The sequence below is a fragment of the Streptomyces alboflavus genome, from assembly GCF_000716675.1.
Taxonomy (GTDB): Bacteria; Actinomycetota; Actinomycetes; order Streptomycetales; family Streptomycetaceae; genus Streptomyces; species Streptomyces alboflavus.
On the sequence record NZ_JNXT01000007.1, the window covers coordinates 1 to 115343 of the forward strand.

Genomic DNA, 115343 nt, shown 5'->3' on the forward strand with positions numbered 1-115343 from the left:
GGGGACGAGGGGAAGGGGGGGTGCGGGGGCATCGGGAGCGGCATGGGCGGGGGGCGGCTGAGGTGGACCGGTCCGCACGGTGAGGGGGCGGGGCCGTCCGCACGGTGAGCGGGGCGGGGCCGTCCGCAGAGCCCGCCCCGCCCCATCCGGAGCAGACCCGTCGCCCCTCACTGCTCCCCGTCCTCCGCCCGCTCCGCCAGCACCAGCCTGACGAACCGCGCCAGATGGGCCCCCGCGACCAGCGCCGCGCTCGTCGCCACCGCCGCCCGGGCCGGTGTCGAGTCCGTCGTGAGGAGCAGCCCCGCCCCGGCCGCGAGCACGGCGGCGCCCGTCGCGAAGGCCACCGTCGGCCACACGCTCGGCGACGCGCCCGACGTCGTCCCCCTGACCGCACGCCTCGGCGGTGCGCCCGACCTCGTACCCCGCACCACACGCCTCAGCGACGCGCCCGACCCCGTACCCCGCACCACACGCCTCACCGGCGCGCCCGACGCCCCACCCCGCACCACACGCCTCAGCAGCGCGCCCAACCCCCTCCCCCGCACCACACACCCCGCCCACACCTCCCGCACCGCCCGTGCCGTCACCACGGCATGACCCGCCGCCGCCCCGGCCAGCACCGCCCCCGCCACCGCCCGCCCCGTCCCCCCGACGGACGGCAGCGACGCCGACGCCGCGACGAGGCCCGCCACCCCGGCCGCCGCATGGCCGTGGGCCGCGCGGCGGCGGGCGGGGTCGAAGAAGGCCGCGTGGACGAGCCAGGCCAGTTCGCCGACGAGGCCGACGGCGGCCGTGCCGATGAGGGTCCAGCGGGGGCCGGGCACCCGCCCCGGGGGTACACCGACGACGAGGGTGCCGCTCAGGAGGAGGACGATTCCGGCGTGGTAGAAGCCGCGGGTGCGGTCGGCCCAGCGCAGGCTGAGGGTGGCGTGGCCGCGCTGGACGTTGCGCAGCCAGCGGGTCGGCCGCCCGTCGCGCATCTCGCCGGGCCACCACTGGGCCAACTCCTCGGGCAGGGTGTCGTAGCGGCGGGCCCAGACGGCGGCCTGGACGGCGCCGATCTGCGCGAGGCCGGAGGCGATGAACAGGGACACCGCCGCGTCCGGCCAGCGGGCGAAGCGGGGCTGGGCCGCGGCGAGCGTCGGCAGGAGCAGCGCGGCCATGGTGAAGCTCGCTCCCGCGAGCAGCGGGGCCGCGAAGCCGCCGAGGCCCTGGATGCTGGCGGCGTACCCGAGGGGGAGCGGCGGCTGCCAGGTGTCGCGCGGGAGCCGCCGCGGCGCCCGTACCGCCCGCCGCACCACCCGGCGCGGCGCACCGGCTCCACGCGGGGCCCGCGCACCACCACGGCGCCGTGGACCACCTCCGCCCGCGCCCGAGGGGCCACCTCCGCGCCCGCCCGGCGGACCACCCCCGCCCCGCCGACCACGCGCCCCCCTCCCCTCAGCTCCGGGAACGCGGGCACCCCCGCTCGTGCCGCTCGTCGGCCCCGCCGCACTCGGCGCACACCCGCCCGCGTCCGCGGGTGCCGCCGAACTGGAGGCGGCGGGTGCCGGTGGCGCCCGTACGGGCCGGGGGGACGATCTGGTGGGGGCCGGGGCGCAGGCCGAAGGCGCCGCGCAGGAGCCGCATGACCTGTTCGATGGAGTCGGCGGTCGGCTGGGGCTCGGCGGGCAGCGTGAAGTACAGCTCGACGCCGTCGGGCGGGTGCAGGCTCAAGGACTGGAGCGTTCCGCCCAGCCGTTCGAAAAGGGCGCGCAGCGTCGGTTCCGCCGCGGGAACGAGAAACCTGGGCAGTTCGTCGGCGGCGACGGACAGTCGTACGTGAATGACCATCTGCATGGGATGCATCACCCCCCGTAATACGGACAAGCATACGTACCGGGGGTATTGATCACGAGTGCTTCGCCATTTCGCGGGGCCGTCGGCGGAGAAGGGCAGGGCGCCACCGGAGAACTCGGAGAACACCGAACAGACACGGAAAAACCCCGGCGCCGTCATGGCGCCGGGGCGTTCTTCCGATAGGACGGGGGAGGCGGCATCGGGGGGACAAGCCACCTCCCCCGATGAGGACCGAACTCGCCGGTCAACGCCGCCACCGGGGGAAGAGGACGGCGCGGACCCCGCAGTGGAGACCGGTCCCGGGCCCTTGGATTCCTGCCAGATCCGCCGGGCTCGCCACCATCCTGCGCCGCCCGCAACCGGAAACGGGCAGGCGAAGGGCCTCTGCCGCCGGGTCATTGGTCCTTAAAAACCTGGTGAGTTCGCGCCACGTTAGACTCGCCCGGCACAAGCGGAACACGGCGCGGAACACGGCACGCGGGGGTGCGGGGATGAACGGGCAAGGGGAGGCCACAGCGTGAAGGACCCGAAAAAGATCATTCTTTTCGTCCTCGTGGTGTTCGTCCTGTACGTGATCATCACCGACCCGGCCAAGGCCGCGGACTACGTCCAGGTAGGGTTCGAGGGCATTTCGAACGCCGCCAAGGCCATCGGCGACTTCATGACCTGGGTCGCCAACGGCGGCAAGGACGACTGAGGGAGCGCGCCCGTGATCCGCCATCTGGTCCTCTTCAAGCTCAACGACGGCGTCGAGCGCGACGACCCCCGCGTCGTCGCGGGCGTCAAGGCCTTCGAGGAGCTCGGCGGGATCATTCCCGAGCTGCGCTTCTGGGAGTGCGCCTGGAACATCTCCGAGCGCCCCATCGCGTACGACTACGCCATCAACTCGGCCGTCGACGACACCGATGCGCTCACCCGCTACCTGGAGCACCCCGCGCACCAGGCGGGCGTCGGACTGTGGCGCGAGTTCGCCACGTGGGTGATCGCCGACTACGAGTTCTGAGGCCGCCGCCGCGTTTTCCACGGCCCCGCACCGGGAACGGTGCGGGGCCGTTTCGCGTCTTCTGCCCCAACTTGCCCCTCAACACGGAGTTATCAGGTGCTTGCACACAGTGCACATGTCTTGTGATGCTATGACCGCTTTTGACGGATGAGTTGACCGAGGTCGACCGAGCTTGACCGAGCTCGGCCGGACTCGCCGGAGAAGGGGTGGCGTTGACCGTGCCGGCCAGTTCTGCGCCCGAAGCACCGCCCGCACAGGCGCCCGAGACCCCGCCCGCCCGGGCCACCGACCCACCGCACGCACGGGCTCCCGAAGCCCCGCCCGCGCAGGCCGCCGAGGAGCCGCCCGCCGGGCCGCCGCCCGCGAAGGCGCCGAGCAGCAGGGGCGCCGACACCCGCGCCCTCACCCAGGTGCTCTTCGCCCAGCTCAAGGACCTTGAGCCGGGCACCGTCGAGCACGGCAGGGTGCGCGGCGCGCTCATCGAGGCCAACCTGCCCCTGGTGCGCTACGCCGCCGCCCGCTTCCGCAGCCGCAACGAGCCGATGGAGGACGTCGTCCAGGTCGGCACCATCGGCCTCATCAACGCCATCGACCGCTTCGACCCCGACCGGGGCGTGCAGTTCCCGACCTTCGCCATGCCCACGGTCGTCGGCGAGATCAAGCGGTACTTCCGCGACAACGTGCGCACCGTCCACGTACCGCGGCGGCTGCACGAGCTGTGGGTGCAGGTCACCGGGGCGACGGAGGACCTGACCACGTCCTTCGGGCGCTCCCCCACCACCGCCGAGATCGCCGAGCGCCTGCGGATCACCGAGGAGGAGGTGCTCTCCTGCATCGAGGCCGGGCGTTCGTACCACGCGACGTCCCTGGAGGCCGCGCAGGAGGGCGACGGGCTGCCCGGGCTCCTGGACCGGCTCGGGTACGAGGACCCGGCCCTGGACGGCGTCGAGCACCGCGACCTGGTCCGGCACCTGCTGGTCCAACTGCCCGAGCGGGAACAGCGGATCCTGCTGCTTCGCTACTACAGCAATCTGACGCAGTCCCAGATCAGCGCCGAATTGGGCGTTTCCCAGATGCATGTGTCGAGACTGCTGGCCAGAAGCTTCGCGCGGCTTCGGTCCGCAAATCGGATCGAGGCGTAACCGTATCGGGTGGAACAGCCTTTCGGCCGTTACCGACGGAGTCGGGGCCGAAAAAGTCTCAGACCCCCTCTTTCCTGCACGGACGTCACCCTCACTTGTCGACAAGTCACTACAGCGTGTTGCCGACATGTGACATTCTGCTGGAACCGCGTTTGCCGGGGCCCTGCCGCCGGTATTCAGGTGGAGGCTGCGTTCCTTCGACGGGGCGCCGGCCGCGACCGTCCGCGACCTCAAGGGGGTGGCATGTCCGCAGACCAGGGCAGCTCGAAGGTGCTCACGCTCACGCTCGAAGACAGTGCGAGCGAATCAGCGCCCGACGCGCTCAAGGGTTCCGAGGCCGTATCCCCGGCCCCGGGAGCCATCGACACCCGCACCCTGTCCCGCTCCCTCTTCCTGCGGCTCGCCGCACTCGACCAGGACAGCCCCGAGCGTGCCTACGTCAGAGACACCCTGATCGAGCTCAACCTCCCCCTGGTGCGGTACGCCGCGGCGCGCTTCCGCAGCCGCAACGAACCGATGGAGGACATCGTCCAGGTCGGCACCATCGGCCTGATCAAGGCGATCGACCGGTTCGACTGCGAACGTGGCGTGGAGTTCCCGACGTTCGCGATGCCGACCGTCGTCGGCGAGATCAAGCGCTTCTTCCGGGACACCAGCTGGTCCGTGCGCGTCCCGCGCCGGCTCCAGGAGCTGCGCCTGGCCCTCACGAAGGCCAGCGACGAGCTCGCCCAGCGCCTCGACCGCTCGCCCACGGTGCCCGAACTGGCCGCCGTGCTCGGCGTGTCCGAGGAGGACGTGGTCGACGGCCTCGCCGTCGGCAACGCGTACACCGCCTCCTCCCTCGACTCCCCCGCCCCCGAGGACGACGGCGGCGAGGGCTCCCTCGCGGACCGCCTCGGCTACGAGGACACGGCCCTGGAGGGCGTCGAGTACCGCGAGTCCCTGAAGCCGCTCCTCGCCAAGCTGCCGCCGCGCGAGCGCCGCATCATCATGCTGCGCTTCTTCGCGAACATGACGCAGTCCCAGATCGGCGAGGAGGTCGGCATCTCGCAGATGCACGTCTCGCGCCTGCTGACGCGAACGCTGTCACAGCTGCGGGAAGGGCTCATCGCGGACTGATCCGACCGCGCCCCGCCGGTGTGCCGTCGCCGTTCGGCCCATTCCTGTTGACAGGGTTCCTCATTGACGGAGCGTCAGCCACACTGGCGCGATGCTTCGTGGTGCGTGGAGTGGCGGACGTGGCCGCCGGGGCGCGATAGCGGGCGCCTCGGCGGTCGTACTGGGTCTGGGCGGCCTTGTCGTGGCGTGCGGCGGTGACGGGCGGGACGGCTTCGTGGCCACCGGTGCGGCCGGGGGCGGGCCGGAGAAGGGGTCCGGGAAGGCCGTGGGGCCCGGCGGGGACGTGGAGTTCGTGCCGCTGGACGGGAAGCCGTCAGGGAGCCCGTCCGAGGGGCCGCCGAGGAAGGGCTCCGGGGTGGACGGAACCGGGCGGGCCGGGGGTGACGACGGCCGTTCGCCGGGTGAGGGTTCGCCCGGCGCCGGGGCCAGGGGCGGGACGGCCCCGGACGGGAAGTCGCCGGGCGGCAGCGCCGGTTCAGGCTCCCCGGGCGCCCAGGGCGACTCGTCGACCGGTCACGGCGAGGGCGGCGGCGCAGACGACGACGGCACCCGCCCCGGCCCCCCGAGCGATACCACCCCCGGCCCCGGCACTCCCCCCAAGCCCGGACCGAACCCGGACCCGGACCCCAAGCCGAACCCGGACCCGAAGCCGAAACCCCCCACCCCCGCCATCCTCAAGGTCGGCGAGCCCCGGCGCGCCGCCGGGGACAAGCGGTGGTGCGAGGACGTGACCGTCAGCTTCCGCAACACCGGGGGTTCCGCGGCGCGTTCGGGCAGCGTGACGTTCGGTACGCACATCATCGGCGCCCTCGGCGTGGACTGGGGGACGATCGAGTCCACGCGGAAGCTCCCGGCGCCCATCGAGGCCGGGAGAACCGTGAAGAAGACTTGGCCTGTTTGTGTCGACTGGTGGCGCGTTCCGCTCGGCATGCGGGTCGAGACGCGCGTGGTCGACGTGGAGTGGAAGTAGCCCCCGAGGGGACCGGGGACGCGCCCCTTGGCGCGCGCACCCGCGTACGGGCGCGCGCCGGAGCGTTACTTCAGCGCCAGCCAGGCCACCGCGGCCACGATCACGATCGCCGCGACCACGCCCACGATGAGGCCGATGCGCGGGCCCGCCGGGGCCGCCGCCTGCCGCTGCGCACGGCTGCCCTGCGGCGGCTCGTCGACGAAGGCGCGGAACATCTGAGTGGAGCCCGCCGGGTCGTGCTGACCGTGCTGGCCCTCGGGGCCCGGGGCGCCCTGCGGTGCATGGGGGTTGTGTGCCATGGGGCAGGACCCTAGCGAATCCCCGCCGCCCGGCCCAACCCTCGCTGACCGGCGGCTTTACCTCCGTGGTCCGAGACCTTTGCCAGCCCTTTAGCCCGTTGGTCCGGTTTTAGTTTGCCTGCGGCAACCAACTGCTTCTATGGTTGCCCTAAGCAACGAAAAGTGAGGGTGGACGCCATGGCCGCACAGCGTGAGTACGCGGAGCTGGCCCGCCAGCTCAGCGCCATCGGCGCCGTGAAGCGCGGCCTCGGCCGCGGTCTGCCCGCCGACTGCCCGAGCGGCTCCGCCGCCGTGCTCACCCTGCTCCAGCGCCACGGCGAGATGCGGATGAGCCGCCTCGCGGAACTCCTTGCCGTCGACATGTCGGTGACCAGCCGTCATGTCGCGCACGTCGCGGAGCGCGGCTGGATCGACCGGGCCCCGGACCCCGCGGACAAGCGCTCGCGCATCCTGCGGCTGACGCCCGCGGGCGAGGCCAAGTTCGAGGAGCTGTCCGAGCTGTCCATCGCGACCCTCGCCCACTACCTGCACGACTGGTCCGACGCCGACGTCGGCCGGCTCAGCTCGCTGCTCGGGCGCCTGCGTGCGGGATTCGGGGACTGCCGCGCGGCTTCGGCCCGGCTCCCCGGAGCACCGCACGCGCCCGATGAACCCACCGAGACCACCCGTACACCCGCGTAAGAATCAGGAAAAGGAACCCATGGCAACATCCACACCGTCCGGTGTGCGGGGCAGCCATGCCAAGCACGGAGCGCACGGGCACCCGGGCAGCGGCGCCCCGATGACGCACCGGCAGATCATGGAGGCGCTGTCCGGCCTCCTGCTCGGCATGTTCGTCGCGATCCTGTCGTCGACGATCGTCTCCAACGCCCTGCCCGAGATCATCGGCGACCTCGGCGGCGGCCAGTCCGCGTACACCTGGGTCGTCACCGCCGCACTGCTCTCGATGACGGCGAGCACCCCGCTGTGGGGCAAGCTGTCCGACCTCTTCAGCAAGAAGGCGCTCGTCCAGATAGCCCTGGTCATCTATGTCCTCGGCTCGGTCGTCGCCGGTCTCTCGCAGAACGCCGGGATGCTGATCGCCTGCCGCGTGGTGCAGGGCATCGGCGTCGGCGGCCTCTCGGCGCTCGCCCAGATCGTCATGGCCGCGATGATCTCCCCGCGCGAGCGCGGCCGTTACTCCGGCTACCTCGGCGCGACCTTCGCCGTCGCCACCGTCGGCGGCCCGCTGCTCGGCGGCGTCATCACCGACACCTCCTGGCTCGGCTGGCGCTGGTGCTTCTACGTCGGCGTGCCCTTCGCGATCATCGCCCTGATCGTGCTCCAGAAGACCCTGAAGCTGCCCGTCGTGAAGCGCGAGGTGAAGGTCGACTGGGCCGGCGCCTTCTTCATCACCGCCGCCGTCTCGCTGCTCCTGGTCTGGGTGACCTTCGCGGGCTCCGGCTCCGGCAAGAAGTACGACTGGCTGTCGTGGCAGTCGTACGCGATGGTCGGCGGCTCGATCGTCCTCGGCCTGCTGTTCCTGCTCGTGGAGTCCAGGGCCAGCGAGCCGATCATCCCGCTGCGGCTGTTCCGCAACCGCACCATCGCCCTCGCCTCGGTCGCCTCGCTGTTCGTCGGCGTCGCGATGTTCGCGGGCACCGTCTTCTTCAGCCAGTACTTCCAGCTGGCGCGCGGCAAGTCGCCCACGATGTCCGGCGTCATGACGATCCCGATGATCGCGGGCCTGTTCGTGTCGTCCACCGTCTCCGGGCAGCTCATCACCAAGACGGGCAAGTGGAAGGCCTGGCTGGTCAGCGGCGGTGTACTGCTGACCGCGGGCCTCGGTCTCCTCGGCACCATGCGGTACGACACCGCGTACTGGCACATCGCCTGCTACATGGCGCTGATGGGCCTCGGCATCGGCATGATGATGCAGAACCTGGTGCTGTGCACGCAGAACCAGGTCGCGCCCGAGGACATCGGCGCCGCCAGCTCCGTCGTCACCTTCTTCCGGTCCCTCGGCGGCGCCATGGGCGTCTCGGCGCTCGGCGCCGTGATGTCGACGCGCATCACCGACTACGTGAAGGACGGCCTCGCCGACCTCGGCCCGCAGGGCGCGGCCCTCGGCCACGGCGGCACCGGCGGGGGCGGCATCCCGGACCTGGACGCGCTGCCCGCGCCGTTCCGGACCGTGATGGAGAGCGCCTACGGCCACGGCATCGCGGACGTGTTCCTGATCGCCGCGCCCATCGCGTTCCTCGCGTTCGTGGTCACCCTCTTCATCAAGGAGGTGCCGCTGCGCACGGCCGGAGCGCTCGCGCAGGCCGCCGAGTCCGGCGACACCTCCGCGCCCGCCTCGCCCGCAGCGCCCGTACCCGCCGAGGCCGCACCGGCCGCCGACGCCGAGCCCGTGCTCGCCTCCGTCGCCGCGCACACCGAGGCAGGACCCGAGGGCACGCAGCGGCTCGCCGCCACGGCGTCCGTCGCGGGCTCCGGCGCGGCGCCCGCGCAGGACACCGGCGGGGGCGTGCCGGTACGCGGCTTCGTGCGCGGCGCCGAGAGCGCGCCCGTGCCCCGGGCCGCGGTCACGCTGATCTCCCTCGGCGGGCGGCAGTTGGGGCGCGCGGTCGCCCAGGACGACGGCTCGTACGCCGTGGACGCCCCCGGCGCCGGTTCGTACGTCCTGATCGCCTCCGCCGACGGGTTCCAGCCGCAGGCATCGACCGTCGTGGTCGGCGCCGAGCCGCTCGCGTACGACCTGCTCCTGAGCGGCACCAGCGGGCTCGGCGGGGTCGTGCGGACCGCCGACGCCAAGGAGCCCGTGGCCGGTGCCATGGTCGTCGTGACCGATGTGCGCGGGGACGTGCTCGCCACCGGGACCTCCGGCGAGCAGGGCGACTTCGCCTTCGCCGAGCTGGTCCCCGGGCCCGTGACCGTCGCCGTGAACGCGGCGGGGCACCGCCCTGTGGCCCTGCCCGTCGAGGTGTCCGCCGTCGGCGTCACCCGCGTCGAGGTCGAACTGCGGTCCGGCGCGCGGGTGCTCGGCACCGTGCGGGCCGCGGGCGGGCCGCTGAACGGCGCCCGCGTCACGCTCGTCGACGCGGCCGGGAACGTCGTGGCCACCGCCACCACCGGGACGGACGGCGAGTACGCCTTCACCGACCTGGACGGCGGCGAGTACACGGTCATCGCGACCGGCTACCCGCCCGTGGCCACCGGCCTGACGGTCGGCGGCGACGGCGGCGTCGTCGAAGGGCACGACATCGAACTCGCCCACCCGGGCGAGTGATTGACTCCGCCCAGGGCCGCGCTTTGAGCGGACGCGGCCCCGGGCGGTGCGTAGGGCCCCCGGGACGGTGGCGACGCGACGGTTGGGGACGGCCGGTCGCCACCGCCGGGGGCCGATTGCTTTTCGGACCTCTGCAAGGAGCTTGAAACGTGGGACTTAGTGCGCGGATCCGGACCAGGGACGGGTGGGCCGTGCCGCACGCCGTCGTGACGGTGACCGACATGACGGGGACGCAGGTGCTGCGCGCCGACGCCGACGGGGACGGCGTGGTGCGGGACGCCACGGAGCTGGCCGCCGGGCCGTACACCGTCATCGTCACCGCCGTCGGGTACGCGCCCGCCGCCGCCACCGCCCTGGTCACCGCGAGCGGGCGTGCCGACGTCGGCCAGGTCGTCCTCGGCCGCGCCGGTGGCGCCGAGCTGCCGCTGCCCGGACCGTGGACCGTCGACCCCGTGCACTCGTCCGTGGCCGCCGTCGCGCAGCACCTGGGGATCTCCAGCGTGCGCGGGCGGTTCACGGAGTTCTCGGGGCGGGTGGAGATCGCCGAGGACCTGGAGAAGTCGCGGGTCGAGGCGGTCATAGGTGCCGCGTCCATCGACACCGGCAACGCGATGCGCGACGGCCACCTGAAGTCCGGCGACTTCCTGGACGTCGAGGCGTACCCGGAGATCACCTACCGGTCGACCGGGCTCGAACCCACCGGATCCGACCGGTGGACCGTGCGCGGCGAACTCGGCATGCACGGCGTCGTACGCCCCGTCGACCTCGACCTGGCCTACCTCGGCACCGGCGCCGACCCGTGGGGCGGCACCCGCGCGGCCTTCCGCGCCACCGCCGAACTGCGCCGCGAGGACTTCGCCATGAACTACAACCAGGTGCTCCAGGCGGGCATCTCGGCGATCGGCACGACGCTGAAGGTGGAGCTGGACATCCAGGCGGTGCAGGGCGAGAGGCTGCCGCAGGTCTAGGCGGGTCCGGGCAGGGCCGGGCAGGTCGGCCCCGGTGGGCGCGGTGGGCGCGGTGGGCGCGGTGGCCCCGGTGGGCGCGGTGCAGGGCGTACCGTCGTGGCCATGACGCCCCCGAACATCGCCACCAACACCCCCGTGTCCCGCGCGGAGTTGCTGGACTTCGTCCGGCCCCGGCACAAGGCGCTCCTGCTCACCGCCCGCGCCGACGGCACCCCGCAGGCCTCCCCGCTGACCTGCGGGGTCGACGACTCGGGCCGGATCGTGGTCGCCACGTACCCCGAGCGCGCCAAGACCCGCAACGCCAAGCGGAACCCACGGGTCAGCGTGGTCGTCCTGTCGGACGAGTGGAACGGCCCGTGGGTCCAGGTCGACGGCACCGCGGAGGTGATCGACGCCCCTGAGTCGGTGGAGCCGCTCGTCGAGTACTACCGGAACATCGCGGGCGAGCACCCCGACTGGGACGAGTACCGCGAGGCGATGCGGAAGCAGGGCAAGTCGCTGATCCGCGTCACCCCGGAGCGGTGGGGTCCGGTGGCTACCGGGGGCTTTCCTCCTCGGTGACCCCTGTGCCGGCGCCCCCGGCCGTGGCGGCTCCCCCGGCGGCGCCACGCTCCCCGTCCCCGGCGAGGACGGCCGGGTCCAGCATCGACTCGATGCCCGCGATCATCAGGTCCAGGGCGATCGTGAAGTCCCTGGCCCACATCTCGGAGACGGTGCCCTCGCTGCGGGACGCCATGAGTTCCGCGGCGGACCGCACCGCCTCGTTGGTGGCGAGCTCCTCGTTCACCGTGCCGACCGCGTCCCGGAAGTACTCGTCCTGCGTCATCCCCGCCGCCGCGACCCGGGCGAGGAAGTGCCCCTCGATGGTCCCGAAGCCGTACACGAACTGGAACACCGCGGCGATCGCGCCGTTCTGGCGGTAGGGCGTGAGCCCGGTGTTCTGCACGGCCCGCTGGATGGCGAGGGAGAACGCCAGCCAGTTCGGCCCGATGTTCAGGAACTCGCCGATCAGCGGCGACACCCAGGGGTGGCGGACCAGCAGGTCCCGGTACCCGGCGGCCAGTTCGCGCAGCTGCTCGCGCCACTCCGCGGGCACGGCCTCGGTGTCGGGGAGGCGGACCTCCTCGGCGACCCGGTCGAGGGCCAGCTCAAGCAGGTCGTCCTTGGTGTCCACGTACCAGTACACGGACATCGCGGTGACGTTCAGCTCCGCGGCGAGGCGGCGCATCGAGAACTTGGCCAGGCCCTCCGCGTCCAGGAGCCGGACAGTGGCGGCGGTGATGCGGTCCCGGTCGAGCCCGGCCGGCTGAGCCCCCCGGCGGCCGGTGCCGCGCGGCGCCTTGCCCTCCAGCCAGACACTCGTGCGCGCGGCTCTCTTCGGGCGGTCGGCTGCCTTCGCCATGGCGCACCTTCCTGCTATTCGTACGTGTTCCGTTCGGGGCCGGGGCGGGTGGGCGGAGCCGCTCCGTCACGTCTCGCGCCGGACGCTCTCGTCCACCCGTCCCGATGCTATGCGGACGCCTGCTCCGGGGAGTCCGTCGGCTCCGCCGCCTTCCGCCCGGAGTCTGCCCGTTCCGCGCGCCACAGCAACGCCGCGGCCAGCGCGCCGCCGAGGAACAGCGCCACCGCGCCGACGAGCTGACTCGTCTCCAGGCCGGAGGAGAAGGCGTCCGAGATCCGCTCCCGCTCCCCCGCCGAGTCCGCGGCCGCCATCGCCGCGGGGAACGACGTCGCGGACACCGCGACGAGCGCCGAGAACCGGGAGTTGAGGACCGCGCCGAGCACCGCGACCCCGAGGCCGTTGCCGAACTCGGCGAGCGTGCCGTTGATGCCCGCGCCCACCCCGGCCTTCTCCGGCGGGATGGCGCTCATGACGGCGTTGGCCATCGCGGGCATCGCGAAGGAGATTCCCGCGCCCATCAGGACGAGTCCGACCAGCATGCCCGTGTAGTCGTGGCCCCCGAACGACGCGACGACGGCCAGGCCGCCCGCCAGCGTGGTCATGCCGGTCAGGATCGTCAGCGGCGTGCCCAGCTTGGCGTGCACCTTCGCGCCGATGCCGACCAGGTTCAGGAGCACCACGGTCACGGCGAGCGGCGCCGTGCGCAGCCCCGCCTCCAGCGGCTCGTACCCGAGGACGAACTGGAGGTGCTGGGTGAGCAGATAGAGCGAACCGGCGAGGCCGAAGGCCACCAGGATCGCGCCCGTCACCGCGCCGATGAAGCGCTTGTTCTGGAAGAAGTGCATGTCCAGCATGGGGTACGGGGCCCGCAGCTCCCACAGCGCGAAGGCCCCGAGGACCACCACACCGACCCCGGCCGCGACCAGGACCTGACCCGACGTCCAGCCGTGCTCGGGGCCCGAGATGATCGCGTACACGACCGACGCCATGCCGATGGTGGAGAGCAGCGCGCCGAGCAGGTCGGGCCGGTCGCCCTGCGGGTTCTTCGACTCGGGCACCATGCGCACCACCGCGACCACGCCGATCAGCGCCACCGGGATGTTGATCAGGAAGATCGAGCCCCACCAGAAGTGGTTCAGCATGAAGCCGCCGAGCAGCGGACCCGTCGCGAACCCGAGGGAGTTGACGATCGCCCAGAGGCCGATCGCCCTCACCCGCTCGGCGTCGTCGAAGAGCTGCACCACGACCGCGAGGGTCGTCGTCATCAGCAGGGCGCCGCCTACGCCCATCCCGGCGCGGGCCGCGATCAGCTGCGCGGACGTCTGCGCCAGGCCCGCGGCGAGCGAGCCGATGCCGAACAGGACCAGGCCCGCGGTCAGCAGCTTCTTGCGGCCGTAGCGGTCGGCCGCGCTGCCCGCCGTGAGCAGCAGGCCCGACTGCACGAGCGAGTACGCGTTGATCATCCACTGGATGTCGGCCGATGACGCGTCCAGCTCGCTGGTGAGCGAGGGGATCGCGACGCTCAGGACCGTGTTGTCGAGCAGCACGGTGAGCTGGGCCAGGCAGATGACGCCCAGGATCAGCCAGCGCCGCGGGTGGCGGTCGCCGTGCCCGACGACTGCTTCGGGGTTGGCTGCGGTGGTCGCCGTCATGCGGGCTCCTTCCCTTATACGGTGTACATCGATGATGGATATACACCGTAGAGGAATCCCTATACGCTGTACAACACGCGTCGTCGGGGCGCTCAGCCCTTGGGCTCGGTCAGGTCGTAGAACGTGGCGTCGCCCGCGGTGACCTCGGTGAAGTTCTTCGTCACCCAGGAGGAGATCTGGGCGGCGGTGCCCTGGTCACTGTCCGTGCCGCCGCCTCGGGCTCCGCCCATGCCTCCGCCCATGCCGCCTCCGGCGATGAAGTAGTGGATCCGGCCGTCGGCCACGTAGCTCTTGAACTGGGCGAGGGTGGGGGACGGGTCGCTGCCGTTGAAGCCGCCGATGGCCATCACGGGTTCGCCGGTGGCGAGTTGGTGGCTCGCCGCGTTCTGCGAGCCGATCGCCGCGGCGGCCCAGGTGTAGGCACTGGCGTTCGCTTCCAGGAGGCGCTTCTCCTCGGTGCCGACCTGGGCGCCGTTGAGAAGGCCGCCCATGCCGCCGCGCTGACCGCGCGGTGGGGTGTTCTGCTGGGGCTGGCCTTGCGGGCCGGGGTGCTGCCCCTGGGGGTTCTGCTGGCCCTGTGCCTGTCCCTGCTGGCCCTGGGCCTGCCCCTGCTGCCCTTGCTGCCCCGGAGGCCGCCCCCCGCCGTCCCCGCCGGGACCACCAGGCCTCCCCGGCCCACCCGGACCGCCCGTCCGCCCCGCCCCCGCGGGCCCCGCCGTCACGATCGACCCGGTGTGCGGGCTGTCCACCGTGGACAGCGTGTACGCCACCGGACCGGCGAGCGACGCCGCGAGGCCGACGCCGACGGCCGTGAGGGCGAGCCGCCGTCCGAGCCGGGCCGCGAGCAGCAGTCCCGCCGCGCCCGCGAGCCCGGCGACAAGCACGGCCCAGCGCAGCCACGGCACATGGTCGGGCGTACGGCCGAGGAGTTCGTACGCCCACCAGGCCGTCACCGCGACCGCGCCGCCGAGCACCACGCCCGCCCACGCCCTGGCGCGCTCCTCCCACAGCACGGTCGCGCCCATGCCGACGAGCGCCGCGAGGTAGGGGGCGAGGGCCACCGTGTAGTACTGGTGGAAGATCCCGGCCATGAAGCTGAAGACGGCCGCGGTCATCAGGAGCGAGCCGCCCCACGCCACGAACGCCGCCCGCGCGGTGTCCGTCCTGCGCGCCCGCCACGTCACGATCAGGCCGCCGACCAGCAGGATCAGCGCGGCCGGAAGCAGCCAGGAGATCTGGCCGCCCACCTCGGAGCCGAACATCCTGCCGAGGCCGGTCTCGCCCCAGCGGCCCCCGCCGCCGGGCCCGCCGCCCCCGCCGACGCTGCCGGTCTCCTCGCCGTTGATGCGGCCGAGGCCGTTGTAGCCGAAGGTCAGCTCCAGGAAGGAGTTGTGCTGGGAGCCGCCGACGTAGGGGCGGGACGACTCGGGCCACAGCTCGACGACCGCGACCCACCAGCCGCCCGCGACGACCGTCGCGAGCCCGGACAGGGCGAGTTGGCCAAGGCGCCTGGGCAGCCGCACCGGCGCGCACACCGCGTACAGGACCGCGAGCGGCGGCAGGATCAGGAACGCCTGCAGGGTCTTGGCGAGGAACGCTAGGCCGACGGCGACGCCTGCCCAGACCAGCCACTTGGTGTGCCCGTCCTCCAGGGCGCGCAGGACGCAGTAGACGGTGACGGTCATCAGGAGCGCGAGCAGCGCGTCGGGGTTGTTGAAGCGGAACATCAGCGCGGCGACCGGGGTGAGCGCGAGAACCGCGCCCGCGATCAGCCCGGCGGCGGCACTGAAACGGCGGCGCACGGCGGCGTACAGGACCGCGACCGTGGCCACGCCCATCAGCGCCTGCGGCAGCAGGATCGCCCAGGAGCTGAGGCCGAAGAGCCGCACGGACAGGGCCATCGGCCAGAGCGCGGCCGGGGGCTTGTCGACCGTGATCGCGTTGCCCGCGTCCAGGGAGCCGAAGAACATCGCCTTCCAGCTCTCGCCACCGGCCTGCGCGGCGGCGGAGTAGAAGGAGTTGGCGTAGCCGGACGCACTGAGGTTCCAGAGGTAGAGCGCGGCGGTGGTGAGCAGGAGGGCCAGGAAGGCGGGGCGTGCCCAGCGGGGGGTGGTGAGGCCGTCCGGCGTCGGGATCCTGCGTGAGGCGGGGGATTCGAGCCCGTCCGGCGATTGAGGACGAGCGCGCAGCGCGATTTCGGGGGAGGTCATCGGGGGCTCCTCGGGGTCTTGGGTGCGGCGAGGGACTCGAGCCCGTCCGGCGATTGAGGACGGGCGCGCGGCGCGACCGGGGCGCGCCGGTCCGGGAACACCCACGTGCGAAGGAGCAGGAAGCGCAGGACCGTCGCCGCGAGGTTGGCGACGACGAGGACGGCCAGCTCCGTGCCGTGCGCGGCGTCGTCGGCGGCCGCGTCGAGCGCCGCGAGGGAGCCGCTGGTCAGGGCCAGGCCGACGGCGAAGACCACCAGGCCCTGCGCCTGATGGCGGACGGCGCGCGCGGGGCCGCGCACGCCGAAGGTGAGCCGTCGGTTGGCCGCCGTGTTGGCGACGGCGGACACGAGGAGGGCGAGCGCGTTGGCGGCCTGCGCCCCCGTGAACGTACGGAAGGCGGAGTAGAGGAGGAGATAGAAGAGGGTGGAGAGGACGCCGACCGCGCAGAAGCCGACGAGCTGGCGGGCAAGGCCGCCCGGCACCCCCGGGAGTCGGCGGTCGCGCGGGTCGTCGCCGAAGGGGCGCGCGAGCCGGTCGAGAGGGAGCGCGCCGACGGCGAGCGCGCGGCCGACGCGCCACACGCCCTTCAGGTCCTCGGCCGCCGTCTTGACGATGTGGACGGACGAGTCGGGGTCGTCCACCCAGTCGACGGGCACCTCGTGGATGCGCAGGCCCGCGCGCTCGGCGAGCACCAGCATCTCGGTGTCGAAGAACCACCCCGTGTCCTCGACCAGCGGCAGCAACTCCCCTGCCACGTCCGCCCGGAGCGCCTTGAACCCGCACTGCGCGTCGGAGAACCGGGCGTGCAGCGAGCCGCGCAGGATGAGGTTGTACGCGCGGGAGACGAACTCCCGCTTGCCGCCGCGCACCACGCGTGAACTGCGCGTGAGCCGGGAGCCGATCGCCAGGTCCGAGTGGCCGGAGATCAGCGGCGCGACCAGGGGGAGCAGCGCGTTGAGGTCCGTGGACAGGTCCACGTCCATGTACGCGAGCACGGGTGCGTCGGACGCGGACCAGACGGCCCGCAGCGCCCGCCCGCGCCCCTTCTCCTCCAGGCGTACGTACCGCACGTCGGGAAGCCGGGCCGCGAGCCCGGCCCCCACCCGCGGGGTGCGGTCCGTGGACGCGTTGTCGGCGATCGTGACGCGGAAGCGGTACGGGAAGGTCCGCGTGAGGTGGTCGTGCAGCCTGCGCACGGACGGCGGGAGGTCCTTCTCCTCGTTGTGGACCGGGATGACGATGTCGAGGACGGGCGCCGTCGGTACGTCGTGTCGGGCGCTGTGCGCGGGCAGATGCGCCCGTCTCGGCAGCGTGCCCGACGGCGCCTTGGCAGAGTCGGTTGGCATGCGTCCGACGCTCGCCAAGTGCTCTGTCAGGGCGGTGTGCTGAGGCTGTGGCCCGTCTGTGAGTACGCGCGTCGCCGGGAGTACGCGGGCAGGCGGACGGTGAACACCGTGCTGCCGGGCTCGCTGGTGACCGTCACGGTGCCGTCGTGCGCGGCCACGACCGCCTGCACGATGGCGAGGCCGAGACCCGTTGAACCATGGGTGCCGTGGGCGCGCGAGCGGGAGCTGTCACCGCGCGCGAACCGTTCGAAGACGTGCGGGAGCAGGTCGGGCGGGATGCCGGGCCCGTCGTCCGCGACGTCGAGGCGGACCCAGGGGCCGTCGCGGTGCACGCGGGCGGTGACGGTGGTGCCCGGCGGGGTGTGGGTGCGCGCGTTGGCGAGGAGGTTCACCAGGACCTGGTGGACGCGGGCGGGGTCGGCGAGGACGAGCGCGGGCTCGTCGGGCAGGTCGAGGCGCCAGGTGTGGTCCTGCCCCGCGGCGCGGGCGTCGCTGAGGACGTCGACGACGAGGGGGGAGAGGTCGGTGGGCTCGTAGGTGAGGGGGCCCGGTGCCGGGCCTCGGAGCGCCGGGGCCTGCGTACCGCCGCCGGGGCCGCCGCCTCGGTCCACGTCCAGGCGGGCGAGCAGCAGCAGGTCCTCGACCAGGCCGGTCATCCGGGTGGCCTCGGACTCGATGCGGCCGAGGGCGTGCCGGGTGTCAGGGCCCGTCTCCTCGTGGCCCCTGCGGGTCAGTTCGGCGTAGCCGCGGATGGAGGCGAGCGGGGTGCGCAGCTCGTGGCTGGCGTCGGCGACGAACTGGCGCACCCGGGTCTCGCTGCGCTGGCGCGCGTGCAGCGCCGAGTGGACGTGGTCGAGCATGCGGTTGAGCGCGGCGCCGACCTGGCCGACCTCGGTGCGGGCGTCGGCCTCGGCGTCGGGGACGCGTTCGTGCAGGGCCACTTCGCCGCTGTGCAGGGGGAGTTCGGAGACACGGGTCGCGGTGGCGGCGACGCGGCGCAGCGGGCGCAGGGCCACGCCGACCATCGCGGCACCCGCGAGCGAGGCCGCGACCAGACCGGCGGCGGTGACGCTGACCTCGGTGACGACGAGCGCGCTGAGGGTGTTGGTGACCTTGGTGGTGGGCAGGCCGACGAGGTAGTCGCCGAAGCGGCCGCTGGTGTACTCGACGCGGTACTCGCCGAGTTCCGGTACGTCCACGGTGTGCGGCCTGCCGTCGCGGGCCACGCCGGCGAGGGCGTCGAGCTGGGCGGCGTCGAGGGACTTGCCGATGGATTCGGGGGCGCCGCTCGACACGTCGGGCTCGGTGCTGACGGCGCCCTCGGTGAGGGTGCCGTCCTCGCCGACGACGGCGCCCACGGTGCCGACCTCCTGCGGGCCCTTGGTGACGAACCGCAGGGGCCCGCCCCCGCCGGGCCCCTCGTCGCGGTGCTCCGGCGGTTCCCCGGCGTCCTTGGGCGGCCCGGCCGCCCGCATCGAGACCTGCTGGAGGGCGCCGTCCACCTGCTCGTACAGATGCGACCGCAGCGCGATCGTCGTGACCGTGCCGATCACGGCGCACACGACGGCGATCAGCGCTGCGGCGGAGACGACGAGGCGGGTGCGGAGGGTGCGGGGCTTGCGAGGCCGCGGGGTGCGGGACCTGTGGGGGTGCTGGGTCGCGGGCTTGCGGGGGCGCGGGGTGCGCGGGCCGTGGGGGAGCTTCACGCCGCCAGGACGGCGGGCTTGATCAGATACCCGGCGCCGCGCCGCGTGTGGATCATCGGCTCCCGCCCGGCGTCGATCTTCCTCCGCAGATACGAGATGTACAGCTCGACGACGTTGGCCTGGCCCCCGAAGTCGTAGCTCCACACCCGGTCGAGGATCTGCGCCTTGCTGAGCACGCGTCGCGGGTTGCGCATCAGGTAGCGCAGCAGCTCGAACTCGGTGGCGGTGAGGTGGATGGAGTCGCCGCCGCGGGTCACCTCGTGGCTGTCCTCGTCGAGGGTGAGGTCGCCGACGGCGAGCACGGACTCGCTGCGCCGCCCGGACGCGCAGGAGCGCCGGATGAGCCCGCGCAGGCGGGCGACGACCTCTTCGAGGCTGAACGGCTTGGTCACGTAGTCGTCGCCGCCCGCGGTGAGCCCGGCGATGCGGTCCTCGACGGCGTCCTTGGCGGTCAGGAACAGCACGGGCACGTCCGGCAGTTCGCGGCGCAGCCGTCCGAGCACGGCCAGGCCGTCCATGTCCGGCAGCATCATGTCGAGCACGACGGCGTCCGGCCGGAAGCTCCGTGCGGCCCGCACCGCACCCGCGCCGTCGTCGGCGCTGCGGATCTCCCAGCCCTCGTACCGCAGCGCCATCGAGAGCAGCTCGGTGAGCGACACCTCGTCATCCACGACGAGTACGCGGACGGGGCTCCCGTCCGGCCTGAGCAGTTCGGTACGCCCCTGGGGCGAGGTCATCGTCATGGCCTCAGCGTGCGCGGCGGCGGTGAGAGACGGCTTTCGCCCACCTGTGAATTCCCTGAGAAACCCCGTGGGGCGGGTCGTCTCACCCGAGCCCGAACAGCCTCGCCCCGTTCCCGTGGCAGACCGCCCGCAGCCAGTCGTCGCCGAGCCCGAGCCGTTCCAGCGCGTCGAGCTGGTGGACGTACCCGTACGGGATGTTGGGGAAGTCCGTCCCGAGCAGGATCTTCCCGCCGAGCCCGAGCTCCGCGAGCCGCCCGTGCTCCCCGCGCGGGAACGGCGTCGTCGCCTCGCTGAAGTCCGTGAACGCCATCGTCGTGTCGAGCCGCACCTCCTCGTACCGCTCGGCCAGGTCCATGAAGTCCGCGTACTCCGGCATCCCCATGTGCGCCACCACCAGCGGCAGCCGCGGATGCCGCGCGAGCAGCCGGCCCACCGGCTCGGGCCCGGTGTGCTTGCCGGGCGCCGGGCCCGAGCCGCAGTGCATCACCACCGGGATCCCGGCCTCCGCGAGCAGCCCCCACGCCGGGTCGAGCAGCGCGTCGTTCGGGTCGTACGCCCCCACCTGCACATGCGACTTGAACACCCGCGCGCCGCCCTCGACGGCCGCGCGCACATACCGCCCGGCCTCCGGCTCGGGGAACAGCGTCGCCGTGTGCAGGCAGTCCGGCGTCCGCGCGGCGAACTGTGCCGCCCACCCGTTGAGCCACTCCGCCATGCCCGCCTTGTGCGGATACAGCATCGACGTGAACGCCCGCACCCCGAACCCGCGCAGCACCGCGAGCCGCCGCTCCTCGTCGTGCCGGTACGTGATCGGCCACTTCACGCCCGTGAGCGGCCCGACCGAGTCGAAGTAGGCCCACACCTTCCTGAGGACCCGCTCCGGCATGAAGTGCGTGTGTACGTCGACGAGTCCGGGAAGGCCGAGCCGCTCCCAGAACGCGGTGACCCGCTCGGCCTCGGCCGCCGCTGCCTCGCCCACTTCGGCCGCCTTCTCCTCCCCGTCCTCACCCACTGCCGTAGCTCCGCTCGACCTTGGCCACGTGCACCACGTAGTCCTCGTACCACTCCTTGCGGCCCCGGGCCCGTGCCTCGCGGTGCTCCGGGTTGCCGCGCCAGGCCGCGATGGCCTCCTCGTCGCGGAAGTAGCCGACGGTGATGCCGAGCCCACCCGGCGTCCGCGCCGAATCCATCCCGAGGAACCCGGGCACGGCGTTCACCAACTCCTCCATCCGGTCGGACGTCGCGCCGTAGTCGTTGTCCCCCGGGGTGCGCAGGGACGTGAACACGACGGCGTAGTAGGGGGGCTCGAAGGGAGGGGTGGGTCTGACGGGTCCGGCGTTCCCGGCTTCAGCAGCAAGCTCTTGATCACTCATGGCACCCACAGTCCGCCGTGCGCCGAGCCCCTGTCCACCCTTCGGCCCCGTCATTACCGAACGGGCGGCAGGTCTTTGCCTTCCGGTCCACAAAGCCCCCCCCGAGCCCGGGTCACGGGCTCTTCACGGCCCCTTCAGAACAATCCGCCCTGCACCACAGGCATCCCCCGCACCGGAACCGTCACCCCGGACCACTCACCATCCCCCTCACCTCCTGTCTCCCCCAGCCCATCCAGCCCACCCAGCCGCCACCCGCTCATCAGCCGACTGTCGATCACCACCCCCTGACCACTCGCCCCTTGACCGCTCCCCTCCTGACCACGACCCCGCTGACCACTCGCCCCCTGTCCACGCCCCCGCCGACCACTCACCCCCACCGCCACATACAGGTCCGGCCCAGCGGCAGCGACCAGCTCCCCCGCCACCACCCCGCCGTCCGTCAGCTCGTCCACGACCCGCCCCGCCGAGCCGAACCCCCCGATCGCCTCGAGCCCGAACACCTCACCGTGGTCCACGACCTCGCACGGCAACCGCTCCAACGACTCGGGCCAGTCCCCGAGCGCCGCCGCCCTCCGGTGCACCTCCGCCAGCTCCCCGGCCCGCTCCGCCACCCCGGGCAGCCGCGCCCGCAGGGCCCGCTTGCGCTCGTACGGAATCCGGTCCGGGACGCCGAGCGCGGTCCGCAGCAGCTCCTCCGCTCTTCGCGCGGCCATCAACGGCCCTTGACCGAGCCAGGTGTAGGCCACGGCCCCCTGTTCGAGCAGCCGCGCGCCGCCCCGCGCGACCCCCGTGATCCCCACCTTGACCAGGCCGGGCCCGAACCACGCCACGTACACGTGGTACGGCCGGGGGTCGTCGGCGAACGTGTCCGCCGCGACCGAGTGCGCCCGGTCGACGCGCGCGCACTCCTCGCACTGGGCCCGCGTGACCCGCCCCGCCACCGCCGCGCCCACCGGACAGGCCGTCCACCGCCCGCCCCGCCACACCCCGAGGCAGCGCCGCCCGCCCCGCACCCGGAAGGCCACCACGCCCCCGAACACCAGCGGACTCTCCCGCTCGCCCCGCCCCGGCGCGTACCACCCGAGCACGGGCCCGTCACCGACCCGCCACCGCACCCCCGTGCACCACCACGTCATGGAAAAAGCATGCAGCACCCCACTGACAACGCCCCTCAACGCCCCTCACCCCCTCTTCTTGACCCGAAAGTACAAAACCCTGTTAGGGTCGTCGGCATGGGACGGCCGAAGCAGTTCGATCCGGAGACCGCCGTGGAACAGGCGATGCAAGTCTTCTGGCGCAAGGGGTACGGGGACACGACCCCGCAGGACCTCGTCGACGCCCTCGGCATCGGAAAGGGCAGCCTCTACCACGCCTTCGGCAGCAAGCACGGCCTGTTCGAACTGTCCCTGCGGCACTACAGGGACACCCAGGCCAAGGCGCTCACCGACCTGCTCGCCGAGGGCGAGGGCACCGTCAAGGAGCGACTGCGCAAGGGACTTGAGCTCCTGGTCGAGATGGACCTCGCCGACCCGGACCGGCGCGGCTGCCTGGCGGTGAACACGGCCACCGGGCTGCCCCGCGCCGACGAGACGGCCTCCGGACTCGTCCGCGGCATGTTCGCCCGTACCGAAGACGCCTTCCGGGCGCTGGTCGAAGAGGGCAAGCGGTCCGGCGAGATCGCCCCGGACCGGGACGCCGCGGCCGTCGGCAGCCTCCTCCTGAACACGGTCGTCGGCCTACGCGTGACCGCGCGGGTCGCGGACGGCCCCGACGGCATGCGCCGCACGATCCAGGCGGTCCTCGACCTCCTCTGACCAGGCCTCGTCACCGTCACGCCCGAGCTGAAGGACTCCGGCGCCCTGCCGTACGCGGCCGACCTCGGCACTCCTCAGGGCCCCGCGGCCCTGATCGAGTACGCGCGGGCGCAGCTCGGCGGCGTCGACTTCCTGGTCAACAACGTCGGCGCCGGCGACGACGTGAACATCGGCGGCTTCCTCACCACGGACGACGCCCACTGGCAGGCGAACCTGGACCTCAATCTGTTCAGCGCGGTCCGCGCCAGCCGGGCCGCGCTGCCGGGCCTGGTCGAGCGGCGGGGCGCGATCGTGAACGTCTCCTCGATCAACTCCCGGGTCCCGAGCGCGGGTCCGATCGCCTACAGCACCGCCAAGGCGGCCCTGACGGCCTTCGGCAAGGCGCTCTCCGAGGAGTTCGGCCCGCAGGGGGTCCGGGTGAACACGGTGTCGCCGGGTGTCGTGCGGACCGCGCTCTGGGAGGACCCGAACGGCTTCGGCGGCAAGGTGGCGGCCGCGGCGGGCGTCGACCACGAGCGGTTCGTCGAGCAGATACCGCAGACCTTCGGGATCGCGTCGGGCCGCATCACGGAGCCGGGCGAGGTCGCCGCCCTGATCGTGTTCCTGCTCTCGGACGCCGCGGGCAACATCACGGGGGCGGACCACGTCATCGATGGCGGAACGGTCAAGTCCGCCTGATTCAGGGTCACGTACGGCATTTTCGGGCGGGTCCCCTACGTTGCCCAAGAGCACCGTCCGCGCCATGACCCGTAAGACCGAAAGACCCGAGAGACCGAGAGACCCGAAAGAAGGGGCCGAAGCATGGCTGTCGTCGCCGAGTTGTCGTACTACCCCGTGAAGGGCTGCGCCGGAACACCGGCGAGCGAGGCCGTCCTGACACCGGCGGGCCTGGCGCACGACCGCAGCTTCATGGTCGTCAGCGAGGAAGGGGTGTACCGAACACAGCGGCGGGACCCGAAGCTGGCCCTGATCCGCCCCGCCGTCGACGCCGACGGCACCCGCCTGACGCTCCGGGCGCCGGGCCACGACGACGTCCGTGTGGACGTCGACACGACAGGACCGCGCCGGGACGTGGACCTGTTCGGGGCCGCGTACACGGGCATCGACCAGGGGGACGCGGTGGCGGCATGGCTGTCGGACCTCCTGGGCGCAGCGAGCCGCCTCGTCCGCGTACCGCCGGAGCACCACCGCGTGACCGACGGCCGGATCCCGGGCACCTCGGGCTACGCCGACAGCAGCGCCCTGCACCTCATCTCCCGCGCCACCGTGGATCTGTTGAACGAGAAGCTCGGCGAGCGGGGCGCCGAGCGCCTGCCCATGGACCGCTTCCGCCCCAACATCGTCGTCGCGGGCTGGGACGAGCCGCACACCGAGGACCGCGCCCACCACCTGACGATCGGCACCGCCGAACTGGGCTACACGAAACCGGCGATACGCTGCGCGGTCACCCTCGTCGACCAGGACGCGGGCCGCCGCGCGGGCCCGGAGCCGCTGCGCACGCTCGCCTCGTACCGCCGCGCGCCCCAGGGCGGGGTGGCCCTCGGCACGAAGTACGCGGTCCTGAACCCCGGCAAGATCTCCGTCGGCGACGAGGTGGCGGTGGGGACGTGGGCCGCCCCCGAAGTCCCCTGAGGAGCAAGGGCCGAAGTCCCCTGAGGAGCAAGGGGTGGACGGGTGGGAAGTATTGGGTGGACGCCGAGCAAGATCATGAACCAACCTGCGATGGCCACCCGCACGACCGCACCGAGGAGCAGCCCACCCATGCCACCCCTGCCTCCGACCCCCCTCAACCCCCTCACCCCCGACCCGAACGTGCTGCACCCGATGCCGGACCAGCCGCGCGTGGTGCTCCTCCGCCCCCTGATCACCTCGCCGTTGATCGAGGCGGGCGAGTTCTCGTACTACGACGACCCGGACGACGCCACGGCCTTCGAGACCCGGAACGTCCTCTACCACTACGGCCCGGAGAAGCTGGTCATCGGGAAGTTCTGCGCGCTCGGTGAGGGCGTGCGGTTCATCATGAACGGCGCCAACCACCGTATGGACGGCGCGTCCACCTTCCCGTTCCCGATCATGGGCGGCCCCTGGTCCGAGCACTTCGACCTGATCAGCGGCCTGCCAGGACGCGGCGACACGGTCATCGGCCACGACGTCTGGTTCGGCTACCGCACGATGGTGATGCCGGGCGTCCGCATCGGCCACGGCGCGATCATCGCCTCCGGCTCGGTGGTGGTCGACGACGTACCCGACTACGGCATCGTCGGCGGCAACCCGGCCAAGCTCATCCGCCACCGCTACGACCCCAAGGACGTGGCCCGCCTCCTCGAACTCGCCTGGTGGGACTGGCCCCTGGAGCACATCACCACCCACGTCCGCACCATCATGTCCGGCTCGGTCGACGCGCTGGAGGCGGCGGCTCCCTGAACCGGCCGTCGTGCCGGGGCGGCCCCGCGCCGCAGGGCTGGGGCCGCCCCCGTCCCCGCCGCCAGGGCTGACCCCGCCACCGCTGCCGGACTAGGATCCGGACCATGGCCCCTCTGACCATGGACGACGTCGACCGGTTCGAGGCCTCCAGGCCCCGCCTGGAGGCCATCGCCTACCGCCTCCTCGGCTCCTCGACCGAGGCCGAGGACGCCGTGCAGGACACCTTCCTGCGCTGGCAGGGCGCCGACGTCGACCGCGTCGAGGTCCCCGAGGCCTGGCTGACGAAGGTCCTCACCAACCTGTGCCTCAACCAGCTCACCTCGGCCCGCGCGCGCCGCGAGACCTACGTGGGCGAGTGGCTCCCCGAGCCCCTGCTCGCCGGTGACCCGATGCTGGGCCCCGCCGACACCGCCGAACAGCGCGAGTCGGTCTCGTACGCGGTCCTCACGGTCCTGGAGCGCCTCTCCCCCAACGAGCGTGCGGTGTACGTACTGCGGGAGGCCTTCGCGTACCCGCACCGCGAGATCGCCGAGATCCTGGACATCACCGACGCCGCCAGCCAGCAGCTCTTCCACCGCGCCAAGCAGCGGGTCGCGGACGGCAGGGCCCGCACCGACATCGACGAGGCCGCGGCCCGGCGGGTCGTCGAGGAGTTCCTGGCGGCCGCGACCAGCGGCAACACCGACCAGCTCGTGCGGATGCTCACCGACGACGCCATCGCCATCGGTGACGGCGGCGGCAAGATCCCGGCCCGCGCGAAGCCGTTCGAAGGCGCGGTGGCGGTCGCGAAGTTCATGTGGGGCCTGTTCAAGCCCGGCAAGGCCAAGCGGGACTTCGTCGGCGGCACGGCCGAGGTGTACGCGACGACGGCCAACGGCGGCCCCGCCGCCGTGGCGGTCGTCGACGGCCGGGTCGTCGGCGTCCTGTGCCTGGAGGTCACCCCCGAGGGCATCACCGCGTTCCGCAACCAGGTCAACCCCGACAAGCTGGTCCGCGCGACCGAGCGCTGGGCGACCGAGGACCACGGAAACCCCCTGTTCAACGCCTTCTGACCCGTCCCGGCACCCTCGGCCCACACCACCTGGCCGCCCCCACCCCCTCATGTGACCTGCTTCACACCACACCCCTGTCAGAAATCGCCGAGCCATCCGGTTCAAGGTGCGAACCCCGCGGAAGAGCCGACGACGCGGAAGAGCCGAGACAGGGAGCATGACCATGCAGCAGCACCGCATCATCGTCCTCGGAGCCGGATACACCGGAGCCTCCGCCGCCGGACGTCTCGCCAGGCGGCTGCACCGCGAGGACGTCACCATCACCCTCGTCAACGCCGAGCCCGACTTCGTCGAGCGCGTCCGCATGCACCAGGTGGCGGCCGGCCAGGACCTCAGGCCCCGGCCCTTCAGCGAGATGTTCGCGGGCACGGGCGTGGCGCTGAAGCTGGCACGGGTGACCGCGGTCGACGTCGACCGCAAGACGGTCACCGTGACGGGAGCGAGGCCGACCGGGGAAGCCGGAGCACCGGAGGGAGCGCCGGAGCCGGGGGAGACCCTGGAACCGGCGGAGGCCCTGGAACGGGCGGAGGCCCTGGAACCGACGGAGGCCCTGGAACCGACGGAGACCCTGGAGTACGACACCCTCGTCTACGCCCTCGGCAGCGGTTGGAACAGCCAGGGAGTCCCCGGCACCGCCGAGTTCGCGGACCAGCTCGCGAGCCGCCCCGGCGCGCTCCGGCTGCGCGAGCGCCTGGCCCGCCTGGAGGCGGGGCAGTCCGTGGTCGTGGTCGGTGGCGGCCTGACGGGCCTTGAGGCCGCGACCGAGATCGCCGAGGCCCGCCCGGACCTCGACGTCGCCCTCACCGCCCGCGGCGCACTCGGCGAGTGGCTCTCCCCGAAGGGCCGCGCCCACGTCCGCAAGGTCTTCGCCGGGCTCGGCATCACCGCGCACGAACACGCCGCGGTCACGGGTGTCGCGGCCGACCGTGTGACGACCGCGGACGGCACGTCCGTCCCGGCGGCCGTCACCGTGTGGACCACCGGCTTCGCGGTCCACCCGATCGCGCGGGCCACGACCCTGAAGGTCACCGACACCGGCCAGATCATGGTCGACAGGACGATGCGCTCGCTCTCGCACCCCGATGTGTACGCGGTCGGCGACGCGGCCATGGCGATGGGCCCCGGCGACAAGCCGCTGCGCATGTCGTGCGCCACGGGCACCCCCATGGCCTGGCAGGCCGCCGACGCGATCGCCGCCCGCCTGACCGGCGGCAAGATCCCCAAGACCCCGCTCCGCTACTTCAACCAGTGCGTCTCGCTGGGCCGCAAGGAGGGCCTGATCCAGTACGTCACGGCCGACGACCGCGCGGTCAGGACGGCCCTGACGGGCCGCTTCGCCGCCACGTACAAGGAACTGGTCTGCAAGAGCGCGGCCTGGGCCGTGGCCAACCCCACCCTCGGCCTCCCGAACCGCCGCCGCCGCGTCACGGCGGAGCGCCCCCAGCCCGCCACGACCGCCGAGGCGGCGGCCTGAACGACCGAACGCCAGAGGCCGTCCAGAGGCCCTGCGGAACAATCCGTGGGGCCTTCGGCCAACGGTGCGCTCGGCAGGATCCGGCCGTGATCGCGTGAATCCCCGGGCCCTGACTTGTGCGGGCTAGGTTGCGCCGGGCAGTCCCAGGGCGACCAGGAGGGCTGAGGAGAGTTCTTCCGCGAACAGGGCCGACCCGGTGAGCGTCTGCCGGATGGCTCTCTCGTCGGGCGTCAGCCCCGCGGCGGCCGACCAGGCGAGCGCGCCGGCCACGACGGGTTCGACGGGGAAGTGCTCCAGAGGTATCTCGTAGCTCTCCGCCGTCTCCCGGTTGAGCAGGCCCTCCCAGCTGTCGCCGTCCGGCGTGCGGGCCTCGATGAAACCCACATCGCTGTCGAAGAAGGACACCATGACGGCCGGTGTCCCCGTCCGCTCGACGAGATGCGCGAGGCTGCGCCGTCCGGCGTCGGCGAAGTCCGTGACCTGCCAGCCCTCCGCCAACGCCTCCGTATCGTCGACGCCCGTGAACCCGGCTTCCCGCATGAGCTGGTGCAGTTCCCCCGTGGACCGGGTCGTCTCCCCCGCGGACCGGGTCGTCAGTGACCCGCCTGAATTCCCCATGGCCCGAAAGCTAGCCGATGCCTCTGACAAGCCCGCCGTTTCCTTCGGCAGGATGGGCGCCATGACCGAGATCCGCACACCCCGCCTCCTTCTGCGTCGCTGGCATGACGACGACCTCGCGCCGATGGCCGACATCAACGCGGACCCGAGGGTCATGCGCTGGATCGGCGACGGCTCGGTGCGCGACCTGGACCACACCGCGGAGGCGATCGAGCGGTGGGAGGAGGAGTGGGACGAGGAGGGCTTCGGGCTCTTCGCCGTCGAACTGCTGGCCTCGGGTGAACTGGCAGGCTTCACGGGTCTGTCCGTGCCGGAGTTCCTGCCGGAGGTACTGCCCGCCGTGGCGATCAGCTGGCGGCTCGGCTCACAGTTCTGGGGCCAGGGATACGCCTCCGAAGCCGCCCACGCCACGCTGGAGTTCGCGCTCCAGGACCGCGGCCTCGACCGCGTCATCAGCATCAACCGGGTGGGTGACACCGCCTCCGAGAACATCATCCGCAAGCTCGGCATGGTGCCCGAGCGGGAGACGACGCACCCGGAGTACGCCCATCCCCTACGGGTTCACACCATCGACCTCACCGAGTTCCAGGCATGAAGCCAGTCGCACCATCGATCCAAGGATCACACTGGCAACGGCCGGATTCCCCCGGCCTCCCCAAGCTCCCAGCAACGCAAGAGGCCCCGGATCTCTCCGGGGCCTCTTGTCTGTGTGCACTCGGCAGGATTCGAACCTGCAACCTTCTGATCCGTAGTCAGATGCTCTATCCGTTAAGCTACGAGTGCTTGATTCTTCTGTTGTGTTGCTCTTCCTTCCGGGCTTTTCGCCCCGGTCGGCGTTGCGGGAACAACATTACATGACCTGCGCCGTGAGGCGAAATCCGTTTCCCGCACCCACTCTGACCTGCGGAAATGACTCCTGCGACCAGGGGGCGCGGCGAGGCTGGGTGATCTTGAGGTGGGCTTCCGGTGACCCTCACGGGTGAGTCGCCGCGGGCGCGTCGCGCGGAAACGACCGAAGCCCCGGTCGGATGACCGGGGCTTCGGATCGTGGTGCGGAGGCGGAGGGATTTGAACCCTCGATGGGCTTTAAGACCCAAACCGCATTAGCAGTGCGGCGCCATAGACCGGACTAGGCGACGCCTCCCAACCTGCAATCCCGCGCGAGCGCGGGGGTGCGTGCAGATGATGACACAGCCTGGGGGCGCGTCACCAATCGCGGCCTCCACGGTACTAGTCGGGCGGCCCGCAGAGCAAAGCGTAAAACGGGGCCGCAACGCGGTGGGGGCGGTGGCGTTAGAGGCGGTAGGTACCAGCCGGAACCGCGTCCCTCAGGGAGATCCCATGAAGCTGTCCACACCGCGCCGCCTCCTGTTCACCGCCGCCACGTCCGTCGCCGCGTCCTTCGCCGCCCTCACCGCGCTCCCCGCCGTGGCGCACGCGGACCACCTCGGCGGCAGCCACCTCGGCACGGGCGGCCCGAGTGCCGTCAGCCCCCTCGGCACGGGGAACCTCGGCGCCGTCGGCCGCGCCGTCGACAACGCCACCGGCCCCATCGGCGGCCACACCGTCGACCGTCCCGCCGCCGACCGGCTGAGCATCACGGTCAACGCAGACGGCGCGGACGGCGCGGACGGCGCGGGCGACAGGGCGTACACCCTGGAGTGCGCCCCCACGGGCGGCACGCACCCTTCGCCCAGTGACGCGTGCGAACGTCTTGATCAGCTCGCGAAGGAGGGCGTGAACCCGTTCCAGGAGGTCCCGCGCGACGCCGCGTGCACCCAGCAGTACGGCGGCCCGGAGACCGCCCGCGTCCAGGGCACCTGGCAGGGGCGCCCCGTCGACACGACCTTCTCGCGCACCGACGGCTGCCAGATCTCGCGGTGGAACACCCTCGTGCCCGTCCTGCCCGCGAACGGCGGTTGATGCGGACCCGCGGCGGGCGGCGCGACAGGCGAGGCGTCGCAACCTTGACCGAAGGGTGGTTCGCGACCCTTCCGTGACCAGGGACTACTGAAGGCTCACAGCTTCTGCGTGCGACCTCCCTCTCATCCGGCGTCGCGCCCGCAACCACTCCCCGTAGACTCCCTCCCGTGACACGCCGCGAGCCGAGAGGCAAGATGGCTCGGGCGGTCAGCAAGATGCGGTAATCAGGGAGGAAGCGTCGTCGTGAGCAGCAGGCCATCCCGAGGCGCTGCTCGCCTCGCAGCCATACTCGACGCGCTCCCGGACGCGCTGGTGCTGGTCAACGCCAACGGGACCGTCGTGAACGCGAACGCGATCGCGCTCGAGGCCTTCGAGGCGCCAGGCACCGCGCTCGTGGGGCGCGGACTGCTCGATCTGCTGCCGGAGTTCGACTCCCGGCTGATCCCCGGCTCGATGCGCCGACCGGACACCACGGACGAACGCGGACGTACCAAGCCGAAGCGGATGATCGCCCGCCGCACCGACGGCAACGAGTTCCCCGTCGAGGTCACCAGCTCGAACCTGGAAGACAGCCGGCACGCGTACGACGACCGGTTCGGCAGCCAGGGCGGGTACGGCGGCTACGGCAGCGACGAGATGCTGATGATCGTCGTCCGCGATCTGTCGGGCGCGCTCAACACCGAGGCCGAACTCGCCCGTTCGCAGCGGCAGACCGAGATGATCCTGCGGGCCGCGGCGGAAGGCGTCGTCGGCACCGACACCGACGGGCGCGTCGTGCTCGTGAACCCCGCCGCCGCCCAGATACTCGGCTTCCGCGCCAGCGACCTCGGCGGCCAGGAGCTGCACCCCCTCGTCCTGCACTCGCGCGCCGACGGCGAACCCTTCCCGTACGACGAGTCCCCGCTCGCGGACACCCTGCGCTCCGGCCGCAAGCACCGCGTGCGCGGGCAGGTCCTGTGGTCCAAGAGCGGCGAGAAGGTCTCCGTCGACCTGACGACGGCCCCCGTGCGCGACGGCGACCAGCTCGTCGGCGCGGTCATGACGTTCACCGACCGGCGGCCCTACGACGCCCTCTCCGAGAAGTACGAGGCGGCGCTCGCCCGGCACGCCGAGGAGCTGTCGGAGGCCGCCGAGCTGCGCGAGGAGGAACTCGCCGCCGAGCAGGAGCGGTACGCGGCGCTCGCCGAGCGCGAGAAGGACCGCCACGAGGAGCTGGCCGAGCGCGAGCAGTCGCGGTACGAGGCCCTCGCCGCGCGGCACAGCCAGCTCGTCGCCGTCCTCGACCAGTCGCTGCGCGGCCCCCTCGACGAACTGCGCCGCGAACTGTCCGCGCTCGCCGCCGACGACGCGGGCCAGCTCTGGCCCGAGGCCAACCAGGTGCTCCACCATCTGTCGGCCGGATACGCCCGGATGACGACGCTCGTCGACAACGTCCTCGGCTACCAGCGCCTCCAGGCCGGCACCGACCAGCTGTCCCGCACGGCCGTCCCGCTCGACGCCGTCGTCGCCGCCGGTGTCGACGGTGCCGTCGAGCTGATCGGCCCAGGACGCGCCCAGTTCGCCGTGCACGCGCCGCCGATCGAGGTCGAGGTGGACGCACGCCGCCTCGCCACCGCGCTGGCCCATCTGATCGCCGACGTCGCCGGAATCGACGCCACCGGCAACACCCGCGCGGGGGCCGCCGTTCCGGGCGCCCCCGGAGGGCAGGCCGGTTACGTGGACTCGACGGTCGTCGTGGCAGCGGCCCAGCGCGGCGAGGTCGTCCGCATCGAGGTCCGCGGGCCGTACTCCGGCGGGGACCCGGTGCACGAGCCCGTCGTACGCGGCATCGTCGAGGCCCACGGAGGTGTGCTCCAGACGCACGAGGTGCCGGGCATGAACGGCAACGCGTACGTCCTCGAGGTCCCCATGGGCGACAGCGCGAGCGCCATCGCGGCGGGCGCTGTCGGTTTTCCGGTGTCTACGGAGACTGCTGGTTCGGGTGCGCAGGTGCCCGCACAGGGGGCGGGTCCTTCCGGGGGCGCGGGCGGTACGTCCGGCGGGACCGGAGGCGGACGTCGGCGGGCCCGGCGGTCCTCGGTGGACTCGTTCCTGGACAGTGAGGTCCCTGGGGATGACGGTGGCTCGGCCGCTGCCTCCGGGGACGCCGGTTCGGGTGCGGCGGGCGATGACACGGGGTCCGTGGAGGCCGCTGGGTCCGGGACCGGGTCTGGTTCCGGTTCCGGTTCCGGTGGGACCGGGCGGCGCAGGCGGCGCGCTGTGGCCGAGGGGCCTGCGAGTGGCGGCTCGGACGTGGTTGCGGGTGCGGGTGCGGGTGCCGGGGGCTGTGGTGGATCCGGTGACACGTCGGGCGGTACGTCCGGGGGTGCGGGCGGCACCGGACGGCGTCGAGGACGGCCGAGTCCGGCCGAGGGTGCCGTGATGACGGCGGCCGAGCACGCGGCCGGGTCGGCGGCCTTGGGCCAGGCCGTGCCGCCGCAGGGAGTGCCGTCGCAGGCCGGTCCGATGTCGACGGAGGTCGCCGTGGCGTCCGGTCGGCGGGCCCGGCGCGGCGGTGAGCAGCAGGCGCTGGCCGCGCTGCCTTCGGGGACGGGCCAGGCGGCCGGTCCGGAGGCGGGTGCGTCCGGCGCGGCCGGGAACGAGGGCGCGGATCCGCGTACCGGTGGCCGACGGGCCCGGCGCGCGCTGGCCGCGGCCCGGGAGCGTGCCGCCGCGGAGGAGGCCTCCAGCGGGCGGGTGTTCGCGCTGCCCCCGGCCGAGGCGGACCGCGAGGAGGGCAACGGCGCGCCCGGCCGGGCCGAGCAGGTGGGCGGGGCGGCGCAGGAGGGTGCGCTTCAGGGGGGTGGCCCGCACGGTGGTGTGCCCCAGGGAGGCGTGCCTCAGGGCGGCGTGCCGCAGGGAGGCGTGCCGCAGGGAGGCGTGCCGCAGGGCGGGCCCGGGCAGTTGGGCGCCGCGCGCGGTGGGTCCGTGCAGGTCGGCGCCTCGGTGAACGTACCGGCGGGCGTGCAGGCAGGACTTCAGGCGGGGGGCCGTGGTGGCGTACCCGCGCAGGGCGGTGCGCCGGAGGCGCAGGCGCAGGTCCAGGAGAGTGTGACCGCGGGGGCGCAGGGGGCTCGGTCCGTGGGCGCGCAGGGTGCGCGGGCGGCGGGTGCTCGGCGTGGTGCGCCCGCCGGGGCTCAGGGTGGTCAGCCTTCGGGGGCTCCGGGCGGTGCGCCCACGGGGGCTCCGGGTGGTCAGCCTGTGGGCGCTCCGGGAGGTGCGCCTGGTGCGGCGCCCGGCGGGCTGCCTGTGGCAGGGCCCGGCGTCGGCCCCGCCGCGCCCCTGGGCCACGTCGGCCCCACCAGCCCCGCCGGGCAGGACGACACCGGACAGCACGCCGCCGCGCTGCACGACCCGGCCGACGACCACACCCCGCTCCAGCCCCACCCCGCGCAGGCCGCCGCCGCGATGCTGCCCGGTCAGGCCGGTCCGGCCGCGCAGGGAGCCCCGGGGACCCCGGCCGCCCAGCCGCAGGCCCCGACCGGACGGCGGCGCGCGCGGCAGGCTCCGGCGGCCGACGGGACGCTCTCCCAGGGGATGCCGGTCCAGGGCACCCCGGCGGGCGGCACCCCTGCCACCGGCACTCCGGCCGAGGGGACCCCGGCCACGGGTGTGCCGTCGCAAGCTGGTCCGCAGGCCGCTCCGCACACCGGTACGCAGGCCGCTCCGCACGCAGGTCCGCACGCCGACGGAACGCCCGCGCAAGGCATTCCGACGCCCGCACAGGGCGCGGCCCTGCCGCCGGAACGTGATCCACGCGTGCGTGCCGCCCAGCCGCTGCCCGCCGAGGCCGCTCCCGTCGACCCGAACTCGACGCAGGGGCGCGCCATCAGCGTACGAACGCTTGGACAGGGTGTGCCGTTCGGCCGCCAGGCCCCCGCGCAGCCGGGGCAGCCCGGCCAGGGCAGCCAGGCGGGTCAGCCTCAGCAGGCCGGGCAGCCGCCGCAGCCCCAGCAGCCCCCGCAGGCCCACCCCTTGCCGCAGGCGCAGCCCGCGCAGCAGGACCCGTCCCAGGGCGCTCAGGGCGCTCAGGGCGCTCAAGGTGCCCAGACGCCCGCGCAGCCCTCCTCCGGAGGTTCGGGACGCCGCAGGCGGCTGTCCACGCGGCCCGACCCCGCCGCCGACGAGCGCCAGGACGCGGCCCGCCCGCACCCCCAGGCGCAGCCCCAGCCCCAGCCACAGCCGCAGCAGGCCAAGGCACCGGCGCAGCCCCGGCTTTCGCCGACCACGGAGGGCACCGGGCGCGCCTACGCCATCGGCGCGCCGGACGCCGACGCCGACGAGGGCCCCCAGCTCCTGGACGGCCCCGGTGGCGCCGTCGAGGTGTCGAACCAGCCGCAGCCGCAGCCCATGGACGACGAGCTGCCGCCCGAGCCGCTCGACAACCCCCGCCGCCTCCTGGTGTGGCCCGCGCCCGACGTCACCACCCAGCAGGCCCTCAGCGACCGCGGCTACCGCCCGGTCATCGTGCACTCGCGCGAGGAGGTCGACGCGCAGATCGCGGCGTTCCCCGCGGCCCTGTTCGTGGACCCGCTGACCGGGCCGATCACGCGCACGGCGCTGCAGTCGCTGCGCCAGGCGGCGGTCGCCGCGGAGGTTCCCGTCCTGGTCACGGCCGGGCTCGGCCAGGCCTCGCGGGAGGCGGCGTACGGCGCCGACCCCGCCGTACTCCTGAAGGCCCTCGCGCCGCGCGACAGCGAGCAGCACCCGTCGCGCGTCCTGCTGATCGAGGAGCACGAGGAGATCGCGCTGGCCCTGACCGCGACCCTGGAGCGGCGCGGGATGAAGGTCGCGCGGGCCGAGAGCGACGCGGACGCGGTCACGCTCGCCGCGCAGATGCGGCCGAACCTGGTGGTCATGGACCTGCTCCAGGTACGCCGCCGACGTGCCGGAATCGTCGACTGGCTGCGCGCGAACGGGCAGCTCAACCGCACCCCCCTCGTCGTCTACACGGCGGCCGTCGACGAGACCGACCTGCCGAAGCTCGCCGCCGGCGAGACCGTGCTGTTCCTCGCGGAGCGCTCCACGAGCAACGAAGTGCAGAGCCGGATCGTGGACCTGCTGGCGAAGATCGGTACGAACTGACCCCGGCTCCGGGGTCGGACGGGCCCTAGTCGCCGGGTGCCGTGAGGCGGCGGGCGGCGGCGCGGACCGAGGCGCGCAGGCGCGCGCGGTCCGCGTCCTCGCCGCCCACCAGAACCCGCCGCATCTGCGGCACCGCGGAGGCCCATCCGGCCAGCGCGACCAGCATGAACAGCATGTCGGGCGCCGGGATCGCACTCGTCACGACACCGCGCGCCTGGGCCTCCTCGAAGGCGGCGACCTTGCGGTCGTAGTGCGCCTGGCGTTCGTACTCGTGCGGCAACTCCTCCGTGCTGCCGTACTCGATGCCCTCCCAGAAGAGCAGGCGAAGCACCTCGGGATGGGTGGAGTGGTAGTCGATCAACCGGTCCATCCAGCCGTCGATGTCGTCGGCGTCGATGGGGACGCTGACGGCCAGGTCGACCATCTTCTTCTCGAGGACCTGCGCGAACAGCTCCGCCTTGTTGCCGTAATAGGCGTAGATGAGCTGCTTGTTGGCCTTCGCCTCGCTCGCGATGCGGTCGATGCGGGCGCCCGCGATGCCGAACCGGGCGAACTCCGTGACTGCCGCGTCGAAGATCCGGGCCTTGGTGGCCTCGGGGTCTCTCACTCCCATGGGACCAGCGTAAGCGCATCCCGCTTCTAACCAACCGTTTGGTTGCTTGACAGTTGCCGAAGCGGGGGCGCAGACTTTTACAACCAACCAGTTGGTTGCCAGCTGCGGTACGAGAGTGCCATCGGCGGTACGAAGAGGAGCACTGCCACCCATGACCTCACGCATGCCATCCCCGACCAGGACACAAGCCCTGCCCGAGGCACCACCGGGCTCCACCGCGCTGAGGCAGTCCGCGCCCGCCGACCAGGCGCACCCCGGCGGGCTCCCGCCGCGTCTCTTCCTCGTCCTCATAGCCGTCTGCACGGCGGTCACGGCGGCGAACATCTACGTCGCCGCCCCGCTGCTCCCCCTCATGGCCCGGGACTTCGGCTCCACACCGTCGGGCGTCGCGTGGATCGCCTCGGTGGCCCAGTTCGGGTACGCGGCCGGGCTGCTGTTCTTCGCCCCGCTCGGCGACCGCGTGAACCGCCGGCGGCTGGTCGCGGCGCTGTCCCTGGCCACCGCCGCCGCGCTGGCCCTGGGTGCGACGGCCTCCGGCGCGACCGCGCTCGCCGCCGCCGTCCTTGTCGCCTCCGCGGCGACGGTCGTCCCGCAGCTGCTCGTGCCGCTCGTCGCCGCGCGGGCACCGGCGCACCGGCGGGCCAGCCATGTCGCAGCGCTCATAGCCGGACTCTTCACCGGCGTGGTCGCCGCCCGGGTGCTCGGCGCGCTCGCCGGGCAGGCCTTCGGCTGGCGTGCCGTCTTCCTCGGGGCGGCCGTGCTCACGGCGGTGCTCGGCCTGGCCTCCGCGGCCGCGCTGCCCAGGGAGGACCAGCGCCGCGGCGGCCCGCTGTTCGCGGGCCTCGCCCAACTCCCCAGTGTCGTCCGCATGTCACCGGAACTGCGCCAGGCCTGCATACGCCAGGGCGGGATGTACGGCGCGTGGAGCGCGCTGTGGACCTCCCTCGCGCTGCTGCTCACCGGCCACGGGGACGGGGGCTACGGCATGACGACGGGCGCGGCCGGCCTGTTCGGGCTCTTCGGCCTGGCGGCGAGCCTCGTGGCGCCGGTCGCGGGTGGCCTCGTGGACCGGTTCGGCGTGGCCAAGGTGGTGGCGTCGGCGTACGTGCTCGCGGCGGTGTCGGTGCCGCTGTTCTGGCTGGGCGGCCAGCGGCTGTGGGCCCTGTGCGCGGCGGCGGTCGCCGTCCACGCGGCGCTCGTCGCGAGCCACATCGCCAACCAGACGCTGGCCCTGACCACCACCTCCACCCCGGCGGTCGCCAACACCGCCTATGTGGTGGCGGGTTTCGCGGGCGGCGCCATGGCCTCGGCCCTCGCGGGCACGGCGTTCACACACTGGGGCTGGCACGGGGTGTGCGCGGTGGCGGCGGGCTGCCTGGCCGTGGGGTGGGGGGTGACGTCGCTGCGGACACGGCGATGAGCGGCAGCGGGACACGACGGTGAGCGGACGGGGGGCACGGCGGTGAGCAGCAGGGGCGCGGCGGTGAGGCGCTGCCCCGCGAGCCACGCCCGCGGGGCACCCGTACCGTGCCGTGCGCTGCCGTACGGCAGCCGGGCGTCAGAGCTGGGTCACATCCAGCTCGCCCGCCGCGTACTGCCTGCGCAGCACCTTCTTGTCGAACTTGCCGACGCTGGTCTTGGGGACGGCCGGGACGATCGCCCAGCGCTCCGGGAGCTGCCACTTGGCGACGCGGGTGGCGAGGAAGTCGCGCAGGGCCGCGTAGTCGGCGGTGGCGTCCTCCTTGAGGACGACGGTGGCGAGCGGGCGTTCGCCCCACTTGGTGTCGGGGACGGCGACGACCGCGGCCTCGGCGACGTCCGGGTGGGACATCAGGGCGTTCTCCAGCTCGACGGAGGAGATCCACTCGCCGCCGGACTTGATGACGTCCTTCGCGCGGTCGGTGAGGGTCAGGAATCCGTCGGCGCTGATGACACCGACGTCGCCGGTCTTCAGCCAGCCGTCGGAGCTGAACTTGTCCTCGGGCCTGAGGGCTTCGCCGCCCACCCCGCCGTAGTAGGAACCGGCGATCCAGGGTCCGCGCACCTCCAGCTCGCCCGCGGACTCGCCGTCCCAGGGCAGCCGGCTGCCGTCGGGGCCGACCAGACGACCCTCGACACCGGCGGGGAAGCGGCCCTGGGTGAGGCGGTAGGCGAACTCCGCGTCGGTGCCGATGGCGTGCGCGGGCGGCCGGGCGACCGTGCCGAGCGGCGAGGTCTCGGTCATGCCCCAGGCGTGGCAGACCCGCATGCCGAGCCGGTCGAAGGCCTCCATCAGGGAGGGCGGACAGGCCGAGCCGCCGATGGTGACCTGCTTCAGGGAGGCGACGTCGCGGGGCTTGGCGGTGAGTTCGGCGAGCAGGCCCTGCCAGATGGTGGGCACGGCGGCGGCGTGCGTGGGCCGCTCGGACTCGATCATCTCCGCGAGCGGCGCGGGCTGCAGGAAGCGGTCCGGCATCAGCATGCCGACGCCGGTCATGAAGGTGGCGTGCGGCAGGCCCCAGGCGTTGACGTGGAACTGCGGCACGACGACGAGGCTGAGGTCGGCGTCGGTGAGGCCCATGGACTGGGTCATGTTGACCTGCATGGAGTGCAGGTAGATGGAGCGGTGGGAGTAGACGACGCCCTTGGGGTCGCCGGTGGTGCCGGAGGTGTAGCACATGGCGGCGGCACGGCGTTCGTCGAGCTCGGGCCAGTCGTAACTGGTGGGCTTGCCCGCGATGAGTTCCTCGTAGTCGTGGACGCGGACGCGGGCGCCGTCGAGGAGGGAGAGGTCGCCGGGGCCGGAGACGACGAGGTGCTCGACGGTCGGAAGCCGGTCGAGGAGGGGGGCGATCAGGCCGAGCAGCGAGCCGTTGACGATGATCACGCGGTCGGCGGCGTGGCCGACGATCCACGTCAGCTGGTCGGCGGGCAGCCGCAGGTTGAGGGTGTGCAGGACGGCGCCCATGCAGGGGACGGCGAAGTACGCCTCGACGTGCTCGGCGTTGTTCCACATGAACGTCCCTGTGGCGTCGCCCTCGCGGATTCCGAGGTCGTCGTGCAGGGCGTGGGCGAGCTGGGCGGCTCTGGCACCGATGTCCCGGAAGGTCCGGCGCTGCGGAGCACCGTCACCGGTCCACGTGACGACCTGCGCATCCCCGTGCACGGTCGTCCCGTGGTCGAGGATGCGGGTCACAGTCAGCGGTACGTCCTGCATGGTGCTCAGCACGGCGTCCTCCTGGTGGGCGGCACAGGCGACCGGGTGATCCCGGCGCTTTACCTGCTAGTAGCCCCAGATTCTTGCCGCATACCGTGCGGTATGTCACTACCGCGGGAGCACCTGAAGGGAAATTGACCGCGAAGGCGCGAAGGCGCGAAGACCCGAAGGAGCGGGTGACGTGCATGGCCCCCGTCGGCCCCGGGCCGGTGGCGCGGAGCGGTGCCCGGCGGAGCACGCACTCGGCGGGCCGACACCCGGCGGAGCCTGACGCTCACGGGGGAGCCGGACGCTCGGGGGAGCCGAACGCTCGGGGGGAACCGGACGCCCGGGGGAACCGGCGGCCCGGCGGAAGCCCGCGTTCAGCGGACCGGCGTCAGCTCCGGGTCCTCACGGAGCTTGCCGAGCGCACGCGACACCGCGCTCTTCACCGTGCCGATGGAGACCCCGAGCACCTCGGCCGTCTGCGCCTCGCTCAGGTCCTCGTAGTACCGCAGGACGACCATCGCCCGCTGCCGCGCGGGCAGCTTCATGATCGCGCGCCACATCGCGTCGTGCAGCGCCTGCTGCTCGGCCGGGTCGCCGGCCGGCACGGTCTCGGGTTCGGGCAGCTCGTCGCAGGCGAACTCGTCGACCTTGCGCTTGCGCCACTGCGACGTGCGGGTGTTCAGGAGCGCCCGGCGCACATAGCCGTCGAGCGCCCGGTGGTCCTCGATCCGGTCCCAGGCCACATACGTCTTGGTCAGCGCCGTCTGCAGCAGGTCCTCGGCATCGCTCGGGTTCGCCGTCAGCGACCGGGCGGTGCGCAGCAGCACCAGCTGGCGGGCCCGGACGTAGGAGGCGAACGACGGGTAGGCGGAAGGACTCGTGGTCCGCGTCGCGGCCTTCGATGCGCTGGTGCACACGGACACCATGGATGCGGTCATGGCTCCACGCTAGAAGCGACCCCTACATCAGCGGATCGGCCGCAGGTCCCGAAGGCTTGTCCGCCTCAGGTTGTACGAGGGGAGCCAGCCCCACCTCCTGAAGGTGGAGGAGGTGGGCCTGACCCCTGCGGGTTCAACCCTGAGGTGTACAAAAGCGCCTGGCGGCGGGGGTCGGGGTCCGGGGGCGTACGCGCCCGGCGGACGGCGGGCGCGCGGGAACCGGCGACGGCGGCCGCGGCCGGACGGGTGCGCGTGCGGCCCGATGGTCCGGGTGGGCCCGTGGTCCCTGAGGAAACCCCTGGGCCGCGCCGCCCGCCGACCGGCCCGTCGGCCCTAGCCCAGCGTGGCCACCGGTGCGTCCACGAGGTTGCGGTCGATGGTGATCGTGCGCCCCCCGTGCCGCTCGGTGACGTTGCCCGCGTACTGGTGGATCCGGCCGCCCGGCAGCCAGGCGTCCCGCCCGAGTGCGGGCTCGCCGTACAGATCGGGCTCGCCGTTCCAGCGCGCGAACCACATCACCTCCGGCAGGTCGTCGACGCCCTGCCGCCGGGCCTCGTCCATGTGCCGTACGCCGGAGTTCGCGCTGCTGTAGAAGCCCGGTACGTAGCCCTGGCTGCGCACTTCGCGGTTCCAGGCGCGGACGAACGCGAGGGTGTCGCGGGCGCAGGCGCGGTCGCTCTGGCGGTACGACTCCATGTCCAGGTACAGCGGGCTCTCCGGCGCGATGCCGAGGTCCTGGGCCTTGCCGACCGCGTCCCCTCCTTCCCTGGCGCCCTGCCGCGCGGGGTTCTGCCCGATGCGGACGTGCTGCTTGTTCTGTGCCACGACGCACGGCGACTGCGACCCCACGTACAGCGGCAGCACCCCCCAGCCCATCTCGTCGACCGACCGCAGCCAGTCCCTGCTCAGGTGCTGCTGGTTCGGGCAGGCCCGGCCGCGGCCGCCGAAGTACACCCCGACCGCCCCGTAGTCCGACTCCCGCCAGCGCCGCATGGTGTCGGCGGACGGCGCCTGGCAGGTGTCGAAGGCGCGGCCGTAGAAGGCGGCGCCCGCCCGGCCCGCGGTGGTGGCGCGGGCGAGGCCGGGGTCCGGGCCGGGCGGCGGCCCGCCGGGCGGTGTGATCGTGGTCGTCGTTGTCGCGGCCGAGCCCGACTCCGTGTCCATGGCCAGTGTCGCCAGGGCCAGGCCCAGCACGATTCCCAGAAGCTTCTTTCGATGGCGCATGCAGCGAGTGAACGGGCCGGGGCCGCCGCCGAGCGCGGGACACGCGCCGCGTTCAGCCGTCCGCCGCCAGAATCAGCCCCGATGTGGGGACACCGGTGCCCGCCGTGACGAGGGCGCGCGCCGCGCCGGGTATCTGGTTCACCGCCGTGCCGCGCACCTGCCGGACGGCCTCGGCCACGCCGTTCATCCCGTGCAGATACGCCTCGCCGAGCTGACCGCCGTGGGTGTTCAGCGGCAGCAGTTCCTTCGCCACGAACTCCGCCGCCGCCCCCGGCTCGCAGAACCCGAACTCCTCCAGCTGCATCAGCACGAACGGCGTGAAGTGGTCGTACAGGATCCCCACGTCCATGTCTCCGGGCGCCATCCCCGACGTCCGCCACAACTGCCGCGCCACCACGCCCATTTCGGGCAGGCCTATGAGGTCGTCGCGGTAGAAGCTCGTCATCTGCTCCTGGGCACGGCCCGCGCCCTGGGCCGCGGCGGCGATCACGGCGGGCGGGCGCGGCAGGTCCCGGGCCCGCTCCACGCTCGTCACGACGACCGCCTGGCCGCCGTCCGTCTCCTGGCAGCAGTCCAGGAGCCGCAGCGGCTCGACGATCCACCGCGAGGCCGCGTGGTCCGCGAGCGTGATGGGTCTGCCGTGGAAGTACGCCGCGGGGTTCGTCGCCGCGTACTTCCGGTCGACGACCGCCACCTGGCCGAAGGCCTCCGGCGTCAGGCCGTACGTGTGCAGATAGCGCTGGGCCGCCATCGCCACCCACGACGCGGGCGTGAGCAGCCCGAACGGCAGCGACCAGCCGAGCGCCGCGCCCTCCGCCGACGGCTCCCGATGCCGCACCCCGGAGCCGAAGCGGCGGCCCGACCGCTCGTTGAACGCCCGGTAGCACACGACCACTTCGGCCACCCCGCTCGCCACCGCGAGGGCCGCCTGCTGCACGGTCGCGCAGGCCGCGCCGCCGCCGTAGTGCACGCGGGAGAAGAAGGAGAGGTCGCCCATCCCCACCGCCTGCGCCACCGTGATCTCCGGGCTGGTGTCCATCGTGAACGTCACGAGGCCGTCCACGTCGTCCGGGCGCAGCCCCGCGTCGTCGAGCGCGGACCGCACCGCCTCGACGGCCAGCTTCAGCTCGCTGCGCCCGGAGTCCTTGGAGAACTCCGTCGCCCCGATGCCGACGACCGCCGCCCTCCCGCCGAGGCTGTCCTTCTTCCGTACGCTCATGCGTCACCCCCGGCCCCTGCGCCCGCGGTACGCACCGGCCCGGCGGGCACCGTCAGCGTGACGGTGCCGGTCACGTGCTTGCCGATGCTGTTGGCACCGACGACGTTGACGGTGACCGTCGCCGTCCCGCCCTCCGCCGCACCCTCAGCGCCCACCGCACCCTGCTCGACCTGCTCGACCGTCCCTGTCAACGTCATCGTGTCTCCGGGGTAGTTGGGCGCCCCCAGCCTGATCGCCACCTTCCTGAGGGTGGCTCCGGGGCCGAAGCAGTCCGTCAGATACCGCCCCACCAGGCCGTTGGTCGTGAGGATGTTCATGAAGATGTCGGGGGAGCCCTTCGCCTTGGCCAGCTCCACGTCGTGGTGCACGTCCTGGTAGTCCCGCGAGGCGATGGCCCCGGCGACGATCAGGGTGCGGGTGACCGGGATCTCCAGGGGCGGCAGCGTGTCCCCCGCGCGCGGTGCGGATGCGGTGCTCATACGGACTCCTCCGTCTCCTCTGTCGTCTCCCCGGCCGTCTCCTCCGTCGTCTCCTCCGTCGCGATCAAGTCGCCCAGCTCGGCCAGGACTTCGCCGCCGCAGCCCAGGTAGGCGTCCAGCTGACGGCCCCACAGGAAGTGCCGGTGCACCGGGAACTCCACGTCGGCGCCCACGCCGCCGTGCAGGTGCTGGCCCGCGTGCACGACGCGGCGGCCCGCCTCCGACGCCCACCACGCGGCGGTCAGCGCGTGCGTGCCGTACGTCAGGGCCTCGTCCCTGCGCCACGCCGCCTCGTACGCCGTGACCCGGATCGCCTCCGTGTCCATGTACGCCTCCGCCGCACGGAGTTGCACCGCCTGCTTCGCCGCGAGCGGGCGGCCGAACTGCTCCCGCTCGTTGGTGTACGCCACGGCCCGGGCCAGCGACCCCGCGCACACCCCGGCCTGCAGCCCGGCGAAGGCGGTCCGGGCGGTGGCCAGCACGTCGTCGTACGCGACGCCCGCCGCCCCGATGTCCCCCACCCGTTCGCCGCGCACCCCCTCAAGCACCAGCCGCCCCGCCCGCCACGGCGCCGTCAGCTCGACCGGCTCGCACCGCACGTCCGCCGTCCGCACCAGCCACAGACTCTGGTCCGCCGCGGCCACGAGCACGACCGTCGCGTCCCGCAGCCACGGCACCCACGCCACCGTCCCGCTCAGCCTGCCGCCCTCGACCCACACCCGCCCGCCACCGCCGCCGCCCCCGCCACCGCGCGCGGGCAACGCCCCCGTCGCCACCTCCGTCCCGTCCCGCAGCCCCGGCAGCAGCCTCGCCCGCTGATCCGCCGAACCGTGCGCCGCCACCGCGAGCAGTCCGTACACACAGCTCACCGCGAACGGCACCTGCGCCGTCGTCCGGCCCTGCTCCTCAAGGAGCAGCACCAGGCCGAGCAGTCCGACCTCCTCCACCGCGCCCGGCAGGCCCGCCGCGCACAGCGCCTTCCACAGCTCGGCGTCCGTCCCGGTGCCCGCCGCCACGAGCCGGTCCGGTGTGGACAGGTCCCCGAAGATCCGCGCGGCCAGGTCCCGGGCGGCCGTCTGCTCCGGTGTGGGCGTGAAGTCCATGTCAGCGCCCGCCCCTTCCGGAGCCCCCGCACGCACGGCCGACCACCCCGGCCGGGGCCGCGTCCGGACCGCCGTCGGGACCGCCGCCCGGACCGCCGCCCGGACCGCCGTCCGGCGCGAGCGGCCGGAACAGCGGCAGCTCAAGGTCCTCGTCGACCCGCTGGAACTCCAGCCGCACCGGCATCCCGATCCGCACCCGGTCGTGCTCCACCCCCACCACCTGGCTGATGATCCGCACCCCCTCCGCCAGCTCGACGAGCACGACCGCGTACGGCCCCGCCGTGTCGGTGGCCCGGTCAGGCGCGGCGAAGGCCGGGAACGGCGGGTGGTGCATCACCACGTACGAGAAGACCGTGCCCTCGCCGCTCGCCTCGACCGTGTCCCAGTCGGGCGAGCCGCAGGCGTTGCAGCCCGGCAGCCAGGGGAAGCGGAGGCGGGCGCAGGAGCCGCAGCGCTGGATCAGGAGCCGGTGCCGGGCCACGCCCTCCCAGAACCCGGCGTTGTCCCTGTTGATCACGGGTCGCGGCCTCCTGCTCCGCTCCGGGGCGCCCGGCCCCGCGACCCCAGCCGCAGGCGCAGGCGCAGGCGCAGGCGCAGGCGAAGCCGATCCCAGCGCGCCCGCCCCCTTCACCCGCCGCCGCGCGGGCACGTACTTCAGGATCCGGAAGCGATGCGTCCCCGCCGGCTCGCCGTCCGCGCGGACGTCCATCCGCGTCGTCACGAAGTACCCCGTGCCGAGCTTGGTCGTCTTGCGCTCCGAGACCGACTCGATCACCGCGTCGAAGGTGATCTCCTCCCCGGGGCGCAGCGGACGCGCGTACTCCTGCTCGCAGTCGGTCGCCACCACCGAGGCGTACCCGGCGTCGTCGAGCAGGGCGAACAGCTCGTCGTACGCCTCCGAGCGGCCGCTGTGGCCGGAGAGGCCGCCCATCGTCCACACCTGGAGCATGGTCGGCGGGGCCACGGCCTCCGGGCCGGTGTACGCGGCGTGGGTGTCCCCCATCGCCTCGCACCAGTGCCTGATCATCGGCTCGTTCACCGGGTCCTTGCCGCGCCCGCCGACGGCTGCGGCCTGCCCTTCGTACGCCCTCAACTTCTCGTACAGCTCGTCCGGCTCGCGCGTGTCCGGTCCGCCGAGTCCGCCCGCGTCGTCCCCGCCCCTCATCGTCGCCCCCTCCGCATCCCGAGCCGCATCGTCGCCACGATCTCCCGCTGCACCTCGCTCACCCCGCCCCCGAAGGTGTTGATCTGCGCCGCCCTGTTCATCCGCTCCAGCTCCCCGTCCCCGGCCGTCCCCTGTGCCAGGGAGCCGGGCGAACCGGCCCGCACGAGCCCCGCGTCCCCCGCGATCTCCTGACATATTCGGTACACCTCGACCGCCGATTCGGTTCCCACGAACTTCACGCCGCTCGCGTCCCCCGGGGCCGGACCCCCCGCCTCCACATCACCCACCAAACGCCAGTTGAGCAGGCGCGTCGCGGCAAGTCGCGCATGCGCCTCCGCCAGTTTCAAACGGACCCACGGAGCGTCAATCCGGCGCTCGCCGCTCACCGGATCGGGTGACACCGCCGCCGTGCGTGCCGCCACGTAGAAGTCCTCGGCCTGCATGCCGATCGCCGCGAGCGCGATCCGTTCGTGGTTGAGCTGGTTGGTGATGAGGTCCCAGCCGCCGTGCTCCGCGCCGACGAGGTTCCCCGCGGGCACGCGCACGCCGTCGTAGTACGTGGCCGTCGTCGTCTGGCCGCCGACGGTCTCGATCGGGGTCCAGGAGAAGCCCGGCGCGTCGGTCGGCACGAGGAGGATCGAGATGCCCCGGTGCCTGGGCGCGTCGGGGTCGGTGCGGCAGGCGAGCCAGATCCAGTCGGCGTTCTGGGCGTTGGAGGTGAAGCTCTTCTGGCCGTCGATCAGCCAGTCGCCCCGCCGGTCCGCCGTGCGGACGGCCCGGGTCCGCAGTGCGGCCAGGTCCGTGCCCGCGGACGGCTCGCTGTAACCGATCGCGAAGACGGTTTCCCCGCTCAGGATCCCGGGAAGTAAGGCGGCCTTCTGTTCCTCGGTCCCGTACTTCATCAGGGTCGGCCCGACGGTGTTCAGGGTGACCATCGACACGGGCGCGCCCGCGCGGTACGCCTCGTCGAAGAACACGAACTGCTCGTCGGCGCCGCGCCCCTGGCCCCCGTACTCGACGGGCCAGCCGAGGCCCAGGTATCCGTCCGCGCCGATGCGGCGCAGGAGCCGCCGCTGCCCTGCCTTGTCGTCGCTCGCGGGCGGCCCTTCCGGCATCAGCTCGCGGAAGTACGCGCGCAGTTCGGCGCGCAGGCACCGCTGGCGTTCGGTGGGGGCGAGGTGCACGGCGGCGGCCTCTCCTTCTCGTACGGCTTCTCGTACGGCTTCTCGTACGGCCGCGTACGGGCCGTCTGCCGGGAACGATTTCTGACTGTCCGTCAGAAACAGAACCGGCGTCAAGGCCCCCGCGCACACCCGCACACCGAGGAGACCCGGCGGGAACGCGTCCCAGCACCCCCGGACGCAGCTGCGCGGCGGTGCCCGAGGCACCGCCGCGCAACTGTCACATCACCCCTTGGAGCAGACCCCGAGGATCACTCCCCGACGAGGCCCGAGATCACCACAGTTCGCTGAAGTTGACGGCGACGTTCGCGTTGCTCTGGTCGATCTCCGTGAACGCGGAACCGTTCACCTGAGCCGTGTTGCTCTGGTTCGAGGCGCCGTTGCCGACCGCCTGCTGCTGCGTCGTGGACGAGTTGCCGTTGTTGTCGTCGCCGACGCCGCTGCCGCTGACCGTGGCCACACCGGCGTTGGATCCGTCGTCCGCGAACGAGCCGTTGTCGGCCATCGCAACGCCGGAGAAGAGGGCGGCGGCGAGGGGCAGGGCCGCGACAGCAGCGAGGGCGCGGGCGGTACGGATGCTTGCCATGTCATTCCTCCAGAACGGGAGATACGCACCGGCGGGAAGCCGGATGCGCCTCAAGTAGCGCTTGCTCCAAGGCGGTTGGCCGACCGCCTCGGTTCTGCATCTGCACGACGTCGCGAGACCAGAGTTGCCCATGGCATCCCCGGCGAACCACCCCGGAAGGCTCGATTCCCCCGCAAGCGTGAGGACAAGTCGATAAACACGCTTTGCGCCCCCGAAGTCGCAGCTCAGCGCCGTCCCGGTGGCCGAGGCCAGGCGCCGCACGGGCTGAAGCGTTCCCGCATCCGGCCGAAGTCGGGGGCGCCGTCCGCGTCCGGCGCGCCACCCCGGGCCACCCCCCTTCCTTTCATCGAACGTTTGTACGAAACTGAGGGCATGGCCCCCATCGACCGCCATGCCGCAGACCGCGCCGCCGACCACACACCCCGCCACCCGGCGGAGCCCCACAGGGCCGAGCCCCACACGCCGGAGCACCGGGCCGACCGCCGCACCGCCACCCTCGCGCTGGCCCACGCCCTGACCGCCGCCGAGCGCGGCCTCGCCGTCATCCCGCTGTCGCGGACGAAGCTCCCGGCGCTGCGCTCCCCGCACCACGACGAGGCACGGCACCACGCCGTCCCGGGCGCGCACGCCGCCCTGGACGACCACACCGCCCCCGGCGACCACACCGCCCCGGGACACCCCGCCTCCCCAGGGCACCGCGGCATGCCGAGGCACCGCGACGCCCCGCACCCGCCATCGCCCTGCCGCGGCGAGTGCGGCCGCATGGGACACGGCGTGTACGACGCGTCGACCGACCCGCACCGCATCCGCGAACTGTTCGCCGCCGCGCCCTGGGCCTCCGGCTACGGCATCGCCTGCGGACTGCCGCCGTACCACCTGATCGGCATCGACCTGGACACCAAGTCGGGCGTCGACGCCCCCGCCGAACTGCGGGAGTTGGCGTTGCGGCACCTGTTCACGATCCCGGAGACCGTCGTCGTGGCGACGCCGAGCGGGGGCCGCCACATCTGGCTGGCCGGCCCGCCCGACACCGTCGTACCGAACTCCGCGGGCCGCCTGGCCCCCGGCATCGACATCCGCGGCGCGGGCGGCTACCTGGTCGGCCCGGGCTCCCGCACCGAGCACGGCGTCTACAGCGCGGTCCCCGGCACGGCCCACCTCCCGCCGGCCACCTGTCCGCCCGCGCTCCTGCGGCTGCTCACCCCGTCACCCCGCCGCCGCCCCCGGCCCGCGCACGCGGGCGCCCCCGCGGACCCCCAACAGGGCCAGGGCCTGGTCCAGTTCGTCCTCGCCGCACACGAGGGCCAGCGCAACACCCGCCTGTTCTGGGCGGCATGCCGCGCGTACGAGAACGGCTTCGGCGAGGCCCTCACCGCACCCCTCACCGACGCGGCGCTCCGCGTCGGCCTCACCGCACGCGAGGCGGCCTCGACAATCGCCTCGGCGGCCCGCCTGACGGGCCACGCGTGACACGCACCGTCACGCCACGACCGCCGGGGCCGCGCTCAACGCGCGCCCGTCACCCACCCTCCCGGACCTTCGACACCGTCCTACCGGGCGGCGACGGCCGGTCGATGAAGACGACCGCGTACCTTCCCTGCGCACCACGGTGAACACGCCCCGTACCCCGGGCACCCCGCTCGGAATCACCGGAACGCCACGACCGCATCAAGGCGATGTTCGGGCTCATCCGCCCTCATCGGAAGAACGCCGCGGTCCGGGATCTGTACGACCACGCCCGGACGGTCGCACATCCCGCCTTGGTCAGTTGAGTCGTGTGAGTCGTGCTGGACCACAAAGCGGAAGGGGTGGGGTGACCGGAAGTTCCGGTCACCCCACCCCTTGAGGCCTCGCGGCCAGATCCTGCGGTGGGTGTGGGATTTGAACCCACGGTGGCTCGCGCCACGACGGTTTTCAAGACCGTTCCCTTAGGCCGCTCGGGCAACCCACCCCGCGCCCCTGGGCCGCTGATCGGCCGGTGGCGCGGGGTCAAGAGTAGCGGGTCAGCTGTCGCCCTTGCGTGCGCCCAGGACCACGTCGGTGGTGCGCTCCTTGCCATCGCGCTCGTAGGTGATCTTGACGGTGTCGCCGGGGCGGTGGGTCCAGATCTGGCCGATGAGGGTGGGGCCGCTGTCGATGACCGTGTCGTCGAGCTTCTTGATGACGTCGCCGGACTTCAGGCCCGCCTTGGCCGCCGGGCCGCCCGGCTCCACCGCGGCGCCGGAGCCGCCCGCCGCCCGGTCGGAGATGGTCGCGCCGTCCGAGGTGTTCGCCAGGGAGACCGACGCGCCGATCACGGGATACGTCGCCTCGCCCGTCTTGATCAGCTGCTGCGCCACGTTCTTCGCCTGGTTCACCGGGATCGCGAAGCCCAGGCCGATCGAGCCGGACTGGCCGCCGCCGCCCATGCCGCCGCTGTCGGCGGGCTTGATCGCGGAGTTGATGCCGATGACCGCGCCGCGGGCGTCCAGGAGCGGGCCGCCGGAGTTGCCCGGGTTGATGGACGCGTCGGTCTGCAGCGCGCTCATGTACGAACTCTTGCTGCTGCCGCCGTCGCTGGAGGTCACCGGGCGGTTCTTCGCGCTGACGATGCCCGTCGTGACCGTGTTCGACAGGCCGAAGGGGGCGCCGATGGCGATCGTGGAGTCGCCGACGGCCACCTTGTCGGAGTCGGCGAGCGGCAGCGGGGCGAGGTCCGAGGGCTTGTTCTTGAGCTTGATGACCGCGACGTCGTACCCCTGGGCGCGGCCGACGACCTCGGCGTCGAACTTCTTGCCGTTCGAGAACGTCGCCGACAGCTTGCCGCCCTCGGCCGCGGACGCCACCACGTGGTTGTTGGTGAGGATGTGGCCCTGCTTGTCGTACACGAAGCCCGTGCCCGTGCCGCCCTCGCCGCTGCCGCTCTGGGCCTCGATGGTGACGACGCTCGGCAGCGCCTTGTTCGCGATGCCCGCGACCGAGCCGGGCTCCCGCTTGAGGTCGGCGGGGCTGTCCGACGCGGAGACCGTCGTCGAGTCCGTGCTGTCGTCGTCGTTGCGGTCCGCCGCCCAGAAGCCGAGGCCGCCGCCGACACCGCCCGCGATCAGCGCCGCCGCGAGCACCGCGGCGACCAGACCGCCACGCCGGGCGCCCGGCTTCGGCGCGGCCGGCTGCTCCGCGGTCCAGGACGCGCCCCAGCCCGTGCCTCCGGCTCCGGCGCCGTCCTGTGCGTACGACGGCACGGCCGGGGGCGGGGGTGGCGGCCACGCGCCGGACGGCGACGCGGCGGCGGGGGCCGGAGCGGCCTGGCCGTACCCCGCGCCGGGCTGCCCCGCCTGGGTGTACCCGCCGCCCGACTGGCCCGCGCCCGCATGCCCTGCCGTGTGCGCGTACGGATCGGGGACGTGCGGTGCCGGGGCGGGAGCCGGGGCCGACGGGGGCGGGGTGCTCGCGGCGGGAGCCTCGGCCGGGGCGGCGGGTCCGGACGCGGCGGGGGCCTCGGCGGGGGCGGGCTCGGGCGCGGCGGGCCGGTCCGCCGGTGGCGTCGGCGCCGGGGTGTCGGGGGTGGAAGCAGCGGGAGTGTCCACCGGCACGGGAGGTGCGGACGGGGCCGGGGGTACCTCAGTGCCCTCGTTCTCGGTGCTCACAGCTTCTTCTCCTCGGTCCACGCTGTCGTACTCGGTCACGGCCTGAGAGCAGCAGACGATCATTTCGGTTCACTTTTGTCTGTAGTCAGCTTTTCCCATGGGCTGTCAGGGCACCATAAGCCGATGCTGTGCGTTCACGGCGGGCGAAACCAACCCATACGGAAGGCGCAACCGGTCAGCGGTGGCACGATGACGCGGTGACCCACGCACGACAGCCCCACATCCAGGTCGTCGCCCACCGCGGAGCCTCCGAGGACGCCCCGGAGCACACGCTGGCCGCGTACAAGAAGGCGGTCGAGGACGGCGCCGACGCCCTCGAATGCGACGTACGGCTCACCGCGGACGGCCATCTCGTCTGCGTGCACGACCGCCGCGTCAACCGCACCTCGAACGGCCGCGGCGCCGTCTCCGCCCTGGAACTCGCCGACCTCGCCGCCCTCGACTTCGGCTCCTGGAGATACGGCGGCGACCCCGGAGACACGGAGGGCCCCGACTGGGACGAGGGGCAGGACCCCGCCGACCCCAGGGACACCTCCGTACTCACCCTGGAACGGCTCCTTGAGCTGGTGGCCGAAAACAATGCCTCCGGGCGCCGCGTCCAGCTCGCCATCGAGACCAAGCACCCCACCCGCTGGGCGGGCCAGGTCGAGGAGCGGCTGCTGCACCTGCTGAAGCGCTTCGGCCTCGACTCGCCGCCCGCCGACGGCCCCTCGCCCGTGCGCGTCATGAGCTTCTCGGCGCGTTCGCTGCACCGCGTGCGCGCCGCGTCCCCGACGCTGCCTACCGTCTATCTGATGCAGTTCGTCTCGCCCCGCCACCGCGACGGCCGTCTCCCCGAGGGCGTACGGATCGCGGGTCCGGGGATCCGGATCCTCCGCAACCACCCCGGGTACGTCGCCAAGCTCAAGCGGGCCGGGCACCAGGTGCACGTGTGGACCGTCAACGAGCCCGCCGACGTCGAGCTGTGTGTCCGCCTCGGGGTCGACGCGATCATCACCAATCGCCCGAAGCAGGTTCTGTCCCAACTCGGCCGCGCCTGACGCCCATTACGGGGAGTGCACCGGCGCGTTCGGTGCGTATGCGACCGTGTCGAGTGCGTCACCATCGCGGTGTTGGCCGGTTTCCGGTCCAGTCCATTGGGGCATTCACACCGTGGCGTGGGGCAAAGGAGGTCTCGGGGGTGGCGTTTGTGGTGGCACAGGAGGTGCCCACGTCGTCGAGCATGGCCGTACCCCATGGTCCTGCGGGCGTGGGGGAAGCCAGACACCGGATGCGCGATCAACTGCGCGGCAACGGAGTGTCGGAGTCGGTCATCGACGACGCCGTACTGATCCTTTCCGAACTCCTCAGCAACGCCTGCCGGCACGGCAGGCCGCTGGGCGAGGGACTCAACGGGGACGGCGACGACGGAGACGTACGCGCCGCGTGGCGCGTCGAGAAGACCGGTCGGCTCACGGTCGAAGTGACGGACGGCGGCGGCCCGACCCGCCCGATTCCGGCCACTCCTTCGGTCACCGCCCACGGCGGCCGCGGGCTCAACATCATCACCGCCCTCGCCGAGGCGTGGGGAGTGCGCGACGACACCCGCGGCGAGGTCACCGTCTGGGCCCTGGTGCAGTCCGGGCACCGCCACGAGGACTTCGCTACGCGCGTCGCCGCACCGTCGGCGGCGGCCGCCACGGCCGCGATATCCGACCTCGGCTTCGCGGACCCCTTCGACGACGTGGACTGAGCGGGGCCGCACCCGCTCCTCCGGACGCCCACCGGCGAACGGCTAGGCTCGCGCCCGTACGCAAGCGAGCCGTAACCGGGAGACACCCACGATGGCCAAGAAGCGCCCGCAGACCAAGGGCAACCAGGGCAGCAAGGGCAAGCAGCCGCAGCTCAAGGACGGCGAGGTCCCGGTCGTCGGCGCCCGGGAACCCTGCCCCTGCGGTTCGGGCCGCCGGTACAAGGCCTGTCACGGCCGGGCCGCCGCGCACGCCGTGACCGAGCTGGTGCAGCGCCCCTTCGAGGGCCTGCCCGGCGAGTGCGACTGGGTGGCCCTGCGCGAGCTGGTCCCCGCCGCGACCGTCGAGCTCACCCTGAAGGACGGCCTTCCCGAGGGCGTGCCCTCCGTGACCCTCGCGACGGTCCTGCCGATGGCCTGGCCCGCGCTGCGCCGCGACGACGGCTCGGTGCTGCTCGGCCTGCAGAACGACACCTCCTCCGGCGACATCAGCCGCGACCTCGCCGACACCCTCCAGCGCGCCCTCACCACCGAGCCCGGCCAGCCGGTCCCCGGCCGCCGCGCGGTGTCCGGCGACGGCCCGCGCCTGCAGGAGCTCCTCGACGAGAAGAGCGCCTTCGAGCCGGTCGTGCACCCGGGCTTCGAGTTCTGGGTGCCGGACGCGGAGAACACCACGCCGGAGGTGTCGGCGTCCCTGGAGCGGGCGAACGCCGCCGCCATCCCGACGGTCAAGCTCTCCGGCGTGGACGCCGCCTACTGGTGCGAGACACCGGAGAAGAACCACCTGCGCTGGGTCATGCCGCACCCCGAGGAGCAACTCCTCGACGCGCTCGCGCGGCTGCACGCGGCCGGTGCGTCGAGCCTCGGCGAGGGCACCCGCCTTGTCGGCTCCTTCCGCGCGCACGGTCTGACGGTGCCGGTGTGGGACCTGCCGAGCGGCATGGGGGCGAAGGACATCGAGCAGCCCGCCGCCGAGTTCGCGTCGCGCCTCGCGACGGCCCTCGCGGCGACGGAGCCGCTGACTCCGGAAGAGCGCAGGGCACGCGGCGGCCTCACCAACCGACAGGTCACCCTCAGCTGACCTCCCAGGGGTCCGGGAGCGCGGCGCGCGGCCGGGCCGCACTGACCCACCAGTCAGTCGGAACGGAACGCGTGACTCCCGTCACAACTCCCCTTGGACACAGGTAAATCCCTGTCCGGATAACTGAGATCGAATTTGCCAAGCGCCGATCTCTTGTTACCGTTCAGGTAGCCCGGTTGCTGGTGCATCCCCCGTCGCCAGCAACCGGGCGTTTCTGTGCCTGGTGCACACCCGGTGGCCGTTCAGCGGTGAACGACCTTCCCAACTGCACCGGAACATCGCTCAGTTGCTGCCGGAGCGCAGCAGAAGCGCAGCCGAGCCCGCGCGGGCGAACTCCGCCACCGCCGTGTACCGCGCCGCCGTTCCCGCCGTGCGCTCACGGGGCGTCTCGCACGCCGCCGGCTCGTCGTCGGCGCCCACCGCGCAGTGCATCTGCACCGTGCGCCCCTTCGGCCCCATGACGCTCAGAACGGCCTTCAGCGCCTCACCCGTGGCGTTGCGGTAGTAGGTACGCGCCCACGTGTCGTCGGCCTGGGACAGGACGCAGGTCTGGGCCTCCACGCCGTGCGGGGAGGAGAGTTCGGGGCCGCACCGCGCGGTGGTCTCCCGCGGGGGCGCGGCGTCGTGCGCGGGGCGCGCGGGAGCGACCGGGGCGCCGGGCTTGTCCTGCGGCCGGGACGACGCCCCGGACGGCGCGGTGGGCGGTGACGGGGAGGGCGCCGTGGACGGCGGTGCCCCGGCGGGCCGCTTCGCGTCGTCACGACGTACGGGGTCGGGGTGTGCGGGGTCATGACGTGCGGAGTCACTGAGCACGGGCCCCGCGGAGGCGCCGGCGAGCGGCACGAGCACCGCGACGGCCACGACTCCCAGGAGCGCGAGCAGGCGGGGGTTCACGGCCGGGCGGGGGTGCATGGCCCGAAGATAACGACGATGGGCACGCGGAGCGTTCACCGCGCGCCCAATGCCCTACAACTCGGGGGCGCTCACACCCGTACGAGTGAGCGCGTCGACCACCGCGTCGACCACGGCCTCGACGTCGGGCACCCAGGGGGCGGCCGAGCCGCGCAGGGGCGCCCGCTCCCAGCGGACCTGGCCCCGGCCCGTCTCCGACGGCGGCAGCGCCACGTACCCGCCGTCGCCGTGGAAGCGCAGCGAGCCCGGGACCCAGTCCTTGGCGTACAGGAGCGCGCCCAACTGTTCCATCGAGTACGGCACGACGAGGATGAAGACGCGGGCCGGGGTGGCCACGACCGGGCCGATCCTGACGCCCGCCTCGTCGAGCGCGGCGAGGGCGCGCGCGCCGGCCGCCGCGGGCAGGCTCACGGCGCAGGGGGCGCGGCCGCCGGTGGCGAGGAGCACCGGTGCGCCGGGGCGGTTGGTCCACCACCAGCGGACCATGCGCTCGTCGGTCGTCGCGGCGAGCAGGCCGGGGTCCAGCGGATGGGCGCCGGGGAAGCCGCACTCGGGGTCGGGGCAGGCGCAGCGCAGCGCGCCTTCGGTGTCGATACCACGCCTGACCTGGCTGTCGATGCCGACGCCTGGCAGCACGGGCCAGCGCCACACGGTCGCGAAGGTGATGGCCGCGCCGAGCAGAGCGGGACTCTGGTCAGACTTCCTACCGATTCGCCAGGACAGGAGCCTGCGTCGCCTTCCGAGGATCTCGCGCATGAGCGCTCGTTCCTTTCCGTTACACGCAGAGGGACACTTCGGGCCACATCACACCATGTGTGGATCACTATCGACGTGCGTACGAGGTGCGCGTACTAGGTGCATGCAAGTGCGTACAGGTGCGTACAAGCTGGCGCATCACACCCCAGCCTGCGGCATGGGGCTCCCCTATGGGCCGAGCGTTGACGTGGCGTGGGGTGGCGGCGCCTGGCGTTTGCCGTCCCGCGTATTTCTTGCCGCCCGTGCCGCGGGAGGATGGGGCACGGCCGCCGTGGGTTAAGACGCTCGGGTCCGCCACCAGGTTCCGGGCGTCCCGCAACTGCCCCTGGCCATCACCGAGTACGTACCCATCGCGACCGCTGTGACGCTCCTTCGAACAATGTCAGTCGACCGCAATATGCCGTTCCCTGCAACAGTTTTCAGACAAGTTCTCAAGATCGCTGACAGTTCCCGGAATTCACTCCCGTCCCACTGGACACCAGGAATCCCCGCAGGACAATGCTGGACATCCCCTCTCCCCTGCGTGTAGATGTGGAGACATTGCTAGCGGCGCAGAATGACAGGGGGTTTGCGATGCTATTGAGCAATACGCACTGGCCGGAAAGCCGTCAGCCATGAACGCCCCACACCTCCCGAAAGTGGCCGGAATCGATTCCACTGTTCCGCCACCGGCCCACACTGCCCCGCCTGTCCAGCCCGCCCAGGGCGCCCCAGCCACCCCCAGCGCCCAGGGCGCCCCGGGAGCGCTCATCCAGGACCGTCTGGCCGGCTGGGTCTCCGACCTCACCACGCTGCACGAACTCACGGAACGTCTGTCCCGCACGGCCGCACTCGACGGCGCGCTCACCGAACTCCTGCGCGCCGGAGCCGCCCTCGTCGGCGCCCGCCGCGGCCTCGTCGTCCTGGAGCCCGCCGACGGCCTCGGCCCCACCACCACCGTCGGCCTCGGCCTCGCCCGCGCCGACCTGGGCCATCTGGAGACGGTGCCGCGCGCCGCCACCTCCTTCGGCCGCCTCCTCGACGCCACCGCCGGAGCCATCCCCGGAGCCACCGCCGGACCCACCCCCGGCGCCCCGGCGTCCGTGCCCGGCGCCGAGGCCGCGTCCCCCGCCGCGGCCCCCGTCACCGAGATCGTGCAGCCCGACCTCCTCGCCGACGAGGCCCTCGACCCCCGCCACCGCGAGGTCGCCGTCCGCCTCGGGTACGCCGCGAGCTACGCCCTGCCGCTGCTCACCGACACGGCGGGCCGCGTCGGCGCGGTGGTCTGGCTGTACGACGAGCCCGCCGAGCCGGCCGAGCGGCAGCGGCACCTCATCGGCCGCTACCTCCAGTACGCCACCGAGCACCTGGCCCGCCTGGTGGAGCTCGACCGCGCCCGCTCCACGACCGCGACCCTGCGCGCGGAGCTGCTGCCGCCGCGCCTGCCGCGGGTCGCCGGGGTGCAGCTCGCGGCCCGGCACAGCACGGGCCCGCGCGGCGGCGGCGACTGGTTCGACGCGCTGCCCCTGCCGGACGCGGCGCTCGGCCTCGCGGTCGGCTCCGTCACCGGGTCCGGGCCGAGCGCGGTCGCCGCGATGGGACGGCTGCGGGCCTCCCTGCGGGCGTACGCGGTGATGGAGGGCGAGGACCCCGTCGCCGTCCTCTCGGACCTGGAGCTGCTGCTCCGCCTCACCGAGCCCGCGCGGTCGGCGACGGCGCTGTTCGCGTTCTGCGAGCCCGCCCAGCGCAGAATCGTCCTCGCCGGGGCCGGGCACAGCCCGCCGCTGATCGTCGGAGAGCGGCGCACGGAGTTCGTGGAGACGTCCCTCTCGGCGCCGCTCGGCATGCTCGCCTGCTGGGAGGCGCCCAGCGTGGACATCCGTCCGGAGCCAGGAGAAACGCTGCTTCTCTATACGGACGGGCTGCTCCAGCGCACCGGGGACGCCATGGACCGGGCCTTCGCGCGGCTGCACGCGGCCGCCGCGAGCGTGCCGAAGGCGGCCCGCGAGGACCCCGGCGAGATCGCCGACCACGTACTGCGCACGGTCCTCCCGGAAGGTCTGGATGCGGCCGCCGCGGCGAGCGAGGAGGACGTGGTGCTGCTCGCGGCACGCTTCGAGTGACGCGGCGCGCACGGCCCGTGAGCCTTCGCGGTGACAGGTCTTCCGCCCCTGGGCCTCCTTACGTACGACCGTACGATGGAGGCGGTCCAGAGTCGTACAGAGCCGTCAAACAGGAGGCAGACCGTGTCGGACGCCCTCAACCCGGAGACCCCGGAAGAGCTGGTGGAGACCGAAGAAGAGCCGATCAAGCAGCGCAAGAACGGCCTCTACCCCGGTGTCTCCGACGAGCTCGCCGAGAGCATGAAGTCGGGCTGGGCGGACACCGAGCTGCACGACCTGGAGCCGATCGAGCAGGCCGCGCACACCGCCGCCCGCCGCGCCGCGCTCTCCGCGCGCTTCCCCGGCGAGCGCCTGGTCGTCCCCGCGGGCAACCTGAAGACCCGCTCGAACGACACGGAGTACGCCTTCCGCTCCTCCGTCGAGTACGCCTACCTCACCGGCAACCAGACGGAGGACGGCGTCCTCGTCATGGAGCCGAACCGGACCGGCGGGCACGACGCGACGATCTACCTCCTGCCGCGCTCCAACCGTGAGAACGGCGAGTTCTGGCTCGACGGCCAGGGCGAGCTGTGGGTCGGCCGCCGCCACTCCCTGACCGAGGCCGAGAAGCTGTACGGCATCCCCGCATCCGACGTCCGCGAGCTGGCCGGCGCGCTGCGCGAGGCCACCGGGCCCGTCCGCGTCGTCCGCGGCTTCGACGCCGGGATCGAGGCGGCCCTGACCGACAAGGTCACCGCCGAGCGCGACGAGGAGCTGCGCGTCTTCCTCTCCGAGGCCCGCCTCGTCAAGGACGAGTTCGAGGTCCGTGAGCTGCAGAAGGCCGTGGACTCCACGGTGCGCGGCTTCGAGGACGTCGTGAAGGTCCTCGACAAGGCCGAGGCGACCAGTGAGCGCTACATCGAGGGCACGTTCTTCCTGCGCGCCCGCGTCGAGGGCAACGACATCGGCTACGGCTCCATCTGCGCCGCGGGCCCGCACGCCACCACCCTGCACTGGGTGCGCAACGACGGCGCCGTCCGCTCCGGCGAGCTGCTCCTGCTCGACGCGGGCGTGGAGACGCACACGTACTACACCGCGGACGTCACCCGCACCCTGCCGATCAACGGCCGCTTCGACGCGCTCCAGAAGAAGATCTACGACGCCGTGTACGAGGCCCAGGAGGCCGGGATCGCGGCGGTCAAGCCGGGCGGCAAGTTCCGTGACTTCCACGACGCCGCGCAGCGCGTGCTCGCCGAGAAGCTGGTCGAGTGGGGGCTCGTCGAGGGCCCCGTCGAGCGCGTCCTCGAGCTGGGTCTGCAGCGCCGCTGGACGCTGCACGGCACCGGTCACATGCTCGGCATGGACGTCCACGACTGCGCCGCCGCGCGCACCGAGACCTACGTCGACGGCACCCTCGAGCCCGGCATGTGCCTGACCGTCGAGCCCGGTCTGTACTTCCAGGCGGACGACGTGACCGTGCCCGAGGAGTACCGGGGCATCGGCGTGCGCATCGAGGACGACATCCTCGTCACCGAGGACGGCAACCGGAACCTCTCCGCCGCGCTGCCCCGGCGGTCGGACGAGGTCGAGCTGTGGATGGCGAAGCTGAAGAGTTGACCCAGGGCGTGGGCGCCGCAGATCGCGCTTCGCGCTCGTCCTCAAGCGCCGGACGGGCTGGTTCCAGCTTGTCCGGCGCTTTTCGCTGCTCGGCGGAAGGGCGAATTGGCCCATGAATTGATGCGGGAAGCGGACCACTTGAGGGTGCCAGTGGCTTCCTAGTGTTCGGGGCATGACGGCACCCCGGCTCCTTCCCGCCCGCGGGCCCCAGCGGCTCCTCGCCCTCGCGCAGCTCGCCAACTCGGTGGGCGACGGCGCGTTCTACGTCACGTCCGCCCTCTACTTCACCCACGTCGTCGGGCTCGCCCCGGCGCGCATCGGGCTCGGACTCACCCTCGCCTGGGCCGTCGGGTCCGTCCTCGGGGTGCCGCTCGGGCGGCTCGCCGACCGGCGCGGGCCGCGCGGCACCGCGGTGCTGCTCGCCCTCGCGACCGGCGCCGCCGTCGCGTCCTTCCTCGTCGTCCGGGACTTCGTGCCGTTCGTGGCCGCCGCCCTCGTCTACGCCACCGCCCAGTCGGGCCTCTCCGCGGCACGCCAGGCGCTGCTCGCCGGGCTCGTCACCAAGGAGGAGCGCACCGGGCTCCTCGCCCACCTCCAGTCCACGCTGAACGCGGGGCTCGCGGTGGGCGCCGGGCTCGGCGGCGTCGCGCTGCACCAGGGCAGCGAGGCCGCGTACCTCGCGGTGTTCGCGCTGGACGCCGCCGGCTTCGTGGTGTGCGCGGCGGTGCTGTGGCGGCTGCCCGCCGTCGCGCCGACGGCGGCGGTCGCGGGCAAGCGCCTCTCGGTGCTCAGGGACCGGCCGTACGCGCTGGTCACGCTCCTCAACACCGTGCTCCTCATGCGGATGCCGCTGCTCAGCCTTGGCATCCCGCTGTGGCTCACCGAGCGTACGAACGCCCCGGCGTGGCTCGTCTCGGCGCTGTTCGTCCTCAACACCCTCGGGGTCATGGTCTTCCAGGTGCGTACGGCACGGTCGGTCTCCGGGATCCCGACGGCGGTGCGGGCCGTGCGCAGGTCCGGCGTCCTGATGCTGGCCGCGTGCGCGGTGTTCGCCCTCTCGGCCGCCACGGACGGGGCGTGGACGGCCGCCGCGGTGCTCGTCGCCGCGTCCGTGGTGCTGCTCGCCGCCGAGATGCTCCAGTCCGCAGGCTCCTGGCAGCTCGGCTTCGACCTGGCCCCCGCCGACCGCATCGGCGAGTACCAGGGCTTCTTCGGCACCGGCACCGCCGTCGCCCGCACCCTCGGCCCTCTGGTCCTCACCACGCTCCTGGTGGAGTGGGGGACGCCGGGCTGGCTGCTGCTTGGCGGGGCGATTCTGGCAGCGTCGTACGCGATGGGTCCGGCGGCGCGGTGGGCGACTTCAGCCCGTCCGGGGCCATTTCAGCCCGTCCGGGGGCAATTTCAGCCCGTCCGGCGCTTGAGGACGAGGCCGCAGGCCGATGCCTGAACATCAGCCAGCGGCAAGCCGCAGACATCCGAAGCAGGAGCGCAGAGGGCGCTAGCCCTCACGCTCATCCGTCCCGGCAACCTTCGCCGTGCTGAGGGCGATCCGGTTCCACGTATTGATCGCGAGGATCAGCGCGATCACCTGGGCCAGCTCAGCCTCGTCGAAGTGCGCGGCCGCCTCGGCGTAAGCGGCGTCCGGCACACCGGCGTCGGCGACAAGAGTGACCGCATCCGTCAGCGCGAGCGCGGCCTGTTCCTTGGCGGAGTAGAAGTTCCTGGCCTCGCGCCAGACGGCGACCAGGTGGAGCCGGTCCTCGCTCTCGCCCGCCTTGCGCGCGTCGTTGGTGTGCATGTGCAGGCAATACGCGCAGCCGTTGAGGTGCGAGGCGCGGATCTGGATCAGCTCGACGAGGGCCGGGTCGAGGCCGGCGCGGGCGGCGGCGTCCAGGCCGATGACGGCCTTGAAGACCTTCGGGGCGGTCTTGGCGAAGTCGATGCGGGCCAGGGGCTCGTGGGACGCGGTGTGCGTCGTGTTGTTCGTCATGACCATGAATCTACGGCGGCCAAAGACCACGGGTAGGGTGCACTTCCATGGCGGAATCATGGGTCAATTCGGCGGAGCGCATCGGCAGTGACCTGCACCTGGAGCTGTCCGGCGGCGGCAGCCGCAGAGCCGCGCTCATCCGCGCCCTGCGCGCCGCCGTGCAGGACGGACGCCTCGCCCCCGGCACCCGCCTGCCCCCGTACCGCTCCCTGGCCGCCGACCTCGGCGTCGCCCGCAACACCGTCGCCGACGCCTACGCCGAACTCGTCGCCGAGGGCTGGCTGACCGCCCGGCAGGGCTCCGGCACCCGCGTCGCCGAGCTTGCGGCGCCCCCGCCCCGTGTCCGCGTGCCCAAGCGCGCGCCCGGGGCGCCCGCGAAGCCCGCGCACAACCTCGTGCAGGGCCAGCCCGACGCCGGTTCCTTCCCCCGCGCCGCCTGGCTCGCCGCCGCCCGCCGCGCCTTCGCCGCCGCGCCCAACGAGGCCTTCGGGCCCGGCGATCCCCAGGGCAGGATCGAGCTGCGCCGGGCGCTCGCCTCGTACCTGGCGCGCGTGCGCGGGACCAGGACAGATCCTGACCGGATCGTGGTGTGCTCCGGTTTCGCCCATGCGCTGCGGCTGCTGTTCGGCGGGCCCGGGGGCGGCTCGGGCGGCGGGGTGCTGCGCGGGCGGCTCGCCGTGGAGGCGTACGGACTCGGCTTCCACCGCTCGATCCTGGACGCGGCGCGGGTACGGACGCTGCCCCTGACCCTGGACGAACACGGCGCCCGCGTCGAGGAGTTGGCGGACGTGCCGGGGCCCGTGCGGGCGGTGCTGCTCACGCCCGCGCACCAGTTCCCCACCGGCGGGCCGCTGCACCCCGCGCGCCGCAGCGCCGTCGTCGACTGGGCCCGCACGCACGACGGGCTGATCCTGGAGGACGACTACGACGGCGAGTTCCGCTACGACCGTGAGCCCGTCGGCGCCGTCCAGGGCCTCGACCCCGAACGCGTCGTGTACATCGGGTCGGTGAGCAAGAGCCTGTCGCCCGCCGTGCGGATCGGCTGGATGGTCCTTCCGGAGCACCTGGTCGGCGCGGTCCTCGACGCGAAGGGCGAGCGGGAGGCCTGGGTGAGCGTCCCCGACCAGCTCACCCTCGCCGACCTCGTCGACTCCGGCCACTACGACCGGCACATCCGCCGCATGCGCCAGCGCTACCGGCGCCGCCGCGACCACCTCGTCACCACCCTCGCCGAGCGCGCCCCGCACATCACCGTCACCGGCATCGCGGCCGGGCTGCACGCCGTGCTGCGGCTGCCGCCCGGCACGGAGGCGACCGCCGTGAAGGCCGCCGCGTGGCAGGGCGTCGGCCTGGAGGGCCTGTCCGGCTACCGGCACCCGGCGGCGGCCGCGCACGCGCAGGACGGCCTGGTGGTCGGGTACGCGACGCCGCCCGAGCACGGGTACGCGGCGGCGGTCGAGGCGCTGTGCGGGGTGCTGCCGCCGGCGCCGGACGAAGGCTGAGGGCCGGGGCCGGTCCGTCAGGTCCTGACGTCCTCGGCGGGCCGCGCGTCGTACGCCTCCCGCGCCTCCGCGATCGCCGGACGGTGGGCGATCGACCAGTCCGCGAGGGACTTCACGAGGTGGGTGAGGCTGTGGCCCATCTCCGTCAGCTCGTACTCGACCTGCGGTGGGATCGTCGGGTACACCGTGCGCTTGACCAGGCCGTCGCGCTCCAGGCGGCGCACCGTCAAGGTGAGCATGCGCTGCGAGATGCCGCCGTGGATACGGCGCTGCAGCTCCTTGAACCGCAGGACTCCGGAGGCGAGTTCGACGACTACGTAGACGGACCACTTGTCGCCGAGGCGGTCCAGGACGTCCCTGACCCCGCACTCGTCCTGCGGCGTCTCGCAGCTGATCACCGGCTCACCCGCGCTCGCGCCGGGAGTGGTTACCGCCGTGTGCCCTGCTGACATCAAAGTGCCTCCTTACGTGATCGTCCGCCGCCGACCACGATGTTTCCCGGGCCCGGCGATCAACGCCAGGCGCTTTCCAGGAAACCAGAACGACGGGGGACCGTTCCCATGCTCATGATCACCGGCGCCACCGGCGCGCTCGGCAAGCTCGTCACCGCCCGCCTCGCCGACCGCGACGACGTCGTCGTCGGCACCCGCGCCCCGGCCCCCGGTCAGCGCCGCGTCGACTTCGACGACCCCTCGTCCCTGGACCTCACCGGCGTCGACACCCTGCTCGTCATCTCGGCCGGTGCCGCCGAGGACGACGTCGTGGCCGCCCGCCACGACGCCGTGATCTCCGCCGCCGAGAAGGCGGGCGTCGACCACCTCGTCTACACCAGCCTCAGCGGCGACGGCGACCACCTCACGTACGCCCTCGCCCACCGCTGGACCGAGCGCAGGCTGCGCCGCTCCACGCTGAACTGGACGGTCCTGCGCAACGGCCTGTACGCGGAGTTCCTCGCCGCGATCGCCGCCCCGGGCCCCGACGGCACCGTGGCCGCGCCCCTCGGCGAAGGACGTCTCGCCGCCGTCGCCCGCGAGGACCTCGCCGACGTCGCCGTCCGCGTGGCCACCGACCCGGCCCCGCACGCGGGCCGCACCTACGAACTCGTCGGCGAACAGGCCCTCGGCGGCGCCGACCTCGCCGCGGCCGTCGGCGGACGCTACGAACCCGGCACCCTCGCCGCCACCCGCCACGCCGTCACCGCGTCCGGCGACGCCCTGCCCTTCCAGGTGCCGATGCTCCTGAGCACCTACTCGGCGATCGCGGGCGGCTTCCTCGACGGCACCTCGGTCGCGGACAACCAGCTGCGCGCGCTGCTCGGCCGGGCGCCGCGGTCGGCTCTGGAGGTGTACGCGGCGACGGCGGCACGGTGAACCGTTCCTGCCGCCTCAGGCCCCGCTCGCGGGTTCCGCGTCGAGTGCGCGCAGGACGGACCAGGCGATGAACTCGGCGGCGCCGTCGAGCACTTCGGGGCCGAGGTTGGGCTCGTCGAGCCGATACGTGTGCACGGTCTCACCGACGGCGACCCGGCAGCGCATGGCGACGGAGCCGCGGTGATCGGTCGGCGAGCCGGTGTGCCAGGTGCCGGTGGCCGTGACCGAGATCCCGCCCGCCGGACCACCGTCGGCCCGCGGTGCGAGGCCCTCGTACCACTGCTGGAAGCGCCCGCACGACAGGCTGTCCTCGATGGTCAGCCCCACGGGCCCGCCCGCCGCCGAGTCGCCGCGTGCGGCGGTGACCCTGTCGGCCAGCCGCTCCCCGGCACTCCTGCCGTCCCGGCCGACCACATGACCGGCGAGGGCCTCCTCGACCAGCCCGGGGAGCGCGGCCGCCGTGTCCGGCCGCTCGGCGCCGCCGTGCAGGGTGACGTCGACGTACGGATAGCGCCAGCAGTAGCCCGCCGTCGCCCGCGCCCCCGGCGTGGCCTTCAGGACGGCGTCGACCCGGGCGGCGACCTCCGGCTCGGGCAGGCCCATGGTGCGCCACCTCGGGTCGGCCGTGGCGGTGGGGCGCGCGCCGACGCCGGCCAGCGCCACGTCGAGCATGGGCAGGCACTCCTTCGGCGGCCCCGGGAGCAGCACGACATGGCGGCCGCCGACGGTCACTGTGGCGCCCCAGGCGGTGCCGTGGGCGTTGGGCAACAGCACGCTGCCCGAAGGGAACTGGGCCTGGCGGCGGTTGTCGGGGTGGACGTCGATCCGCAGGTCCGCGAGGCGGCGGCACACCGCGTCCCAGGCCTCCTCGCGGTCCTCCATGTCGAGCCCGAGCGCGTGGCCGACGGCGTACCGCGTGACGTCGTCCGAGGTCGGGCCGAGGCCGCCGATGACGAGGACGAGCCACGCCTGGCCGAGACCGTGGCCGACGGCGTCGCTGATGTCCTGCCGGTCGTCGGCGACGGTGTGCCGGGAGCGGGTGGCGATGCCGTGCGCGGTGAGTCTGCGGCTGGCCTCGGTGCCGTTGGTGTCGGCGATCTCGCCGCGCAGCAGTTCGTCGCCCACGGTGATCACACAGGCCGTGCGGGGAGCGGGCGTGAGGGGTTCGAGCATGGGGTTCGCCTTCGGTCGTGTCGGGGTGGGGCGGCGTCCGGACGGTGCGCCAGGGGGTCTGGGGCGGTGCGCCAGGGGTCCGGGGCGGTGCGCCAGGGGTCCGGGGCGGTGCGCCAGGGGGTCCGGGGCGGTGCGCCAGGGGGTCCGGGGCGCGGTGCGGGGACGGGGCGGCCCCCGTCACACCCCCGCGCTCAGCCCGCCGTCGATCGTCAGGACCGAGCCGTTGACGGTCGCGGCCGCCTCGCTCGCGAGATACACGACCGACCGCGCGATCTCGTCCGGCTCCGTGGCCCGGCCGCTCGCGGTGCGGGCGAGGATCGCCTGCTGCCGCTCCGCGGAGAGGACCGCCGTCATGTCGGACGTGACGAGGCCGGGCGCGACGACGTTCGCGGTGATGCCGCGCGGGCCCAGCTCCCGGGCGACGGACCGGGCGAGCCCGACCAGGCCCGCCTTGGACGCCGCGTAGTTCGCCTGGCCCGCGCCGCCGGTGGCGCCGACGACGGAGGAGATGAAGACGATGCGGCCCCGGCGGGCCCGCAGCATCCGCCGCGACGCCCGCCGGGCGACCCGGAAGGCCCCGCCGAGGTTGGTGTCGACGACGGAGGTGAACGCCTCGTCGCTCATCAGCGGCAGCAGCGTGTCCTGGGTGATGCCCGCGTTGGCGACGAGGATCTCCACCGGCCCGTGCGCCGCCTCCACCGCGGTGAAGGCGGCGTCGACCTGCTCGGTGCTCGTCACGTCGCACGGCACGGCGAGCAGCCCTGGGTCGGACGGCGGGCTGCTGCGGTAGGTGACGGCCACGCGGTCGCCCTCCGCGGCGAAGGCACGGGCGATGGCCAGGCCGATGCCGCGGTTGCCGCCGGTGATCAGGACGGAACGGCTCACTGCTGGGTCCTTGTCAGGTGTCGGGAGGTCGGGGGCAGAAGGTCGGGTGCGGGGCGGGCGACGGGCCCGCCCCCCACCGGACGGCCGTACGCGTCACACGGCATAGCCGTACGACTCCGGCCACCGCGCCGCCGCGCCGAGCTGCCCCGCGGCCCGGTGCGCCCAGTGCGGATCGCGCAGCAGCTCACGGCCGAGCAGGACCGCGTCGGCCTTGCCGGAGGCGAGGATCTCCTCGGCCTGCTCGGCCTCGGTGATGAGGCCGACGGCGCCGACGGGCATGTCGGTCTGGGCCCGGACAGCCGCCGCGTAAGGGACCTGGTAGCCGGGCCCTGTGGTGATCCGGGCGTCGTGGGCGACGCCGCCGGACGAGACGTCGAGCAGGTCGACGCCGTGGGCGAGGAGTTCCTTGGCGAGGCGCACGGTGTCGTCGCCGGTCCAGCCCTGGCGGTTGTCGGCCGGGTTCTCCGCGGCCAGCCAGTCGGTGGCGGAGGTGCGGAAGAAGACGGGCAGCTCGTCGGGCCAGACGGCGCGGACCGCGTCGACGACCTCCAGGGCGAAGCGCGCCCGGCGCTCGAAGCTGCCGCCGTAGGCGTCCGTGCGGTGGTTGCTGTGCGGCGACAGGAAGGAGTTGATCAGGAAGCCGTGCGCGCCGTGCACCTCGACCACCTTGAAGCCCGCGTCCAGGGCCCGCCGGGCGGCGGCCGCGAAGTCCCCGACCAGGCGCTGGATCTCGTCGACGGACAGCTCGTGCGGGGTCGGGAAGTTCCCGTACGCGACGGCGCTCGGCGCCACCGTGTCCCAGCCGCCCTGCTCCGGCGCGACGGGACCGCCGCCGAGCCACGGCGCGGAGGCCGAGCCCTTGCGGCCGGAGTGGGCGAGCTGGATGGCGGGCACCACGTCGTGCTCCTCGAGGAAGCGGGTCACCCGGGTGAGGGCGCGCGCCTGCGTCTCGTTCCACAGGCCGAGGCAGCCCGGCGTGATGCGGCCCTCCGGCGCGACGGCGGTGGCCTCCAGCAGGATCAGGCCGAGCCCGCCGGCGGCGCGGGCGAACAGGTGGCCCAGGTGCCAGTCGTTGACCACACCGGCCTGCGGGCCGGTCGGGTCGGCCTGGTACTGGCACATCGGTGCCATCCAGGCGCGGTTGGGGATGGTCAGCTCACGGAGCTTGAGCGGGGAGAAGAGGGTGCTCATGAGAGTTCCTGTCGTGCGTTCGGCGAAAGGTCTTGGGTGTTCTTGCGGCGGCGTACGGGGCGGAGGGCACTCACACGCCCCGGCGCGCCTCGGGGTGGCGCAGGCACCAGCCCTCCCACGCGGACGTGATCATGTCGACGACCCCGTGCCGGGCGGCCCAGCCCAGCTCGCGCCCGATCGGCGCCGCGTCGGCGACGACCTTCGCCGGGTCGCCCGGCCTGCGTTCCACGACGACCGGGGCGATGTCGTGGCCGGTCACGTCCTGGATGACGGAGATCAGCTCACGCACCGAGAGCCCCTCGCCGCGGCCGACGTTGAACGTGCGGGCGACGTCGTCGTGCGCGCGCAGGTGGCGGGTGGCGGCCAGGTGCGCGGAGGCGATGTCGGCGACGTGGATGTAGTCGCGTACGCAGGTGCCGTCCGGGGTCGCGTAGTCGTCGCCGAAGATCCGGGGCGCCGTGCCCGCGGTCAGCCGGTCGAAGACCATGGGCACCAGGTTGAGGATCCGCTCGTCGGCCAGCTCCGGCGACGCGGCGCCCGCGACGTTGAAGTACCGCAGGTTGATGAAGTCGACCCGCCCGGCCCGGTGTGCGGCCCGCGCCAGCCACTCGCCGATCAGCTTGGTCTCGCCGTACGGGCTGAGCGGCGCGCACGGGGTGTCCTCGGTGACCAGGTCGACGTCCGGCATGCCGTAGACGGAGGCGCTGGAGGAGTACACCAGCTTGCGCACCCCGGCGTGCTCCATGGCGGACAGCAGGACGCGGAAGCCCTCGACGTTCTGCCGGTAGTGCAGCAGCGGCAGGTCCACGGACTCCCCGACCTGGGTGCGGGCCACGAGGTTGACCACGCCCTCCACGGGGTGGTCGCGGAAGACCCGGGCGAGGAACTCGCCGTCGAGGACGCTGCCGACGAGCAGGGGCACGTCCTCGGGCACGGCCGTGCGCGACCCGGTCGACAGATCGTCCACGACGACGATCCGCTCGCCCGCGTCCCGCATCGCCTTGACCACGTGGCCGCCGATGAATCCGGCGCCACCGGTTATCAGCCAGTACGACATGGTGTCGTTCCCTCCAGAGTGTCGTGTCACGCGGCGTCGGCCTCGACGGGCGCCGGTGCGGCCATCCGCAGGCAGGCGTCGGGCAGCAGGACGTCGGCGGAGGCGGGGTTCGAGGCGAGGGGCACGTCATGGACGACCGCGAGCCGGTGCAGGGCCCGTACGTCGCTCTCGTGGGGCTGCGTCCCCAGCGGATCGGTGAAGAACACGAGCAGCGCGATGCGCTCCTCGACGATCATCGCGCCGATCTGCTGGTCACCGCCCAGCGGGCCGCTCGCCACCAGGTCGGCCCGCAGGCCGAGTCGGCGCGCGAGCAGCTCGCCGGTGGTCCGGGTGGCGACGAGGCGGCAGCCGCGCAGCGCCTCCTGGTGCCGGGCCGCCCAGTCGAGCAGCTCCGTCTTCTTCGCGTCGTGTGCCACAAGGGCCACCGCTCTCATAACCTCTGCCCCCCGTATTCCATAAGCCACGGTTTGAATAAGTTACGGATTCAACAACGCGCGATTCAGTACGCGTTACCGCCGCACCGAAGGCCGGTCGACCCGTCGGCGGCGCCGCGTCCTCAGCATGCACGAACCCGACCGCCACTTTCAGTGCCGGTACCGCGAGTGCCGCAAGTACCCCAAGCAAGAGAACTCCCGCCCCACATCCACCTGTTATGATCTTCGAATGGCTCGGGGGGGCCTGTCGGCTCCTCGACCAATGAACGGGGGGCACGTCATTCTCAGTGAAAGAAAGAATTACCTCTACGCGACCGCAGAAGAGATCGCGGAAGAGGTCGCGGAAGTCACCGCCGAAGAAGTCGCGGAAGACGTCGACGAAGGCGAATCCATCGGCCGCCTGCTGCGCGCCTGGCGGGCCCGCGTCATCCGCCGCGACGCCGGACTCCTCGCGGTCCGCAATGCGACGACGGGTCTCTCCCAGGCCGAGGTGGCGCGGCTCGTCGGGGTGAGCGAGGGCTGGTATCGCTCCCTGGAGCGCGGCACCCGGCGGGACTTCTCCGACTCCTTCCTCCTCCGCGTCATCGAGACGCTGCAGCTCAGCGAGGCGGAAGAGCTGACCCTGTTCCTCGGCGCGGTGGGCCGCCGACCACCGCAGGACCCGGCGGGACGCCTCGCGGACCTCGCCCCGGAGGTCCTCGCCCTCCTGGAGCACCAGGCCCCGAACCCCGCCTACATCTCCGACGGCGCGTGGAACGTGGTCGCGGCGAACTCCGCGATGGCCCAATGGTTTCCCTGGTCGGTCACCCCCCGCGCGAATATCATGCGCTGGGCCCTGCTCGCGCCCGAGGCCCGTACCCAACTCGTCGACTGGGAAATGAAATTCGCCCGGATCTATCTGGCGATGCTGCGGCTCGCCAACAATCGCGACCCGGGAAATTCACCGGTACGGTCACTGACCCGTGACGTTCTCGCCGCGGACGCCGACTGCCGCCGCCTGTGGACCGAGGACCACAGTGTCGTGGAACACCGCTCAGGACATCGCTTCGCGCTTCGCCTGCCCTTTCACGGCAATAAGGAAATCGACGTGATGAGCCACGTTTTCCGCCCCATGGAGTGCCCGGAGTCCCGTTTCGTCATCATCACCCCGGACCGGGCCGTGGACCCTACGCGCTGACGAGCGGAGCGTCCTCGCGCCACTTCAGGACCTTGTCGAAACTGATCACCGCGCCGCCGCGCCCCGGCTTGTTGCCGAAGTCCACATGGTCGGCGAGCTCGCGGATCAGACACAGGCCCCGGCCGCTCTCCGCCGTCTCCGAAGGCGTGACGGACTTGGGTGCGCGGGACGGGCGGCGGGTGCGGCGACGGCCCCTGCGCCGCGCGGACATCCGGACGCGACCCGGCGGGAAGCCGGGGCCCGAGTCGGCGACCTCGATGCGGCAGGTCTCGCCGTCCAGATACGCCGTGACCCGGTACGCGCCGCCGGGCGCCCCCGGTGTCGCGGCCCCACCGTGCTCCACGGCGTTGGCGCAGGCCTCCGTGAGTGCCAGCGACAGTTCGTAACTGACGTCGGGGTGCACCCCCGCGCTCTCCATCGTGCCCATCAGCAGGCGCCGGGCGAGCGGAACGCTCGCAGCTTCGCGCCGCAAATGGAGTGACCACCAGATGCTCATGCTCCAGCCTCCTGGCTGCGGCTCGACATACCGATACGTATTGCCGCGAGTAACCGCGAATAAGCGCCCACTTGACGTGATGCCGCCCATACGGCGGACGCGCCGCGCACCCCGCCCGGTGTAGCCGGACACCCCCGAGAACGCGCCGCCGCCCACGGACCTGCCGTAGGAGACGGGTAAGCCTGGTGCGATGATGGCCCGGCCATGACTGCCCCCCACCCGCGTCAGACACGCGCCGGAGCCGATGTCCGGCTCCTGCGGGCCGCGACCTTCGCCGCGGTCTGCGTCGTGCTGTCCGCCGGGGGCCATGTGCTCGCGTCCTGTGCCGCCGTCCCCCTGTGGACGCTGCTCGTCGCCTTCGTCGTGGTCCTCGCCGTCGCCGTGCCCCTCGCCGGGCGCGAGCGGTCGTTGCCGGGAATTGCGGGGGCGCTCGCCGTCGGCCAGCTCGCGCTGCACGCGCTGTTCGGCCTCGGCCAGCGGCACAGCATGGCGATGACCACGGCAGGGACCGGCGGCGGCTCGGACGCCGCCTCGCTCGTGGAGCGCGCGGCCCGCATCGCGTGCGGCGCGAGCGCGGCCACCCTCACGCCCGTCCAGGCCCGGCAGATCCTGCAGAGCGCGGGCCTCGAACCGTCGGGCGGCGCCCATGGCGCGCACGCCCACGCGGGGGCCGACGCGGCCGCGCAGACGACGGGCGCGATGTCCTCCACGACGTCGATGCCGTCGATGGGGTCGTCGCCGATCACCGCGCTGCTTCCGTCCCTGCCGATGCTGCTCGCCCACGTCCTCGCGGCCCTCGCCGCGGGCTGGCTCCTGCGCCGCGGCGACCTCGCGCTCGCCCGCCTCGTGCGACTGTCCGCCCAGGGGGCGTACGGAGTCGCCGAGGCGGCGCTCGTACGTTCCCTCCGTGCCGCCCTCGCGCTGGTACGAGTCCTGCGCGCCGGGCTCCTCGGCGCACCCTCGACGGGCCCCGCGTGCGCCCCGCACACCCCGCCGCCGCCACGGCTGCGGGCCGCCGCCCTCAAGGACACGGTGATCCGGCGCGGCCCGCCCGCCACCGCCGCCCTCACCCTCGCCGCCTGACGCGGACCGCTCCTCCCGGCTCGATCGGAAGCGGTGCCGCCCGGCGCGCCCGCACGCATCAGCGCATGGCCGCACGGCCCGCGCACTGCGTCCCCTTCCGAACACCACAGTGCGTACGGCCGTATTCACCGTTCACCACGGGCACGACCGCCGTGACCACCTGCCGAAACTGGAGCATTCCGCCATGAAGTCCCTGACCCGCGTCTCCGTCGTCGCCGGCACCGCCGCCTCCGCCGTCCTGCTGCTCTCCGCCGTCCCCGCCTTCGCGCACGTCAGCGTCAGCCCCGAGGGCGTCGCGGCCAAGGGCGGCTACGCGACCGTCAACTTCAAGGTCCCCAACGAGCGCGACAACGCCTCCACCACCAAGCTGGAGATCACCTTCCCCGCCGACCAGCCGCTCGCGTCCGTGATGACGCAGCCCATCCCGGGCTGGAAGGCCAAGGTCACCAAGACCAAGCTGAAGAAGCCGATCGAGATCCACGGCGAGAAGATCGACGAGGCCGTCTCCAAGGTCACCTGGACCGCCGACGGCAAGGGCGTCGAGCCCGGCACCTTCCAGAAGTTCCCGCTGTCCCTCGGCCAGCTCCCCGAGGACGCCGACCAGATGGTGTTCAAGGCGCTGCAGACGTACAGCAACAAGGAAGTCGTCCGCTGGATCGAGCCGCAGCAGAAGGGCCAGGAGGAGCCGGAGTTCCCGGCGCCCGCCCTCGCGCTGAGCGCCGCCGACGACCACCACGGCGGCGCCGCGTCCGACGACAAGGACGACGCCGACGACAAGGCCGAGGCGAAGTCCGACGGCAAGGAAGAGAGCGCCTCCGACGGCGACAGCAGCGACACCACCGCCCGCACCCTCGGCATCGTCGGCATCGTCGTCGGCGCCGCGGGCGTGGCCTTCGGTGTGCTCGCCGGTCGCCGCCGCAGCAGCTGAGCCACCCGCGGGACGCGCCGCGGGCCCCGGCCCCGGCGCGTCCCGGCCTCCTCACATCTGGGACATTTCCGTATGCGCAAGTTGACCAAGCAGTCCACGAAGACGCTGTCCGCCGCCGCTGTCCTGACCGCGGCCGCCCTCACCCTGAGCGCGTGCGGCGGGGGCGACGGCGACAAGAAGCAGTCGGTCGCCGACGTGTCGATGGAGCCCGGCGAGGACAAGGCCGCGACGGTCCTCGACCGGCCGTTCAAGAAGCCGGACCTGGTCCTCAAGGACACCCACGGCAAGAAGTACGACCTGCGCGAGCAGACCAAGGGCAAGCCGGTGCTCCTCTACTACGGCTACACCAACTGCCCCGACGTCTGCCCGCTGACGATGAGCAACATCGCCGTCGCCAAGAAGACGCTGCTGCAGAAGAAGACCGTCACCAAGGCCGAGCTCGACAAGCTCCAGGTCGTCTTCGTCACCACCGACCCCCAGCGGGACACCTCGAAGGAACTCGGCAAGTGGCTCAAGGCCCAGGACCCCGAGTTCATCGGCCTGACCGGCGACTTCCCGACCATCCAGGCCAGCGGCCGCACCGTCGGCATCAACGTCGAGCCGACCAAGAAGCTCAAGAACGGCAAGTTCGAGTCGATGCACGGCACGCAGGTCATCGCCTTCTCGCCCAAGTCCGACGCCGGCTACGCCGTCTACAACGGCAAGGACGCCACGGCCAAGGACTACGAGCAGGACATCCCCAAGATCCTCAAGGGACAGAACCCGTGAACCACCGCACCACCCGCCGCCGTCGTCTCCTCACCGGCGGAGCCATCGCCCTGACCGCGGGCCTCGTCCTCGCGGGCTGCGGCGACTCCGACAAGTCCGACAAGACCGACAAGTCCAGTGAGTCCGGCGACAGCGCGTCCGCGAAGAAGCCCGACCTCTCGGTCGGCGGCGCCTACATCCCCGTACCGGCGATGGACGACATGGCCGGCGGCTTCTTCACCGTCACCAACAAGGGCACGGCCGACAAGCTCGTCTCGGCCTCCAGCCCGCTCGCGGGCAGCGTCACCCTGCACGCCACCGTCGGCTCCACGATGAAGGAGCGGAAGTCGTTCACCGTGCCGGCCAACGGCACCCTCGACTTCTCCCGCGGCGGCAACCACATCATGCTCGAGAAGCTCAAGCACAAGCCGAAGCAGGGCGACAAGGTGGAGGTCACCCTCCGCTTCGAGAAGTCGAAGCCGATCACCGTCTCCATGCCGGTGAAGCCCGCCACGTACAACCCGGCGAACTCCGCCGACAGCACCGAGCACGACCCGAGCAACGCGAAGACCCACTCCACCACCGACAAGCACTCGTCGACCGACAAGCACTCGTCGCACTGAGGGGACTGAAGAGTTGATGCGGACCACCGCTCCCCGCCCGGGGCCGGCCGCCCTGAACGGCTACGGACGACTGCTGCTCGTCGCCGTCGCCCTGATCGTCGCCGTCCTCGGCTCCGTCCTGGCCGCCGCGGCGCCGGCCGGCGCGCACGCCGCGCTCACCGGCAGCGACCCCAAGCAGGGAGCGGTGGTCGACAAGGCACCCGAGCAGGTGTCCCTGACCTTCTCCGAGAAGGTCGCCATGTCCGACGGCTCCGTCCGGGTCCTCGACCCCGCGGGCAAGCGCGTCGACACCGGCAAGACCACCGACCTCGGCTCGCACACCTACGGCGTGAAGCTGAAGCCCGGCCTGCCCGACGGCACCTTCACCGTCGCCTACCAGGTCGTCTCCGCCGACAGCCACCCCATCGCCGGGGCCTTCACCTTCTCCATCGGCGCGCCGTCGGCCACCAAGGTCACGCTGCCCGACCAGGACGTCGGCGGCGGACTCGTCGGCACCCTCTACGACATCGCGCGCTACGTCGCCTACGCCGGGTTCACCGTCGTCGTCGGCGGCGCCGCCTTCGTCCTCGGCTGCTGGCAGCGCGGCGCGGGCGTCCGGCCGCTGCAACGCCTCGTCGTCGGCGGCTGGCTCGCCCTCACCGGCGCCACCCTGGTGACGCTGCTGCTCCGGGCGCCCTACACCGGCTCCGGCAAGCTCGGCGACGCCTTCGACCTGGCGAAGCTCGGCGACGTGCTCCAGACCAAGACCGGCGCCGCCCTCGTCTCCCGGCTGCTGCTCCTCGCGGCCGCCGCGCTGTTCATCGCCGTCCTCTTCGGGGCGTACGAGCGGCGCGAGGACGCCAAGGAGAAGCGGGACCTCGCCTTCGGCCTGGCCATCGGCGGGGGCGTCGTCGCCACCGGCGTCGCGGCCACCTGGGCGCTCGCCGAGCACGCCTCGACCGGCATCCAGGCCGGGATCGCGATGCCCGTCGACGTCCTGCACCTGCTCGCCGTCGCCGCCTGGCTCGGCGGGCTCGCGGCGCTGCTCCTGTGCCTGTACCGCGCGCCCGACATCGACGCGGCGGCGGTGCGCCGCTTCTCGCGCGTCGCCTTCGTCAGCGTGGTGGCGCTCGCGGCGACCGGCCTCTACCAGTCGTGGCGGCAGGTCGGCTCGTGGACCGCGCTCGTCGAGACCGGGTACGGGCAGTTGCTGCTCGTCAAGATCGGTCTCGTCGCCGTCCTCGTGGGCGTCGCCTCGGTGTCGCGGCGGTGGACGATGCGGATCGCGGGGGAGGCCGGGGGGATGGCGCCCGAGGCCGCGGCCGCGACGGTCGTCGAACAGCGCACCTCGACCAAGAAGAAGAAGCCCGTCGCCGTGGCACACAGCTCCAAGACGGGCGTCTCGGCGGCCGTCGACACCGCCGACGGCAAGGCGTCCGGCGGGAAGGGGGGCGGCCCGTCCGGTGGGAAGGGCGGCGGCAGCGGCAGCAAGAGCGGCGGCGACAAGGCCGACGCGGGCAAGGGCACCGGAAACGGCGGCAAGGCGTCCGGCGCCAAGGGATCCGGCACCAAGGGATCCGGCACCAAGGCGGCCGACGGCAAGGAGCCCGGCGCCAAGGCCCCCGGCCAGGACAAGCGTGCCGCCCAGCTCGCCCGCCAGCAGGCCGCCATGGACACCGCCCGCCAGAAGCGCATCCGCGACGCCGACCCGCACCGCTCGGGCCTGCGCCGCTCGGTGTTCGCCGAGGCCGGCGTCGCCGTCGTCGTGCTCGCTGTCACCACGCTCCTGACCAGCACCGAACCGGGCCGCACCGAGGAGGAGGCCAAGAACGCCTCGAACACCTCGGCCCAGCAGCCCGCGGGCCCGGTCAAGGCGAACTTCCCCTTCGACACCGGCGGCAAGGACGGCAAGGGCGCCGTCCGCCTGGAGCTGACCCCGGGCCGCACCGGCAGCAACGACCTGCACGTCTACGCGACCCGCCCCAACGGCAGCGCCTTCGACCTGCCCGAGGTGAAGGTCTCCTTCACCCTCAAGGCGAAGGACGTCGGACCGCTGCCCGTCGCCCCCGACCGCATCGCGACCGGACACTGGAGCGCGAGCGGAGTGCAGGTCCCGATGGCCGGCAAGTGGCAGGTCAAACTGACCGTGCGCACCTCCGACATCGACCAAGTGACCCTCGACAAGAACGTGCAGATCGGCTGACCCACCATGGCGGACCACACCATTTCGCGACGGCGCCTGCTCGGCACGGCGGGCGCCACCGGCCTCGCCCTCGGCGCGGCGGGTGCCACCGCCGGGTACGCCGCGGCGCCCTCGGGCTCGTCCGACTCCACGGGCGGGTCACGGGCGGCCCTGACGTCGCTCGGCACGGACGAGGTGATGTTTCACGGGAAACACCAGCCCGGGATCACCACGCCCGTGCAGTCCCGCGGCCACCTGATCGCCTTCGACCTGGCGCCGGGCGCCGGGCGCAAGGAGGCCGCGGCCCTGCTGCGCCGCTGGTCGGCCACCGCCGCGCGCCTGATGGCGGGCGAGCCGGTGGACGGCGGCGGCCCGGACACCGGCGTCGCCCGGGACGCGGGCCCGTCCGCGCTCACCGTCACCTTCGGCTTCGGCCACGGCTTCTTCCGCCGCACCGGACTGGAGAAGCAGCGCCCGGCGGCCCTCGACCCGCTGCCGGACTTCTCCTCCGACCGCCTCGACAAGTCCCGCAGCGGCGGCGACCTGTGGGTGCAGATCGGCGCGAACGACCCCCTCGTCGCCTTCCACGCGCTGCGCGCCCTGCAACGGCAGGCCGGTGCGGCGGCGAAGGTGCGCTGGCAGATGAACGGTTTCAACCGCTCGCCCGGCGCCACCGCCCGCCCGATGACGGCCCGCAACCTGATGGGCCAGATCGACGGCACCAACAACCCGAAGCCGTCCGACGACGACTTCAACAAGCGGATCTTCGTGCCCGAGAAGCCCGACGGCACGGACCCCGCCTGGATGGCCGGGGGCTCCTACGCCGTCGTACGCCGCATCCGCATGCTCCTCGACGACTGGGAGAAGCTGGCCACCAAGGCCCAGGAGGAGGTCATCGGGCGGCGCAAGGCCGACGGGGCGCCGCTGACGGGCGGCACGGAGACCACCGAGATGAAGCTGGAGAAGACCGGCGCCGACGGCAAGCTCGTGGTCCCGCTCAACGCCCACGCCCGCATCACCCGGCCCGACCAGAACGGTGGCGCCGCGATGCTGCGGCGCCCCTTCTCGTACCACGACGGCTTCGACGCCAAGGGCGAGCCGGACGCCGGACTCCTCTTCATCTGCTGGCAGGCGGACCCGCTGCGGGGGTTCGTGCCGGTGCAGCGCAAGCTCGACCGGGGGGACGCGCTCTCGGAGTTCATCCGGCACGAGGCCAGCGGTCTCTTCGCCGTGCCGGGGGGTGCGGGGAGCGGGGAGTACGTGGGGCAGGAGTTGCTGGAGGGATAGCAGTGACAGATGTCGTCGTCTGCCGGCCCGAGTTTGTCCTGGTTCACCTGTTGGACAACAGCCGACCCTCGCCTCTCCCGGCGCATTAGGGTGAGTCCATGTCGGCGACGCGCTACACCTACCTCGGCCCCGAAGGCACCTTCACCGAAGCGGCCCTGCGTACCCTGCCGGAGGCGGCCACCCGGGAGCTCGTCCCGATGGTGTCCGTCCCGGCCGCCCTGGACGCGGTGCGTGGCGGCGAGGCCGCGGCGGCACTGGTGCCGATCGAGAACTCGGTGGAGGGCGGCGTCACGACGACCGTCGACGAGCTCGCCAAGGGCACACCCCTGATGATCTACCGCGAGGTGGTCCTGCCGATCGCCTTCGCGCTCCTGGTCCGCCCCGGCACGAAGCTCAAGGACATCAAGACGGTCACCGGCCACCCGGTCGCCCAGCCGCAGGTGCGCAACTGGCTCGGCGAGCACCTGCCGGACGCGCTGTGGGAGTCGGCGGCGTCGAACGCGGACGGCGCCCGCCTGGTGCAGGAGGGCCGGTTCGACGCGGCGTTCGCGGGCGCGTTCGCCGCGGCGACGTACGGCCTGGAGGCGCTGGTCACCGAGATCCACGACGCGGCCAACGCGGAGACCCGGTTCGTCCTGGTCGGCCGCCCGGGGCGGCCCGCGGCGCCCACCGGCGCGGACAAGACCTCCGTGGTCATCTGGCTCGGCGACGACCACCCCGGTGCCCTGCTCGAACTGCTCCAGGAGTTCGCGGTGCGCGGGGTCAACCTGATGCGGATCGAATCGCGGCCCACCGGCCAGGGCATCGGCAACTACTGCTTCAGCGTGGACGCCGAGGGCCACATCACCGACCGCCGGGTGGGCGAGGCGCTGATGGGCCTGAAGCGGATCTGCCCGAAGGTGCGCTTCCTCGGGTCGTATCCGCGCGCGGGCGTGGCGGTGGCGGATCTGCGGCCGCTGCGGCCCGGCACGTCCGACGAGGAATTCCTGGCGGCCTCGGACTGGCTGACGCAATGCCAGGACGGCCGCTTCTGAGCGTTCGCCGCTCCGTCGCCTGACGTTTCCCGGCGCTTCGTCATGGCCTCCCGCCGGCCACGGTCATGGCTGAAACCGCAGTACTACCTGCAGATTTACGTTGTCCACAGAAGTTATCCACAGGCGTCTTCTCGATCTGGGGACAAGTCGACAACGAAGTGCGACATCGTCGACATAGCGATCCTCAGCCCTCAGTTGCGTCCACAGCCCCGCACATCACCCCTCGTCCATTCTTTTCCCTTGACCAACTCTTTGGAGTTAACCATTTCCACTCGAAAGTTGGCCCGGAGGTGGTTTGGGGCAGGAATCCAGCGACACGGAGGCGGCATTCGGAGCGCCCCGTTCCGGTGTCCACAGATCTTTCGCACAGCCTGTGGATAACTTTCCGGACGTCCCCATTCCTGTGGACAACCACCTCCCCAAGTCCCGTTTCCCACAAGGGGATCGAGTCAAGGCGATGGCAGACATCTGCCCCGTTTCGGGGATTCGTGTCCGGTTTATTGACCCTCGGAGCGCGCGGCGATCTCCGGCCACCGGCACGACACCCGTACGTCACTCACAAGAATTCCCATTCCGGCAAAACGGTCATATCGCACCTGAAGTGAATATCAAGTCGTGGGCCGGAACCGTGCGACGGTAGCCTTGAGGGGTGATTGACCTTCGCCTGCTCCGTGAGGACCCCGACCGTGTCCGCGCTTCTCAGCGCGCCCGTGGAGAGGACGTCGGCCTCGTCGACGCCCTGCTCTCCGCCGACGAGCGGCGCCGGTCGTCCGGGCTCAGCTTCGACGAGCTCCGCTCCGAGCAGAAGGCCCTCGGCAAGCTCATCCCCAAGGCGTCCGGCGACGAGAAGGCCGAGCTCCTGAAGAAGGCCGGCGAGCTCGCCGCCGAGGTGAAGGCCGCGAACGCCGCGCAGGACGAGGCCGACGAGGAGACCAAGCGCCTCCTCCTCCAGCTGGGCAACCTCGTGCACGTGGACGTGCCGGTGGGCGGCGAGGAGGACTTCGTCGTCCTGGAGACGCACGGCACGATCCGCGACTTCGCCGCCGAGGGCTTCGAGCCCAAGGACCACCTGGAGCTCGGCGAGGCGCTCGGCGCCATCGACGTCGAGCGCGGCGCGAAGGTCTCCGGATCCCGGTTCTACTACCTGACGGGCGTCGGCGCGCTCCTGGAGCTCGCGCTGGTCAACGCGGCCATCGCGCAGGCCACGGAGGCCGGCTTCACGCCGATGCTGACCCCCGCCCTGGTCCGCCCGCGCGCCATGGAGGGCACCGGCTTCCTCGGCCAGGCCGCCGAGAACGTGTACCACCTGGAGAAGGACGACTACTACCTGGTCGGCACCTCCGAGGTCCCGCTCGCGGCGTACCACATGGACGAGATCATCGACGCCGACAAGCTCCCCCTGCGGTACGCCGGGTTCTCGCCCTGCTTCCGCCGCGAGGCCGGGACGTACGGCAAGGACACCCGCGGCATCTTCCGGGTGCACCAGTTCGACAAGGTCGAGATGTTCTCGTACGTCGCGCCGGAGGACGCCGAGGCCGAGCACCAGCGGCTCCTGGACTGGGAGAAGCAGTGGCTGACCGGCCTCGAACTGCCCTTCCAGGTGATCGACGTCGCCTCCGCCGACCTGGGCGCGTCGGCCTCGCGCAAGTTCGACTGCGAGGCGTGGATCCCCACCCAGGGGAAGTACCGCGAGCTGACGTCCGCGTCGAACTGCGACAGCTTCCAGGCCCGCCGCCTCTCCGTGCGCATGCGCGAGGAGCGCGACGGCAAGAAGGCGGTCCAGCCGCTCTCGACGCTGAACGGCACGCTGTGCGCGGTGCCCCGCACGATCGTGGCGCTCCTGGAGAACCACCAGCTGCCCGACGGCTCCGTGCGCGTCCCCGAGGTCCTGCGGCCGTATCTGGGGGGCCGGGAGATCCTGGAGCCCCTGGCCAAGTGAGCACCGCGCCCACGGGCGGCTCCGGCCCGTCCTTTCCGTACCCGCTCGTCGCGACCGACCTCGACGGGACGCTCCTGTCCCCCGACGACACGGTCTCGACGCGCACCCGGGACGCGCTCACCGCGGCCACCGCGGCGGGCGCGGCCCACATCATCGTCACCGGCCGCTCCGTCGCCTGGACCCGGCACGTCCTGGACGACCTCGGCTACGAGGGCATCGCCGTGTGCGGCCAGGGCGCGCAGGTCTACCACGCGGGTGAGCACCGCCTGCTGACCTCCGTGACCCTGGACCGCCAGCTCGCGGGCCTGGCCCTCGCCAAGATCGAGGCGGAGGTCGGCCCGCTGGCGCTCGCCGCGAGCCGCGACGGCCTGGACGGCGACGTCCTGGTCGGCCCCGGGTACGTGGTCCAGGAGGGCCCGCTCCCCGCCGTCCCCTTCACCGACGTCGCGGAGCTGTGGGCGGCACCGCTCACCAAGATGTACATCCAGCATCCCGGGCTGAGCGACGACGACCTCGCGGCCGCGGCGCAGCAGGCCGCGGGCGACCTGGTCGGCGTCACGATGGCGGGCGCGGGCATAGTGGAGCTCCTGCCGCTCGGCCTGACGAAGGCGACGGGCCTGTCCCTCGCGGCCCGGCGCCTCGGCGTGAAGGCCGCGGACACGATCGCCTTCGGCGACATGCCCAACGACATCCCGATGTTCGCCTGGTCCGCGCACGGCGTAGCCATGGCCAACGCCCACGAGGACCTCAAGGCAGTGGCCGACGAGGTCACGTCCTCCAACGAGGAGGACGGCATCGCGGCGGTACTGGAGCGGTTGCTGCCGTAGCGCGGCTCCCCCCTCTGCACACGCACTGGGCCGGGCCCAGGGTGCGGGAAACTTCCCGTGACCCAGGACCCGGCCCAGTGCGACGTTGGGTGGGCGGCCCGCGCAGCGTGATGTGCGCGCTCGAAGCGGCCGCCCCGGGCGATCCCCCGTGGCGCGGGCTCGGACGGAGTGCAGTGACTACTCCGGAGCCTGCCGCGGACCGCCCTGCCGGGAGCACGACGACGGGTGGTTGAACATCGTCGGCTCCTCTCCCAGAAGGTGAGCACCGGGGCGGGGCCCCGACGCGGTGACACCCACTACTCTGCCCACCGCGGCCGGACCCCGCCACTGATTTTTCTCGCCGTAGAAGCCGTCCCTCGCGGGGTCTGTGCCCTACTTCCGGCGCCGCTTCTTGCGCCGCCGACTGAAGAACCATCCGGCGGGCGGCTCGTCGGAGCGCCAGGGCTGCGGCTCGGGCGCCCGGTCCCGCCACCGGGCGGACAGCATCCGGGCCCGCGCCGACGGCTCGGCGGCCTCCGCGGACCGTATGAAGTCGTCGTCGAGGACGACGTCGTCCCAGGGCTCGCCCCCGGCGCTCCCGGGCTCACCGGCCCCGCCGGTCTCCCCGGCCCCTTCGTCCCGTCCCTTGTCCGATGCCATCGCGGCACCTCCCGGCCACAGCTGAAGCATCCCCCTCCCACCAGTGTCCGGGTGGGAGGGTGAAGACGCCGTCAAGACTTCAAGCACCTGCTACTCGTCGCCGGCCAGCGTCAGCGTCCGCAGCTTCTGCCCGGCGTACCACGTGGCCCCGGCCGTGACCACGATCAGCAGGATCACCGCGGCGGGAAGACCCACGTCGGAGGTGACCAGGTCACCGCCGTCCGCGGCCTTGTGGGCGACGGCGAGGGACCACTGCTGGACGCTGAGCGTGCGCGCCCCGGAGACCAGGGAGCCGAACAGCGCCTCCCACACGAGGGCGTACACGAGGCCGAAGACCACCGCGTGCCGGGTGACCGTGCCGAGCAGCAGGAAGATCGCCGCGTACGCGATGGAGGAGACGAGGGCGGCGATGGTGTAGGCGACGGCGATCTGCTGGCCGTTGCCGTTGAGGATCATGCCCGCGATGAACGTCGGGAGCGCCGAGAACGCCATGGTGACGGCGATGGCGACGGTGAGCTTGGTGACGATGATCGTGGGCCGTTTGACCGGCTTGGACAGCAGGTAGAGCACGGAGCCGTCGTCGATCTCGGGGCCGATCGCGCCGGTGCCCGCGATGACGCCGATGATCGGCACCATCGTGGCGAGCGCGAACCCGCCGAGCAGGTCGGACGCGACCTGGTCGTCGGCGCCACTGAGGGCGCGTACCGCCACGGAGATGACGATGAGCAGCAGCGGCAGGGCGAAGAGGATGAGGGCCCGGCGGCGGCCGAGGAGGGCCCGGTAGGTGAGCCGGGCGACAGTCGGGTCGTACACGGTGACTCCCTTCAGGCCGCGACGAGGTAGGAGAAGACCGACTCGAGCGACTCGTCCGAGGGCGAGACGGTCAGGAGCCGGATGTCGTGTTCGCGGGCGATGCGTGGCAACAGGGTGGTGAAGCGCCCGAAGTCGACGGCCTGGATGCGCAGCGCGCCCTCGTCGAGGTCGACTTCGATGCCCGCGGTGGACGGGTCGGCGATCAGAGCGGCGGCGAGCGTGCGGTCGTCGCTCGAGCGCACCAGGTAGCGGTGCGGCCGGTCCGTCATCAGGCGGCGGATCTTGCGGAAGTCGCCGCTGGCCGCGTGGCGTCCGGCGACGATCACCTCGATGTGCGAGGCGAGCTGTTCGACCTCTTCGAGGATGTGCGAGGAGAACAGGACGGTGCGGCCGTCGTCGCCCATCGTGCGCAGCAGCTCCATGAGTTGCATGCGCTGGCGCGGGTCCATGCCGTTGAAGGGCTCGTCGAGCAGCAGCACGGACGGCTCGTGGACGAGCGCGGAGGCCATCTTCACGCGCTGCCGCATGCCCTTGGAGTACGTGGAGATCTTGCGGTCCTGCGCGTACTCCATCTCGACCGTGGCGAGGGCGCGCTGGGCGGCCTTCTTGCCGAGGCCGTGCAACTCGGCGTTGGCGACGACGAATTCGCGGCCGGTGAGGAAGTCGTACATCCCCTCGCGCTCGGGGACGATCCCCAGGTGCTTGTAGATGGTCTCGTTGCGCCAGGTGGGGTGGCCGTCGAGGGTGACGCTGCCCGTGGAGGGGGCGAGGAAACCGCCCATCATGCTGATGAGGGTGGACTTCCCGGCGCCGTTGGGGCCGAGGAGGCCGGTGACTCCGGGGCTGATGGTCATCGTGATGTCGTTGACGGCCACGACGTTGCCGAACCAGCGGGACACGTGGTCGATGGTGAGGGACGTCATGGCTCAGAGCCCGGCCTTTCGGTAGCGGCGCAGCAGGCCGGCGTAGCTTCCGGCGATGAGGGCGAGGACGACGAGGACGTACACGAGGCCCGTGCCGGTCGAGGGGCCCTGCTCTCCGGGGAAGGCGGATGTGGCGCCGAGGAAGGCGGTCTGTACGCCGTCGATGAGGGTGATCGGTGAGAACAGGCCGAGCCAGCTGATGGCTTCGGAGCTGCCCTGTTCGTGGGCGATGGCCTGGACGGTGGAGACCGCTCCGTAGGAGATGGTCAGGACGGCGATGACGGCGGCGATGCCGAAGCCGCGGCGGGGGGTGACCGCCGAGATGACCAGGGCGATTCCGGAAAACAGCACGGAGAGCAGTGCTACGGAGACGAGCCCCTGGGCGAAGCCCTTCGTCTGGTCGGCGAAGTCGAGCTTGGCGAGGAGTGCGCCTACGTAGAGCACGATCAGCGGGAAGGCCGTGAGGATGAACAGGGCGCTCGCGAGTGCCGCGAACTTGGCGCGTACGTAGTCGACGCGTTCGATGGGGCGCGAGAAGTACAGGGGCACGGTCTTGAACCGCAGGTCCCTGGAGACGGTCTGTGGCGCCTGTGCGGCCAGGTAGAGGCCGATGACGGCCTGGAGCAGGACCGCGTAGCGCGTGTAGTCGACGGGGAGGTCGTTGGCCTTGGTGGCGACGGCGACCGCGACCATGATCAGCGCGGGGGCGCACATGACCCCGAAGAGGATCATCGGCAGGACCTTGGACTTGGCGGAGCGGCCGAGGCCGTAGGCGCCGCGCAGGCTCTGCGAGAACAACGAGCGGGCGGCGTACGCGCGGCCGAGGCGCTGGCCTTCGTAGTGCCGGTAGCCGATGTTGTGGATCTGGGTGGAGTCAGCGGGCATCGCGGCCGCCTCCCGTCTGCGTCTGCTCGGCGGCGGCTGCGGTGGCCGCCCAGGCGGCGGCGCGCTCGGTGAGCTGCTCGCTCTCGTCGGGCTTGCCGGACGATCCCGACTCGTCGGTGCGGAAGACCTCCGCGATGTGGTGCCTGCGCTGTTCCATGCGGACCAGGCCGAGGCCGAGGTCGGCCACCACGTCCCGGACGAGGTCGTAGGTGTCCTCGTCTGCCGCCTCCAGGAGCACGGTGTGCCCGGCGCCGGGGAGGCCGCCGCCGTCGTCCTGGGTGGCGACACCGCGGTCCTTGAGGGCCTCGCGCAGGGCGGCGGTGCCGTCCGGGTGCTCGTCACTGTCGGTGACCTCGACGGCGAGGGTCGCCGTGGTCTGGGTGAAGTCCGTGGTGGAGCTGGAGCGCAGGAGCTTGCCGCCGTCGATGACGACGACGTGGTCGCAGGTGCGCTCCAGTTCGCCCAGGAGGTGCGAGGTGACGAGGACCGAGATGCCGAAGTCGGTGTGGACGCGGCGGATCAGACCGAGCATCTCGTCGCGACCGACCGGGTCGAGGCCGTTGGTCGGTTCGTCGAGGAAGACCAGCTGGGGGTCGTGGACGAGGGCCTGCGCGAGCTTCACGCGCTGCTTCATGCCGGTCGAGTAGCCGCCGATGGGGCGGTAGCGCTCTTCGTAGAGCCCGACGTGGCGCAGGGTGTCCGCGGTGCGCTCGCGCGCGGCGGCCGGCGGCAGGCCCGACATGCGCGCCATGTGGACGACGAACTCGGTGGCCGAGACGTCGGGCGGCAGGCAGTCGTGCTCGGGCATGTAGCCGACGCGCTCGCGAATCCGGCCGCCTTCGGTGGCGACGTCGAGGCCGAGCACGGCGGCGCGGCCCTCCGTGGCGGGGGACAGACCCAGCAGGATCTTGATCAATGTGGACTTGCCGGCTCCGTTGGCTCCGACGAGTCCGGTCACACCGGGTCCGATGTCCAAGGAGAGCCGGTCAAGTGCGGTCACCCGGGGGAACCGCATGCTCAGGCTTTCGGTCGCGATCACAGTCACGGTTCGAACGTAGTGGCGCGGACCACACCGAGGCGTCAGCCCTGAGGCTCGATCGACCGTCACTCTCGAGTATTACGGGCCCGTAGGGGTCGTCCGTAAGTCGCCCCCTACAGGTTCCCCCGGGTGCCGCCTCCGGGAACTTCCGGACCTGTCCCGCGGGGTTGGGCAGAACTATTGACGCAGCCGTCAGCCATTGTCACATTCATCAGTGTCAAGTTACGAGCGCGTACGGAGACGACGGAGCGCGGGCGCGAGCGGCACGGCGCCCGCGGACACGACGGACGGACGGTGGCATGACCTCAGCCATGACCTCGGCGGTGGGCTCGACCGCGAGCGCGGCAGTGAAGGGTGAACTCCCCGCGGAGCTGCGGGGGTTCCGTCAGGTGCAGGCCCTCGCGTACGCGTGCGCGGAGGCCGTCGCCGCCCAGCTGAAGCCGGGGGTGACGGAGCGCGAGGCGGCGCGGATGCAGCGGGACTGGCTGCGCGAGCGGGGGGTGCGGGACTGGTTCCACCTGCCGTTCGCCTGGTTCGGCGACCGCACGGCGTTCACGAACTTCCGGATACCCCTGCAGTTCTTCCCGACCAACCGCAGGCTGGAGCCGGGGATGCCCTTCATCCTCGACATGGCCCCGGTGTTCCAGGGCTGCACGGCCGACATCGGGTACTCCGGCTGTCTGGGCCTCAACCCCGTGCACGACAAGCTGCTCGCGGACCTGGAGGCGCACCGCGAGCTGATCCTGCGCGAGGTCCGCGAGCGCCGCCCGCTGCGCGAGATCTACGAGAACGTGGACCGGCTCATGGTCCGCCAGGGGTACGCCAACCGCCATCGCGCGTATCCCTTCGGCGTCATCGCGCACAAGGTCGACCGGGTCAAGGAGCGCCGCTTCTCCCCGCATGTCTTCGGGTTCGGCACGCAGTCCCTGAAGGGCCTCGCGAGCGACGCGCTGCACGGCCACCGGGACGGCTGGTCCCCCCTGTGGTCGCCGTACAAGTTCTCCGACCACCCGCCGCAGCCGGGCCTGTGGGCGGTCGAGCCGCATCTGGGATTCCGCGGCACGGGCGCGAAGTTCGAGGAGATCCTGGTCGTCACCGACTCCAAGGACCCCGAGCAGAGCGCCTTCTGGCTGGACGACGATCTGCCGCACGTGCGGCGCTGGGCCGAGGAAAGGGCTGCCGCATGACGACCGTGGATCTCTTGGGTGCGCGTGAGCGCTGGGTGCGTACGGGCGGAGTGGAGCTGTGCGTCGCCGAGCTGGGGGACACAGGCCGGCCCACGGTGCTGCTCGTGCACGGCTATCCGGACTCCAAGGAGGTGTGGTCCGAGGTGGCCACACGCCTCGCGGACCGCTTCCACGTCGTGCTCTACGACGTGCGCGGGCACGGCAGGTCGACGGCGCCGAAGCCGCTGCGCGGCGGTTTCACGCTGGAGAAGCTCACCGACGACTTCCTCGCCGTCGCGGACGCGGTCAGCCCGGACAAGCCGGTGCACCTGGTGGGCCACGACTGGGGCTCGGTGCAGTCCTGGGAGTTCGTGACGGTCGAGCGCACACAGGGGCGGATCGCGTCCTTCAGCTCGATGTCGGGTCCTTCCCTGGACCACTTCGGGCACTGGATCAAGAAGCGCATGACGCGGCCGACCCCGCGCCGCGCCGCCCAACTCGCAGGCCAGGGCGCCAAGTCCTGGTACGTGTACATGCTGCACACCCCCGTCCTGCCCGAGCTGGCCTGGCGCGGCCCGCTCGGCAAGCGCTGGCCGAAGATCCTCCAGCGCCTGGAGAAGGTCCCCGCCGACGGCTATCCCACGCTGTCGCTGCCGTCGGACGCCGCGCACGGCGCCTGGCTCTACCGCGACAACGTCCGGGCCCGGCTGCGCAGGCCCCGCGCGGACGCCTACGCCCACGCGCCGGTGCAGCTCATCGTCCCCTCCGGTGACATCTTCCTCTCCCAGAAGCTGTACGACGACCTGGAGTCGTGGGCCCCGCAGCTGACCCGGCGCACCCTCCCCGCGAAGCACTGGGTGCCACGCACCCGCCCGGACCAGCTCACCGCGTGGATCACGGAGTTCGTCACGGCCCATGAGGACGGCGGTCCCTCGGCCCTGGCGAGCGCGGCGGCCCCGGCGCCCGGCAAGCACGCCGACCGGTTCGCGGGCCAGCTCGTCCTGGTCACGGGCGCGGGCAGCGGCATCGGGCGGGCCACGGCGTTCGCGTTCGCCGAGGCGGGCGCGAAGGTGATCGCCGTCGACCGGGACGCGGAGGGCGCGGCGCGCACGGCGGAGCTGTCCCGGCTCGTGGGCGCCCCCGCGGCCTGGGCGGAGACGGTCGACGTCAGCGACGAGCAGGCCATGGAGAAGCTGGCCGAGAAGGTCGCCACGGAGTACGGCGTCGTGGACGTCCTGGTGAACAACGCGGGCATCGGGCTGTCCGGATCCTTCCTCGACACCAGCTCCGAGGACTGGAAGAAGGTCCTCGACGTCAACCTGTGGGGCGTGATCCACGGCTGCCGTCTGTTCGGCAGGCAGATGGCCGAGCGCGGCCAGGGCGGGCACATCGTCAACACCGCGTCGGCGGCTGCCTATCAGCCCTCCAGGGCCCTGCCGGCGTACAGCACGTCGAAGGCCGCCGTCCTCATGCTCAGCGAGTGCCTGCGCGCGGAGCTGGCCGGGCAGGGCATCGGCGTCTCGGCGATCTGCCCGGGCTTCGTGAACACGAACATCACGTCGACCGCCCGCTTCGCCGGGGTCTCCGCCGACGAGGAGAAGCGCCGCCAGAAGAAGTCCGCCCGCCTCTACGGCCTGCGGAACTACCCCCCGGAGAAGGTCGCCGACGCCGTCCTGCGTGCCGTCGTGCGCAATCAGGCCGTCGTCCCCGTCACCCCGGAGGCGCGCGGCGCCCACCTCATGTCCCGCTTCACGCCCAAGGCCCTGCGCGCGATAGCCCGATTGGAGCCACCGCTGTGAGCACGAAGAAGCCGGAGGACAACCGGCGAGCGCATCGGGAAGAGCACCGCGAACAGGCCCTGGAAGAGCACTACGCCATCGTGCCGCGCCGGGTCTCGTTCGACTGGGACGAGACCTCGCTGGACTGGATCCCGGACGAGCCCGTCGCCACGCATGTCATCAACGTCCTGCACCTGCTGCTCCCGGCGGGGGAGCGGTGGTTCGTGAAGGTCTTCAAGGAAGGCCTGCCGCTGGTCACCGACCCCGTGCTCCGCAAGGACGTCAAGGGCTTCATGGGGCAGGAGGCGACGCACAGCGTGCAGCACGCGCACGTGCTCGACCACCTGGCGGCGCAGCGCCTGGACACGGCCGACTTCACGAAGTACGTCGACTTCCTCTTCGAGCGGCTCCTCGGGGAGAGGACGCCGCTCGGGCCGCTGGTGTCGACGCAGGAGTGGCTGCGGTTCCGGCTCGCGGTGGTGGCCGCCATCGAGCAGTTCACGGCGGTGCTCGGGGACTGGGTGCTCGCCGCCGACGGGCTCGACCGGGCCGGGGCGGACGACGTCATGCTCGACCTGCTGCGCTGGCACGGCGCGGAGGAGGTGGAGCACCGCGCGGTCGCGTTCGACATGTACCAGCACTGCGGCGGCACGGGCGCGCCCCGGTACGCACGCCGGGTCGCGGCGATGGCGGTCACGGCACCCGTGATGCTCTACCTGTGGATCTGGGGCAGCGCCTATCTGCTCCGCCACGATCCTCGCTTCGCGAGGGCGAGGGGAACGTCGGGGACAGCCGGCGCGGCGGGGCGGCCCCGGCTGACCCCCCGGGCGTACAACAGGGCGGTCGACAAGGGCCTGCTGCCCTCCATGCGGAAGCTCGGCGCGGCCGTGCCCCGCTACCTGCGGCGGTCGTACCATCCGTCGCAGGAGGGCTCGCTGCGCAAGGCCGTCGACTATCTGGCGCAGTCGCCCGCGGCGCGGACCGCGGCGGCGGTGGCGGGCCGCGCGGCCATCGCCTAGTACGGAGCGTCGGGAGGGGCGGAAGCGTGGTGGAGGACGGGTCGGCCACGAGGTCGCGCACGGAGCGGTGGTCCGAAGAGGGCGCGGAGGCCGCGGGAGAGGGCACGGAAGCCGAGGGCGGGACAGAGGCGCCCCTGGTGTCGGCTCCCGCCCCGAGTGAGCCCCGCGTGGAGTACCGCATAGAGGACCTCGCCCACCACAGCGGGGCCACGGTCCGCACCATCCGCGCCTATCAGGACCGCGGCCTGCTGCCCCGGCCGGAGCGGCGCGGCCGGTCCAATGTGTACGGGGACGCGCATCTGGCCCGGCTGCGCCAGATCGCCGACCTGCTCGACCGGGGGTACACCCTCGCCTCCATCAAGGAGCTCCTGGAGGCCTGGGACGCGGGCCGCGGCCTCGGCGGGGTGCTCGGCCTGGTCGCGGAGGTCGACGGGCCCTGGACGGACGAGAAGGCCGACCGGATCACGCGGGCCGAGCTGATCGAGGCGTTCGGCGGTGTCCCGGACCCGGCGGCGGTGGCGGACGCGGTCGCGCTCGGCGTCCTTGAACCGCTGCCGGGGAACGACGACGAGTTCCTGGTGCCGAGCCCGCAAGAGCTGGCGGTGGCCGCCGAGTTGCACGCGGCCGGGGTGCCGCTGTCAGCGATCTCCAGCCATCTGCGGGAGTTGAGGGGGCAGGTCGAGCACATCGCGGCCCGTTTCCTGGAGTTCACCAACGAGTACGTCTTCGCGCGCTATCTCGGCGATCATCAGCCGACCGAGGCCGACGCGGCCGAGGCCGCCTCGCTGATCCGCCGCCTCCGCCCGCTGGCGCAGAAGTCGGTCGACGCCGAACTGGCGCGCGCGATGCGCATGTTGGCCACCCGGAACCTGCGCCGCCACCTCGTCGCCGAGGAGCCCCTCCGAGCGGGCGACGAGCCCGCGTACGTGGGCCTGCCCGGCGACACAATGCGCGCTGTTCAGGAGCTGGTTGGGCGCGAGCACGCGGCGGAGTTCATCGCGGCGGCGGCCGAACGGGAAGTCCACAGCCGCACATTGGACAGACTTTCCTCAATTGACCGCAAACAGGCCCAAGTTACCCAAAAGCCGCCATCTGCCTGAGAGTTGTCCACAGAATCGTCAACGAGCCTGTGGATAACCGGACTTGGTTGTGGATCAAACCTGTGGGTGAAAATTCGTCGATGAAAAGTCGGTGGCGAGAAATCGAGTGCGCGGAGAACGGGCGAGCACGCCGAGAAACGCGACCGTGCCGCTCGCCGCGCCGCCGACCGCGCCGCCGAACCAATGCGCGGAGCGGGCGCGTCCCCGCCGCCGACCAGGCATGATCGGAAGACATGGAGCACCTGCACAGCACCGAGGCCGCCGTCGGCGCGCTGCGCGCGATAGCGCGTGAGCACGAGCGGGAGATCGAGGTCACGCACGACATAGGCGCCGACCGGACCTCCCGGCGTACCGCCGCGGGCTTCGAGGTGGCGACGGACCCGGACGGCTCGCTGCCGCACGAGGCGTTCGTGGAGTTCGGCGGCTCCCCGCGGCTCTCCGTGCGCCTCTACCCCGACGACGACGCGCTGATCGAGGTCGAGGGCGTCGAGTGCCACGACATCCCGCGCGACTCGGTGCCCGCGTTCGTACGGTCCGTCCTGGGCGGCCTCGCGTACGTCAGGGGGCGCCGCTTCCCGCCCGGCTACTGGCTGGTCGTACCGCTGCCCGGCGACGAGACGTACAAGGAACTGATCCCCATGATCTCGCTCACGCCCTGGCTGAACGCCCGGGTCCGCTGAGCGCTCGCCCGCCGCGCGAAAGCCCCGGCAGGAGCGGTGTCACGGCCCCCGACGGGCCCGCCCGGGCGAAGCGGACCGCGCGGGCACCCGGCCACAGGGAGAAGGCGATCCTCCGGACGGTCGTACGCTCGAAGACATGAGTCTGCGCCTGAGCACCGTCATCCTGCCCGTCCGCCGCTGGCACGAGGGGGGCAAGGAGCGCTGGCAGCGCGCGGAGGACCTCGGTTTCCACACCGCGTACACCTATGACCACCTCTCCTGGCGGACGTTCCGCGACGGGCCCTGGTTCGGCGCGCTGCCGACCCTGACGGCCGCCGCGGAGGCGACCGGGCGGATCCGCCTGGGCACGCTCGTGACCTCGCCGAACTTCCGGCACCCGGTGACGCTCGCCAAGGAGCTGATCACCCTCGACGACGTGTCGAACGGCCGGATCACGCTCGGCATCGGCGCGGGCGGCAACGGCTTCGACGCCGCCACGCTCCGCCGCGCCGACGAGGAGCCCTGGACGCCCCGGGAACGCGCGGACCACTTCGGTGAGTTCCTGCCGCTGCTCGACCGGCTGCTCACCGAGGACTCGGTGACGTACGAGGGCGAGCGGTACGCGGCGTACGAGGCGCGGAACATCCCGGGCTGTGTGCAGCGCCCCCGGCTGCCGTTCGCCGTGGCCGCCACCGGACCCCGCGGCCTGCGGCTCGCCGCGCGGCACGGGCAGGCGTGGGTGACGACCGGCGACCCGAAGATCTCCGCGACGGGCACCCCCGAGCAGTCCCTCGAAGCCATCCGCGGCCAGTTCGACAAGCTCGGCAAGGCCTGCGCGGACGTCGGCCGCGACGTCGAGGAGCTGGACAAGGTGCTGCTCACCGGCTTCACGCCGGACCGCCCGCTGGACTCCTTCGACGCCTTCGTCGACTTCGCGGGCAAGCACGCCGCGCTCGGCTTCGACGAGATCGTCCTGCACTGGCCGCTGCCCGGCACGGACTTCGGCGCGGACGAGAAGGTCTTCGAGCGCATCGCGACCGAGGCGCTCGCGCAGCTCTGACGCGCGCAGTCGGCCGGATTCGGCGGAGGGCTCGGCGAAGGGTTCGGCGGAGGGCTCGGCGGAGGGCTCGGTGGAGGATTCGGCGGAGGGTTCGGCACCGGCTCCGTCGGCTCTGACGCGAGGCTCGCCCGATTCCGCCGTGCGCCGCCGACGCCTCCGGCCGCCGGTGGGCCGGAGGTGCGGCAGGGGCGCACGGGTGTGAGACGTACTCAGATGTGCGCCCCGCCACACACCCGTGCGCGCATATGCGGGACAATCGCGTACGTGACCCCAACCACCCCGCGGCCCCACGTGCCGGCCCCCGCCGTTCCGCCCCGGCTGATCGCCACGGACCTGGACGGCACGCTGCTGCGCGACGACAAGTCCGTCTCGGAGCGCACCGTCGCCGCGCTCGCCGCCGCCGAGGCCGCCGGGATCGAGGTCTTCTTCGTGACCGGGCGCCCGGCCCGCTGGATGGACGTCGTCAGCGACCACATGCACGGCCACGGCCTGGCCATCTGCGGGAACGGCGCCGCGGTGGTCGACCTGCACGGCGGCCCCGGCAGCCACCGCTTCGTGATGGTGCGGGAGCTCGACCCGGCCGTCGCCCTGGACGTGATCGGCATCCTGCGCGCGGCGGCGCCCGGCACGTCCTTCGCGATCGAGCGGACCGGCGGGGTGCACCACGAACCGTCCTACCCGCCGCTGCACCTGGACCCCGCGGTCAGCGTCGCGCCCGCCGAGAAGCTCCTCAGGGACGGGTCCGACAGCGCCGACCAGCCCGTCCTCAAGGTCCTCGCCCACCACCCCGACCTCTCGCCGGACGCGTTCCTGACCCTGGCCCGGGTGGCCGTGGGCAACCGCGTGGAGATCACCCGGTCCAGCCCCACCGCGCTCCTGGAGATCAGCGGCCCCGGCGTCTCCAAGGCCAGCACCCTCGCCCTGTGCTGCGCGGAGCGCGGTATCAGCCACGAGGAAGTCGTCGCCTTCGGAGACATGCCGAACGACATCGAGATGCTCACCTGGGCCGGTGTCTCGTACGCCATGGGCAACGCCCACGCGGACGTGATCGCGGCGGCCTCGGGCCGCACGGTCGCCAACAACGAGGACGGCGTGGCCGTGGTCATCGAGCGAATACTGGCCGCCCGCTCCGGCGAGAACACCCGCCAGAGCCCCACCCCCAGCCCCGGCGACAGCACCCGCTAGAGCCCCACCCCGCGCTCCGCGAGCCACCCCACCGGATCCACCCCCGAGCCCAGGTCCGGCGTCACCCGGGTCTCGAAGTGCAGATGCGGGCCGGTCGAGTTGCCGGTGGTGCCCGCCTGGCCGACCCACTGGCCGGTGCGCACCCGCTCCCCCTGGTCGACGGCGACGGACGCCAAGTGCGCGTACTGCGTGTACGAGCCGTCCTCGTGCCGCACCACGACCTCCACGCCGAAGCCGCCGCCGCACGCCACCCGCACCACCCGCCCGGCGCCCACCGACCGCACCGGGGCGCCGATGGCGACGGCGAAGTCCTGCCCGGTGTGCCGTGCCGCCCAGCGCGCGCCCGCGCTGTCGAAGCCCGCGGACAGCTCGTACGACTCCACGGGCGTCACCCACGCGCGCGTAGACGACGATTCCGGCTGCGCGAGCCGGACGGCGCCCCGGCACCGGCCCGCCGCGGCCGACGCGTCGGCCTCCTCCTGGAGGGTCCACCGCGCCGACTCCAGCTTCGCCTCGATGTCCCGCTTCAGCCGGGCGAGGCGCGCCTCACGGCGGTCGAGCACGTCCCGGGCGCGGGTGGCGGACCGCCGGGCCGTGGCGAGCCTGGCCGCGGCCCGCTGGGTCCGGGCGACGGTGTTGGTGACGGCGAGGTCCGCCTGCCCGACGACGCGCCTGCCGCGCAGCAGTTCGTCGGGGTTGTCCGCGAGCAGGAGGCGCGCGGTGAGCGGCAGGCCGCCGCCGGTGCGGTACTGGGCGGTGGCCATCCGGCCCAGGTCCTCGTGCAGCACGGAGACTTCGTACCGCTCCTTGGCGAGCAGCCGCTCCAGGTGCTTGACGCGGGCGCGCTGCACTGCGGCCGCCCGGCGCCCGGCCTCGTAGCGCGCGGTGGCCGACTGGGCCTCTACGTAGAGGCGTGCCACCTCCATGCTGGCGCTCGGCCCGCCGTGCCCTCCACTGCCGGCGCTCCCGGCGCTCCCGGCGCTCCCGGTGTTCTCGGCGCTCCCGCCGCTTCCGTCGGGTCCGTCGGCGGCCGCCGCTCCGGGCACGCCGAGAGCGACGAGCGCGCAGAGCAGGACCGGCAGAACCGGTGCGACGAGGGGGCGGCAGGGCAGCGGACGCATGTCCCGGATCGTTGCCCGCACGGGCGCGCGGCGCCTGGGGAACTCCTGCGCGCGGGGGACCCGGTGACCCGTACGGGGCACGCGGTACCGCCGAACAGGGGCGCATCGCACGCCACGCGCGCCGGGCATCCGCGCGGGCCGTCGGCGGTCACCCCCGGAGCACCCTCCGGAAGCTCCCTCGGGAACACGCCCCCACGTCAGTACGGCGCCTGCCACACCACCGTCGTCCCGCCCCCGTCGTCCCCGATGCCCGGCCCGTACCAACTGGCGCCCCCCAGGGACTCCGCGCGCCGTTTGAGGTTCTTCAGGCCGCTGCGGCGGCCGCCCTCCGTGATGCCGACGCCGTCGTCCGCGACGGTCAGGCGCACGCCCCGCGCCCCGTCCGGCAGGACCAGCGTGGCGTCGACGACGACGTCGATGCGGGCGGCCGCCGCGTGCCGGAAGGCGTTCGAGAGGGCCTCGCGGAGCGCGGCGATGAGGTTCTTGCCGGTGAGTTCCCCGACGACCGTGTCGACGGGGCCCACGAAGTGGTGGGAGGGCTTGAAGCCGAGCGGCACGGCCGCCATGTTGATCTCGCGCAGGACGCGTGTGCGCAGGCCCGCGGGCGCCTCGGCGGGCCCCTGCTGGAGCGCGAAGATGGCCGTACGGATCTCCTGGATCGTCACGTCCAGCTCGTCGACGGCCTGGCCGACGCCCTGCTGCACCTCCGGCACGACGGACCGCCGCTGGGCGCTCTCCAACATCATCCCGGTGGCGAAGAGCCGCTGGATGACGAGGTCGTGCAGATCGCGGGCGATCCGGTCGCGGTCCTCGTAGACGGCGAGGCGCTCCCGGTCGCGCTGCGCCTCGGCCATCATCAGCGCGAGGGCGGCCTGCGAGGCGAACTGGGCGGCCAGGGTCCGCTCGGCCTCGGTGAAGGGGCGTGCCCCCCGCTCGCGGGGCGTGACGAGCGTCCCGAGGACCCGGCCGTCGCTCTGCAGGGGCAGCATCATGGCGGGCCCGTAGCCGCGCGCGAGGTCGGTCATGATGCGCGGGTCGGTGGCCGCGTCGTCGATGAACACGGCCCGGCCGTCGAGCAGGTCGGCGATGATGCGGCTCTCCGGAGGCACCACCACGCCGAGCGCCCCGCTGGGCCGGTCCGAGGAGACCGCGACGATCTCCATGCCGCCCTCCTCGTCGGGCAGCAGCACGATGCCCGCCGCCGAGTCGGCCAGATGGCGCGCCTGCTCCGCGACCACCGCGAGGGCGTCCTCCGCGTCGGAGCCGGACAGCAGCGCCGTGGTGACCGCCACGGAGCCGTCGATCCACCGCTCGCGCTGCTTGGCGGCCTCGTACAGGCGCGCGTTGCCGATCGCGATGCCCGCCTCCGTGGCGAGGACGCGCACCATGTGCACGTCGTAGTCGTTGAACTCGCCGCCGTCGCGCTTCTCCGTGAGGTAGAGGTTGCCGAAGATCTCCCCCTGGACGCGGATCGGCACCCCCAGGAAGCCCCGCATCGGCGGGTGGTGGGCGGGAAAGCCGCAGGAGCGCGGGTCGGACGCCAGGTCGGCGAGGCGCAGCGTCTCCGGCTGGTGGATGAGCGCGCCGAGCAGCCCGCGGTGTCCGTCGGGGAGGCGGCCGATGCGGGCCGCGGCGGCCTCGTCGATGCCGGTGTAGACGAAGTCGGCGAGCCCGTCGCCGTCTTCGGAGACGACGCCGATGGCCGCGTAGCGGGCGTCCGTGAGCTCGGCCGCGGTCTCGCAGATGCGGTCCAGGGTCGTATGCAGTTCCAGACCGGTGCCGACGGAACGCATCGCCTCCAGGAGCTGCGGTACGCGTGCGGTCAGCTCGGTGGAAAGACCCTGGAGGCTGCGGGTCGCCTGGCCCGCGACCTCCGCCGGGTCCGGGCTGCCTTCGGGAGGCGGGGTGGGGGCGGGCGCCGGGGGGACGGACATGCCTTGAGCGTAGTTAGTCCGATTTGCCGTGGAAAGTCGAACCTTCACCGGCTCCTGGCCCCGGCGGATGGCGGCCATCGGCGTCACCCGCCCACCGAGGCCGTCACGCTCACCGTCAGCTCCCGACCGCGACCTCGACACCGGCCCCGGGCCCGGCCCCGACCCCGGCCAGCGCGTCCCCCGCCGACTCCCGCTCCCGCATCCGCCGCAGCGGCCCGTCCACGGCCACCAGCTCCGCGTACGCCCCGCGCTGCGCGACCCGCCCCTCGTCCAGGACGAGCACCTCGTCCACCGCGTCGAGCCCGGCGAGCCGGTGCGTGATGAGCAGCGTCGTCCGGCCCTCCGTGGCCGCGAGCAGGTCGGCGGTGAGGGCGTCGGCGGTCGGCAGGTCGAGGTGTTCGGCGGGCTCGTCGAGTACGAGGACGGGGAAGTCGGCGAGCAGGGCGCGGGCGAGCGCGAGGCGCTGCCGCTGGCCTCCGGAGAGGCGTGCCCCGTGTTCGCCGACGAGCGTGTCGAGCCCGTCGGGCAGGGAGGCCACCCAGCCGTCGAGCCGGGCCCGCCCGAGTGCCGCGTACAGCTCGTCGTCGCTCGCGTCCTTGCGGGCGAGCAGCAGGTTCTCGCGCACGGAGCTGTCGAAGACGTGGGCGTCCTGGGCGCACAGGCCGACGAAGCGGCGCACGGTGTCGCCGTCGAGCGCCGTCACGTCGGTGCCGCCCAGTGTGTACGTCCCCTCGGACGTGCCCAGGAAGCGCAGCAGGACCTGGGCGAGCGTGGTCTTGCCGGACCCGGAAGGGCCGACCACGGCGACGCGGCGGCCGCGCTCCAGGGTGAGGGAGACGTCCGCGAGCGCGTCCCGCTCCTGGCCTTCGTGGCGGGCCCGCAGCGCGTCCAGGCGCAGCGGGAAGGGCGTCCGCGGGGCCTGTGCGGGGTCGGCAGGGTCACAGACGGGTTCGGGGGCGTCGAGGATCTCGTGGACCCGCTCGGCGCTCTTGCGGACGCGCTGGCGGTACTGCACGGCGAGCGGCAGCCCGAGGACGGCCTCGAACGCGGCGAGCGGGGTGAGGACGACCACGGCGAGCGCGACGCCGCTGAGCCGTCCGTCGTGCAGGCCCTGGACGCCGACGAGGGCCGCGGCGGCCACGGTGAGACCGGTGGCCAGCGCGGTGAGCCCGTCGCCGAGCGCGGTGGCGGCCGCCGTCCGGGAGGCGATCCGGGTCAGCTCGGCGTCGGCTTCCTTCGCCCGGTCGGTACGCCGGCGCAGGGCGCCCGCGACCGTCAGCTCCGCCGTCCCCGTGAGCAGGTCGGCGACCCTCGTGGCGAGCACCCCGCGCGCGGGGGCCAGCCTGCGCTCCGCGCGACGGGCGACGGCGCCGCTCACCAGGGGCACGCCCACCCCGGCGGCCAGCAGGCCCACGGCGAGGACGGCGCCGGCCTCCGGGAGCAGCCACGCGGTGAAGCCGACGGATCCCAGGCCGACGGCAGCCGCGGCGCCTGCGGGCAGCAGCCAGCGCAGCCAGTAGTCCTGGAGGGCGTCCACGTCGGCGACGAGGCGGGACAGCAGGTCGCCGCGCCGGGTCGTCCGCAGGCCCGCGGGGGCGAGGCGTTCCAGGCGCCGGAACACCGCGACCCTGGTGTCGGCCAGCATCCGCAGCACCGCGTCGTGCGACACCAGGCGCTCGGCGTACCGGAAGACGGCCCGTCCGATGCCGAAGGCGCGGGTCGCCGTGACGGCGATCATCAGGTACATCACCGGGGGCTGTTCGGAGGCCCGCGAGATCAGCCACCCGGAGGTGGCCATGAGCCCCACGGCACTGCCGACGGCGAGGCTCCCGAGGAGCAGGGCGAGCGCCAGCCTGCCCTTGCGCTGCCGCGCCGCCGCCCGCACCCGGGCCAGATCCTCGCCCTGTCGACGGGAACCCTCCCTCGCGCCCGCCCGTTCTCCGAGAGAGACGGCCTGACCGAGCAAGTCGCCGCCCACGGAAGCGGATCCCGCACCGCCGCCGTCACGGTCGGCGCGGCCCTCACGGCCACCGCTCCCCGCCCCGGGGCCCGCGCGGCCACTCAGCTCGACCCCGCCGCCCGCACGACTGCCGAGCCCACCACCACCGTTGCCGTCGCCGCCGTCGTCAGCCCCGCCCACCACGGCATCCACCCGGACCACCCGGTCGGCGACCCCCAGCAACGCGGGCCGGTGGACCACCATCACCACGGTCCGGCCCACGGCCAGCCTCCGCACCGCCTCGACGATGCCCGCCTCGGTCTCCCCGTCCAGCGCGGCGGTCGGCTCGTCCAGGAGCACCACGGGCCGGTCGGCCAGGAACGCCCGGGCCAGCGCGATCCGTTGCCGCTGCCCGGCGGAGAGCCCGGCCCCGTCCTCCCCCAGGACGGTCTCGACGCCCCGGGGCAGCCCGGCCACGAACTCCCCGGCGCCCGCGGCCCGCAGCGCCTCCACGACGTCCGCGTCCGCCGCTCCCGGGCGGGCAAGGCGCACGTTCTCGGCGATGGTCCCGGCGAACAGGTGCGGCCGCTGCGGCACCCAGGCGACCCGCTCGCGCCACCCGTCGAGGGACACGTCGGCGAGGTCGGCGCCCCCGACGAGGGCGCGTCCCGCGGTGGGCCGCACAAAGCCCAACAGCACGTTCAGGAGGGTCGACTTGCCCGACCCGCTGGGCCCCACCAGGGCCACCGTCTCCCCGGGCTCGACCGCGAACGACACCCCACGGACAGCGTCGGCCGCCCGCCCCGAGTACCGGACAGTCACCCCGTCCACCGCCACGCCGACCGCACCGCCCGCGGGCACAACTCCCGTACCCCCGGCCGGGACCGGCGCCTCAAGGACGGCGAAGATCTCCTCCGCCGCGGCCACTCCCTCGACCGCCGCGTGATACCGCGCGCCGACCTGCCGCAGCGGCAGATACGCCTCGGGCGCGAGAATCAGGATCACCAGGCCGTCGTACAGCTCCATGTTCCCGTGGACGAGCCGCATGCCGATGGTGACGGCGACCAGCGCCACCGAGATCGTCGCGAGCAGTTCCAGGGCGAACGACGACAGGAACGCGATGCGCAGCGTCCGCATCGTCGCCCGCCGGTACTCCCCGGTGATCTTCCGGATCGACTCGGCCTGTGCCTTGGCCCGGCCGAACACCTTCAGCGTCGGCAGTCCCGCGACCACGTCCAGGAAGTGTCCGGACAGCCGGGAGAGCAGTTGCCACTGGCGGTCCATACGGGCCTGGGTGGCCCAGCCGATCAGCATCATGAAGATCGGGATGAGCGGCAGCGTGCCCACGATGATCGCCGCGGACACCCAGTCCTCGGTGACCACCCGGAGCAGCACGGCCGCCGGGACCACCACGGCGAGCCCCAACTGCGGCAGATAGCGCGAGAAGTAGTCGTCGAGCGCGTCCACGCCCCGCGTGGCCAGGGTGATCAGGGACCCCGTCCGCTGACCGCTCAACCACCCCGGGCCCAGCTCCCCCGCCCGCTCCAGGAGCCGCCCCCGCAGCTCCGACTTGACCGCCGCGCTCGCCCGGTGCGCGGCGAGTTCGGTCAGCCACGACACCGCCGCCCGGCCCACGGCCACGGCCACGAGCAGGGCCAGCGGTGTCCTCACCGCACCGACGCCGTAGCCGTGCTGGAAGCCGCCCACCACGATCTCGGCGATCAGCATGGCCTGGGCGACGACCAGCCCCGCCCCGGCCAGGCCGAGGACCACCACCGCGGCCAGGAAGAAACGGGTGGAGCGGGCGTACCGGAGCAGACGCGGGTCGATCGGTTTCACGTGAAACACACCCTCCCAAGGAGCGTGGGTGTACGGAGAGTTGGCTCCGTACCCGGAGAGGCCCGGTGCACGGGCGGGCTCAGTGCGCGGTGTCGGCCGGAAGGTCCGGCGCGATGTGCTGCGTGCCGATGCGCTTGCGGAACACCCAGTAGGTCCACGACTGGTAGAGCAGCACGACCGGGGTCGCGATGCCCGCGCACCACGTCATGATCTTCAAGGTGTAGGGCGTGGACGAGGCGTTGGTGACCGTGAGGCTCCAGTCCTCGTTCAGCGACGACGGCATGACGTTCGGGAAGAGCGTCAGGAAGAGCATCGCCACGGCGGCGATGATGGTCAGTCCCGAGAAGGCGAATGACCATCCCTCGCGCCCGAGTTGGATCGCCACGATGGCCGAGACCAGGGCCACCACCGCCACGATCATCGCGGCCAGGCTCGTGCCGTCGCCGTTGTCGACCTGGGTCCAGCCGAGGAAGCCGAGCGCGAGCACCGCCGTGAGCAGCCCCAGGGTGAGCGCCAGCTTCCGGGCCCGCATCCGGATGTCGCCCACCGTCTTCAGCGCCGTGAACACCGCGCCGTGGAAGGTGAACAGCGTGAGCGTGACCAGACCGCCCAGGATCGAGTACGGGTTGAGCAGATCCCAGAAGTTGCCCACGTACTCCTTCTGCGCGTCGATCTTCACGCCGCGCACGATGTTGCCGAAGGCCACGCCCCACAGGAGGGCCGGGAGCAGCGAGGTCCAGAAGATCGCGTGTTCCCAGTTGGTCTGCCAGCGCTCCTCGGGCCGCTTCGCCCGGTACTCGAAGGCGACACCGCGCACGATCAGGCAGACCAGGATGAGCAGCAGCGGCAGATAGAAGCCGGAGAACAGCGTGGCGTACCACTCGGGGAAGGCCGCGAAGGTCGCGCCGCCCGCCGAGAGCAGCCACACCTCGTTGCCGTCCCAGACCGGACCGATGGTGTTGATCAGAACACGCTTCTCGGTCCGGTCGCGGGCGAGCAGCTTGGTGAGGACACCCACCCCGAAGTCGAAGCCTTCGAGGAAGAAGTAGCCGATCCACAGGACGGCGATCAGGACGAACCAGACGTCGTGCAGTTCCATGTGCGCCCAGCTCCTTAGTACGAGAAGGCCATGGGCCGGTCGGCATCGGCGTCGGCGTCGCTGTCCGCGCTCGCCCCGCCGGGCGGGCCGCCGATCTTGGTGGGCGGGTTGAGGTCGGCCTCGGTCAGCTCGGGCGGGCCCTTCCTGACGTACTTGAGGAGCAGCCTGACCTCGATGACGGCGAGGATCGCGTAGATCAGCGTGAAGACGATCAGCGAGGTGAGGACCTCACCCTGCGAGACACCGGGGGAGACCGCGTCCTCGGTCTTCAGGACGCCGTAGACGACCCAGGGCTGGCGGCCCGTCTCGGTGAAGATCCAGCCCCAGGCGGTGCCGATGAGGGGGAAGATCAGCGTCCACTGCGAGAGCCGCCACCACCAGATCCCGAGCTTCGGCGCCAGCTCCTTGTTCTTGGTGAGCATCAGCTTCGGTACGTCGTCCGCGCCGGTGTGGTGCTCGGGGGCGAGCCAGAACTTCCGCCTGGTGAGCCAGAGTCCGGCGGTGCACAGGGCCATCGAGACGCCGCCGAAGCCGATCATCCAGCGGTAGGACCAGTACGCGGTGGGGATGTTGGGCCGGTAGTCGCCGGGGCCGAACTTCTCCTGGGCTTCCTTGTTGAGGTCGTTGATGCCGGGGATCTCCGCGCTGAAGTTGTTCTTCGCGAGGAAGGAGAGGACCCCGGGGATCTCTATGGCGACCTCGTTGTGGCCCTTGGCGACGTCGCCGTACGCGAAGAGCGAGAACGGTGCCGGTTTCTCGGACTCCCACAGGGCCTCGGCGGCCGACATCTTCATCGGCTGCTGCTCGTACATGACCTTGCCGAGCGTGTCCGCGCTGATCACGGTGAGCAGGGTGCCGACGAACGCGGTCACCAGGCCGAGCCGCAGCGACATCCGCATGGTCCGGACGTGCTGCTTCTTGCGCAGGTGGAAGATCGCGATGCCGGTCACGAAGGCGCCGCCGACCAGGATGGTCGCCGCGATGACGTGGAAGAAGTTGACGAGCGTCGTCTCCTGGAACAGCACCTTCGCGAAGTCGGTGAGCTCGGCGCGCTTCTTGCCGTCCCGCTCGGTGATCCTGTAGCCGACCGGGTGCTGCATAAAGGCGTTCGCAGCGATGATGAAGTACGCCGACAGGATCGTGCCGATGGACACCATCCAGATCGTCGCGCAGTGCAGCTTCTTCGGCAGCTTGTCCCAGCCGAAGATCCACAGACCGATGAAGGTCGACTCGAAGAAGAAGGCGATCAGGGCCTCGAAGGCCAGCGGGGCGCCGAAGACGTCGCCGACGAAGCGCGAGTAGTCGGACCAGTTCATGCCGAACTGGAACTCCTGCACGATGCCGGTGACGACGCCCATCGCGATGTTGATCAGGAACAGCTTGCCCCAGAACTTGGTGGCTCTGAGGTAGTGCTCCTTGCCCGTCCGCACCCACGCTGTCTCGAGGATCGCCGTGAGGGCGGCCAGGGAGATCGTCAGGGGGACGAAGAGGAAGTGGTAGACGGTGGTGATGCCGAACTGCCATCGCGCCAGTGTTTCCGGCGCCAGAGCCAGGTCCACGTCGACTTCTCCTTACGTGCCGTGGTCTACGCGGCAGTGTGCCCCTTATGTCAGGGACATCCCTGGAGCAACTGGGACACGCTTGTGAACGCGTTCACATTCACAAGCATTATGTCGCACGTACGGTCGACGCCCGTCAGGGGGGTCCCCCTTACCGACGGGAACGGGCCACAGGGAACGACGACCGGCCACCGCACCACACCCGCGCACCCACGCACCCACGAGGGCCCCACACACAACAGAACTCGCGAGGTGGCAGCCGCCACCTCGCGAGTTCCCACGTCCTCGCCCCGCCCCGGGAGCGCTAGAGCTCCTTACGGAACGCCTCCGCCGCCTGCAGGAAGATGTCGTTGGCCTCGGTCTCCCCGATCGTGACCCGAACCCCCTCGCCCGCGAACGGCCGCACGACCACACCCGCCTTCTCGCACGCCGCCGCGAAGTCCACCGTACGGTCGTCCAGCCGCAGCCACACGAAGTTCGCCTGCGTCTCCGGGACCGTCCAGCCCTGGTCACGCAGCACGTCGACCACGCGTGCGCGCTCGCCCACCAGCGCGCCGACCCGGCCCATCAGCTCGTCCTCGGCGCGCAGCGAGGCCACCGCCGCGTCCTGCGCCAGCTGGCTCACGCCGAAGGGCACCGCCGTCTTGCGCAGCGCGGCGGCCACCGGCTCGTGGCCGACCGCGAAGCCGACCCGCAGTCCCGCAAGGCCGTACGCCTTGGAGAACGTACGCAGCACGCAGACGTTCGGCCGGTCGCGGTAGATCTCGATGCCGTCCGGCACCTCGGGATCGCGGATGAACTCCCGGTACGCCTCGTCGAGCACGACGAGGACATCGCCCGGCACCCGGTCGAGGAAGCGTTCCAGCTCGGCCCGGCGCACCACCGTGCCCGTGGGGTTGTTGGGGTTGCAGACGAAGATCAGGCGGGTGCGGTCGGTGACCGCGGCGGCCATGGCGTCCAGGTCGTGCACCTCGCCCGACGTCAGCGGCACCCGTACCGACGTGGCGCCGCTGACCTGCGTGATGATCGGGTACGCCTCGAAGGAGCGCCACGCGTAGATCACTTCGTCGCCCGGACCCGCGGTGGCCTGGATCAGCTGCTGGGCGACGCCGACGGAACCGGTGCCGGTGGCGATGTGCGAGACGGGCACGCCGAAGCGGTCGGCCAGCTCATTCATCAGGCCGGTGCAGGCCATGTCGGGGTAGCGGTTGAAGCTCCCGGCCGTGGCGAGCACGCTCTCCATGACACCGGGCAACGGCGGGTAGGGGTTCTCGTTCGAGGACAGCTTGTAGGCCACCGGACCGCCGGCCGCGGCGGGCCTGCCCGGCTTGTAGGTGGGAATACCCTCCAGCTCGGCGCGCAGCCTCGGGTTCGTCTCACTCACCGCGGTCCTCCTCGTGATCATCCGGACTTCAATGATTCTCACCTTATGAGGATTCGGCGCCGCTGCGAATGGGGTGGCGGCTCCCGACTGGACAGGACGCCACCCCTGGGCCGGGGGCGACAGGTGTGAGCCGCGGCCGCACGGGCCCCCTGCCGCCGTACGCATCAGCCGCCGGGGACGTCCGGGGACGTACACCGGAAGCCGTCTCCGGGGGCGGCAGCGCACGAAACAGGGGGAGCGCTCCTGGCAGCGGCGCGCGCCGGTGGCTCACTCCGTGGCGCGCATCACCCGTGAAGGTGAGTTGAGACCTCTTCGAGACCTCGGCCATTTGGCAGGCCCTTGCGCGACGACAAGGGAGCGATACCTCCCTGAACGCCCAACTCCCTTGGTTTCGAAGGTCATTGAACGTTTTCCGCCATGCAGAAACGTGCCTGTCAACGGGTGCATATGCGTCCGCACTACCCACCCTCATGAGCCCTACTATCGGCTCGCCATGACAGCAGCAGGGAAGCACCAGGTGAGCCGAGCGGAGACCGCCCGCCGGGGCAACCGGCAGAGCCGAGCAGGCATCAGAGACGTCGCCGCCGCAGCCGGTGTCTCGATCACGACTGTCTCCGACGCACTCAACGGCAAGGGGCGGCTGCCCGACGCCACGCGACGCCATGTCCGCGAGGTCGCCGACCGCCTGGGCTACCGCCCGTCGGCCGCGGCCCGAACACTCCGTACCGGAAAGTCGGGCCTCATCGGCCTCACCGTGACGACGTACGGGGATGAACCTTTCACCTTCACGGAATTCGCGTACTTCGCGGAGATGGCGAGAGCCGCGACCTCCGCCGCCCTCGCCCGGGGCTACGCCCTGGTCATCCTCCCCGCCACCTCGCGCCGCAGCCCGGTCGACGTGTGGTCGAACGTCGCCCTCGACGGCACCGTCGTCGTCGACCCCTCCGACCACGACCCGGTGGTCAGCGAGCTGGTGCGGCAGGGGCTCCCGGTGGTCTCCGACGGTCGGCCCGCCGGGTCGCTGCCGGTCACGGCCTGGGTCGACAACGACCACGAGGCCGCGGTCCTGGAGATCCTCGAACACCTCGCGGCCGCCGGGGCGCGCCGCATCGGCCTCCTCACCGGCACCACCACGGACACCTACACCCACCTCTCCACCACCGCCTATCTGCGCTGGTGCGAGCGCGTGGGCCAGGACCCGGTCTACGAGTCCTACCCCGCGCACGACCCGTGCGCGGGCGCCGTCGCCGCCGACCGGCTGCTCGCCAGGCCCGACCGGCCCGACGCCGTGTACGGCCTGTTCGACCCGAACGGCACCGACCTGCTCGCCGCGGCCCGCCGCTACGGCCTGCGCGTACCGGACGACCTGCTGCTCGTGTGCTGCAGCGAGTCGACCGTCTACGCCACCACCGAGCCGCCGATCACCACGCTCTCCCTGAAGCCCCGGCGGATCGGCACCGCCGTCGTCCAGCTCCTCATCGACGCCATCGAGGGCCTCGACGCGGGCCGACCCATCGAGCAGGTGATACCGACCGAACTGATCGTGCGCACCTCGTCCGAGCGACGTCCGCCACGTACGACGGTCAGCCCGCCGCGGTCGCCCGGCCAGGGCTGACCTCCCCGACGACCGGCCCGAGGCCCGCGACCTGCGGGAAAAGAGGGGGAAACCTCGGGCCAATTCGGGAGAAAACCTCGGTGAACTGGGGCCCGGCACCGATTCACCACCCCTGGTGCACCACACAGAGACAGCCGCATTCCTATGATGGGCGGACGACACCGCGGGCCACTGCGACCAGGCAGTCCGATCCCGGTGCAGATGCGGCGCGATGGTGGTGGAGGGGTCGATGACTCAGGGGGCCGGTCAGGGACCCGAGGTGCGGACGGCGACGCTGCGCGACTTCCGCGTGCCCGCGTACGTCTATGAAGGCGTCCGTGAGACCGGCCGGGCCGTGTCGGAGGGCGACCAGGCCCAGGAGTCCCTGGGCGCGGAGGCTGCCGCGGGCGCCGAGTCCGCGGGCGAGCGGGGGGCCGGGCAGGTGCCTCCGGCCGCCGGGCAGGCCCCCGTTGGCGCTCCCGCCGGCCGTCAAGCCCCGGTTTCCGGACAGGGGCAGGCGGCGCAGGTCGGGCACGGCCCCGGGGCGGGTCAGGCTCCCGTCACCGGGCAGGCGTCCAGGGCCGTGGGTCGGACTCCCGCCGACGGGCAGGCGCCCGCCGCCGTAGGTCAGGTTCCCGTCGCTGGGCAGGCCGCCGCCGTAGGCCAGGTTCCCGCCGCCGGACAGGCCCCCGCCCCCGGACACACCGCCCCCCACGCACCCACCCGCCTCGCCGCTCACGTCCCCGCCCAGGCCGGTCCGGTGGAGCATCTCGGCGCCGCCCCCGCCCCCGTACAGACGCAGCCGTCGGCCGCCCGTCCCGTGGAACAGCCGGGCCCGGCGCACACCATGGCACACGCCGCCCCCACGCGCCCCACGGCGCAGAGCGCGCCCGCGCACCCCGGCTCCGCCGGTGAGGCCCCGGACGGCTACACGCCGACCGAGCGCGACCTGCCCATCATCAACCGCGGTGACACCGTGCAGGTCGAGGTGCGCGAGATGCCCGAGCCGCCGCCCGCGCCCGACGCGGAGGGCATGGGTCCGCTGTACGTCGTCGGCGACGTGCACGGCTACCTGGACGAGCTCGTCGCCGCCCTCGCCGACGAAGGCCTGATCGACGCGGACGGACGCTGGGCCGCGGGCAACACCCGGCTGTGGTTCCTCGGCGACTTCACCGACCGCGGGCCCGACGGCATCGGCGTCATCGACCTGGTCATGCGCCTGTCCGCCGAGGCCGCCGCGGCGGGCGGCTACTGCAAGGCCCTCATGGGCAACCACGAGCTGCTGCTCATCGGCGCGAAGAAGTTCGGCGACACCCCGGTCAACTCCGGCGCGGGCACGGCCACGTTCCAGGCCGCCTGGCTCCTCAACGGTGGCCAGAAGACCGACATGGAGCGCCTGGAGGACCACCACCTGCAGTGGATGGCCCGCCTCGACGCCATCGAGGAGGAGGACGGGCATCTGCTCGTGCACTCCGACACCACCGCCTACCTCGACTACGGCGACTCCATCGAAGAGGTCAACGACACCATCCACGAGGCGCTGACCCGCAACGACGCCGACGAATACTGGGACCTGTTCCGCAAGTTCACCAAGCGCTTCGCCTTCCGCGACGACTCCGGCCCCGCGGCCGTACGCGAACTCCTCGACATGTACGGCGGCACCCGCATCGTCCACGGCCACAGCCCCATCCCGTACCTCCTCGGCGAGGTCGGCTCCGAGTACGACGGCGACGACGACGGCCGCCCCGTCATCGAGGGCCCGCACGTCTACGCCGACGGCCTGGCCATCGCCATGGACGGCGGCGTGACCATGGCCGGAAAGCTGCTGGTCTGCCAACTCCCGCTGGAGAACTGAACGTTCACGAGTCACCCCGCGTACGGACTCGCACAAGCGTGCGCATGCGAGTCCGTACGACTGAACGTTCACGCGGCACGTGCCGCCTTAGCAGGATCTCGCTGGCCAGCAGGCCAATTCTTGATAACCCCTGTCACCGCGTGCCGTCACCGCTCTACCATCGCCTTATCCGTAGCAGGCTCCCCTCCGTTTCTGCCCGACGGCTCGTAGCCATGCGAGCCCCAAGCCCTACGGAGCATCGGGGGATGCACATGAACAGCGCTCCACACCTGCTCAATGAGGACCGCCCCCAGTACGAGCGGGTCCTCGATGAGGCGCTGCGCACCGCACCGAACCGCCCGGAGCTGGCCGCGGTGGGCCAGCGACTCAACCCCGAGCAACTGCGCACGATGGCTCTCAACGCCACCGCACTGATCACGGCCGCCGCCGCGACCGAGTATCACCACTACGTGAAGGTCCGTGAGGAACTGCGCGACCCCGGACCCTCATCGTCCACGTCGATCCGTGAAGGGAACGGATCCAGTTCCAGTTCCAGCACGACCGAGTCCGGCTCCGGCGGAATCGGCCTCGCCACCACCATGGGCGAGGTCACCGAAACCGCGGGCGCCGGACTGGTCGCGGTGCTCGCGGTGCTCGCGCCCGTCCTCGCCGGGACGGCCGCCGCGATCTTCCTGCTCGTCGGCTACATCCTGAAGATGCTCGACCCCGAGCCCGCCTTCGCGGACACCCTGCTCACCGCCGGGTGGCTGTTCGGCGCGCTCACGGCGGGCGCCATCCTGGTCGCCGCGGTCGGCCTGCTCATCACCGCCCTGCGCAACGGCTCCACCTCCCTCCAGGCAGGCTCGCACCATGAGCGGAACGAAGAGGTGGACCGGGCCAGGGAAGCCTGGTGCCAGGCACTGTTGGAGCGTGGCATCCTGCCCTTCCTGCGCGAGGCACTGACGGCCCCGGACACCAAGACGGCGTCCGCGGCCCGCGCGTCCTCGGCGGGCGGGGCCGGGCGCATGCCCCAACTCGGCTATCACAGGCCAGGATTCAGCAGCCCGGACGGCGGCTCGACGACCGGGACGCGCCCGAGCTACAGCAGCCCGGACTTCTCCAGTCCGGACTACGGCGGCCCGGAGCATCCACCGGAGTAGCCCGGACCCCGCGGACCCTCCGCGAGGCCGCCCGGCGACTGGATCAGGCCGGTCGCCGGGGGACATGAACCGGACGTCGGTCAGTCAAGGACCGGCGCCGGAGAGGACGGCCGGCGACGGCGGCCGGCCGGTCGAACACGGGCCGGAAGCCCCCGGCGTGGGGCTTCGGTGCGCCGCTGTCGGCGGACGGCGGCGCGAAGGCCCGCCCGCGCCGCGCAGGCGGCCCCGCGTGGGTGCCCCCTGCGTCCCCTGGCCTCAAAGCTCCCTTTCCTCAGATGATGCCCTCCCGCTTCGCGGCCCTCATCCAGTCCGGGAACTCGGAGAGCAGCCGGTCGTACAGCTCCGGATCCGGCACCGTGCTGATGTCGTCCACCGCGAAGAACCCGACGTTGTCGACGCGGCGGCCCGGCAGCGTGTCGAACCGTTCGAGCACCCCGTAGTTGGACTTGCCGAGCCCCACGAACTGCCAGAAGATCGGCTCCTCCACGGCGTCCCTGAGCTCCCGCTCGATCTCGCTGTTGCGGTAGACGCCGCCGTCAGAGAAGAAGAGCACCAGCGTGGGCGCAGCGGCCGGATTCTCCCGTACGTACGCCCGGACCTGGGCGATCACCCGCTGCTCCTCGTTCTGGATGCCCACGTCCCGCATGTCGACCTGGTCGTCCCGCAGGCCCTTCTTCCGCTTGCCCCGGCGGAAGATGCCGACCTCCCCGACGCGGACGTGGAACTTCAGCCAGTCCGGCAGCTCCCCGAGCCGCAGATCGGGCAACCGCGCCGGATGCGAGGCGAACGTCCAGGCCTGCATCTCCCCGTCGTCGTCCAACTGCGCGGCCACGGCGGCCATCCGCTCCACGACATCGGCCACGATGCCCTTGGAGTACAGGAACGACATGGACCCGGAGGCGTCGAGCACGAGGATGACGCGCGCCGTGACCCCTTCCGCCCCGCGCTTGCGCAGGCTGACGGCCACCTGCTCCTTGCGCAGCGAGAGGCGCTTGCGCATGTCGACGGGGAGCAGCTCCTCGCCCTTGGTGAGGCGGGGAGTTGAGGAAGGGGAGGAAGGGGCGGCGGGAGCCACGGGGGCTGGGGGCGCCGCCGGGGCGGCGGGAGCCACGGGGGCAACCGGCTGCGCCGGAGCGGCCGGCTCCTCCTCGTCCACCGTGATGCCGAAGTCGGTGGCGAGCCCGGCGAGCCCGGAGTCGTACCCCTGCCCCACCGCGCGGAACTTCCACTGCCCTCCGCGCAGATACAACTCGCCACCTATGAACGCCGTCTCCGACGTGGCGGTCATCTCGAAGCGGGCCAACTCGCCGCCCGTCGAGGCGTCGAGCAGCCGCAACGTGAGCCCGGTGAGCTGCCCGAACGTCCCCCCGTCGGCCGAGGCACACAGCAACACCCGTTCGACGCCGCTCTCCAGGGACCGCAGATCCACCTCGACCGTGTCCGTGGTGACGCCGGCGGCACTCTGCTTCCCCAGGTGCCGCACGGCGCCGGACGCGTGCCGCGGCTGGTTGTAGAACACGAAGTCGGCGTCGTCACGCACGCGTCCGGCAGCGGTGAGCAGCAGCGCCGAGGCGTCGGCGGTGGGCCCGCCCGGGCCCTCGCCCCAGGCGAGCTCCGCGCGCACCGCCGCCGAGCCGACGGGAAGATTGGCACCCTTGCTCAAGGAACTGGCAGTCATACGACCAGTCTGCCGATCTCCACGGGCCGGGGATACCGCCTTCCCCCGATCACCGCCACGCCACCGACCACCGCCCCGCTCACCGCCCCCCGCTCACCGCCTGCCGTCGGCCGCCTGCCGTCGGCCGACCGCCGCGCTCAGTCGGCCAACGGCAGATACACCCGGTTCCCCGCGGCCGCGAACTCCTTCGACTTCTGTTCCATGCCCTCCTCGATCTCCGTCTGCGTCGTGCCGTGCTCGCGCCGGATGTCCTGGGAGATCTTCATGCTGCAGAACTTCGGCCCGCACATCGAGCAGAAGTGCGCCGTCTTCGCGGGCTCGGCGGGCAGCGTCTCGTCGTGGAACTCCCGTGCCGTGACCGGGTCGAGGGCCAGGTTGAACTGGTCCTCCCAGCGGAACTCGAAGCGCGCGTCAGACAGGGCGTCGTCCCAGTCCTGCGCGCCCGGGTGGCCCTTGGCGAGGTCCGCCGCGTGCGCCGCGATCTTGTACGTGATGACGCCGGTCTTGACGTCGTCCCTGTTCGGCAGGCCGAGGTGCTCCTTGGGCGTGACGTAGCAGAGCATCGCCGTGCCCCACCAGCCGATCATCGCGGCGCCGATGCCGGAGGTGATGTGGTCGTAGGCGGGCGCGATGTCCGTGGTGAGCGGGCCGAGCGTGTAGAACGGCGCCTCCTCGCAGATCTCCTGCTGGAGGTCGATGTTCTCCTTGATCTTGTGCATCGGGACATGGCCCGGGCCCTCGATCATGGTCTGCACGTCGTGCGCCTTGGCGATCCTGTTCAGCTCGCCGAGGGTCTCCAGCTCGGCGAACTGCGCGCGGTCGTTGGCGTCCGCGATGGACCCCGGGCGCAGGCCGTCACCGAGGGAGTACGTCACGTCGTACGCCGCGAGGATCTCGCACAGCTCCTCGAAGTGCTCGTACAGGAAGCTCTCCTTGTGGTGCGCGAGGCACCACGCCGCCATGATCGAGCCGCCGCGCGAGACGATGCCCGTCTTGCGGTTGGCGGTCAGCGGGACGTACGGGAGGCGCACGCCCGCGTGCACCGTCATGTAGTCCACGCCCTGCTCGGCCTGCTCGATGACCGTGTCCTTGTAGATCTCCCAGCTCAGCTCCTCGGCCCGGCCGTCGACCTTCTCCAGGGCCTGGTAGAGCGGCACGGTGCCGATGGGCACGGGGGAGTTGCGCAGGACCCACTCGCGGGTCGTGTGGATATTGCGCCCTGTGGACAGGTCCATGACCGTGTCGGCGCCCCACTGGGTCGCCCAGGTCATCTTGTCCACCTCCTCCTCGATGGAGGAGGTGACCGCGGAGTTGCCGATGTTGGCGTTGACCTTCACCAGGAACTTCTTGCCGATGATCATCGGCTCGATCTCCGGGTGGTTCACGTTCGCCGGGATCACGGCACGGCCCGCGGCGACCTCGGCGCGCACGATCTCGGGGTCCATGTTCTCGCGGATCCCGATGAACTCCATCTCGGGTGTGATCTCGCCGCGACGGGCGTACGCGAGCTGCGTGACCGCCTGTCCCTGGCGGCCCCGGCGCGGCTGGCGCGGGCGGCCTGGAAAGACCGCGTCGAGGTTCTTGAGCCCGCCGCGCGGCGAGGTGTGCTTGATGCCGTCGTCCTCGGGACGGGGCGGGCGGCCCGCGTACTCCTCGGTGTCGCCGCGAGCGATGATCCAGTTCTCCCGCAGCGGCGGCAGACCGCGACGGACGTCGGTCTCGGCCGACGGGTCGGTGTACGGACCCGAGGTGTCGTACAGCGTGACGGCCTTGCCGTTGGTGAGGTGCACCTGGCGGACCGGCACCCGCAGGTCGGGGCGCGAGCCCTCGACGTACGCCTTGTGCCAGCCGATGGACTTCCCGGCCTCCGCGCCCTCGGGCGTGCTTGAGGCAGGCGTGCGTGTGTCCTTGATGGTCATGAGACCTACTCCCTACGCCGGCATTACCCGGTAACAGGTTCGGCGGTCGACGCAGCGGATTCCGTACGGTACGAACCAATTCGTGGCCGTTCGTACGGAGGTCAGCGCCCTCTCAGCCCGGTGCTCCGAGCTCCCGCGATTGCAAAGGTGCCTCCACGCTAGCGTCCTGTCGGGCGCGGTGAACAGAGGGCCCCCACCGTTCTTGCGATGATCGGGCCGTGACCACGACAACGCCGCCCACCGGACCCCCCGCCCCGGAGCCGCACGGCCACTCCCACAGCCACGGCCCCGCGGCCCCCGTGTCCCAGCATCTGCGCAAGGTCATCGCCGCCGTCCTGATCCCCTTCGCCACCGCGGTCCTCGTCGGCCTCGTGGTGCTGTGGCCCGGCGGGGCCCCGGCCCACGAACGCACCGGAGTCGGCTTCGACCGGCAGACCCAGTCGGCCACCGTGACGAAGCTGGAGAAGCTCCCCTGCAAGGACCTCAACGCCTCGCAGACCCCGCCCAACGGCGACACCTCCACCGCCGAGGGCCAGTCCGCCCAGTCCCGCGCGGAGGGCACCTGCGGCCGGGCCACGGTCAAGGTCACCAGCGGCCCGGACAAGGGCCGCACCTTCACCGAGATCGTCCAGCCGGACTCGCCCCGGCAACTGCGCGCGGGCCAGGACGTGGTGGTCGCCTATGAACCCAAGGCGCCCAAGGACCTCCAGTACTCGGTCACCGACGTGAACCGCAAGCTTCCGATGGCCCTGCTCGCCGGCATCTTCGCCCTGGCCGTCGTCGTGGTGGGACGGCTGCGCGGCGTCATGGCGCTGGTCGCCCTCGCGGTGAGCTTCCTGGTCCTGACCTTCTTCATCCTCCCCGCGATCCTGCAGGGCTCGAACCCCCTGGTCGTCGCCGTGGTCGGCGCGAGCGCGATCATGCTGTGCGCGCTCTACATGTGCCACGGCCTGACGGCGCGCACCTCGGTCGCGGTGCTCGGCACCCTGATCTCCCTCCTGCTCATCGGCCTGCTCGGCTCCCTGTTCATCGGCTGGGCCTCCCTGACCGGCAACACGGACGACAACACCGGTCTGATCCACGGTCTCTACCCCGACATCGACATGAGCGGCCTGCTGCTCGCGGGCGTCATCATCGGCTCGCTCGGCGTCCTCGACGACGTCACCGTCACCCAGACCTCCGCGGTCTGGGAACTGCACCAGGCCAATCCGTCGATGGGCTGGCGCGGCCTGTACCGCGCGGGCATCCGCATCGGCCGCGACCACATCGCCTCGGTCGTCAACACCCTCGTGCTCGCCTACGCGGGCGCCGCCCTCCCCCTCCTGCTGCTCTTCTCCATCGCCCAGAGCAGCGTGGGCACCGTCGCCAACAGCGAACTGGTCGCCGAGGAGATCGTCCGCACCCTCATCGGCTCCATCGGCCTCGTCGCCTCCGTCCCCGTCACCACCGCCCTCGCGGCCCTGGTCGTCTCCGCCGACCGCTCAGGCCCCGGCCCCGCCCCGGCAGAGGCCCCCTCGGCCCCGCCGTCCGGCACCACGCCCACCGCTCCCTCCGCCCGCCCTGCGCCCCGCCGCCCCTCCCTCGCCGGAAAGGGCCGCCGCCGCAAGACGTGACACCCCGCAGCAGCGATGCCATGAAATGCCCCGAACTGCCAACAGTCAGGGCCTGCGAGGAACCGTCGCCCCTCAGCCCGCGCTCTGCTCCTCCGCGAGGATCCGGTCCAGGGCCTCGTCGAGATGCGTCTCGAAGTCGACGAGCGTCCGCTCCTGCCCCAGCGGCACCAACTTGTCCGTCCGGTCGAGGAAGGCGAGCAGCGGCGGGATGCCCACCCTGAACAGCGCCTGGTCCTGGCCCACTTGAAGCCGGATCAGTACGTCGTCCGAGTGCTCGGGGTCGATCGGCGCGATCCGCACATCCCCGTCCCCGCACGCCCTGCCTACCCCGTCGGCCAGGAGCTCCCGCCCGAAGGCCCAGGTCACCGGGACATCGCCGGGGAGGTGGAAGGTCAGCCGCACAGCATAGGGATCGCGCGTCTCGTACCGCAGCTCCACCGGGATGCGGAACGACAGCTCCTCCGACACGAGGAAGCTCATCATGACCTCTGCCTGGACCGACTCGCGCATCGCCGCCTACCCCGTCATTAGCCTGGTGGTGGCAGGAACCAACTCCCTGACACTCATGGCATCTTGCTTAACGTACACACCAGATCACAAGGAGTGAGTTTTCAGATGCTGATAGAGAAGGCGAGTGTCCTTAGTAGCTTTCCGAGTTCCTCCTGCAACAGCCGTGTCGCCGGCGCCAGACGGCTCGCCTGCGACGACGGAACGGAGATCGCCACCGTGGCCGCGGTGCTGCCCACCGTGACCGGGATCGCGGCGCAGACCGTCCCGAGCGCGTACTCCTGATGCTCCGTCACCGGCGTCATCCGCCCCACCGCTTCCAGCCGCCTCAGGAACGTCCGGTCGTCACGCACCGTGTTCGGGGTGAGGGAGCGGACCGGATGGCGGTCGAGGTGGTCCCGCCGTGCCGCGTCGTCGAGTTGGGCGAGGAGGCACTGTCCGATGGCGTGGGCGTGGCCGGTCTCACGGAAGTCGGCCCACTCCTCGACGGCCGGGTTGCCCGCGGTGTCGGCGACGGACACGATCTCGATCTCACCGTCGCGGTAGAGGGCGAAGTACACGGGCACGCCGATGGCGTCGCGCCAGTACTCCAGGGTTTCACCGATCATGGCTCGGCGGTTCTGCTCCGCCGCTCCCGCGCTCAGCCGCTCCGCCGCGTCACCGAGCACGAACACGCCCTTCTCCCGGCGCAGATAGCCCTCGTGGCTCAGGGTCCGCAGCAGGTGGTACGCGGTCGGCAGGGCCAGGCCCGCCTCGCGGGCCAGCTGCTTCGCGGGGGCACCGCCGGGGTGCGTGGCGGCGGCCTCCAGGAGGCGCATGGCTCGCTGCACGGAGCCGATGAGGGTGGGTCCGACGCCCGCCGGAGCGGCGTCGGAGGGTGCTCCGGGGGTATTGCTCGCCAGGAGTCCCCTGCCCGTAAGGAGCCCTCTGCTCGCGGGAGTTGACGGCCCTTCGCCCGAAATGGCCCTGCCTTCGGGGTCGGTGGACTGAACGTCCGGGGGTGCGTCGTCAACCGAGGCCATGGGTC

Annotated in this window: 98 protein-coding genes and 3 tRNA genes; 49 read left to right on the plus strand and 52 right to left on the minus strand. The window is 72.5% G+C overall.

Annotated elements, in window-relative coordinates:
* Positions 1-167: 167 nt before the first annotated feature.
* Both OO63_RS07605 and OO63_RS07610 read right to left on the minus strand, forming a co-directional pair.
* Positions 168-1301 (minus strand): hypothetical protein, encoded by a 1134-nt coding sequence (locus tag OO63_RS07605; RefSeq protein ID WP_030357903.1) that lies wholly within the window; start codon positions 1299-1301, stop codon positions 168-170.
* A 139-nt stretch (positions 1302-1440) separates the two neighbouring features.
* Positions 1441-1839: a hypothetical protein gene (locus tag OO63_RS07610; RefSeq protein WP_030357902.1), complete on the minus strand. Its 399-nt coding sequence runs from the start codon at positions 1837-1839 to the stop codon at positions 1441-1443.
* Positions 1840-2356: 517 nt separating this feature from the next.
* Here OO63_RS07610 and OO63_RS07615 point away from each other — a divergent pair.
* The 5 genes from OO63_RS07615 to OO63_RS07635 all read left to right on the plus strand — a co-directional run bounded on the left by OO63_RS07615 (position 2357) and on the right by OO63_RS07635 (position 6073).
* Complete coding sequence (locus tag OO63_RS07615; RefSeq protein WP_030357901.1) at positions 2357-2536, plus strand: hypothetical protein; 180 nt, start codon at positions 2357-2359, stop codon at positions 2534-2536.
* 12 nt (positions 2537-2548) lie between these two features.
* Entirely contained in the window at positions 2549-2842 is a 294-nt protein-coding gene (locus OO63_RS07620; protein WP_030357900.1) for a Dabb family protein, read from the plus strand.
* A 212-nt stretch (positions 2843-3054) separates the two neighbouring features.
* Entirely contained in the window at positions 3055-3984 is a 930-nt protein-coding gene (locus OO63_RS07625) for an RNA polymerase sigma factor SigF (protein ID WP_051810654.1), read from the plus strand.
* Between the two features lie 243 nt (positions 3985-4227).
* Positions 4228-5103 (plus strand): RNA polymerase sigma factor SigF, encoded by an 876-nt coding sequence (locus OO63_RS07630; RefSeq protein ID WP_030357898.1) that lies wholly within the window; start codon positions 4228-4230, stop codon positions 5101-5103.
* Between the two features lie 91 nt (positions 5104-5194).
* A complete protein-coding gene (locus OO63_RS07635; RefSeq protein ID WP_030357897.1) occupies positions 5195-6073 on the plus strand; it encodes a hypothetical protein in 879 nt (292 codons plus the stop codon).
* Positions 6074-6138: 65 nt separating this feature from the next.
* Here OO63_RS07635 and OO63_RS42085 read toward each other — a convergent pair whose 3' ends face one another.
* On the minus strand, positions 6139-6372 hold the full coding sequence (locus OO63_RS42085; RefSeq protein ID WP_031192533.1) for a hypothetical protein: 234 nt from the start codon (positions 6370-6372) through the stop codon (positions 6139-6141).
* Between the two features lie 177 nt (positions 6373-6549).
* On the opposite strand from OO63_RS42085, the gene OO63_RS07640 reads away from it, so the two are divergent.
* From OO63_RS07640 to OO63_RS07655, 4 genes are all read left to right on the plus strand, one after another.
* The gene (locus OO63_RS07640; RefSeq protein WP_030357896.1) at positions 6550-7053 is read left to right on the plus strand and encodes a MarR family winged helix-turn-helix transcriptional regulator; all 504 of its coding nucleotides are present in this window, start codon (positions 6550-6552) and stop codon (positions 7051-7053) included.
* A 100-nt stretch (positions 7054-7153) separates the two neighbouring features.
* Positions 7154-9643 (plus strand): MFS transporter, encoded by a 2490-nt coding sequence (locus tag OO63_RS07645; RefSeq protein ID WP_030357895.1) that lies wholly within the window; start codon positions 7154-7156, stop codon positions 9641-9643.
* A 149-nt stretch (positions 9644-9792) separates the two neighbouring features.
* Positions 9793-10611, plus strand: coding sequence for a YceI family protein (locus OO63_RS07650; RefSeq protein WP_030357894.1), 819 nt, complete (start codon positions 9793-9795; stop codon positions 10609-10611).
* A 102-nt stretch (positions 10612-10713) separates the two neighbouring features.
* Entirely contained in the window at positions 10714-11172 is a 459-nt protein-coding gene (locus OO63_RS07655; RefSeq protein ID WP_030357893.1) for a PPOX class F420-dependent oxidoreductase, read from the plus strand.
* On the opposite strand, the gene OO63_RS07660 is transcribed toward OO63_RS07655, so the two are convergent.
* The 9 genes from OO63_RS07660 to OO63_RS07700 form a co-directional block, all read right to left on the minus strand.
* On the minus strand, positions 11147-12013 hold the full coding sequence (locus tag OO63_RS07660; RefSeq protein WP_234311118.1) for a TetR/AcrR family transcriptional regulator: 867 nt from the start codon (positions 12011-12013) through the stop codon (positions 11147-11149). The genes OO63_RS07655 and OO63_RS07660 overlap by 26 nt on opposite strands.
* Positions 12014-12120: 107 nt before the next feature.
* Positions 12121-13665 carry an MFS transporter gene (locus tag OO63_RS07665; RefSeq protein ID WP_030357891.1) on the minus strand — a complete coding sequence of 515 codons (1545 nt, stop codon included), beginning with the start codon at positions 13663-13665 and terminating at the stop codon, positions 12121-12123.
* Positions 13666-13757: 92 nt separating this feature from the next.
* Complete coding sequence (locus OO63_RS07670; RefSeq protein ID WP_030357890.1) at positions 13758-15875, minus strand: ArnT family glycosyltransferase; 2118 nt, start codon at positions 15873-15875, stop codon at positions 13758-13760.
* A complete protein-coding gene (locus OO63_RS41375; protein ID WP_051810644.1) occupies positions 15872-17221 on the minus strand; it encodes a bifunctional glycosyltransferase family 2/GtrA family protein in 1350 nt (449 codons plus the stop codon). The genes OO63_RS07670 and OO63_RS41375 overlap by 4 nt, the downstream gene beginning before the upstream one ends.
* 26 nt (positions 17222-17247) lie before the next feature.
* Positions 17248-18927: a sensor histidine kinase gene (locus tag OO63_RS07680; RefSeq protein WP_078619000.1), complete on the minus strand. Its 1680-nt coding sequence runs from the start codon at positions 18925-18927 to the stop codon at positions 17248-17250.
* Complete coding sequence (locus OO63_RS07685; protein WP_030357887.1) at positions 18924-19670, minus strand: response regulator transcription factor; 747 nt, start codon at positions 19668-19670, stop codon at positions 18924-18926. The genes OO63_RS07680 and OO63_RS07685 overlap by 4 nt, the downstream gene beginning before the upstream one ends.
* Positions 19671-19752: 82 nt before the next feature.
* Complete coding sequence (locus OO63_RS07690) at positions 19753-20649, minus strand: amidohydrolase family protein (RefSeq protein ID WP_030357886.1); 897 nt, start codon at positions 20647-20649, stop codon at positions 19753-19755.
* A 25-nt stretch (positions 20650-20674) separates the two neighbouring features.
* Positions 20675-21043, minus strand: a complete 369-nt coding sequence (locus OO63_RS07695) for an antibiotic biosynthesis monooxygenase family protein (RefSeq protein WP_033263925.1) — start codon at positions 21041-21043, stop codon at positions 20675-20677.
* Between the two features lie 134 nt (positions 21044-21177).
* Positions 21178-22179: a DUF2797 domain-containing protein gene (locus tag OO63_RS07700; RefSeq protein WP_078619002.1), complete on the minus strand. Its 1002-nt coding sequence runs from the start codon at positions 22177-22179 to the stop codon at positions 21178-21180.
* Between the two features lie 96 nt (positions 22180-22275).
* Between OO63_RS07700 and OO63_RS07705 the strand changes: the two genes are divergently transcribed.
* From OO63_RS07705 to OO63_RS07730, 6 genes are all read left to right on the plus strand, one after another.
* The gene (locus OO63_RS07705; RefSeq protein WP_030357883.1) at positions 22276-22857 is read left to right on the plus strand and encodes a TetR/AcrR family transcriptional regulator; all 582 of its coding nucleotides are present in this window, start codon (positions 22276-22278) and stop codon (positions 22855-22857) included.
* A 27-nt stretch (positions 22858-22884) separates the two neighbouring features.
* Positions 22885-23535 (plus strand): SDR family oxidoreductase, encoded by a 651-nt coding sequence (locus OO63_RS07710; protein WP_078619003.1) that lies wholly within the window; start codon positions 22885-22887, stop codon positions 23533-23535.
* 123 nt (positions 23536-23658) lie between these two features.
* Complete coding sequence (locus tag OO63_RS07715) at positions 23659-24489, plus strand: MOSC domain-containing protein (protein ID WP_030357881.1); 831 nt, start codon at positions 23659-23661, stop codon at positions 24487-24489.
* Positions 24490-24618: 129 nt separating this feature from the next.
* Positions 24619-25281: a CatB-related O-acetyltransferase gene (locus tag OO63_RS07720; RefSeq protein ID WP_030357880.1), complete on the plus strand. Its 663-nt coding sequence runs from the start codon at positions 24619-24621 to the stop codon at positions 25279-25281.
* A 104-nt stretch (positions 25282-25385) separates the two neighbouring features.
* Complete coding sequence (locus tag OO63_RS07725; protein ID WP_030357879.1) at positions 25386-26333, plus strand: RNA polymerase sigma-70 factor; 948 nt, start codon at positions 25386-25388, stop codon at positions 26331-26333.
* 163 nt (positions 26334-26496) lie between these two features.
* Positions 26497-27807 (plus strand): NAD(P)/FAD-dependent oxidoreductase, encoded by a 1311-nt coding sequence (locus tag OO63_RS07730; RefSeq protein ID WP_030357878.1) that lies wholly within the window; start codon positions 26497-26499, stop codon positions 27805-27807.
* Between the two features lie 123 nt (positions 27808-27930).
* Here OO63_RS07730 and OO63_RS07735 read toward each other — a convergent pair whose 3' ends face one another.
* A complete protein-coding gene (locus tag OO63_RS07735; RefSeq protein ID WP_157853960.1) occupies positions 27931-28425 on the minus strand; it encodes a hypothetical protein in 495 nt (164 codons plus the stop codon).
* 61 nt (positions 28426-28486) lie between these two features.
* Between OO63_RS07735 and OO63_RS07740 the strand changes: the two genes are divergently transcribed.
* Positions 28487-29020 (plus strand): GNAT family N-acetyltransferase, encoded by a 534-nt coding sequence (locus OO63_RS07740; protein WP_030357876.1) that lies wholly within the window; start codon positions 28487-28489, stop codon positions 29018-29020.
* 115 nt (positions 29021-29135) lie between these two features.
* Here the strand turns inward: OO63_RS07740 and OO63_RS07745 are convergent.
* Together OO63_RS07745 and OO63_RS07750 are read right to left on the minus strand one after the other, a co-directional pair.
* Positions 29136-29208, minus strand: a tRNA-Arg gene (locus OO63_RS07745).
* Between the two features lie 270 nt (positions 29209-29478).
* Positions 29479-29569 (minus strand) — tRNA-Ser (locus tag OO63_RS07750).
* A gap of 197 nt (positions 29570-29766) precedes the next feature.
* Here OO63_RS07750 and OO63_RS07755 point away from each other — a divergent pair.
* Both OO63_RS07755 and OO63_RS07760 read left to right on the plus strand, forming a co-directional pair.
* Entirely contained in the window at positions 29767-30348 is a 582-nt protein-coding gene (locus tag OO63_RS07755) for an SSI family serine proteinase inhibitor (protein WP_030357875.1), read from the plus strand.
* Between the two features lie 243 nt (positions 30349-30591).
* A complete protein-coding gene (locus OO63_RS07760; protein ID WP_078619004.1) occupies positions 30592-35472 on the plus strand; it encodes a PAS domain-containing protein in 4881 nt (1626 codons plus the stop codon).
* A gap of 25 nt (positions 35473-35497) precedes the next feature.
* Here the strand turns inward: OO63_RS07760 and OO63_RS07765 are convergent, their stop codons facing one another.
* Positions 35498-36085, minus strand: a complete 588-nt coding sequence (locus tag OO63_RS07765; RefSeq protein ID WP_030357873.1) for a TetR/AcrR family transcriptional regulator — start codon at positions 36083-36085, stop codon at positions 35498-35500.
* A 151-nt stretch (positions 36086-36236) separates the two neighbouring features.
* Between OO63_RS07765 and OO63_RS07770 the strand changes: the two genes are divergently transcribed.
* Positions 36237-37505: an MFS transporter gene (locus OO63_RS07770; protein WP_234311117.1), complete on the plus strand. Its 1269-nt coding sequence runs from the start codon at positions 36237-36239 to the stop codon at positions 37503-37505.
* Between the two features lie 138 nt (positions 37506-37643).
* Here the strand turns inward: OO63_RS07770 and OO63_RS07775 are convergent, their stop codons facing one another.
* The 9 genes from OO63_RS07775 to OO63_RS07815 all read right to left on the minus strand — a co-directional run bounded on the left by OO63_RS07775 (position 37644) and on the right by OO63_RS07815 (position 47164).
* A complete protein-coding gene (locus OO63_RS07775; RefSeq protein WP_030357871.1) occupies positions 37644-39293 on the minus strand; it encodes a long-chain fatty acid--CoA ligase in 1650 nt (549 codons plus the stop codon).
* A 350-nt stretch (positions 39294-39643) separates the two neighbouring features.
* A complete protein-coding gene (locus tag OO63_RS07780; protein WP_030357870.1) occupies positions 39644-40207 on the minus strand; it encodes a SigE family RNA polymerase sigma factor in 564 nt (187 codons plus the stop codon).
* Positions 40208-40540: 333 nt separating this feature from the next.
* Entirely contained in the window at positions 40541-41431 is an 891-nt protein-coding gene (locus OO63_RS07785) for a DUF1906 domain-containing protein (RefSeq protein WP_078619005.1), read from the minus strand.
* A gap of 52 nt (positions 41432-41483) precedes the next feature.
* Positions 41484-42650 (minus strand): lipid-transfer protein, encoded by a 1167-nt coding sequence (locus OO63_RS07790; RefSeq protein ID WP_030357868.1) that lies wholly within the window; start codon positions 42648-42650, stop codon positions 41484-41486.
* A complete protein-coding gene (locus tag OO63_RS07795; protein WP_030357867.1) occupies positions 42647-43129 on the minus strand; it encodes a MaoC family dehydratase in 483 nt (160 codons plus the stop codon). Before OO63_RS07795 ends, OO63_RS07790 begins: the two co-directional genes overlap by 4 nt.
* Positions 43126-44232 carry an acyl-CoA dehydrogenase family protein gene (locus OO63_RS07800; RefSeq protein WP_051810645.1) on the minus strand — a complete coding sequence of 369 codons (1107 nt, stop codon included), beginning with the start codon at positions 44230-44232 and terminating at the stop codon, positions 43126-43128. Before OO63_RS07800 ends, OO63_RS07795 begins: the two co-directional genes overlap by 4 nt.
* A gap of 1 nt (position 44233) precedes the next feature.
* The gene (locus OO63_RS07805; protein WP_078619006.1) at positions 44234-45397 is read right to left on the minus strand and encodes a bifunctional MaoC family dehydratase N-terminal/OB-fold nucleic acid binding domain-containing protein; all 1164 of its coding nucleotides are present in this window, start codon (positions 45395-45397) and stop codon (positions 44234-44236) included.
* Complete coding sequence (locus OO63_RS07810) at positions 45394-46581, minus strand: acyl-CoA dehydrogenase family protein (protein WP_030357864.1); 1188 nt, start codon at positions 46579-46581, stop codon at positions 45394-45396. The genes OO63_RS07805 and OO63_RS07810 overlap by 4 nt, the downstream gene beginning before the upstream one ends.
* 271 nt (positions 46582-46852) lie before the next feature.
* On the minus strand, positions 46853-47164 hold the full coding sequence (locus OO63_RS07815) for a hypothetical protein (RefSeq protein ID WP_030357863.1): 312 nt from the start codon (positions 47162-47164) through the stop codon (positions 46853-46855).
* Positions 47165-47536: 372 nt separating this feature from the next.
* Here OO63_RS07815 and OO63_RS41380 point away from each other — a divergent pair, with 372 nt between their 5' ends.
* Complete coding sequence (locus tag OO63_RS41380; RefSeq protein ID WP_078619007.1) at positions 47537-48634, plus strand: bifunctional DNA primase/polymerase; 1098 nt, start codon at positions 47537-47539, stop codon at positions 48632-48634.
* 396 nt (positions 48635-49030) lie between these two features.
* Here the strand turns inward: OO63_RS41380 and OO63_RS07825 are convergent.
* A tRNA-Ser gene (locus OO63_RS07825) sits at positions 49031-49115 on the minus strand.
* A 52-nt stretch (positions 49116-49167) separates the two neighbouring features.
* Complete coding sequence (locus OO63_RS07830) at positions 49168-50790, minus strand: S1C family serine protease (protein ID WP_030357861.1); 1623 nt, start codon at positions 50788-50790, stop codon at positions 49168-49170.
* 197 nt (positions 50791-50987) lie between these two features.
* On the opposite strand from OO63_RS07830, the gene OO63_RS07835 reads away from it, so the two are divergent.
* The 3 genes from OO63_RS07835 (at position 50988) to OO63_RS07845 (ending at position 53600) form a co-directional block, all read left to right on the plus strand.
* Positions 50988-51830, plus strand: coding sequence for a glycerophosphodiester phosphodiesterase (locus tag OO63_RS07835; protein WP_030357860.1), 843 nt, complete (start codon positions 50988-50990; stop codon positions 51828-51830).
* Positions 51831-51868: 38 nt separating this feature from the next.
* Positions 51869-52522 carry an ATP-binding protein gene (locus OO63_RS07840; RefSeq protein WP_199819478.1) on the plus strand — a complete coding sequence of 218 codons (654 nt, stop codon included), beginning with the start codon at positions 51869-51871 and terminating at the stop codon, positions 52520-52522.
* A gap of 91 nt (positions 52523-52613) precedes the next feature.
* A complete protein-coding gene (locus OO63_RS07845) occupies positions 52614-53600 on the plus strand; it encodes a DUF5926 family protein (protein ID WP_030357858.1) in 987 nt (328 codons plus the stop codon).
* 282 nt (positions 53601-53882) lie between these two features.
* Here OO63_RS07845 and OO63_RS07850 read toward each other — a convergent pair whose 3' ends face one another.
* Positions 53883-54512: a hypothetical protein gene (locus tag OO63_RS07850; RefSeq protein WP_078619009.1), complete on the minus strand. Its 630-nt coding sequence runs from the start codon at positions 54510-54512 to the stop codon at positions 53883-53885.
* 54 nt (positions 54513-54566) lie between these two features.
* The gene (locus OO63_RS07855; RefSeq protein WP_030357856.1) at positions 54567-55268 is read right to left on the minus strand and encodes a bifunctional DNA primase/polymerase; all 702 of its coding nucleotides are present in this window, start codon (positions 55266-55268) and stop codon (positions 54567-54569) included.
* Positions 55269-55882: 614 nt separating this feature from the next.
* On the opposite strand from OO63_RS07855, the gene OO63_RS07860 reads away from it, so the two are divergent.
* From OO63_RS07860 to OO63_RS07870, 3 genes are all read left to right on the plus strand, one after another.
* Complete coding sequence (locus OO63_RS07860; RefSeq protein ID WP_078619010.1) at positions 55883-57370, plus strand: PP2C family protein-serine/threonine phosphatase; 1488 nt, start codon at positions 55883-55885, stop codon at positions 57368-57370.
* Positions 57371-57445: 75 nt separating this feature from the next.
* Positions 57446-58966 (plus strand): aminopeptidase P family protein, encoded by a 1521-nt coding sequence (locus tag OO63_RS07865; protein ID WP_051810646.1) that lies wholly within the window; start codon positions 57446-57448, stop codon positions 58964-58966.
* A gap of 172 nt (positions 58967-59138) precedes the next feature.
* A complete protein-coding gene (locus OO63_RS07870) occupies positions 59139-60413 on the plus strand; it encodes an MFS transporter (protein ID WP_051810647.1) in 1275 nt (424 codons plus the stop codon).
* A 51-nt stretch (positions 60414-60464) separates the two neighbouring features.
* Here the strand turns inward: OO63_RS07870 and OO63_RS07875 are convergent, their stop codons facing one another.
* Entirely contained in the window at positions 60465-60962 is a 498-nt protein-coding gene (locus OO63_RS07875; protein WP_030357852.1) for a carboxymuconolactone decarboxylase family protein, read from the minus strand.
* A gap of 41 nt (positions 60963-61003) precedes the next feature.
* Between OO63_RS07875 and pdxR the strand changes: the two genes are divergently transcribed.
* Positions 61004-62458: a MocR-like pyridoxine biosynthesis transcription factor PdxR gene (pdxR, locus tag OO63_RS07880; RefSeq protein ID WP_030357851.1), complete on the plus strand. Its 1455-nt coding sequence runs from the start codon at positions 61004-61006 to the stop codon at positions 62456-62458.
* Between the two features lie 17 nt (positions 62459-62475).
* Here the strand turns inward: pdxR and OO63_RS07885 are convergent, their stop codons facing one another.
* On the minus strand, positions 62476-62910 hold the full coding sequence (locus tag OO63_RS07885) for a winged helix-turn-helix transcriptional regulator (protein ID WP_030357850.1): 435 nt from the start codon (positions 62908-62910) through the stop codon (positions 62476-62478).
* A gap of 108 nt (positions 62911-63018) precedes the next feature.
* On the opposite strand from OO63_RS07885, the gene OO63_RS07890 reads away from it, so the two are divergent.
* Positions 63019-63828 carry an NAD(P)H-binding protein gene (locus OO63_RS07890; RefSeq protein WP_030357849.1) on the plus strand — a complete coding sequence of 270 codons (810 nt, stop codon included), beginning with the start codon at positions 63019-63021 and terminating at the stop codon, positions 63826-63828.
* A gap of 15 nt (positions 63829-63843) precedes the next feature.
* Here the strand turns inward: OO63_RS07890 and OO63_RS42090 are convergent, their stop codons facing one another.
* From OO63_RS42090 to OO63_RS07915, 5 genes are all read right to left on the minus strand, one after another.
* A complete protein-coding gene (locus OO63_RS42090; protein WP_030357848.1) occupies positions 63844-65001 on the minus strand; it encodes a competence/damage-inducible protein A in 1158 nt (385 codons plus the stop codon).
* A 177-nt stretch (positions 65002-65178) separates the two neighbouring features.
* A complete protein-coding gene (fabG, locus tag OO63_RS07900; RefSeq protein WP_030357847.1) occupies positions 65179-65886 on the minus strand; it encodes a 3-oxoacyl-ACP reductase FabG in 708 nt (235 codons plus the stop codon).
* Between the two features lie 93 nt (positions 65887-65979).
* Entirely contained in the window at positions 65980-67077 is a 1098-nt protein-coding gene (locus OO63_RS07905) for an NADH:flavin oxidoreductase/NADH oxidase (protein ID WP_030357846.1), read from the minus strand.
* Between the two features lie 70 nt (positions 67078-67147).
* Positions 67148-68134, minus strand: a complete 987-nt coding sequence (gene galE / locus OO63_RS07910) for a UDP-glucose 4-epimerase GalE (RefSeq protein ID WP_030357845.1) — start codon at positions 68132-68134, stop codon at positions 67148-67150.
* A gap of 26 nt (positions 68135-68160) precedes the next feature.
* Entirely contained in the window at positions 68161-68568 is a 408-nt protein-coding gene (locus tag OO63_RS07915) for a methylglyoxal synthase (protein WP_030357844.1), read from the minus strand.
* 262 nt (positions 68569-68830) lie between these two features.
* Here OO63_RS07915 and OO63_RS07920 point away from each other — a divergent pair, with 262 nt between their 5' ends.
* The gene (locus OO63_RS07920) at positions 68831-69745 is read left to right on the plus strand and encodes a helix-turn-helix transcriptional regulator (protein ID WP_051810648.1); all 915 of its coding nucleotides are present in this window, start codon (positions 68831-68833) and stop codon (positions 69743-69745) included.
* Here the strand turns inward: OO63_RS07920 and OO63_RS07925 are convergent.
* Positions 69735-70241, minus strand: a complete 507-nt coding sequence (locus OO63_RS07925; protein WP_030357842.1) for an ATP-binding protein — start codon at positions 70239-70241, stop codon at positions 69735-69737. The two genes, OO63_RS07920 and OO63_RS07925, sit on opposite strands and share 11 nt — an antisense overlap.
* A 204-nt stretch (positions 70242-70445) precedes the next feature.
* Between OO63_RS07925 and OO63_RS07930 the strand changes: the two genes are divergently transcribed.
* The 9 genes from OO63_RS07930 to OO63_RS07970 all read left to right on the plus strand — a co-directional run bounded on the left by OO63_RS07930 (position 70446) and on the right by OO63_RS07970 (position 80870).
* Positions 70446-71324, plus strand: a complete 879-nt coding sequence (locus tag OO63_RS07930; RefSeq protein WP_030357841.1) for a hypothetical protein — start codon at positions 70446-70448, stop codon at positions 71322-71324.
* 184 nt (positions 71325-71508) lie between these two features.
* Positions 71509-72252 carry a YcnI family copper-binding membrane protein gene (locus OO63_RS07935; protein WP_030357840.1) on the plus strand — a complete coding sequence of 248 codons (744 nt, stop codon included), beginning with the start codon at positions 71509-71511 and terminating at the stop codon, positions 72250-72252.
* A gap of 72 nt (positions 72253-72324) precedes the next feature.
* Entirely contained in the window at positions 72325-73020 is a 696-nt protein-coding gene (locus tag OO63_RS07940) for an SCO family protein (protein ID WP_030357839.1), read from the plus strand.
* Positions 73017-73622, plus strand: a complete 606-nt coding sequence (locus OO63_RS07945; RefSeq protein ID WP_030357838.1) for a copper chaperone PCu(A)C — start codon at positions 73017-73019, stop codon at positions 73620-73622. Before OO63_RS07940 ends, OO63_RS07945 begins: the two co-directional genes overlap by 4 nt.
* A 16-nt stretch (positions 73623-73638) precedes the next feature.
* On the plus strand, positions 73639-75804 hold the full coding sequence (locus OO63_RS07950) for a copper resistance CopC/CopD family protein (protein ID WP_030357837.1): 2166 nt from the start codon (positions 73639-73641) through the stop codon (positions 75802-75804).
* A 6-nt stretch (positions 75805-75810) separates the two neighbouring features.
* Positions 75811-77070 carry an iron uptake transporter deferrochelatase/peroxidase subunit gene (gene efeB / locus OO63_RS07955; protein WP_030357836.1) on the plus strand — a complete coding sequence of 420 codons (1260 nt, stop codon included), beginning with the start codon at positions 75811-75813 and terminating at the stop codon, positions 77068-77070.
* A gap of 98 nt (positions 77071-77168) precedes the next feature.
* A complete protein-coding gene (gene pheA, locus OO63_RS07960; RefSeq protein WP_030357835.1) occupies positions 77169-78104 on the plus strand; it encodes a prephenate dehydratase in 936 nt (311 codons plus the stop codon).
* Positions 78105-78753: 649 nt separating this feature from the next.
* Positions 78754-80043, plus strand: a complete 1290-nt coding sequence (gene serS / locus OO63_RS07965; RefSeq protein ID WP_030357834.1) for a serine--tRNA ligase — start codon at positions 78754-78756, stop codon at positions 80041-80043.
* Positions 80040-80870, plus strand: coding sequence for an HAD family hydrolase (locus OO63_RS07970; protein WP_030357833.1), 831 nt, complete (start codon positions 80040-80042; stop codon positions 80868-80870). The genes serS and OO63_RS07970 overlap by 4 nt, the downstream gene beginning before the upstream one ends.
* Positions 80871-81242: 372 nt before the next feature.
* On the opposite strand, the gene OO63_RS07975 is transcribed toward OO63_RS07970, so the two are convergent.
* The 5 genes from OO63_RS07975 to OO63_RS07995 form a co-directional block, all read right to left on the minus strand.
* Positions 81243-81509: an SGM_3592 family protein gene (locus OO63_RS07975; RefSeq protein ID WP_030357832.1), complete on the minus strand. Its 267-nt coding sequence runs from the start codon at positions 81507-81509 to the stop codon at positions 81243-81245.
* A 90-nt stretch (positions 81510-81599) separates the two neighbouring features.
* The gene (locus OO63_RS07980) at positions 81600-82322 is read right to left on the minus strand and encodes an ABC transporter permease (protein WP_030357831.1); all 723 of its coding nucleotides are present in this window, start codon (positions 82320-82322) and stop codon (positions 81600-81602) included.
* Between the two features lie 11 nt (positions 82323-82333).
* The gene (locus OO63_RS07985) at positions 82334-83245 is read right to left on the minus strand and encodes an ABC transporter ATP-binding protein (RefSeq protein ID WP_030357830.1); all 912 of its coding nucleotides are present in this window, start codon (positions 83243-83245) and stop codon (positions 82334-82336) included.
* Between the two features lie 3 nt (positions 83246-83248).
* Positions 83249-84130, minus strand: coding sequence for an ABC transporter permease (locus OO63_RS07990; RefSeq protein WP_030357829.1), 882 nt, complete (start codon positions 84128-84130; stop codon positions 83249-83251).
* A complete protein-coding gene (locus OO63_RS07995; RefSeq protein WP_033263928.1) occupies positions 84120-85169 on the minus strand; it encodes an ABC transporter ATP-binding protein in 1050 nt (349 codons plus the stop codon). The genes OO63_RS07990 and OO63_RS07995 overlap by 11 nt, the downstream gene beginning before the upstream one ends.
* Before the next feature lie 299 nt (positions 85170-85468).
* Here OO63_RS07995 and OO63_RS08000 point away from each other — a divergent pair, with 299 nt between their 5' ends.
* The 7 genes from OO63_RS08000 to OO63_RS08030 all read left to right on the plus strand — a co-directional run bounded on the left by OO63_RS08000 (position 85469) and on the right by OO63_RS08030 (position 93136).
* Entirely contained in the window at positions 85469-86356 is an 888-nt protein-coding gene (locus OO63_RS08000) for a M24 family metallopeptidase (RefSeq protein WP_397622136.1), read from the plus strand.
* On the plus strand, positions 86353-88134 hold the full coding sequence (locus OO63_RS08005) for an SDR family oxidoreductase (RefSeq protein WP_030357826.1): 1782 nt from the start codon (positions 86353-86355) through the stop codon (positions 88132-88134). The genes OO63_RS08000 and OO63_RS08005 overlap by 4 nt, the downstream gene beginning before the upstream one ends.
* Before the next feature lie 59 nt (positions 88135-88193).
* Complete coding sequence (locus OO63_RS08010) at positions 88194-89132, plus strand: metal-dependent hydrolase (protein WP_030357825.1); 939 nt, start codon at positions 88194-88196, stop codon at positions 89130-89132.
* 137 nt (positions 89133-89269) lie between these two features.
* The gene (locus tag OO63_RS08015) at positions 89270-90232 is read left to right on the plus strand and encodes a MerR family transcriptional regulator (protein ID WP_030357824.1); all 963 of its coding nucleotides are present in this window, start codon (positions 89270-89272) and stop codon (positions 90230-90232) included.
* Positions 90233-90465: 233 nt separating this feature from the next.
* Positions 90466-90912, plus strand: a complete 447-nt coding sequence (locus OO63_RS08020; RefSeq protein ID WP_030357823.1) for a hypothetical protein — start codon at positions 90466-90468, stop codon at positions 90910-90912.
* Between the two features lie 136 nt (positions 90913-91048).
* Entirely contained in the window at positions 91049-91951 is a 903-nt protein-coding gene (locus OO63_RS08025) for an LLM class flavin-dependent oxidoreductase (RefSeq protein WP_030357822.1), read from the plus strand.
* Between the two features lie 264 nt (positions 91952-92215).
* Positions 92216-93136: an HAD hydrolase family protein gene (locus OO63_RS08030; RefSeq protein WP_051810649.1), complete on the plus strand. Its 921-nt coding sequence runs from the start codon at positions 92216-92218 to the stop codon at positions 93134-93136.
* Here the strand turns inward: OO63_RS08030 and OO63_RS08035 are convergent.
* The 6 genes from OO63_RS08035 to hisC form a co-directional block, all read right to left on the minus strand.
* On the minus strand, positions 93133-94257 hold the full coding sequence (locus OO63_RS08035; protein WP_030357820.1) for a M23 family metallopeptidase: 1125 nt from the start codon (positions 94255-94257) through the stop codon (positions 93133-93135). The two genes, OO63_RS08030 and OO63_RS08035, sit on opposite strands and share 4 nt — an antisense overlap.
* Before the next feature lie 197 nt (positions 94258-94454).
* A complete protein-coding gene (locus OO63_RS08040) occupies positions 94455-96191 on the minus strand; it encodes a GAF domain-containing sensor histidine kinase (protein ID WP_030357819.1) in 1737 nt (578 codons plus the stop codon).
* Positions 96192-96306: 115 nt separating this feature from the next.
* Positions 96307-99969 (minus strand): thiol reductant ABC exporter subunit CydD, encoded by a 3663-nt coding sequence (gene cydD, locus OO63_RS08045; protein WP_199819476.1) that lies wholly within the window; start codon positions 99967-99969, stop codon positions 96307-96309.
* A gap of 79 nt (positions 99970-100048) precedes the next feature.
* Positions 100049-101068 (minus strand): cytochrome d ubiquinol oxidase subunit II, encoded by a 1020-nt coding sequence (gene cydB, locus OO63_RS08050; RefSeq protein ID WP_030357817.1) that lies wholly within the window; start codon positions 101066-101068, stop codon positions 100049-100051.
* 14 nt (positions 101069-101082) lie between these two features.
* A complete protein-coding gene (locus OO63_RS08055; RefSeq protein ID WP_030357816.1) occupies positions 101083-102627 on the minus strand; it encodes a cytochrome ubiquinol oxidase subunit I in 1545 nt (514 codons plus the stop codon).
* Between the two features lie 304 nt (positions 102628-102931).
* Complete coding sequence (gene hisC / locus OO63_RS08060) at positions 102932-104011, minus strand: histidinol-phosphate transaminase (RefSeq protein ID WP_030357815.1); 1080 nt, start codon at positions 104009-104011, stop codon at positions 102932-102934.
* A gap of 493 nt (positions 104012-104504) precedes the next feature.
* Here hisC and OO63_RS08065 point away from each other — a divergent pair, with 493 nt between their 5' ends.
* The 3 genes from OO63_RS08065 (at position 104505) to OO63_RS08075 (ending at position 108599) form a co-directional block, all read left to right on the plus strand.
* Positions 104505-105626 carry a LacI family DNA-binding transcriptional regulator gene (locus OO63_RS08065; RefSeq protein WP_030357814.1) on the plus strand — a complete coding sequence of 374 codons (1122 nt, stop codon included), beginning with the start codon at positions 104505-104507 and terminating at the stop codon, positions 105624-105626.
* 562 nt (positions 105627-106188) lie between these two features.
* Positions 106189-107460, plus strand: coding sequence for a metallophosphoesterase (locus OO63_RS08070; protein ID WP_397622148.1), 1272 nt, complete (start codon positions 106189-106191; stop codon positions 107458-107460).
* Between the two features lie 245 nt (positions 107461-107705).
* The gene (locus OO63_RS08075) at positions 107706-108599 is read left to right on the plus strand and encodes a membrane protein (RefSeq protein ID WP_030357812.1); all 894 of its coding nucleotides are present in this window, start codon (positions 107706-107708) and stop codon (positions 108597-108599) included.
* 271 nt (positions 108600-108870) lie between these two features.
* On the opposite strand, the gene OO63_RS08080 is transcribed toward OO63_RS08075, so the two are convergent.
* Together OO63_RS08080 and thiC are read right to left on the minus strand one after the other, a co-directional pair.
* The gene (locus OO63_RS08080) at positions 108871-110277 is read right to left on the minus strand and encodes a VWA domain-containing protein (RefSeq protein ID WP_030357811.1); all 1407 of its coding nucleotides are present in this window, start codon (positions 110275-110277) and stop codon (positions 108871-108873) included.
* Positions 110278-110414: 137 nt separating this feature from the next.
* On the minus strand, positions 110415-112196 hold the full coding sequence (gene thiC / locus OO63_RS08085; protein ID WP_030357810.1) for a phosphomethylpyrimidine synthase ThiC: 1782 nt from the start codon (positions 112194-112196) through the stop codon (positions 110415-110417).
* Between the two features lie 218 nt (positions 112197-112414).
* Between thiC and OO63_RS08090 the strand changes: the two genes are divergently transcribed.
* Positions 112415-113809, plus strand: a complete 1395-nt coding sequence (locus OO63_RS08090; RefSeq protein WP_078619013.1) for a YibE/F family protein — start codon at positions 112415-112417, stop codon at positions 113807-113809.
* A gap of 72 nt (positions 113810-113881) precedes the next feature.
* Here OO63_RS08090 and OO63_RS08095 read toward each other — a convergent pair whose 3' ends face one another.
* On the minus strand, positions 113882-114319 hold the full coding sequence (locus tag OO63_RS08095; RefSeq protein WP_030357808.1) for an SsgA family sporulation/cell division regulator: 438 nt from the start codon (positions 114317-114319) through the stop codon (positions 113882-113884).
* Positions 114320-114420: 101 nt separating this feature from the next.
* A complete protein-coding gene (locus tag OO63_RS08100) occupies positions 114421-115146 on the minus strand; it encodes an IclR family transcriptional regulator (protein WP_033263929.1) in 726 nt (241 codons plus the stop codon).
* Positions 115147-115343 lie beyond the last annotated feature (197 nt).

Coding starts and splice junctions, on each gene's coding strand:
- OO63_RS07610 (WP_030357902.1), bottom strand. CDS start 1,839: ATGCAGATGGTCATTCACGTACGACTGTCCGTCGCCGCCGACGAACTG.
- OO63_RS07630 (WP_030357898.1), top strand. CDS start 4,228: ATGTCCGCAGACCAGGGCAGCTCGAAGGTGCTCACGCTCACGCTCGAA.
- OO63_RS07635 (WP_030357897.1), top strand. CDS start 5,195: ATGCTTCGTGGTGCGTGGAGTGGCGGACGTGGCCGCCGGGGCGCGATA.
- OO63_RS42085 (WP_031192533.1), bottom strand. CDS start 6,372: ATGGCACACAACCCCCATGCACCGCAGGGCGCCCCGGGCCCCGAGGGC.
- OO63_RS07640 (WP_030357896.1), top strand. CDS start 6,550: ATGGCCGCACAGCGTGAGTACGCGGAGCTGGCCCGCCAGCTCAGCGCC.
- OO63_RS07645 (WP_030357895.1), top strand. CDS start 7,154: ATGACGCACCGGCAGATCATGGAGGCGCTGTCCGGCCTCCTGCTCGGC.
- OO63_RS07655 (WP_030357893.1), top strand. CDS start 10,714: ATGACGCCCCCGAACATCGCCACCAACACCCCCGTGTCCCGCGCGGAG.
- OO63_RS07660 (WP_234311118.1), bottom strand. CDS start 12,013: ATGGCGAAGGCAGCCGACCGCCCGAAGAGAGCCGCGCGCACGAGTGTC.
- OO63_RS07665 (WP_030357891.1), bottom strand. CDS start 13,665: ATGACGGCGACCACCGCAGCCAACCCCGAAGCAGTCGTCGGGCACGGC.
- OO63_RS07670 (WP_030357890.1), bottom strand. CDS start 15,875: ATGACCTCCCCCGAAATCGCGCTGCGCGCTCGTCCTCAATCGCCGGAC.
- OO63_RS41375 (WP_051810644.1), bottom strand. CDS start 17,221: ATGCCAACCGACTCTGCCAAGGCGCCGTCGGGCACGCTGCCGAGACGG.
- OO63_RS07685 (WP_030357887.1), bottom strand. CDS start 19,670: ATGACGATGACCTCGCCCCAGGGGCGTACCGAACTGCTCAGGCCGGAC.
- OO63_RS07695 (WP_033263925.1), bottom strand. CDS start 21,043: ATGAGTGATCAAGAGCTTGCTGCTGAAGCCGGGAACGCCGGACCCGTC.
- OO63_RS07700 (WP_078619002.1), bottom strand. CDS start 22,179: ATGACGTGGTGGTGCACGGGGGTGCGGTGGCGGGTCGGTGACGGGCCC.
- OO63_RS07705 (WP_030357883.1), top strand. CDS start 22,276: ATGGGACGGCCGAAGCAGTTCGATCCGGAGACCGCCGTGGAACAGGCG.
- OO63_RS07715 (WP_030357881.1), top strand. CDS start 23,659: ATGGCTGTCGTCGCCGAGTTGTCGTACTACCCCGTGAAGGGCTGCGCC.
- OO63_RS07720 (WP_030357880.1), top strand. CDS start 24,619: ATGCCACCCCTGCCTCCGACCCCCCTCAACCCCCTCACCCCCGACCCG.
- OO63_RS07725 (WP_030357879.1), top strand. CDS start 25,386: ATGGCCCCTCTGACCATGGACGACGTCGACCGGTTCGAGGCCTCCAGG.
- OO63_RS07730 (WP_030357878.1), top strand. CDS start 26,497: ATGCAGCAGCACCGCATCATCGTCCTCGGAGCCGGATACACCGGAGCC.
- OO63_RS07735 (WP_157853960.1), bottom strand. CDS start 28,425: ATGGGGAATTCAGGCGGGTCACTGACGACCCGGTCCGCGGGGGAGACG.
- OO63_RS07740 (WP_030357876.1), top strand. CDS start 28,487: ATGACCGAGATCCGCACACCCCGCCTCCTTCTGCGTCGCTGGCATGAC.
- OO63_RS07755 (WP_030357875.1), top strand. CDS start 29,767: ATGAAGCTGTCCACACCGCGCCGCCTCCTGTTCACCGCCGCCACGTCC.
- OO63_RS07765 (WP_030357873.1), bottom strand. CDS start 36,085: ATGGGAGTGAGAGACCCCGAGGCCACCAAGGCCCGGATCTTCGACGCG.
- OO63_RS07770 (WP_234311117.1), top strand. CDS start 36,237: ATGACCTCACGCATGCCATCCCCGACCAGGACACAAGCCCTGCCCGAG.
- OO63_RS07780 (WP_030357870.1), bottom strand. CDS start 40,207: ATGACCGCATCCATGGTGTCCGTGTGCACCAGCGCATCGAAGGCCGCG.
- OO63_RS07785 (WP_078619005.1), bottom strand. CDS start 41,431: ATGCGCCATCGAAAGAAGCTTCTGGGAATCGTGCTGGGCCTGGCCCTG.
- OO63_RS07790 (WP_030357868.1), bottom strand. CDS start 42,650: ATGAGCGTACGGAAGAAGGACAGCCTCGGCGGGAGGGCGGCGGTCGTC.
- OO63_RS07795 (WP_030357867.1), bottom strand. CDS start 43,129: ATGAGCACCGCATCCGCACCGCGCGCGGGGGACACGCTGCCGCCCCTG.
- OO63_RS07800 (WP_051810645.1), bottom strand. CDS start 44,232: ATGGACTTCACGCCCACACCGGAGCAGACGGCCGCCCGGGACCTGGCC.
- OO63_RS07805 (WP_078619006.1), bottom strand. CDS start 45,397: ATGAGGGGCGGGGACGACGCGGGCGGACTCGGCGGACCGGACACGCGC.
- OO63_RS07815 (WP_030357863.1), bottom strand. CDS start 47,164: ATGGCAAGCATCCGTACCGCCCGCGCCCTCGCTGCTGTCGCGGCCCTG.
- OO63_RS41380 (WP_078619007.1), top strand. CDS start 47,537: ATGGCCCCCATCGACCGCCATGCCGCAGACCGCGCCGCCGACCACACA.
- OO63_RS07840 (WP_199819478.1), top strand. CDS start 51,869: ATGCGACCGTGTCGAGTGCGTCACCATCGCGGTGTTGGCCGGTTTCCG.
- OO63_RS07845 (WP_030357858.1), top strand. CDS start 52,614: ATGGCCAAGAAGCGCCCGCAGACCAAGGGCAACCAGGGCAGCAAGGGC.
- OO63_RS07850 (WP_078619009.1), bottom strand. CDS start 54,512: ATGCACCCCCGCCCGGCCGTGAACCCCCGCCTGCTCGCGCTCCTGGGA.
- OO63_RS07855 (WP_030357856.1), bottom strand. CDS start 55,268: ATGCGCGAGATCCTCGGAAGGCGACGCAGGCTCCTGTCCTGGCGAATC.
- OO63_RS07860 (WP_078619010.1), top strand. CDS start 55,883: ATGAACGCCCCACACCTCCCGAAAGTGGCCGGAATCGATTCCACTGTT.
- OO63_RS07865 (WP_051810646.1), top strand. CDS start 57,446: ATGGAGGCGGTCCAGAGTCGTACAGAGCCGTCAAACAGGAGGCAGACC.
- OO63_RS07870 (WP_051810647.1), top strand. CDS start 59,139: ATGACGGCACCCCGGCTCCTTCCCGCCCGCGGGCCCCAGCGGCTCCTC.
- OO63_RS07875 (WP_030357852.1), bottom strand. CDS start 60,962: ATGGTCATGACGAACAACACGACGCACACCGCGTCCCACGAGCCCCTG.
- pdxR (WP_030357851.1), top strand. CDS start 61,004: ATGGCGGAATCATGGGTCAATTCGGCGGAGCGCATCGGCAGTGACCTG.
- OO63_RS07885 (WP_030357850.1), bottom strand. CDS start 62,910: ATGTCAGCAGGGCACACGGCGGTAACCACTCCCGGCGCGAGCGCGGGT.
- OO63_RS07890 (WP_030357849.1), top strand. CDS start 63,019: ATGCTCATGATCACCGGCGCCACCGGCGCGCTCGGCAAGCTCGTCACC.
- OO63_RS42090 (WP_030357848.1), bottom strand. CDS start 65,001: ATGCTCGAACCCCTCACGCCCGCTCCCCGCACGGCCTGTGTGATCACC.
- OO63_RS07905 (WP_030357846.1), bottom strand. CDS start 67,077: ATGAGCACCCTCTTCTCCCCGCTCAAGCTCCGTGAGCTGACCATCCCC.
- galE (WP_030357845.1), bottom strand. CDS start 68,134: ATGTCGTACTGGCTGATAACCGGTGGCGCCGGATTCATCGGCGGCCAC.
- OO63_RS07915 (WP_030357844.1), bottom strand. CDS start 68,568: ATGAGAGCGGTGGCCCTTGTGGCACACGACGCGAAGAAGACGGAGCTG.
- OO63_RS07920 (WP_051810648.1), top strand. CDS start 68,831: ATGAACGGGGGGCACGTCATTCTCAGTGAAAGAAAGAATTACCTCTAC.
- OO63_RS07925 (WP_030357842.1), bottom strand. CDS start 70,241: ATGAGCATCTGGTGGTCACTCCATTTGCGGCGCGAAGCTGCGAGCGTT.
- OO63_RS07930 (WP_030357841.1), top strand. CDS start 70,446: ATGACTGCCCCCCACCCGCGTCAGACACGCGCCGGAGCCGATGTCCGG.
- OO63_RS07935 (WP_030357840.1), top strand. CDS start 71,509: ATGAAGTCCCTGACCCGCGTCTCCGTCGTCGCCGGCACCGCCGCCTCC.
- OO63_RS07940 (WP_030357839.1), top strand. CDS start 72,325: ATGCGCAAGTTGACCAAGCAGTCCACGAAGACGCTGTCCGCCGCCGCT.
- OO63_RS07950 (WP_030357837.1), top strand. CDS start 73,639: ATGCGGACCACCGCTCCCCGCCCGGGGCCGGCCGCCCTGAACGGCTAC.
- efeB (WP_030357836.1), top strand. CDS start 75,811: ATGGCGGACCACACCATTTCGCGACGGCGCCTGCTCGGCACGGCGGGC.
- pheA (WP_030357835.1), top strand. CDS start 77,169: ATGTCGGCGACGCGCTACACCTACCTCGGCCCCGAAGGCACCTTCACC.
- OO63_RS07975 (WP_030357832.1), bottom strand. CDS start 81,509: ATGGCATCGGACAAGGGACGGGACGAAGGGGCCGGGGAGACCGGCGGG.
- OO63_RS07985 (WP_030357830.1), bottom strand. CDS start 83,245: ATGACGTCCCTCACCATCGACCACGTGTCCCGCTGGTTCGGCAACGTC.
- OO63_RS07990 (WP_030357829.1), bottom strand. CDS start 84,130: ATGCCCGCTGACTCCACCCAGATCCACAACATCGGCTACCGGCACTAC.
- OO63_RS08000 (WP_397622136.1), top strand. CDS start 85,469: ATGACCTCAGCCATGACCTCGGCGGTGGGCTCGACCGCGAGCGCGGCA.
- OO63_RS08005 (WP_030357826.1), top strand. CDS start 86,353: ATGACGACCGTGGATCTCTTGGGTGCGCGTGAGCGCTGGGTGCGTACG.
- OO63_RS08020 (WP_030357823.1), top strand. CDS start 90,466: ATGGAGCACCTGCACAGCACCGAGGCCGCCGTCGGCGCGCTGCGCGCG.
- OO63_RS08025 (WP_030357822.1), top strand. CDS start 91,049: ATGAGTCTGCGCCTGAGCACCGTCATCCTGCCCGTCCGCCGCTGGCAC.
- OO63_RS08035 (WP_030357820.1), bottom strand. CDS start 94,257: ATGCGTCCGCTGCCCTGCCGCCCCCTCGTCGCACCGGTTCTGCCGGTC.
- OO63_RS08040 (WP_030357819.1), bottom strand. CDS start 96,191: ATGTCCGTCCCCCCGGCGCCCGCCCCCACCCCGCCTCCCGAAGGCAGC.
- cydB (WP_030357817.1), bottom strand. CDS start 101,068: ATGGAACTGCACGACGTCTGGTTCGTCCTGATCGCCGTCCTGTGGATC.
- OO63_RS08065 (WP_030357814.1), top strand. CDS start 104,505: ATGACAGCAGCAGGGAAGCACCAGGTGAGCCGAGCGGAGACCGCCCGC.
- OO63_RS08075 (WP_030357812.1), top strand. CDS start 107,706: ATGCACATGAACAGCGCTCCACACCTGCTCAATGAGGACCGCCCCCAG.
- OO63_RS08080 (WP_030357811.1), bottom strand. CDS start 110,277: ATGACTGCCAGTTCCTTGAGCAAGGGTGCCAATCTTCCCGTCGGCTCG.
- thiC (WP_030357810.1), bottom strand. CDS start 112,196: ATGACCATCAAGGACACACGCACGCCTGCCTCAAGCACGCCCGAGGGC.
- OO63_RS08095 (WP_030357808.1), bottom strand. CDS start 114,319: ATGCGCGAGTCGGTCCAGGCAGAGGTCATGATGAGCTTCCTCGTGTCG.